Annotated in this window: 115 protein-coding genes and 1 tRNA gene (2 of these 116 cut by a window edge); 86 read left to right on the top strand and 30 right to left on the bottom strand. The window is 37.5% G+C overall.

Going from position 1 to position 115,343, the window contains the following annotated elements; all coding sequences use genetic code 11:
• From WG906_RS12955 to WG906_RS12820, 28 genes are all read left to right on the top strand, one after another.
• Positions 1-1,527, top strand: the 3' portion of a protein-coding gene (locus WG906_RS12955; protein ID WP_339993109.1) for a GumC family protein. It extends 729 nt beyond the left edge of the window; only the last 1,527 of its 2,256 coding nucleotides appear in the window; the start codon falls outside the window, past its left edge; it ends in the stop codon at positions 1,525-1,527.
• 274 nt (positions 1,528-1,801) lie between these two features.
• On the top strand, positions 1,802-2,359 hold the full coding sequence (locus tag WG906_RS12950) for a UpxY family transcription antiterminator (RefSeq protein ID WP_339993108.1): 558 nt from the start codon (positions 1,802-1,804) through the stop codon (positions 2,357-2,359).
• Positions 2,360-2,472: 113 nt separating this feature from the next.
• The gene (locus tag WG906_RS12945) at positions 2,473-3,915 is read left to right on the top strand and encodes a lipopolysaccharide biosynthesis protein (protein WP_339993106.1); all 1,443 of its coding nucleotides are present in this window, start codon (positions 2,473-2,475) and stop codon (positions 3,913-3,915) included.
• Positions 3,912-5,096 (top strand): DegT/DnrJ/EryC1/StrS family aminotransferase, encoded by a 1,185-nt coding sequence (locus WG906_RS12940; RefSeq protein WP_339993105.1) that lies wholly within the window; start codon positions 3,912-3,914, stop codon positions 5,094-5,096. Before WG906_RS12945 ends, WG906_RS12940 begins: the two co-directional genes overlap by 4 nt.
• Positions 5,097-5,099: 3 nt before the next feature.
• Positions 5,100-5,963: a glycosyltransferase family 2 protein gene (locus WG906_RS12935; protein ID WP_339993104.1), complete on the top strand. Its 864-nt coding sequence runs from the start codon at positions 5,100-5,102 to the stop codon at positions 5,961-5,963.
• Positions 5,964-6,043: 80 nt separating this feature from the next.
• Complete coding sequence (locus WG906_RS12930; RefSeq protein WP_339993102.1) at positions 6,044-7,219, top strand: O-antigen ligase family protein; 1,176 nt, start codon at positions 6,044-6,046, stop codon at positions 7,217-7,219.
• A gap of 121 nt (positions 7,220-7,340) precedes the next feature.
• The gene (locus WG906_RS12925; protein WP_339993101.1) at positions 7,341-8,396 is read left to right on the top strand and encodes a glycosyltransferase family 1 protein; all 1,056 of its coding nucleotides are present in this window, start codon (positions 7,341-7,343) and stop codon (positions 8,394-8,396) included.
• Positions 8,397-8,521: 125 nt separating this feature from the next.
• Positions 8,522-9,631, top strand: a complete 1,110-nt coding sequence (locus tag WG906_RS12920; RefSeq protein WP_339993100.1) for a glycosyltransferase — start codon at positions 8,522-8,524, stop codon at positions 9,629-9,631.
• A 251-nt stretch (positions 9,632-9,882) separates the two neighbouring features.
• Entirely contained in the window at positions 9,883-11,124 is a 1,242-nt protein-coding gene (locus WG906_RS12915) for a DegT/DnrJ/EryC1/StrS family aminotransferase (protein ID WP_339993099.1), read from the top strand.
• Positions 11,125-11,135: 11 nt separating this feature from the next.
• The gene (locus WG906_RS12910) at positions 11,136-11,726 is read left to right on the top strand and encodes a sugar transferase (RefSeq protein WP_339993097.1); all 591 of its coding nucleotides are present in this window, start codon (positions 11,136-11,138) and stop codon (positions 11,724-11,726) included.
• Between the two features lie 54 nt (positions 11,727-11,780).
• Positions 11,781-12,467, top strand: a complete 687-nt coding sequence (locus tag WG906_RS12905) for a class I SAM-dependent methyltransferase (protein ID WP_339993096.1) — start codon at positions 11,781-11,783, stop codon at positions 12,465-12,467.
• 32 nt (positions 12,468-12,499) lie between these two features.
• Positions 12,500-13,660, top strand: a complete 1,161-nt coding sequence (locus tag WG906_RS12900; RefSeq protein ID WP_339993094.1) for a glycosyltransferase family 4 protein — start codon at positions 12,500-12,502, stop codon at positions 13,658-13,660.
• A 94-nt stretch (positions 13,661-13,754) separates the two neighbouring features.
• On the top strand, positions 13,755-15,614 hold the full coding sequence (gene asnB / locus WG906_RS12895; protein WP_339993092.1) for an asparagine synthase (glutamine-hydrolyzing): 1,860 nt from the start codon (positions 13,755-13,757) through the stop codon (positions 15,612-15,614).
• A gap of 22 nt (positions 15,615-15,636) precedes the next feature.
• Positions 15,637-16,725 carry a glycosyltransferase gene (locus tag WG906_RS12890; protein WP_339993091.1) on the top strand — a complete coding sequence of 363 codons (1,089 nt, stop codon included), beginning with the start codon at positions 15,637-15,639 and terminating at the stop codon, positions 16,723-16,725.
• Between the two features lie 50 nt (positions 16,726-16,775).
• Entirely contained in the window at positions 16,776-18,614 is a 1,839-nt protein-coding gene (asnB, locus tag WG906_RS12885; protein WP_339993090.1) for an asparagine synthase (glutamine-hydrolyzing), read from the top strand.
• Positions 18,615-18,707: 93 nt separating this feature from the next.
• On the top strand, positions 18,708-19,802 hold the full coding sequence (locus WG906_RS12880) for an NAD-dependent epimerase (RefSeq protein ID WP_339993089.1): 1,095 nt from the start codon (positions 18,708-18,710) through the stop codon (positions 19,800-19,802).
• Between the two features lie 455 nt (positions 19,803-20,257).
• A complete protein-coding gene (locus tag WG906_RS12875; RefSeq protein ID WP_339993088.1) occupies positions 20,258-21,964 on the top strand; it encodes a pectate lyase family protein in 1,707 nt (568 codons plus the stop codon).
• A 195-nt stretch (positions 21,965-22,159) separates the two neighbouring features.
• On the top strand, positions 22,160-23,302 hold the full coding sequence (locus WG906_RS12870) for a glycosyltransferase family 4 protein (RefSeq protein ID WP_339993087.1): 1,143 nt from the start codon (positions 22,160-22,162) through the stop codon (positions 23,300-23,302).
• A gap of 138 nt (positions 23,303-23,440) precedes the next feature.
• Complete coding sequence (locus tag WG906_RS12865; RefSeq protein ID WP_339993086.1) at positions 23,441-24,412, top strand: hypothetical protein; 972 nt, start codon at positions 23,441-23,443, stop codon at positions 24,410-24,412.
• On the top strand, positions 24,409-24,921 hold the full coding sequence (locus WG906_RS12860; protein ID WP_339993085.1) for a GNAT family N-acetyltransferase: 513 nt from the start codon (positions 24,409-24,411) through the stop codon (positions 24,919-24,921). Before WG906_RS12865 ends, WG906_RS12860 begins: the two co-directional genes overlap by 4 nt.
• Before the next feature lie 198 nt (positions 24,922-25,119).
• The gene (locus WG906_RS12855) at positions 25,120-26,175 is read left to right on the top strand and encodes a GNAT family N-acetyltransferase (RefSeq protein ID WP_339993084.1); all 1,056 of its coding nucleotides are present in this window, start codon (positions 25,120-25,122) and stop codon (positions 26,173-26,175) included.
• Positions 26,176-26,233: 58 nt separating this feature from the next.
• Positions 26,234-27,274: a GNAT family N-acetyltransferase gene (locus WG906_RS12850; RefSeq protein WP_339993083.1), complete on the top strand. Its 1,041-nt coding sequence runs from the start codon at positions 26,234-26,236 to the stop codon at positions 27,272-27,274.
• Positions 27,275-27,374: 100 nt separating this feature from the next.
• Entirely contained in the window at positions 27,375-29,342 is a 1,968-nt protein-coding gene (locus tag WG906_RS12845) for a polysaccharide biosynthesis protein (protein ID WP_339993082.1), read from the top strand.
• 135 nt (positions 29,343-29,477) lie between these two features.
• The gene (locus tag WG906_RS12840) at positions 29,478-29,879 is read left to right on the top strand and encodes a helix-turn-helix domain-containing protein (protein WP_339993081.1); all 402 of its coding nucleotides are present in this window, start codon (positions 29,478-29,480) and stop codon (positions 29,877-29,879) included.
• A 71-nt stretch (positions 29,880-29,950) separates the two neighbouring features.
• Positions 29,951-30,319 (top strand): hypothetical protein, encoded by a 369-nt coding sequence (locus WG906_RS12835; RefSeq protein ID WP_339993080.1) that lies wholly within the window; start codon positions 29,951-29,953, stop codon positions 30,317-30,319.
• Between the two features lie 381 nt (positions 30,320-30,700).
• A complete protein-coding gene (gene rbp / locus WG906_RS12830; RefSeq protein WP_339993079.1) occupies positions 30,701-31,123 on the top strand; it encodes an RNA-binding regulator in 423 nt (140 codons plus the stop codon).
• Positions 31,124-31,368: 245 nt separating this feature from the next.
• Positions 31,369-31,794, top strand: coding sequence for a nuclear transport factor 2 family protein (locus WG906_RS12825; RefSeq protein ID WP_339993078.1), 426 nt, complete (start codon positions 31,369-31,371; stop codon positions 31,792-31,794).
• A gap of 200 nt (positions 31,795-31,994) precedes the next feature.
• Entirely contained in the window at positions 31,995-32,942 is a 948-nt protein-coding gene (locus WG906_RS12820; RefSeq protein WP_339993077.1) for a D-2-hydroxyacid dehydrogenase, read from the top strand.
• Positions 32,943-33,036: 94 nt separating this feature from the next.
• On the opposite strand, the gene WG906_RS12815 is transcribed toward WG906_RS12820, so the two are convergent.
• Positions 33,037-34,773: a phospho-sugar mutase gene (locus WG906_RS12815; RefSeq protein WP_339993076.1), complete on the bottom strand. Its 1,737-nt coding sequence runs from the start codon at positions 34,771-34,773 to the stop codon at positions 33,037-33,039.
• A 546-nt stretch (positions 34,774-35,319) separates the two neighbouring features.
• The gene (locus WG906_RS12810; protein ID WP_339993075.1) at positions 35,320-35,745 is read right to left on the bottom strand and encodes a hypothetical protein; all 426 of its coding nucleotides are present in this window, start codon (positions 35,743-35,745) and stop codon (positions 35,320-35,322) included.
• 202 nt (positions 35,746-35,947) lie between these two features.
• Between WG906_RS12810 and WG906_RS12805 the strand changes: the two genes are divergently transcribed.
• On the top strand, positions 35,948-36,355 hold the full coding sequence (locus WG906_RS12805) for an EVE domain-containing protein (RefSeq protein WP_339993074.1): 408 nt from the start codon (positions 35,948-35,950) through the stop codon (positions 36,353-36,355).
• 67 nt (positions 36,356-36,422) lie between these two features.
• Here the strand turns inward: WG906_RS12805 and WG906_RS12800 are convergent, their stop codons facing one another.
• The 3 genes from WG906_RS12800 to WG906_RS12790 are packed head-to-tail and all read right to left on the bottom strand — an operon-like array spanning position 36,423 to position 40,226.
• Complete coding sequence (locus WG906_RS12800; RefSeq protein WP_339993072.1) at positions 36,423-36,950, bottom strand: acyl-CoA thioesterase; 528 nt, start codon at positions 36,948-36,950, stop codon at positions 36,423-36,425.
• 38 nt (positions 36,951-36,988) lie between these two features.
• Positions 36,989-38,284 (bottom strand): type IX secretion system plug protein, encoded by a 1,296-nt coding sequence (locus WG906_RS12795; RefSeq protein ID WP_339993070.1) that lies wholly within the window; start codon positions 38,282-38,284, stop codon positions 36,989-36,991.
• A 19-nt stretch (positions 38,285-38,303) separates the two neighbouring features.
• Positions 38,304-40,226: an ABC-F family ATP-binding cassette domain-containing protein gene (locus tag WG906_RS12790; RefSeq protein ID WP_339993069.1), complete on the bottom strand. Its 1,923-nt coding sequence runs from the start codon at positions 40,224-40,226 to the stop codon at positions 38,304-38,306.
• 368 nt (positions 40,227-40,594) lie between these two features.
• Between WG906_RS12790 and WG906_RS12785 the strand changes: the two genes are divergently transcribed.
• Together WG906_RS12785 and WG906_RS12780 are read left to right on the top strand one after the other, a co-directional pair.
• On the top strand, positions 40,595-43,228 hold the full coding sequence (locus WG906_RS12785) for a valine--tRNA ligase (RefSeq protein ID WP_339993068.1): 2,634 nt from the start codon (positions 40,595-40,597) through the stop codon (positions 43,226-43,228).
• Positions 43,229-43,287: 59 nt separating this feature from the next.
• Complete coding sequence (locus tag WG906_RS12780; RefSeq protein WP_339993067.1) at positions 43,288-43,917, top strand: hypothetical protein; 630 nt, start codon at positions 43,288-43,290, stop codon at positions 43,915-43,917.
• Between the two features lie 192 nt (positions 43,918-44,109).
• Here the strand turns inward: WG906_RS12780 and WG906_RS12775 are convergent, their stop codons facing one another.
• From WG906_RS12775 to WG906_RS12765, 3 genes are all read right to left on the bottom strand, one after another.
• A complete protein-coding gene (locus tag WG906_RS12775) occupies positions 44,110-44,742 on the bottom strand; it encodes a DUF6266 family protein (RefSeq protein ID WP_339993065.1) in 633 nt (210 codons plus the stop codon).
• A gap of 611 nt (positions 44,743-45,353) precedes the next feature.
• Entirely contained in the window at positions 45,354-45,794 is a 441-nt protein-coding gene (locus tag WG906_RS12770) for a hypothetical protein (protein WP_339993064.1), read from the bottom strand.
• Positions 45,795-45,845: 51 nt separating this feature from the next.
• Entirely contained in the window at positions 45,846-46,301 is a 456-nt protein-coding gene (locus tag WG906_RS12765; protein WP_339993359.1) for a type I restriction enzyme HsdR N-terminal domain-containing protein, read from the bottom strand.
• Between the two features lie 85 nt (positions 46,302-46,386).
• Here WG906_RS12765 and holA point away from each other — a divergent pair, with 85 nt between their 5' ends.
• Positions 46,387-47,415: a DNA polymerase III subunit delta gene (holA, locus tag WG906_RS12760; protein ID WP_339993063.1), complete on the top strand. Its 1,029-nt coding sequence runs from the start codon at positions 46,387-46,389 to the stop codon at positions 47,413-47,415.
• Between the two features lie 232 nt (positions 47,416-47,647).
• Here the strand turns inward: holA and WG906_RS12755 are convergent, their stop codons facing one another.
• Complete coding sequence (locus WG906_RS12755) at positions 47,648-48,979, bottom strand: dihydroorotase (RefSeq protein WP_339993061.1); 1,332 nt, start codon at positions 48,977-48,979, stop codon at positions 47,648-47,650.
• 154 nt (positions 48,980-49,133) lie between these two features.
• Between WG906_RS12755 and WG906_RS12750 the strand changes: the two genes are divergently transcribed.
• The 3 genes from WG906_RS12750 to WG906_RS12740 all read left to right on the top strand — a co-directional run bounded on the left by WG906_RS12750 (position 49,134) and on the right by WG906_RS12740 (position 51,734).
• Positions 49,134-50,516 carry a DEAD/DEAH box helicase gene (locus tag WG906_RS12750; RefSeq protein WP_339993060.1) on the top strand — a complete coding sequence of 461 codons (1,383 nt, stop codon included), beginning with the start codon at positions 49,134-49,136 and terminating at the stop codon, positions 50,514-50,516.
• A gap of 425 nt (positions 50,517-50,941) precedes the next feature.
• Positions 50,942-51,277, top strand: coding sequence for a gliding motility protein GldC (gene gldC / locus WG906_RS12745; RefSeq protein WP_339993059.1), 336 nt, complete (start codon positions 50,942-50,944; stop codon positions 51,275-51,277).
• 55 nt (positions 51,278-51,332) lie between these two features.
• Entirely contained in the window at positions 51,333-51,734 is a 402-nt protein-coding gene (locus tag WG906_RS12740; RefSeq protein WP_339993058.1) for a hypothetical protein, read from the top strand.
• Here WG906_RS12740 and WG906_RS12735 read toward each other — a convergent pair.
• Positions 51,731-52,210: a methylated-DNA--[protein]-cysteine S-methyltransferase gene (locus tag WG906_RS12735; RefSeq protein WP_339993056.1), complete on the bottom strand. Its 480-nt coding sequence runs from the start codon at positions 52,208-52,210 to the stop codon at positions 51,731-51,733. The two genes, WG906_RS12740 and WG906_RS12735, sit on opposite strands and share 4 nt — an antisense overlap.
• 82 nt (positions 52,211-52,292) lie before the next feature.
• Between WG906_RS12735 and WG906_RS12730 the strand changes: the two genes are divergently transcribed.
• Positions 52,293-52,952, top strand: coding sequence for a heme exporter protein CcmB (locus tag WG906_RS12730; protein WP_339993055.1), 660 nt, complete (start codon positions 52,293-52,295; stop codon positions 52,950-52,952).
• 83 nt (positions 52,953-53,035) lie between these two features.
• On the opposite strand, the gene WG906_RS12725 is transcribed toward WG906_RS12730, so the two are convergent.
• Entirely contained in the window at positions 53,036-53,785 is a 750-nt protein-coding gene (locus WG906_RS12725) for a class I SAM-dependent methyltransferase (protein WP_339993054.1), read from the bottom strand.
• Positions 53,786-53,905: 120 nt separating this feature from the next.
• Here WG906_RS12725 and ccsA point away from each other — a divergent pair, with 120 nt between their 5' ends.
• The 10 genes from ccsA (at position 53,906) to WG906_RS12675 (ending at position 61,952) form a co-directional block, all read left to right on the top strand.
• Positions 53,906-54,568, top strand: coding sequence for a cytochrome c biogenesis protein CcsA (gene ccsA, locus WG906_RS12720; protein WP_339993053.1), 663 nt, complete (start codon positions 53,906-53,908; stop codon positions 54,566-54,568).
• Positions 54,568-54,777: a CcmD family protein gene (locus tag WG906_RS12715; protein WP_339993052.1), complete on the top strand. Its 210-nt coding sequence runs from the start codon at positions 54,568-54,570 to the stop codon at positions 54,775-54,777. Before ccsA ends, WG906_RS12715 begins: the two co-directional genes overlap by 1 nt.
• A gap of 109 nt (positions 54,778-54,886) precedes the next feature.
• Positions 54,887-56,317 (top strand): Glu/Leu/Phe/Val family dehydrogenase, encoded by a 1,431-nt coding sequence (locus WG906_RS12710; RefSeq protein ID WP_339993051.1) that lies wholly within the window; start codon positions 54,887-54,889, stop codon positions 56,315-56,317.
• A 142-nt stretch (positions 56,318-56,459) separates the two neighbouring features.
• Complete coding sequence (locus tag WG906_RS12705) at positions 56,460-56,861, top strand: cytochrome c maturation protein CcmE domain-containing protein (protein WP_339993050.1); 402 nt, start codon at positions 56,460-56,462, stop codon at positions 56,859-56,861.
• A gap of 14 nt (positions 56,862-56,875) precedes the next feature.
• Positions 56,876-59,317, top strand: coding sequence for a heme lyase CcmF/NrfE family subunit (locus WG906_RS12700; RefSeq protein WP_339993049.1), 2,442 nt, complete (start codon positions 56,876-56,878; stop codon positions 59,315-59,317).
• The gene (locus WG906_RS12695; protein ID WP_339993048.1) at positions 59,317-60,075 is read left to right on the top strand and encodes a Rossmann-like and DUF2520 domain-containing protein; all 759 of its coding nucleotides are present in this window, start codon (positions 59,317-59,319) and stop codon (positions 60,073-60,075) included. The genes WG906_RS12700 and WG906_RS12695 overlap by 1 nt, the downstream gene beginning before the upstream one ends.
• A gap of 30 nt (positions 60,076-60,105) precedes the next feature.
• Complete coding sequence (locus WG906_RS12690) at positions 60,106-60,438, top strand: 2Fe-2S iron-sulfur cluster-binding protein (protein ID WP_339993047.1); 333 nt, start codon at positions 60,106-60,108, stop codon at positions 60,436-60,438.
• Between the two features lie 9 nt (positions 60,439-60,447).
• Positions 60,448-60,693: a Fe-S cluster assembly protein IscX gene (iscX, locus tag WG906_RS12685; protein WP_339993045.1), complete on the top strand. Its 246-nt coding sequence runs from the start codon at positions 60,448-60,450 to the stop codon at positions 60,691-60,693.
• Positions 60,694-60,829: 136 nt separating this feature from the next.
• A complete protein-coding gene (locus WG906_RS12680) occupies positions 60,830-61,366 on the top strand; it encodes a KdsC family phosphatase (protein WP_339993044.1) in 537 nt (178 codons plus the stop codon).
• A 7-nt stretch (positions 61,367-61,373) separates the two neighbouring features.
• Complete coding sequence (locus WG906_RS12675; RefSeq protein WP_339993043.1) at positions 61,374-61,952, top strand: Maf family nucleotide pyrophosphatase; 579 nt, start codon at positions 61,374-61,376, stop codon at positions 61,950-61,952.
• Between the two features lie 64 nt (positions 61,953-62,016).
• On the opposite strand, the gene WG906_RS12670 is transcribed toward WG906_RS12675, so the two are convergent.
• Genes WG906_RS12670 through WG906_RS12655 form a run of 4 tightly spaced genes read right to left on the bottom strand, consistent with a single transcriptional unit; the run spans position 62,017 to position 65,499 of the window.
• On the bottom strand, positions 62,017-62,940 hold the full coding sequence (locus WG906_RS12670; RefSeq protein WP_339993041.1) for a Ppx/GppA phosphatase family protein: 924 nt from the start codon (positions 62,938-62,940) through the stop codon (positions 62,017-62,019).
• A 4-nt stretch (positions 62,941-62,944) separates the two neighbouring features.
• Positions 62,945-64,171 (bottom strand): ABC transporter permease, encoded by a 1,227-nt coding sequence (locus tag WG906_RS12665; RefSeq protein WP_339993040.1) that lies wholly within the window; start codon positions 64,169-64,171, stop codon positions 62,945-62,947.
• Complete coding sequence (locus WG906_RS12660; protein ID WP_339993039.1) at positions 64,164-65,075, bottom strand: ABC transporter ATP-binding protein; 912 nt, start codon at positions 65,073-65,075, stop codon at positions 64,164-64,166. Before WG906_RS12660 ends, WG906_RS12665 begins: the two co-directional genes overlap by 8 nt.
• 58 nt (positions 65,076-65,133) lie before the next feature.
• A complete protein-coding gene (locus WG906_RS12655; RefSeq protein ID WP_339993038.1) occupies positions 65,134-65,499 on the bottom strand; it encodes a response regulator in 366 nt (121 codons plus the stop codon).
• Between the two features lie 126 nt (positions 65,500-65,625).
• Between WG906_RS12655 and WG906_RS12650 the strand changes: the two genes are divergently transcribed.
• Positions 65,626-66,612: a D-alanine--D-alanine ligase gene (locus WG906_RS12650; protein ID WP_339993036.1), complete on the top strand. Its 987-nt coding sequence runs from the start codon at positions 65,626-65,628 to the stop codon at positions 66,610-66,612.
• Positions 66,613-66,671: 59 nt separating this feature from the next.
• On the opposite strand, the gene WG906_RS12645 is transcribed toward WG906_RS12650, so the two are convergent.
• The gene (locus WG906_RS12645; RefSeq protein WP_339993035.1) at positions 66,672-67,097 is read right to left on the bottom strand and encodes an acyl-CoA thioesterase; all 426 of its coding nucleotides are present in this window, start codon (positions 67,095-67,097) and stop codon (positions 66,672-66,674) included.
• 322 nt (positions 67,098-67,419) lie between these two features.
• Positions 67,420-67,581 carry a hypothetical protein gene (locus WG906_RS12640; protein WP_339993034.1) on the bottom strand — a complete coding sequence of 54 codons (162 nt, stop codon included), beginning with the start codon at positions 67,579-67,581 and terminating at the stop codon, positions 67,420-67,422.
• A gap of 281 nt (positions 67,582-67,862) precedes the next feature.
• Between WG906_RS12640 and WG906_RS12635 the strand changes: the two genes are divergently transcribed.
• The 12 genes from WG906_RS12635 (at position 67,863) to WG906_RS12580 (ending at position 80,132) form a co-directional block, all read left to right on the top strand.
• Positions 67,863-69,917: a BatA domain-containing protein gene (locus WG906_RS12635; protein ID WP_339993033.1), complete on the top strand. Its 2,055-nt coding sequence runs from the start codon at positions 67,863-67,865 to the stop codon at positions 69,915-69,917.
• Positions 69,917-71,182 carry a dihydroorotase gene (locus WG906_RS12630; protein ID WP_339993032.1) on the top strand — a complete coding sequence of 422 codons (1,266 nt, stop codon included), beginning with the start codon at positions 69,917-69,919 and terminating at the stop codon, positions 71,180-71,182. The genes WG906_RS12635 and WG906_RS12630 overlap by 1 nt, the downstream gene beginning before the upstream one ends.
• Before the next feature lies 1 nt (position 71,183).
• Positions 71,184-71,855, top strand: a complete 672-nt coding sequence (locus WG906_RS12625; RefSeq protein ID WP_339993030.1) for a hypothetical protein — start codon at positions 71,184-71,186, stop codon at positions 71,853-71,855.
• 3 nt (positions 71,856-71,858) lie between these two features.
• Positions 71,859-72,452, top strand: a complete 594-nt coding sequence (locus WG906_RS12620; protein WP_339993029.1) for a DUF4199 domain-containing protein — start codon at positions 71,859-71,861, stop codon at positions 72,450-72,452.
• Positions 72,452-73,405 carry a glycosyltransferase family 2 protein gene (locus WG906_RS12615; protein WP_339993027.1) on the top strand — a complete coding sequence of 318 codons (954 nt, stop codon included), beginning with the start codon at positions 72,452-72,454 and terminating at the stop codon, positions 73,403-73,405. Before WG906_RS12620 ends, WG906_RS12615 begins: the two co-directional genes overlap by 1 nt.
• 149 nt (positions 73,406-73,554) lie before the next feature.
• Positions 73,555-74,526, top strand: a complete 972-nt coding sequence (locus WG906_RS12610; protein WP_339993026.1) for a glycosyltransferase family 2 protein — start codon at positions 73,555-73,557, stop codon at positions 74,524-74,526.
• Positions 74,523-75,311 carry a beta-carotene 15,15'-monooxygenase gene (locus WG906_RS12605; RefSeq protein ID WP_339993025.1) on the top strand — a complete coding sequence of 263 codons (789 nt, stop codon included), beginning with the start codon at positions 74,523-74,525 and terminating at the stop codon, positions 75,309-75,311. Before WG906_RS12610 ends, WG906_RS12605 begins: the two co-directional genes overlap by 4 nt.
• A gap of 3 nt (positions 75,312-75,314) precedes the next feature.
• A complete protein-coding gene (locus WG906_RS12600) occupies positions 75,315-76,814 on the top strand; it encodes a GH3 auxin-responsive promoter family protein (RefSeq protein WP_339993024.1) in 1,500 nt (499 codons plus the stop codon).
• 98 nt (positions 76,815-76,912) lie between these two features.
• Positions 76,913-78,085, top strand: coding sequence for a 1-deoxy-D-xylulose-5-phosphate reductoisomerase (locus WG906_RS12595; RefSeq protein WP_339993358.1), 1,173 nt, complete (start codon positions 76,913-76,915; stop codon positions 78,083-78,085).
• 14 nt (positions 78,086-78,099) lie between these two features.
• Complete coding sequence (rseP, locus tag WG906_RS12590) at positions 78,100-79,422, top strand: RIP metalloprotease RseP (protein ID WP_339993023.1); 1,323 nt, start codon at positions 78,100-78,102, stop codon at positions 79,420-79,422.
• A gap of 93 nt (positions 79,423-79,515) precedes the next feature.
• The gene (gene hscB, locus WG906_RS12585) at positions 79,516-80,046 is read left to right on the top strand and encodes a Fe-S protein assembly co-chaperone HscB (protein ID WP_339993022.1); all 531 of its coding nucleotides are present in this window, start codon (positions 79,516-79,518) and stop codon (positions 80,044-80,046) included.
• Positions 80,047-80,052: 6 nt separating this feature from the next.
• Positions 80,053-80,132: transfer RNA gene (locus WG906_RS12580), tRNA-Leu, on the top strand.
• Between the two features lie 79 nt (positions 80,133-80,211).
• Here WG906_RS12580 and WG906_RS12575 read toward each other — a convergent pair.
• The 3 genes from WG906_RS12575 to WG906_RS19485 form a co-directional block, all read right to left on the bottom strand.
• Positions 80,212-80,958 carry a recombinase zinc ribbon domain-containing protein gene (locus WG906_RS12575; protein ID WP_339993021.1) on the bottom strand — a complete coding sequence of 249 codons (747 nt, stop codon included), beginning with the start codon at positions 80,956-80,958 and terminating at the stop codon, positions 80,212-80,214.
• Positions 80,959-81,038: 80 nt separating this feature from the next.
• Positions 81,039-81,500: a recombinase family protein gene (locus tag WG906_RS12570; protein ID WP_339993357.1), complete on the bottom strand. Its 462-nt coding sequence runs from the start codon at positions 81,498-81,500 to the stop codon at positions 81,039-81,041.
• Positions 81,464-81,616, bottom strand: coding sequence for a recombinase family protein (locus tag WG906_RS19485; RefSeq protein ID WP_431844483.1), 153 nt, complete (start codon positions 81,614-81,616; stop codon positions 81,464-81,466). Before WG906_RS19485 ends, WG906_RS12570 begins: the two co-directional genes overlap by 37 nt.
• A gap of 509 nt (positions 81,617-82,125) precedes the next feature.
• On the opposite strand from WG906_RS19485, the gene WG906_RS12565 reads away from it, so the two are divergent.
• The gene (locus tag WG906_RS12565; protein WP_339993020.1) at positions 82,126-84,315 is read left to right on the top strand and encodes a bifunctional alpha,alpha-trehalose-phosphate synthase (UDP-forming)/trehalose-phosphatase; all 2,190 of its coding nucleotides are present in this window, start codon (positions 82,126-82,128) and stop codon (positions 84,313-84,315) included.
• 45 nt (positions 84,316-84,360) lie between these two features.
• Here WG906_RS12565 and WG906_RS12560 read toward each other — a convergent pair whose 3' ends face one another.
• Positions 84,361-85,191 (bottom strand): universal stress protein, encoded by an 831-nt coding sequence (locus WG906_RS12560; protein ID WP_339993018.1) that lies wholly within the window; start codon positions 85,189-85,191, stop codon positions 84,361-84,363.
• 279 nt (positions 85,192-85,470) lie between these two features.
• Here WG906_RS12560 and WG906_RS12555 point away from each other — a divergent pair, with 279 nt between their 5' ends.
• Together WG906_RS12555 and WG906_RS12550 are read left to right on the top strand one after the other, a co-directional pair.
• The gene (locus WG906_RS12555) at positions 85,471-85,638 is read left to right on the top strand and encodes a hypothetical protein (RefSeq protein ID WP_339993017.1); all 168 of its coding nucleotides are present in this window, start codon (positions 85,471-85,473) and stop codon (positions 85,636-85,638) included.
• 320 nt (positions 85,639-85,958) lie between these two features.
• Positions 85,959-87,431 carry a trypsin-like peptidase domain-containing protein gene (locus WG906_RS12550; RefSeq protein WP_339993016.1) on the top strand — a complete coding sequence of 491 codons (1,473 nt, stop codon included), beginning with the start codon at positions 85,959-85,961 and terminating at the stop codon, positions 87,429-87,431.
• A gap of 10 nt (positions 87,432-87,441) precedes the next feature.
• Here the strand turns inward: WG906_RS12550 and WG906_RS12545 are convergent, their stop codons facing one another.
• Positions 87,442-88,215, bottom strand: coding sequence for a potassium channel family protein (locus WG906_RS12545; RefSeq protein WP_339993015.1), 774 nt, complete (start codon positions 88,213-88,215; stop codon positions 87,442-87,444).
• A 156-nt stretch (positions 88,216-88,371) separates the two neighbouring features.
• Here WG906_RS12545 and WG906_RS19540 point away from each other — a divergent pair, with 156 nt between their 5' ends.
• A complete protein-coding gene (locus WG906_RS19540) occupies positions 88,372-88,716 on the top strand; it encodes a four-helix bundle copper-binding protein (protein WP_489737896.1) in 345 nt (114 codons plus the stop codon).
• Between the two features lie 61 nt (positions 88,717-88,777).
• Here WG906_RS19540 and WG906_RS12540 read toward each other — a convergent pair whose 3' ends face one another.
• On the bottom strand, positions 88,778-89,029 hold the full coding sequence (locus WG906_RS12540; protein WP_339993014.1) for a heavy metal-binding domain-containing protein: 252 nt from the start codon (positions 89,027-89,029) through the stop codon (positions 88,778-88,780).
• 439 nt (positions 89,030-89,468) lie between these two features.
• On the opposite strand from WG906_RS12540, the gene WG906_RS12535 reads away from it, so the two are divergent.
• The 6 genes from WG906_RS12535 to WG906_RS12510 all read left to right on the top strand — a co-directional run bounded on the left by WG906_RS12535 (position 89,469) and on the right by WG906_RS12510 (position 93,237).
• Entirely contained in the window at positions 89,469-90,041 is a 573-nt protein-coding gene (locus WG906_RS12535; RefSeq protein WP_339993013.1) for a hypothetical protein, read from the top strand.
• A gap of 28 nt (positions 90,042-90,069) precedes the next feature.
• On the top strand, positions 90,070-90,594 hold the full coding sequence (locus WG906_RS12530; protein ID WP_339993012.1) for a photosystem reaction center subunit H: 525 nt from the start codon (positions 90,070-90,072) through the stop codon (positions 90,592-90,594).
• 119 nt (positions 90,595-90,713) lie between these two features.
• Entirely contained in the window at positions 90,714-91,307 is a 594-nt protein-coding gene (locus WG906_RS12525) for a DUF4136 domain-containing protein (protein ID WP_339993010.1), read from the top strand.
• 185 nt (positions 91,308-91,492) lie between these two features.
• Complete coding sequence (locus tag WG906_RS12520) at positions 91,493-92,164, top strand: lipid-binding SYLF domain-containing protein (protein ID WP_339993009.1); 672 nt, start codon at positions 91,493-91,495, stop codon at positions 92,162-92,164.
• A gap of 394 nt (positions 92,165-92,558) precedes the next feature.
• Complete coding sequence (locus tag WG906_RS12515; RefSeq protein ID WP_339993008.1) at positions 92,559-92,729, top strand: hypothetical protein; 171 nt, start codon at positions 92,559-92,561, stop codon at positions 92,727-92,729.
• A gap of 163 nt (positions 92,730-92,892) precedes the next feature.
• The gene (locus tag WG906_RS12510; protein ID WP_339993007.1) at positions 92,893-93,237 is read left to right on the top strand and encodes a four-helix bundle copper-binding protein; all 345 of its coding nucleotides are present in this window, start codon (positions 92,893-92,895) and stop codon (positions 93,235-93,237) included.
• Positions 93,238-93,430: 193 nt separating this feature from the next.
• Here WG906_RS12510 and WG906_RS12505 read toward each other — a convergent pair whose 3' ends face one another.
• Both WG906_RS12505 and WG906_RS12500 read right to left on the bottom strand, forming a co-directional pair.
• The gene (locus WG906_RS12505) at positions 93,431-94,345 is read right to left on the bottom strand and encodes an AI-2E family transporter (RefSeq protein WP_339993005.1); all 915 of its coding nucleotides are present in this window, start codon (positions 94,343-94,345) and stop codon (positions 93,431-93,433) included.
• Between the two features lie 104 nt (positions 94,346-94,449).
• Positions 94,450-95,034 carry a hypothetical protein gene (locus WG906_RS12500; RefSeq protein WP_339993004.1) on the bottom strand — a complete coding sequence of 195 codons (585 nt, stop codon included), beginning with the start codon at positions 95,032-95,034 and terminating at the stop codon, positions 94,450-94,452.
• Between the two features lie 130 nt (positions 95,035-95,164).
• Here WG906_RS12500 and WG906_RS12495 point away from each other — a divergent pair, with 130 nt between their 5' ends.
• From WG906_RS12495 to gnd, 9 genes are all read left to right on the top strand, one after another.
• On the top strand, positions 95,165-95,914 hold the full coding sequence (locus WG906_RS12495) for a Crp/Fnr family transcriptional regulator (RefSeq protein ID WP_339993003.1): 750 nt from the start codon (positions 95,165-95,167) through the stop codon (positions 95,912-95,914).
• 51 nt (positions 95,915-95,965) lie between these two features.
• Positions 95,966-96,490: a DUF421 domain-containing protein gene (locus WG906_RS12490; protein WP_339993002.1), complete on the top strand. Its 525-nt coding sequence runs from the start codon at positions 95,966-95,968 to the stop codon at positions 96,488-96,490.
• Between the two features lie 102 nt (positions 96,491-96,592).
• Positions 96,593-97,831, top strand: a complete 1,239-nt coding sequence (locus WG906_RS12485; RefSeq protein ID WP_339993001.1) for a DUF2254 domain-containing protein — start codon at positions 96,593-96,595, stop codon at positions 97,829-97,831.
• A gap of 113 nt (positions 97,832-97,944) precedes the next feature.
• Positions 97,945-98,385, top strand: coding sequence for a hypothetical protein (locus tag WG906_RS12480; RefSeq protein ID WP_339993000.1), 441 nt, complete (start codon positions 97,945-97,947; stop codon positions 98,383-98,385).
• Positions 98,386-98,532: 147 nt separating this feature from the next.
• Positions 98,533-98,976, top strand: coding sequence for a hypothetical protein (locus tag WG906_RS12475; protein WP_339992999.1), 444 nt, complete (start codon positions 98,533-98,535; stop codon positions 98,974-98,976).
• A 1-nt stretch (position 98,977) separates the two neighbouring features.
• Entirely contained in the window at positions 98,978-99,586 is a 609-nt protein-coding gene (locus WG906_RS12470) for a hypothetical protein (protein ID WP_339992997.1), read from the top strand.
• 100 nt (positions 99,587-99,686) lie between these two features.
• On the top strand, positions 99,687-101,258 hold the full coding sequence (locus tag WG906_RS12465; RefSeq protein WP_339992996.1) for a L,D-transpeptidase family protein: 1,572 nt from the start codon (positions 99,687-99,689) through the stop codon (positions 101,256-101,258).
• Positions 101,259-101,336: 78 nt separating this feature from the next.
• On the top strand, positions 101,337-102,572 hold the full coding sequence (locus WG906_RS12460; protein WP_339992995.1) for a cation:proton antiporter: 1,236 nt from the start codon (positions 101,337-101,339) through the stop codon (positions 102,570-102,572).
• Positions 102,573-102,588: 16 nt separating this feature from the next.
• Complete coding sequence (gene gnd / locus WG906_RS12455; RefSeq protein WP_339992994.1) at positions 102,589-103,572, top strand: phosphogluconate dehydrogenase (NAD(+)-dependent, decarboxylating); 984 nt, start codon at positions 102,589-102,591, stop codon at positions 103,570-103,572.
• 17 nt (positions 103,573-103,589) lie between these two features.
• On the opposite strand, the gene WG906_RS12450 is transcribed toward gnd, so the two are convergent.
• From WG906_RS12450 to WG906_RS12440, 3 genes are read right to left on the bottom strand one after another with little or no spacing between them, the layout of a single operon-like run.
• Entirely contained in the window at positions 103,590-104,045 is a 456-nt protein-coding gene (locus WG906_RS12450) for a DUF305 domain-containing protein (protein WP_339992993.1), read from the bottom strand.
• 31 nt (positions 104,046-104,076) lie between these two features.
• Positions 104,077-104,880: an SDR family oxidoreductase gene (locus WG906_RS12445; RefSeq protein ID WP_339992991.1), complete on the bottom strand. Its 804-nt coding sequence runs from the start codon at positions 104,878-104,880 to the stop codon at positions 104,077-104,079.
• Complete coding sequence (locus WG906_RS12440) at positions 104,861-106,717, bottom strand: glycoside hydrolase family 15 protein (protein WP_339992990.1); 1,857 nt, start codon at positions 106,715-106,717, stop codon at positions 104,861-104,863. The genes WG906_RS12445 and WG906_RS12440 overlap by 20 nt, the downstream gene beginning before the upstream one ends.
• Positions 106,718-106,987: 270 nt before the next feature.
• Between WG906_RS12440 and WG906_RS12435 the strand changes: the two genes are divergently transcribed.
• The 3 genes from WG906_RS12435 (at position 106,988) to WG906_RS19480 (ending at position 110,025) form a co-directional block, all read left to right on the top strand.
• Positions 106,988-107,566: a hypothetical protein gene (locus tag WG906_RS12435; protein ID WP_339992989.1), complete on the top strand. Its 579-nt coding sequence runs from the start codon at positions 106,988-106,990 to the stop codon at positions 107,564-107,566.
• Positions 107,567-107,575: 9 nt separating this feature from the next.
• Positions 107,576-109,738: a cation:proton antiporter gene (locus WG906_RS12430; RefSeq protein WP_339992987.1), complete on the top strand. Its 2,163-nt coding sequence runs from the start codon at positions 107,576-107,578 to the stop codon at positions 109,736-109,738.
• Between the two features lie 98 nt (positions 109,739-109,836).
• Positions 109,837-110,025: a response regulator gene (locus WG906_RS19480; RefSeq protein WP_431844482.1), complete on the top strand. Its 189-nt coding sequence runs from the start codon at positions 109,837-109,839 to the stop codon at positions 110,023-110,025.
• 557 nt (positions 110,026-110,582) lie between these two features.
• Here WG906_RS19480 and WG906_RS12425 read toward each other — a convergent pair.
• Positions 110,583-111,359 carry a PRC-barrel domain-containing protein gene (locus tag WG906_RS12425; protein WP_339992986.1) on the bottom strand — a complete coding sequence of 259 codons (777 nt, stop codon included), beginning with the start codon at positions 111,357-111,359 and terminating at the stop codon, positions 110,583-110,585.
• Between the two features lie 19 nt (positions 111,360-111,378).
• On the opposite strand from WG906_RS12425, the gene WG906_RS12420 reads away from it, so the two are divergent.
• Complete coding sequence (locus WG906_RS12420; protein ID WP_339992985.1) at positions 111,379-111,672, top strand: hypothetical protein; 294 nt, start codon at positions 111,379-111,381, stop codon at positions 111,670-111,672.
• A gap of 814 nt (positions 111,673-112,486) precedes the next feature.
• On the opposite strand, the gene WG906_RS12415 is transcribed toward WG906_RS12420, so the two are convergent.
• On the bottom strand, positions 112,487-112,834 hold the full coding sequence (locus tag WG906_RS12415) for a winged helix-turn-helix transcriptional regulator (RefSeq protein WP_339992984.1): 348 nt from the start codon (positions 112,832-112,834) through the stop codon (positions 112,487-112,489).
• A gap of 105 nt (positions 112,835-112,939) precedes the next feature.
• Here WG906_RS12415 and WG906_RS12410 point away from each other — a divergent pair, with 105 nt between their 5' ends.
• The 4 genes from WG906_RS12410 to WG906_RS12395 all read left to right on the top strand — a co-directional run.
• Positions 112,940-113,644 (top strand): nitroreductase, encoded by a 705-nt coding sequence (locus WG906_RS12410; protein ID WP_339992982.1) that lies wholly within the window; start codon positions 112,940-112,942, stop codon positions 113,642-113,644.
• A gap of 78 nt (positions 113,645-113,722) precedes the next feature.
• On the top strand, positions 113,723-114,466 hold the full coding sequence (locus WG906_RS12405) for an NADPH-dependent F420 reductase (protein WP_339992981.1): 744 nt from the start codon (positions 113,723-113,725) through the stop codon (positions 114,464-114,466).
• A 25-nt stretch (positions 114,467-114,491) separates the two neighbouring features.
• A complete protein-coding gene (locus WG906_RS12400; protein ID WP_339992980.1) occupies positions 114,492-114,914 on the top strand; it encodes an organic hydroperoxide resistance protein in 423 nt (140 codons plus the stop codon).
• A gap of 4 nt (positions 114,915-114,918) precedes the next feature.
• Positions 114,919-115,343 carry the 5' end (the start) of an LLM class flavin-dependent oxidoreductase gene (locus WG906_RS12395; protein WP_339992978.1) on the top strand. It continues 616 nt past the right edge of the window, so the window shows 425 of its 1,041 coding nt (coding positions 1-425); it begins with the start codon at positions 114,919-114,921; the stop codon falls past the right edge of the window.

Genomic DNA, 115,343 nt, shown 5'->3' with positions numbered 1-115,343 from the left:
AATAAGAACACTATAGCCAGAAATACGATAAGCTTCATAGATAATCGCTTAAAATATCTTACCAGGGATCTTTCAGCTGTAGAACAGGACGTGGAAAATTACAAACAGCAAAATCAGGTGACAGATATTATGTCGAATGCTCAGATGAACCTGGATAATTCTCAAATATATAATCAGCAGTTAGCCGGCTCAGAAATGCAGTTAAGCATTATTACATCTTTAGAAACCTATTTAAGGCAACCTGGCAGGAATTCTGGGCTGGTTCCAAGTACTTTAGGGTTAAAAGATGCAACTCTGGAAGCATTAACCGAAAGATATAACTCCTTGCAATTGGAAAAACAAAGATTACTGAGTACGAATAATGCTGATAATCCTCTTGTTGTTAATATAAATGAACAGCTAGGAAGTATTAGGTTGAGTCTTCAGGAAAACCTGAAGAATATTAAAAATAGATTAGTGATCGAAAGAAATAATTCACGCTCGAAGTATGCTCAGTCTGAGTCCAGAATCAGAGATGTTCCGTCTATAGAAAGAGGTTTATTGGAGAGAAACCGTGAACAGGATGTTAAGATCAGCCTGTACCATTACTTATTACAAAAAAGGGAAGAGACAGCACTTTCATTAACCGCCACAATTCCTACATCGCAGGTTATAGATAAGCCTGCATATAATACAGTTCCTGAACAGCCTAAGGGTGATTTAATATATTTATGTTCGTTTTTATTAGGAGTAATTTTGCCGGCCGGTATAATCTACTGTCGCGATAAATTTAATACAAAGGTTCAGGACGCATCGGAAGTTGAATTCATTACCGGAGCTAAAGTGTTGGGCGAATTAAGTAACAAAGGTAAGCTTGGCTCTGTGGTCGTTCAAAAAGGAAGCCGTACTACTATTTCAGAACTTTTCCGGTATATCCGCAGCAATTTAAATTATATCAATTCCAGAGAGCAAAACCAGGTTCTTCTTATAACCTCCAGTATCAAAGGTGAAGGTAAAACTTTCTTCAGTGTAAACTTAGGCCTAACATTGTCATTAACAGATAAAAAGGTTGTTTTATTGGAGTTTGACTTACGGAAACCTGATTTGCTTCAGAGTATAAAAGTCAAATCCGAACTTGGGATTACAGATTTTTTAAATTTTGAGGATGTCACTTTAGATAATATTATCTCCCCTTCAGAACTTTCGCCGAACCTATCGGTGATTGGATGCGGTACTTTCCCGGATAATCCGGCAGAACTCCTTATGAGCGACAGAATCGGTGTATTGTTTGAGGAATTAAGAGAGAAATTTGATTATATAATTGTAGACACTTCACCAGTGGGGCAGGTAGCAGACGCATTCAGTCTGGCTAAATATACCGACTCCAGTATTTATCTGGTACGCTATAATTATACCAATAAATTTCAACTCCGAATTTTGCAGGATATCTATGAAAATGAGAAGTTGAAAAATCCAATGGTTGTTTTTAACGATGCAAAAGAAGATAATAGTGATGCTTATGCCTATGGCAGATATGCGTACAATTAACTGAATAATACAAACTTAAAGATTTAAACATTTATTTAATCTACTATCTGCTTTTTAAATCCCCATTGCCAGGTAGTTTAAACTACCAAAAAAACAATTAATCATGTAAGTGAGATAGCGAAGCTCTATCCGGCTTACATCAAAAAACTCTTTCATTGAATCTACAATGATCTGAGTGCAAAAAAATTAAAGTACAAAAACACTCATGTAACTGAGATGGCGAAGCCCTGTGCTTTTTACACACCTGCACAATTGATATCTAAAGCCTGTAAAAATGAACAATCCTCTACACAATAGCCCATTTTCAGAATTAAAATCAGCGTATAAATCTCTTACTGAAAGGATTTGGCTGGTAATTTACACCCGTCCGCGTTGGGAGAAGAAAGTTGATCTCCTGTTACAGGCTCAGGGAATAGAAAGTTTTTGTCCGGTACGTAAAGTTGAAAATCAATGGGCCGACCGGAAGAAAATTGTGGAACTGCCTTTATTCTGTTCTTATGTATTTGTCAAAATAAACAGCAAAGAAGAATTTAAAGTGAGACAAACCCTGGGGGTTCTAAACTTTATCTATTATATGGGAAAGCCCGCTAAAATCAGAGAATCTGAGATAGATAAGATTAAAAACGCGCTGATTTATTGTCCGGATTTAGAGGTTGTCGATTTAAAAACGATCTCTATAGGCGATCGGGTGAGCATAAAAAACGGCATGTTTACTAACCATCAAGGTAAAGTAATTAAGGTGCAGGGAAAAAGCGTCTTGATGATTCTCGATAATCTTGAATGCGCTTTAGTAAGCAGGGTAGAAGCGGCTAACCTGGTTTTAATAAATTAATGCTGATAAAATGAAAAGCAATCTTTAAAGGCCCCAAGATTCGGTATCCCTGAGAAATCTGAAAACCTAAAAAATGCAATTTATATAAATGCATAGGCTGCAATGGCTTCGCTATGAGTTTAAGAGAGAAAACGATATCGGGTATTTTATGGTCATTTACAGAGCAGTTTAGTGCCAAGTTGCTTAGTTTCTGTATAACCATAGTTCTTGCCAGAATATTAGATCCGGCCGAGTTTGGGATAATAGCAATGTTTGCTGTATTCATTTCCATTGGAAATTCTTTGATGGATAGCGGATTAACATCATCGCTGATTCGAACCAACGATGCAAATCAGAGAGATTACTCCACAATATTTTTTTTTAACCTTATTGGAAGTGTTTTTCTCTATTTTATCCTGTTTTTGCTTGCTCCCTATCTTTCATTATTTTATAAACAGGAGATCTTAACCAACATTATCAGAGTCTATGGCTTAACACTCATTTTGAACGCTTTCTTTACTATCCAAAATACTCGCCTTTCAAAGGAAATGGATTTTAAAGCACAGACTATCATCATAATACCATCGGTTTTAGGTGGCGGTCTTTTAGGGATTATATTAGCAAAAATGGGTTATGGCGTTTGGAGCCTGGTTTGGATGAGTTTACTTAATTCTCTTCTATCAACCTTAATGCATTGGACCTATTCTGGTTGGCGGCCCGACTGGGTGTTTGATAAAGAAAGTTTTAAGAAACATTTCTTTTTTGGATACAAAATGACCTTGTCGGGATTGTTAGACACCATTTACCAAAACATATATATCATCATTATAGGTAAGTTTTATTCTGCTACTCTGCTAGGTTATTATTCACGAGCCAATAGCATTAGTCAGTTATCCATTAGTAACATCTCTGCTGCATTAAATAAAGTTACTTACCCGATGTTCGCGTCAATATCGAATGACGATAAGAAATTAAAAGGCATCTACAAAAAAATATTGCAGCAGGTTCTGTTCTGGAACGCTCCGGCATTAATATTCTTAGGTGTGATTGCCGAGCCCTTATTCAGGTTTTTATTAACAGAAAAGTGGTTACCTGCAGTTCCTTATTTTCAGATACTATGTTTTGCAGGTATTATGTATCCCTTGCATGCATATAACCTTAATATTCTTAAAGTAAAAGGCAGGAGCGACCTGTTTTTAAAATTAGAGGTAGTAAAAAAAATCATTAGTGTAATAGGTATAGTAATAGCAATTCCATTCGGAATTTATGGACTACTATATTTTCAATTAATTTTCAGCGTCCTGGGATATTTTATTAATTCGTTCTATAGCGGTAAAATCATCGGCTATACATTTAAAGAACAACTTGCAGATATTTTTCCGGTAATCTTTTTGTCCTGTATAATCGGTGCTCTTTGTTATTTCCTTGACCGATACCTTTTTCTAAGATTTCAATTGCCTGATTTTACCAGGCTAATAATAGCCGGTGTATTTTATTTTCTAATGTATTTAAGCTCCAGTAATATAATAAAGTTAAATGCAATAATAGATTTCAAACAACTAATCCTAAAGAAATGATACCTGTGACTAAACCCTATTTACCAAGTGTAAATGAATATGATGAATATCTGAACAGTATTTGGGAACGCCAATGGTTAACTAATAACGGTCCCCTTGTTAATGAATTAGAATTAAAACTAAAAAAGTATTTGGGCCTGGATTATTTACTCTACGTTACCAATGGCACTTTAGCTCTTCAAATTGCAATTAAAGCATTAGAACTTCAGGGCGAAATTATTACTACCCCTTTTTCTTATGTTGCTACAAGCAGCAGCATTGTTTGGCAGGGCTGTGAACCTGTATATGTAGATATTGAAGAAGATACATTCAATATTGATCCCACAAAAATAGAAGCTGCCATTACATCAAAAACTTCGGCTATTTTGGCAACCCATGTATTTGGGAACCCCTGCAATATTGAAGCAATACAGACCATTGCCGATAAACATAACCTAAAAGTAATTTACGATGCTGCACATTGCTTTGGAACGAAATATAAGAACAAATCGGTGTTTGAGTATGGCGATATAAGTACTACCAGCTTTCATGCTACCAAGATATTTCATACCATAGAAGGAGGTGCGGTATTTACTAAATGCCCCAATCTTTTAAAGAAAATGGCTTTCATAAGAAACTTCGGCCATGACGGACCAGAAGAGTTTGCCGAGTTGGGTATAAATGGAAAAAATTCAGAATTTCATGCAGCAATGGGTTTATGTAACCTTAATCATATTGACGAAATTCTGGAAAAAAGAAAATTATTGTCTCTTCATTATATTGATAATTTAACAAACCTTAAAGCTAAATATCCAAAACTAAACGCGGATCGCGATTATAATTATGCTTATTTCCCGGTTTTGTTTGATAGCCATGATCTGATGCTTAGGTGTGTTAAAGCCCTGGAAAGCGAAAAAGTTTATTGTCGCCGGTATTTCTACCCGGCACTAACTACACTTCCGTTTGTTAAAAATCAGCAGGTTCCTGTTTGCGATTCGGTTGTACAGCGGATTGTCTGCTTGCCATTGTACCATTCCCTTATGACAGGTGACCTGGATTTGGTAAGCAGAGTAATGTTAAGAGAACAGAATTATGGTCAAAATGCAACTATTAACAAAGCAGCAAAAACTATTTTGATCGAAGAAGAGATCAAATCATTACTGAATGACCGTAAAATAACTATTTCTGATTTAAACAATTAAGAAATGGACAGGCCAGTTTCAGATATTACCGTTAGTATATGTTGTATAACGTATAATCACGAAGAGTATATAGCTCAGACAATTGAAGGATTTTTAATGCAAAAAACCAATTTTAAAATTGAAATCCTTATAGGCGAAGATTGTTCTACAGACCAAACAGGGGAAATTGTTAAAGAATATACAGCTAATCACCCATCTGTTATCAGGCTGATCACCTCAGAAACAAACGTGGGACCTACTAAAAACGTCAAGCGTGTAGTTGAAGCAGCAACCGGAAAATACGTTGCGTTTTGTGAGGGTGATGATTTTTGGACAGATGAGCGAAAGCTTCAAAAGCAGATCGACCTTTTGGAAAACGATGCAAACATCGCCATTTGCTGCCATTATGCGAGGGTCATTGATGATTCGGATGCCTTAGTGTATGAGGCAGAAGAATTAATCCCCTTTGAATACACATATAACGATCTCTTATTGGGAAAACGACATGAAACCAGAACAAGTTCTATTGTATGTCGTAACTCACCAGAACTGAAGCAGATTTTTGAAAACGAATGGTATCACAGAACCTTTGGTTCCGATGTGTTTTTAAAGCTTTATATAATAGCGAATACCGGCGGGAAAATATATGTTATACCCGAAGTTATGTCTACGTATCGACTTCACAGGGGTGGTATTTTTAGTATGATAGATCCTAAAATAAGAAAAGGAAGGATGCTTAATGATTTTAACATCATCGTCAATCATTTTTCATATTCAACCAGGTTGAAAAGGAAACTACTGTTCAATTATTTTACCCAGTTTTTTCTTTTTGAACTCCGCAATTTTAAGTTAAGAAGTGCTTATAATACCATATCATCTTTGATTTAAACGATTGTATGATGATTAAAAATAGCATAGTTTATCTATTGATGTTTATGTATATGTATACATTAACATTTAACATTTTCATGAATTCCTTTATAAGATTACCTGCACCGCTGGTATTTACCATGCCCCTGATTTTCTTATTCAATAAGCAACAAGAAAATATCTTTTCACAAAGGTTTTATTATACAAAAGAAATGTTTGTTTTTCTGATGGGGGCCATATTGCTTTTTCTGATAGCGCTGCAGAGTATAAAATCTTTTCTTGTTGTATTGATTATTGTAGGATGCTGTATTATGTATTTTAATTATTTCATCGGGAAAGACATTAAGAAATTAACGCTCTCTATTTGGATGTTTTATGCATTGCTTCTCTTGTCATCGGTAATAATGCTGCTTGATCATCTTAACCCTGTTCAAATTACAGCATTACGGTCCATGCTTCTTGGTGAAGTAGCAAAGCAAACACCCTCTGGTATTGCCCCCTATATTTTTACTTTTGGATACCAGCTTTCGGCTTTAGTTTCTTTTGCAGTAATTTCTGCAATATGCTTTCGAAAGCATATCCTGATAATAGTTATTGTATTTGGACTGTCTCTGGTTTTGATTCTCTATGGCATGAATCGATCTGTATTAGTGACTTTTTCATTATCAGTCGGCCTTTTTTGGATTTTGTATTATCGCTTTAAAGCTTTGCTGTTTGTAGGAATTCTGATTTGTTTCGGGCTGCTGTTTAGATCGTCTATTGAAGATTTGTCCACAGGCCGGAAAGAGAATATCCTGGCAAAGAATGAGAAGAATGCTGATGAGCACAGGGAAAGTTTAATGATTGAAAATTTTAAAATCATAGCCGACAATCCTTTTGGATTAGCTTTTTACGGAAAGTCCTGGACTGATGTAGCAAAACGGAATCCCGCATTCAGGCTTGGCTTTGAAGGCATTGTAACTTCCCATAATGCGTATTTAATGTTTATCACCTACCTAGGAATTGTTGTGGGCGGTCTTTTTCTCTGGTTATTTTATCAGAAAATTGCAAGCATATTCTGGCGTGCGCTTCTGCATATCCGGAAACGGGAAAATGCCTTGATGATTTCGTTGTGCTTTTCCTTTTTAGCTATTTCACTAAATTCATTTTTTCATAACGAATGGTTGTTGGCTGGAAGCGGTCCAACGATATTTTTATACTTCTGCATAATGCAGTTATCAAAAATTCAAAATAGTCCTGAATCCCTTAATCCAACATCTGCCGGAAATCATTAGCCTGAAATGATTTTAAATATGATCTTTCGACTCTGTCCGAAGATTTGAATTTAGCTGTGCAATTGTGCAGATACTTGACAGGTTATTGGGTAGAAGATTATAATAAACCTGCGATACACACATGAAAACATTAAAGGTTCTTGATTGGCCCGATTATCGTTTTTATTCAGAAAGTCATCCATTACATAGATGGAGTAAAACGCTGAGAGAGCATGATATTAAAGTAGAATTTTATTCCAACCACAAAAGTGCAAAATTAGCAGGTGCTGATTGTTTATTCATTCACTCACGCTATTTTGATAAAGGCTGGCAAAATATTTTAAAAAGGAATTCAGAAAATGAAGCGGAGCTGATGAATTATCTTTTTGAAATGAAAAAGGATGCGGGGAAAATAATTTGGTACGATGCAGCTGATTCAACAGGCTCTGCAGATTTTCCAATTATTCATTTAGTGGATTCCTTTGTTAAAAAGCAAATACATAAAGATTTAACACTCTATACCGAAACGTCTAAACCTTTGAGGGTTTGGCTCAACGATAATGCCTCCTCTTTTACGCCTTGCCCGAAAGAGGAATTGAAAAAAATTAAAATCGGGTGGAATATCGGGCTTAACGATTACCGGTATTTTGGTTATAAGATGAGTCGCTTAAGTAATTACCTTAGCTACAACATTCATTCTGTTAATTATCAGGGAGTTGATAAAAAAAGAATATTGGATTTAACCTTTCGTGGTACTGTAAAGAAAGATGTTTCCAATAAAATCTCAGATCAAAGAATTGAAGTAATTAAGCTTATCAATTCATTGAATCTAAAAGTAGCTACAGGAGCTGCCATTAGTAAGAAACTGTATCTTAAAGAGTTAGGGAGTTCCAAAATTAGTATAAGTCCCTTTGGATGGGGCGAAATTTGCTATCGGGATTTTGAAACCTTTATTTCAGGAGCAGTGCTTATTAAACCCTGGATGGGCCATCTGGAAACATATCCTAATATCTATATTCCAAATGAAACCTATCTGCCTGTCGCTTGGGATTTACAGGATCTTCCCGATAAATTGAATTCTATAACTTCAAATTATAACTCTTATAAACATATAGCCAAGTACGGGCAAGAGCTGTATAGAAAAAGCATTAATGATTCTGAAACATTTGTTAAAAAGCTGAAGGAGATAATGGACTGATTTGGTGTGCTCAAAAAAAACTTTTATAACAAATCGAACCATTGAAAGAGGATGAGACGACTGCTTCCTAAACGATAAAACATCCAATAAACCTATTCGAATCTCTTTCTTAATTTATATTGTTTATGAAATCGAATTTATTTTTTGTTATCAATACCTTAGAAGGTGGCGGGGCCGAGCGCGTTCTTACAAATTTGGCGAATTACTTTCATGAGAAAGGTTATAGAGTATATATTGTTTGTCTTAATTATGCGCCCGCGTCATATAAACCTTCTCCCGGAATAAAGGTGGTTTATCTGGTTAACAGAAAAGATAGTTCTGGTTTTTTCTACAGGCTGCTGTATGGAGGGATGACGTTCTTTAATCTGCTGCGTTTACTTGCCAGAGAAAGACCCAAATGCGTGGTTTCATTCATGACCTCTGCAAATTTATGGACAGGACTCACTTGTAGTATCCTTAGAATACCTTACCTGGTTTCTGAAAGAATAACACCCGATTATACAATAAACAGCTTTAATTATATTTATAAATGTTTGTCATATATTATTTATAAGCACGCTAAAGCAATAGTGATCCCGGCAAAAGGAATGATTGCATCTTTTAAAAAGAATAGATTATTTAGAAGTCTGAATAATTTCAAGACTATTCATAACCCTGTAAATCTGTTTGCCTCCAATTTTAGCAGCCAGGTGTATCCCCGGAAATATATTCTAGCTGTCGGACGCCTCGACCCTCAAAAGGGATTTGACATTCTGATAAATGCGTTTAGCAAGTTACGCGATTTAGATATTGATTTATTGATATCTGGAGAAGGAAAAGAACGAAGCAATATTGTACAATTGATAGAATCTCTGAACTTAACTGATCGAGTTAAATTAATCGGTTTTAAGAATAATATTCAGGATTATTATAAGCAGGCAGAAGTATTTGTTCTCTCATCCAGAAACGAAGGTTATCCAAATGCTTTGGTAGAAGCAATGAGTTTAGGATGTTCCTGTATAGCCACTAATTGTGAATTCGGACCTTCAGAAATTATTATAAATCAGGATAATGGCATATTGGTTGAGCCTGTCAACGTGCATGAATTAGCCACCGCAATTTTAGATTTACTGACTAACCCTATACTGAAAAGGAGAATTTCGGAGAATGCGAAACTCATTAATAAATCTAATTCTCTTGAAACCATCTCCTTAAAATGGGAAAAATTGATATTAAGCCATGGCTTAAACATTTGATTGTCTTTTTGCTGGTGGACAGCGTATCTGTAAAAACTCTGACAAAATCATTTAAGCTCTCTTTCTCATCATTTCTTCAAACAATGAGTGTTTGGTAAAAAGCGATTAAGATTGTTCAGATATTTCATGCTTCATTGAATGCAATCAGATTAAAAGCCATTGATAATTATTTCCAGTCACCAGGCTCAGTTCGATTTAAAGGTCTAAGACTCTCAAATTAAATTTCTGAAATCAAGATTAAAATCATTCTTATGAATATTGCATTTTCACCTCCGTTTATTGATCAATCTGTAATTGATCAGGTTTTAGAGACACTTCAATCAAAGTGGATTACTTCAGGGCCAAAGGTAAAATCCCTGGAGGAGGAAATTATTCAACTAACGGGTACAAAAGCTGCCTTATGTGTAAACTCATGGACATCCGGAGCAATCATGATGTTAAAATGGTTTGGAATTAAGGAGGGTGACGAAGTAATTGTGCCGGCATATACCTATTGCGCAACTGCTTTAAGCGTTCTGCACTGTGGTGCGACCCCTGTCATGGTTGATATTAATGATGATTTCACGATTGATCCTGAGGCAGTAAAAAAAGCCATTACATCAAAAACAAAGGCAATCATAGCAGTAGATATCGGCGGATGGCCTTGTGATTACAGAGCGCTGAATGCTATTATCAAAAGTGCCGCAGCCAGGGATCTATTTGTTCCATCCTCTAATACACAGGGTATTTTAAACAGAATTTTATTAATTTCTGACGCTGCTCACTCAATAGGGGCAATATACGACAGAACTGCAGCCGCTTTAAAAGCAGATATATCTATCTTTTCTTTCCATGCAGTGAAAAATATTACCACCGCCGAAGGGGGATGCATTTGTTTGAATTTACCGGAACCGTTTAATGTTCAATCGGAATATAAGTACCTTAAGATTTTTTCGCTTAACGGGCAAAATAAAGATGCTTTTTCCAAGTTTAACGGGTCTGGATGGAAATATGATGTTCTTTACCAGGGTCTAAAAATAAACATGCCTGATATCTGCGCAGCTATAGGTTTAGCTCAGATCAGACAGTATAACAGATCAATGCTCCCCGCCCGGAAAGCTATTGCCTTGAAATATTATAATGCTTTCAAACCCTTCGACTGGTTCGTGGCACCTCCATTTAAAGATAGACATCGCGAGTCGTCATACCATCTGTTTCAGCTCAGGATAAAAGGAATAACAGAAGCGGAAAGAGATAAAATCATAGATTATTTGATGAATGCCGGCATTATAGTTAATGTTCATTTTATTCCCATGCCAATGTTGACTCTGTTTAAGAGCCTTGGTTATGATATAGTGAATTATCCGAATGCTTATAAGCAATATGCCTGTGAGATATCTCTGCCCATATATCCGGAATTATCTGAAGTTGAGACAAATTTTATAATCGATTCTGTAATTGAAGCTGTGCTGCTGCTGGTTGGAGGTCAACGAGTGTTGTTAGCCGTTTCCTAAATCTTAATAAAATGAAAAGGATATTTGATTTTAGTCTTGCATTGCTGGCCATTTTAATGTTTCTGCCTTTATTTATCATTATCGCGCTTCTTATAACAGCCGATTCAAAGGGTGGAATACTTTATAAGCAAAGCAGAGTTGGTAAAAATAAAATTGATTTTAAACTATATAAGTTTAGAACAATGTATTACAGGCCATTTGAGAAATGCCAATTAACCATTGGTGCTCACGATCCGCGTGTAACCAAACTCGGCTATTGGCTACGGAAATATAAAATTGATGAGCTGCCTCAATTAATTAATATTTTGAAAGGCGATATGAGTTTTGTGGGCCCCCGGCCAGAAGTTCAAAAATATGCCAGGCTTTATAATCGCGACCAGCAGAGAGTATTTTCCGTTAAACCGGGCATCACTGATTGGGCTTCAATAGAATATTGCGGTGAAAGTGAGCTTCTGGCAAAATCAAAAGATCCTGAAAACTATTATATAAAGGAAATAATCCCTTCAAAACTTTCTCACAGTCTTCAATATATTGATCATCATGATTTATGGATCGACTTAAAAATTATTTTCCTCACCCTGGCAAGAGTAGTCAGAAATTGAATTCTGTAATTTTTACACCTAACCCTCGCTCATAGAGTAATGAGCTGTCTAAACATGAAATTATTAGACGAGCAAACCAAAAAAGATATAATCAACTGGGATATTAGTAATTGGTCGAAAGCATTAGATTACTGGGAAAAAAATATTCCGCTAGAAGATAAAAAATACAAATGTTTAGAACTCGGGGCAAGTTGTGGTGGCCTTTCCTTATGGCTGGCATTAAACCGGAATAAGGTTATTTGTTCAGATGTGCAAGGTCCTCATAAAGATGCCAGGCGATTACACGAAAAATATACCTGCGGAGATAATATCGAGTACGCAGCAATTGATGCTACTGCTATTCCATATGAAAATCATTTCGATCTAATAGTTTTTAAATCAATTCTGGGTGGAATCAGCTCTAACAATCAGGATGTTTATAAAAAGAAAACATTGGATGAAATATACAAAGCTTTAAAACCAGGTGGCATATTATTGTTTGCCGAAAACCTTCAGGGTTCATTTTTGCATACTGCACTCCGGAAAAAATTTGGGACAAAAAACTGGAATTATTTGAGGTTAAATGAAATCGATAAAATTTTTTCTGAGTATAGAAGTATTGAATATACCACAGTTGGATTTCTCGGTTGTTTAGGAAGAACAGAAAATCAGCGAACTGTCTTAGGGAAGATTGATACTGTGTTGGATAAATTACTGCCCGGGAAATACAAGTATATTGCTATCGGTATAGCTGTCAAATAAATTTTACGACGCCAGTCCTTAAATATTGGAAAATGCAATGTGAACTGCTACCCGTGCTTAATGGAGATGTTAATAGAAAACTTAACATTTCAAAAGTTAAAATTGTGCATTTGATTGGCTCATTAACCAAAGGCGGGGCAGAGCGCTTTGTAATAGATTTATGCAACGAGCTTTCAAAAAATGAACAATACGACGTTTGGATAATTTCTTTAAATGCTAATGATTCTGCAAATACCTTTTTAAAGGAAATTAATCCCAGGGTATCCTATTATTCCCTGAATAAAGGGCGCGGATTTAGTCTTAATGTGCTTTTAAAATTGTCAAAGTGGTTGAAACACGAGCAACCTGATATTCTTCATACACATTTAAACGCCTTTGAATATGCAATGCTTTATATAGTGCAAAATCCTGGTACAAGGTTTTTTCATACTATACACAATATGGCCAGTTTTGAATGTTCAAATATCCTTGTAAAAAGTATTCGTAAATGGTTTTACCGGAAAAACATGGTGATGCCCGTGACTATTTCTGCTGACGGGAGCGAAGATTTCAAAAAGACTTACAATTTACGGAATGATATTTTAATAAGAAATGGAAGGCCCGATTTAACATTGAGCCCTGAACAGGTGAGGTTGATGAAAAAATACAAATCAGATAAAAATATATTTCTACTGGTTCATGTTGGAAGAATTTCTGCCGAGAAAAATCAGCGGGTTTTAATTGAAGCAGTTCAGCAATTTAATTCAAGCCAGAAAAATCAATGCAGATTATTGATTATCGGAGATGTCAATGACGAAATTTTATACAAAGAATTACAAGCGATAGTAGGAACCGACTCCCAAATAGAATTTTTAGGAGGCATATTCAATATTGCAGATTATTTAAGTATTGCAGATGTCTTTTGCCTGTCCAGTTCATTCGAAGGCATGCCAATTTCACTTATAGAAGCCTTATCAATGGGTTGTATAAGCGTTTGCACACCTGTCGGTGGAATTAATGAAATGATATATCACGGAAAAACCGGGTTTCTGAGTAAGGATTTTAGCGTTGATGCCTTTTGTAATGCTATTAAAGAAGCAGTTTATTCTAAAAATAAACATCTGATTAAAGAAAATAGCATTTATGCTTTTAAGTCGAAATACCATATAGAGGCCTCGGCAAAAAAACATGTTAATGCATATACAGCTAAATAAACTGCCTTAAAATTTAATAAATCACAAAATCCAATTGTTTTCCGGAAGTCGATGATGCTGGATTTCAGATTTAATCACCATTAAAAGTATCGTTATGTGTGGAATATATGGTTCAACTATTAACTATAGTGAAGACATCCTTAAAGAAAAGCTGGCTCGTATAAATTTTCGCGGACCCGATTATACCGAGATCAGGCGTACGGAGGATATTATTCTTGGGCATAACCGACTGGCTATTATTGATTTAGATGCCAGATCTAATCAACCCTTCAGGTATTTACATCTTACCATTGTTTTTAATGGTGAGATTTATAATTATTCTGAAATTAAAGCTAAACTTCTTAAAAAAGGGTATCAGTTTACAACAGTTTCGGATACCGAAGTTATTTGCGCAGCTTATTTAGAATATGGCCAAAACTGCGTACCTCATTTCAATGGAATGTTTGCTTTTGCAATTTATGATGAAAAAAAACGAATTGTCTTTGGAGCGAGGGATCGTTTTGGTAAAAAGCCATTCTATTACTGCCATTCCCCGCATGAATTAGAGTTTGCCAGCCAACCTTCTCAAATTAGTTTAGGAAGGCAACTATCTGTAGACCAGAAAGCTATTAACCAATATTACACATGGGGTTATATACCGGAGCCAAATTGTATATGGAAAGAGATTAAAAAATTACCTGCCGGTCATTCCTTTATATATGATTTCTATTCCGGAGAGTTTGAAGTCAATAAATACTGGGATTTAGATCATACCGGCGGGAATGAATTTTCAGGCTCCTATCAGGATGCAAAACACATGCTTAACGAACTTTTGACTGATTCTGTTAAAATTCGGATGAATGCTGATGTTCCCCTGGGCGTATTTCTATCCGGAGGAATAGACTCCTCCCTGGTTGTTGCTTTAGCCGTTCAAAAAGTCAATAATGTTAAAACCTTTTCCATAAAATTCAATGAAAAAGGATTTGATGAAAGTCTCTATGCACAACGGGTGGCTAATTATTTAGGTACCGAACATCATACGATTGAGTGCAGTCTTTATGAAGGCATAGAAATTATAAAAAACTTTACCCGGTATTTCGACGAGCCTTTTGCAGATTCAAGTGCCATTCCAACTCTTTTATTAAGTAAATATACCAGTAAACAAGTTACTGTGGCTTTAAGCGGAGATGCCGGCGATGAAGTTTTCCTGGGTTATTCCAGGTATAAATGGATGAAAACGATCAATTCTTTGTTTGCATTGCCATTAAGTATTCGGCAGCTTTTAGCGTCGTTTGTAAAGTTATCACTTAATTACAGACATAAGCTAATCGCCAAGGGTATAGCTCAGGAGGATATTAATACACTCTATGTAAATATTCTGGGAGAAATGGAAAGTTCCTGGATACATAATCCAAACCCGGGTTTAAAAAATGAGCTTTTTAAAATAATATCAGCAACGGATAAACCTTTATTGAAGAGGTTGTCTGATTTTGATATTAAAACATATCTGAATGAAGATATAAATACAAAGGTGGATAGGGCATCAATGGCTTTTTCCCTGGAATCGAGATCTCCTTTAATGGATTACAGAGTGATTGAATTTGGAAGATCTTTACCTGTAAGCTTTAAGTACAGAATGGGTAATCAGAAACTAATTTTAAAAGATTTACTCTTTCATCATGTTCCTTCATCATTGTTTAACCGTCCGAAAGCAGGCTTTTCCATGCCGTTAAAAGAATGGTTTAAACGTGAACTTAAAGAATACGTTTTGGATAACCTTTCAAAGGATGAATTAAAAAACATCCCAGGTATAAATGTGCAAAGAACAGAACAAATCATTCAGGAGCACATGACCGGAAAATGGAATCGTTCTCAACAGATTTGGAAGTTATTGGTGATGTCACAATGGTTAAAATCCGAGCAAGCTTCATTCGTTTCCAATAAAGCAATGCCCCATGCCGGAATAATAGCGTGATTAAATCTTAGTTGAATTCATTATGAAAAAAAGGATTCTATTTATAACACCAAGTCTTAGTAAAGGTGGAGCAGAAACCCAATTGATTAAAATAGCAAGGTTTTTGAAATCTAAAAACCATGAGGTGATGATTATTTCATTAAAGCCAATTAATGAGTTTAATATAGATTTTCAAAAAGAAGATATCGATTTAGTGGTTTTACAGAACTGGACAGGACATTTCTTTTCAAACTGGATATTTTTATATAAAACAGTGAAGTCCTTCCGCTGCGATGTAGTAATAGCTTTCATGTTCATTGCAATCATTTTTGCCCGTTTACTTAAGATTTTTCTCCGGTTTAAATTAATTTCAACAATCAGAATTTCAGTAATAAACAGGAAATGGTACATTCCATTTAAGATAACTTCGACGTTTGACGATGGCATTGTATACAATTCTCACGCATCGAAACTAAGCTTTGAACGAAGTAAATTAGTAAGTAAGCCGGGTATCGTCATCTATAACAGAATAGAAATTCCTTTACTAAAACCCTTGCGAAGGGAGCATTCCGGAACATTTAATTGGGTATGTATAGCGCATTTCAGATGGAATAAAGATTATTTAACATTATTCAAAGCCATCGCACTTATCAAAGAGAAAAACTTTAGAGTAGATATCTTGGGGAACTTAAACAAGGAGGTTTGGCCCTTAAAGATAATTGAAGAACTCAAAATCCAGGATCGTGTTCGTTTACTGGGATTTCAACCTAAAGCCACAGACTATCTTGAGAGTGCCGATGCCTTTGTTCTCTCTTCTTTTTCGGAAGGAATGCCCAACGCAATTCTTGAAGCAATGGCCAGAAATATACCAGTGGTGGTTACCGATATAGACGGAAATAACGAACTGGTTAATGGAGCCCAATGTGGTTTTCTTTCTAAACCGGCAAATGAAGTGGATCTCGCTCATAAAATGTCCAAATTAATGAGTATGGGCAACAAAGAGCGCATTGTCATGGCTGAAAACGGAAGAAAATTTATAGAAACAAATTTCTCTGAAAAAAAAATAATGGGCGATTGGCTCCATGCAATTGAATTGTTTTCAGGAAAAAAAGCAGAATTAAGCTCTAAATAATTCTGGGACGCTCCGGCTGTGAATTTTTATAAGTCTTAAAACAAACTATCATGTGCGGTATTTTCGGAACAATAAACTACAGGCTGTCTGATGATTCTTCTAAAGTATTTAAGGGGCTCTACCATCGCGGACCTGATGCGCATGATAATTTGGAGCTTAATAATATTCAGCTATATCATACTCGTTTAGCTATTCAGGATTTGAGTGAAGCCGGAGCGCAACCGATGCAGTTCGATGGCATTTATATTGTTTTCAACGGGGAAATATATAATCACATGTACCTCAGAAAAAAATATGGATTATCGTCCGAATCGCATTCTGATACTAAAACCATTCTTCTTTTATATCAAAAAATGGGAATGAAAATGCTCAATGAATTTGATGGAATGTTTGCGCTGGCACTCTACGATTCAAACAAGAATCTGTTGTTTTTAGCTCGGGACCGTGCCGGAAAAAAACCCTTATATATATATCAGAAAGACGCCAGCGTTGTTTTTTCATCCGAATTAAATACCTTATATAGTATTACCAAGGCTCCCATTAATTATTCCGCTATATCCGATTATTTGTATCTGGGATATCATTACCGCAAATCCACACCTTATCAGTATGTTTCAGAATTAGAAAACGGACATTATCTCAAAATAGATACGAAAACCAATGAAACCGGGCTCTACAAATGGTTTGATATTTCATTGTTTTACCGTCAGGTAAATCGTATTACTTATAAAGATGCCATCGAAGAACTTGACAGAAAACTCCATTCTGCTGTAAAAAGCCGCATTGAAAGCTCAGACCTTGATGTAGGATCTTTTCTGAGTGGCGGTATAGACAGCGGATTAGTTACGGCTATCGCAAGAGAATATTCATCAACTTTAAAAACGTTCACTGTAAAAATTGAAGGTGCATACGACGAATCTTCACTTGCAAATCAGGTTGCGGAAAAATTCAATACCAATCACAGGGTTGTTGAAATTTCATTTTCTGATTTGAAAAATGATATAGTGCCGCTATTAATTAATTACGGCGAACCTTATTGCGATAGTTCTTCCATCCCGAGTTATTATGTAGCAAAAGCTGCCAAACAACATATAACTGTAGCTTTAAATGGCGATGGTGCAGATGAGCTTTTTGGTGGTTACAGGAGATATGTTCCTTTTAAGTATCACGACTTTTTTAAGTCAACCGATTTATCCAGGATGACAGCCAGCAGCTTGCTGAGGATACTGCCTGTAGCAAATGAAAAAAAGAGCAGGTATAATTATTTATACAGGCTGTTGAAATTTGCCAGTTATAAGGATAATGTAAAAGTATACAGCTCTGCTTCATCTGATATGTTAGTGGGGTATGAAAATCAGTTTTTACACCGTCCCGAATTGCTTGATATAACTGCTAATCTTGAATTTATAAATCAGTTATCTCTTTCATCCTTAAATAAGTTATTGCTGATGGATTTTCAGAGTATTTTATTTAGTGGCCTATTGCCTAAAATGGATATAGCAACAATGGCTCATTCACTGGAGGGGCGAAGTCCGTTTCTCTCTAAAGATATACTGGAATTTGCACCGGGCTTAAGCGACGAATTTAAAATCAATAACATCACTACAAAGTATATTCTTAGAGATCTGGCAAAAAAATATTTACCCCCGGATCTGATAAACCAACCAAAAAGGGGCTTTGAAATACCTTTGAAAAAGTGGATAGACAATGAATTGAAAGACATCGTTGCGGATTATCTATTGGCTGAAGATAATTTGTATTCGAAAATTATCCGGAAGAGCTTTATAGAAGATCTGATCTCTCGCAAGGTCAGGATATCAGACGAAAGAAGAGCCAAAATCCTTTTTTGCATTTTCGGTATGGAGGTTTGGTACAGAAACCTTAACTAGCTCAATGTAAAAATTCAATTTTATTAATTCTCATTACACCAGTGGGAACCCTGTCATATTAATTATCAATTTTTAACCATTTACATAAATCTTATGAAAGTATTAGTAACAGGCAGCGCCGGATTTATTGGATTTCATCTGGTAAAACGTTTATTGGAACGGGGAGATGAAGTAACAGGAATTGATAATATAAACGACTATTATGATGTAAACCTGAAATACGGTCGTTTACATGAAACTGGTGTAGAAGAAGATAGAATTGAATATGGGAAATCTGTACAAAGTTCAACGAATGAAAATTATCAATTTGTAAAATTGGACCTTACCGATTCTGAGGGTCTTCATGAATTATTTCTGCACTCAAAATTTGATGCCGTATGCAATCTGGCCGCCCAGGCAGGAGTGAGGTACAGTCTTACAAATCCCCGGGCCTACATGGAATCTAATATAGTAGGCTTTCTAAATATTTTAGAATGTTCACGACATTATTCTATTAAACATTTACTATATGCCAGTTCTTCCAGTGTTTATGGATTGAATACAAAAATGCCCTTTTCTGTCAATGATAACGTGGATCATCCAGTATCTCTCTATGCAGCTTCTAAAAAAAGCAATGAGTTAATGGCTCATGCTTATAGTCACTTATTTAACCTGCCTACTACCGGCTTAAGATTCTTTACCGTATATGGCCCCTGGGGTAGACCTGACATGGCTCTTTTTATTTTTACTAAAAATATTATAGAGAATAAGCCGATTGACGTTTTTAATTTCGGTAATATGCAAAGAGATTTTACCTATGTGGATGATATAATTGAGGGAATTGTGATGGCCTTTGATCAGCCGGCCAAAAGCAATCCAAAATGGGATTCGAGTGATCCAAACCCTGCAAGCTCTATCGCTCCTTATAGCGTCTTGAATATTGGCAGGGGGCAGTCTGTAAATCTTTGCGATTTTGTAAGAGAGATAGAAGATAACCTGGGAAAATCAGCGATTATCAATTATTTACCTTTACAGGACGGCGACGTTCCGCGTACTTGGGCTGATGTGCACACTCTGAATACAGAATATGGGTATAAACCAAAAGTATCTGTAAATGAAGGAGTTAGAAATTTTGTTTCCTGGTACAAAAAATATTATGGCTTTAGTATTAAAGAACAAATTTATATCAGGCATGGTCTTGCATCGTAACAAAAATGCGACGTTTTTAAATCTATTCTTGAGCCTATTTTCACAAAATATTTTTGGAATGGTTTTAAAAAAATAAAATTAAGAATATTTTATGACAGATAATTTACATTTCGTCGTCTGTGAATCTAACATCGATTGTGAAATGTGTGAAATTAGTTCACACTCGAAAATTAGTTTTAAAAAAGTTTTATTTTTTTTGTAAAAAAATAAGCACGAAAATATTGCCGATATATGACAATCTATATTAATTGAAAGAATACTTTTTTTATCGTGCATATAATTTCGTTCTTTTTTATAAAGATGTTACAACATATATCCAAAATTTAAACAGCTCTTAAGTTAACTTTTCTTAGAAGAGCAAAAATCACATAAAAAAAATATCGTCTTTTCCTACTGTATGTGTATGCAACTCTGTACCATTTGATGCGTTCAAGAGGTGTAATTAAAAACACAGTATGAAAGAAATGAAAAGATTTAGTTTTAACAAAGGATTATCAATGTGCCTTCTATTATGTGCAGTAATCTTATTTACTCAATGCAAAAAAGAATCAACTGACGAGGTTTATTCAGACACCACAACAAGTGCCATAATGGCCACCACCAGCGCGACCACTGTAAGTGGTTCTCTGGATGTTTCAAAAGCTGCGAGCGATGGCGGTTTTGCTTATGTAATCAATCAAAATTTAAACACAACCGGAGATTCACCATCTCAACCAACTGTTTCAACAATCAGAATTTTTGAAGATGGAAAAGAAATAGGTCCGGCCCATTCAGTTCACAACGACGTTCGTACTTCCGGACAGGGAAGATTTAGTCATTGGGGCACAAAAATCTATTTTTCTGCATCGGATAATACTAATCCGAAAACAAACGGCAGAAAATACACCTATACCAATGCAACAGCTACGGTAGCTCTTTCTACAACCCCTTTAGATGTATCATCCAGCGTTTCGGATGGTGGATTCGCATATGCTGTGGTAAAAGATTTTGGAATTACGTCTGATTCTGATACACAGCCAACAATTTCAACTTTAAGAGTATTTGAAAACGGTGTAGAATTAAATCCTGCACATTCGGTTCATGCTGATATCAGAAATTACGGTAACGGCAGATATAGTCATTGGGCTGGTAAATTGTATTTCTCAGCATCTGACAATTCAAATCCGCGCACTAACGGCAGACAATACTCGTATATAATTGGAGAAGCAGCAACAACAACAACTCCTCCTCCAACTACTACTGCGCCGCCACAAGAGATTACTCCACCGGCAACAGAAACTGCTCAACCGGCAACAGGTATTGTTGGTTATGCAAATGTAAATGGCTTAACTACAGGTGGTCAGGGAGGACAAACAGTAACTGTTTCTACTTTATCGGCTCTAAAAAGTGCTGCGGCTTCATCATCTCCAATGATTATTCAATTCTCAGGAAATATCACTGGTACAGGATACGTTAATATAAGTTCAAATAAAACAATTATCGGATTAAGCGGATCAAGCATGGATGGTGTTGGTTTGTTAGTATACGGAACCAGTAACGTTATCATTAGAAACATGACAATCAGAAATGTAGTTACATATTCAAATATTGTTATTAAAGAAAACGCTCATCACGTTTGGGTTGACCACTGTACTTTATCATCAGACCGTAGTCATGGTTGGGATTATTATGACGGATTACTGGATGTAGGTAACGGATCAGATTATGTTTCTTTATCATGGAACAAACTACACGATAATCACATTGCCTTACTGATTGGTTTTTCTGACGCAAGAACAAGCGATATCGGTAAACTGCACGTAACTGTTTACAATAATTATTTCTATAACGTTTCTGAAAGACAACCAACAACTCGTTTTGGCCAGATGCACGTATTTAATAATTATGTTAAAAACGGTAGCGGATACGGTATTGGCGTAACTATGGATGCCACTGTACGTACAGACAATAACTACTTTGAAGGTACAGGAGTGCCAATAAGAACAGATTTCAATGCAAAACCGGGTTATGTAAGTGGTGCAAACACCAACATATTTAACGGTGGAACTCCAAGAATCACAACTGCTGCTTCTAACTGGGTTCCTTCATACGAATATCAGTCAGTTCTTATCCCTGCAGCAAATGTTCCTTCAGTTGTTGCTAGCGGAGCTGGTGCAAAATAAGTTGAGTCTTTTCGCAGATTCATAATTTTTAAAACAATACAAACCATCAAGGCTACCGTAACTGGTAGCTTTGATGGTTTCTAAAACTTTTTTAATTACGTAAAAAGGTTTACCATTTTTTTCAATAAGCTTTTTTTGAAAAAAAAAACATCCTCCAGTACATGAATCCGTGTATGTTTTCAAATCTCAACACCGATGGAATTGAAAAGAAAAATACTTATCGCCTGCGATTCATCGCGTTCTCTTCTTGACTTTAGAGGGAAGCTTATAGAAGCTCTGTTAGAACAGAATGAAGTTTTTGTATTTACCCCTAAAATTTCACAAACCAGTATTCGAAATACTCTTGATCGTTTAGGTGTAATCGTTTATGAAAACGGATTAGATTCCAGCAAGGTTTCTGTATGGTCTGATATAAAATATATCATCAGCCTGTATAAAGTCATTAAATTAATACGGCCCGATGTGTTCTTTCCCTATGCTTTTAAACCCGTTATTTATGGTTGCCTGGTGGCTAATATCTGCGGGGTAAAGCGCATAACGCCTATGTTAACTGGTTTGGGATACAATTTTCTAAATACAGAATCGGGTACAAATATTATCAAAATAATTACGAGAGGGCTTTTGAAGCTGAGCCTGATAAATCGTAACAGAACAAGCGTTATCCTGCAAAATAAAGACGATTACAAAACACTTCTCGATTTCAAAATAATTACCAATAGAAATAAAGCATTTGTTGTAAATGGATCTGGGGTAGATTTATCTCATTACGTATATAGCGAGCCCAATTGTAAACAGATTAGCTTTTTAATGATCGCCAGATTGATTAATGCGAAAGGTGTTAATGAATATTATGAGGCAGCAAAAGTGATACGCGCCAGCTTTCCCTTTGTGAAATGTCAATTAATTGGCCCTTATGATGATAATATAGATGCTATTGATAAAAAACTTTATGAAAAACTACTCTCAGGCGACGTGATAGAATACCTGGGGCAGGTGGATGATGTTCGATCTTTTATTAAAGAGTCATCAGTTCTGGTACTGCCGTCTTATTACGGCGAAGGCATTCCAAGGTGTATTCTGGAAGCGATGGCCATGGGGCGGGCAGTTTTAACTACTAATTCGGTTGGGTGCAAGGAAACTGTAAATGAAGAACCCGGAGAATCTAACGGGTTTTTAGTTCCGGTTAAAAATGTTAGTGCACTTATATCTAAAATGGAATATTACGTGATTAACTCGAAGGATATAATAAAATTTGGAATACAGGGTAGGAGATATGCTCAGGAGAAATTTGACGTCCATAAAGTTAATAAACAAATGTTAAACGTCTTAATGGGTTAGTGTTACTACTCTTAACACGTCCCACCTTTAATCACTTGCTTTAATAAAATTTCCGTATAGGTCCATTTCTGACCTTTTGCTTCAAATATCTATTTGATAGGATAATATCACGATTGTTTAATTTAAAAAAATACTTCAATGAAAAATACTTTAACTGCGGTTAATCCTATTGGCGGATACATTGAATTACAGCTACCAACTAAAAATGAATACTATCCCTCATTAAAGAAATTAAATACCGGAAGGAATTCTCTGGAATATATATTAAAGGTTAAGGGCTACACCCGTATATACCTTCCATATTTCACTTGTGAAGTATTATTAGAGCCCATAAAAAAGTTAAAGATTGACTTTGAGTTTTATCATATAGATAATAATCTCGATCCTGTGATTGATTTTGAGATAGGTTCAAATGAATGCTTTGTATACAACAATTACTTCGGCCTAAAGCAGCAAACAGTTACTATGCTGTCGAAGGTAATTCCAAATCTGATAGTCGATAACTCTCAGGCTTTTTTTTCTGCTCCATTGGAAGGTGTTGATACGTTTTATTCATGTCGTAAGTTTTTCGGCGTACCGGATGGTTCTTATCTGAGTATAAATTCTGAAACTCAAATAAGTCTTGAAGAAGACAATTCAACCGGACGCTTTTCTCATCTAATAAAAAGTATCAATTGTGGTATTGAAGCTGGCTATGCTGATTATGTCAAAAACAATGAGGTACTGATGAATAATTCTATTAAAAAAATGTCTCTGTTGACAGAAAGACTACTCTCTGCTATAAACTACCGCGAATGTAAAGCAAGACGTAATTCTAACTTTAAATTTTTAAATAAGATGTTAGAAAAACATAATGAATTAGGTGTTCAGTTTAAAAACATAAACGGGCCGATGGCTTATCCTCTTTTGATTTCTAAACCAGGATTAAGAGAGAAATTAATACAGCAAAAAATATTCATTCCCACTTTTTGGCCCAATGTTTTCGATTGGACAAGTACCGAAATGTTCGAAAATCACCTGGCGAAAAATCTCCTGCCAATACCGGTAGACCATCGTTACGACACAAATGATATGAAACATGTTGTTAATACTATAATCAATTTCTTATGAATCCATCTGTTTACTTAAGACCATTGAAAATTGAAGATGCTGAAATTTCCTACAAGTGGCGGAATCAACCCCATATCTGGTCCTACACAAAATATATTCCCGATAAGGAAATTACGGTAGAAACTGAGACAAATTGGCTCGCTGGAATTCTTACAAGACACGACGAAAAGCGCTTTGCAATTTGTTTAAAAGAAGAAGACCGGTATGTCGGGAATACTCAACTGCTAAATATTGCCGGCGGCACCGCGTGTTTTCACATTTTTATCGGAGAAAGTGATTTATGGGGTAAAGGGATTGCAAAAGCTGCTACTTATTTATTAATGCAGTATGCCTTTAGAACTATTAATTTAGAAAAAGTTAGTCTTGAGGTTAATGCCGCTAATTTACCAGGAATAGCAGTGTATGCAAAAATTGGATTTTTACCTGTCGGGCAGGACAACGAATTTATAAATATGGAACTTACAAAGCAACGGTTTGAGGAAGTGTTTATGAACGAAGAAGTCCTTTAATTCCAAATCCTGAATTCCTTTCTTTAAAGAGACCGGTAATCATAAGGTTCTTTTTCTATGGCCCACCCAGGAATCATTTTTTACAAACGCTTTTTTTCAGACAGCGATTTTGAATTTAAAGCTGTTTTATCAGGCTGATAAAGACATAAAATCTTAAAAAGCTTTTATAACCAAATCTTCTCACTTAAATTTTCACCTATGACACGAATAATTACTATTGATCAAAAGGATAAATGGAACGAATATATTGAGAACTCGTTTCAAAGCGATTTTTATCACACCTGGTCATACCATTCAATTGATCAGACTGGAGATCCTTTACTGTTTGTTTATGAAGAAAATAACTTATTTATAGCATTTCCCTTAATTAAAAGAAAAATTGACAACTCTCCGTATTTTGATCTGACTTCTGTCTATGGCTATACCGGGCCTGTCTCAAATACAAAATTTGATGAGATTAACGAACTGTTAATTAAAAACTTTCAAAATGAGTTTCTAACTTTTCTTCAGAAAGGCAACTATGTATCGGTTTTTTCAAGGTTAAATCCCTTTTTTAACCAGGAATCAATAGTCCAGTGTTTTGGTGGATTGTATTATAACGGAAAAACGGTAGCCATTGATCTTACATCTTCACATAAAGAACAAACATCTAATTACAGAAGAGCTTTTCATGGTAATATTAAGAAATTAAGAAAGCTGGGTTATATTGTTAAAGAGGGGAATTCAATCGAAGATATCCGGACTTTTGTAAGTATTTACACAGAAAACATGGATCGCATTGGTGCGTCTGAATCATATTATTTCTCGGAAGATTACTTTAGAAATATTCTTGAATCAAAAGAGTATCAAAGCAAACTTTTGATGGCATACAATGATGATGATCTGGCTGTTGCCGGGATGATCATTACTTGCATAAATGGCATTATACAGGCACATCTCTTATCAACAAGAACCGAGTTTTTACATCTGTCTCCTGCTAAACTCCTGGTTGATGAGGCTACGATTATTGGTAGAGAGTTAAATATGAAATACTACCATTTAGGAGGGGGGGTCGGGTTTAAAGAAGATTCACTATTTAATTGGAAATCAGGCTTTTCCGACTTGCACTTACCATACTATACATGGAGATACATTGTCAATGAACCTGTTTATAATAGTTTGTTAGAAAAGGCGAATATTGAAAAAAGCGCGGAAATAGATTTTTTTCCATTATACAGATCGGGATTTAGAACGAGTCCGATCCTGGTGGAGTAGCCATCTTTTATTTAATATTCTGAAACGGAGCAATAGATCTCTTAATTAAATTCTGTCTATGATTCAAATAATCTCTATTCACCAGCAAATAAAGTGGAGGGAATATATAGCAAAGTCTTTACAATACGACTTTTATCATACCTGGTCCTACCACTCAATCGATAAAACTGGTGATCCGTTACTTATTGTTTATGAAGAGAATAACTTATTTATAGCCATTCCATTAATTAAAAGGAAAATTAAAAATTCAGATTGTTTCGATCTGACTTCAGTTTATGGATATACAGGACCGATATCAAATATAAAGTTTGAAGAAATTGATGAAAGTTTTTTAAAAAACTTTCAAACTGAATTCTTGAAATTTTTGAAGGATGGCCAATATGTTTCTGTTTTTTCCAGGTTAAATCCATTTTTCAACCAGAAAGTAGTTCTGGAAAATTTTGGTGGATTGTATAGTAATGGAAATACGGTTGTTATTGATTTAAGAATTTCGTATAAACAACAAATACAAAATTATAGTAGTTCACATTCAAGGAGTAATAATAAATTGAGAAGTATGGGCTGCACTGTTAAAGAAGCATCCTCAAGTGAAGATATCCGGGTTTTTGCCAGCATGTATAAAGAAAATATGGATCGGATTGGCGCTTCAAGTTTCTATTATTTTAATGATGCCTATTTTAAAACTATTCTTAAATCAACAGAGTACCAAAGTAAGTTGATAATGGCCTATGATGGAGACCAGGCTATGGCCGGAATGATTATTACTTGTATAAATGGCATCATACAGGCACATCTCTTATCAACAAGAACCGAGTTTTTACATTTATCTCCTGCTAAACTCCTGATCGATAACGCTTCTATTATTGGTAGAGACTTAAATATGAAATATTACCATCTGGGAGGAGGAGTCGGGTTTAAAAAAGATTCATTATTTAAGTGGAAAGCTGGCTTTTCCAACCTGCATTTACCATACTATAGCTGGAGATATGTTGTTGATGAAAAAGTTTATAATTCTCTATCGGCAAATGAAGGAATTAAAAACGCACATGAGATTGATTTTTTTCCATTATACCGATATAAACAGTTTGTGACTCAATAATTCTTTTTTCTGTTTTGATCCTGCCTTTTTTCCTGGCCACCTGGACTTATTTAGCAGGTGAAATTTCTATCTGTTCGAATCACAATTAAATAACCTTACCATGATACAGACATTTTTATTTGGGAAAGCACAAAGCCGTTGGCTTATCTTATTGATTGACCTTATTGTTGCAATCTGGGCGTTTTCAATATCCTTTTTAATATCCACAAAGTTCTGGTATTTGGATATGTTTACATTAGAATACCTCTTATCTCTCTGCTTGTATTCCTTTATTACAACGCTCGTTTTTATCGGTATGAAAATTCATACAGGCCTGATAAGATATTCGAATACTACAGATATCTTTAGTATATTTTCCGCTACATTAATTTGCAATGTTATTTACTGGGTGGCAATTCAAGGTGCCTTGCAGCAATCCGACAGGTTTGCTCACATCCAGTTTAAACAAATAATTATCTTTAATTTTTTTATTTCTTCAACTATGCTGATACTTTTTCGCCTTTTGGTAAAAAGCATGTATCATTTCTATACAGACCTTCATAGGGCGCAAATAAAACCAATTATTATATTTGGATCTGACAGGTCATCTGTACTTATAAAACAAGCTTTTGAAGACGATCCTGAAATTAAATATGAAGTTTTAGGCTTTATTGACGACGATGTGGATAAAGTGGGCAAATATATAGAGCAAAAAAAAGTATTTAAGTCTTCTTCAATTAAATCTTTAAAAGACAGATATTCCAGTGCCGAGTTAATAGTGAATAGTAACTGTTTAAACAGGAATGGAAAAAAACAAGCCATTGAAAAATGTATTGAAGTGGGTATCAAAGTTCTTACCGTTCCGCCTGCAGATCAGTGGTTAAACGGCCGGTTGAGCTTAAATCAGGTTGCTGATTTAAAAATTGAAGATCTTTTACAACGGCGACCCATTGTTTTAAACAAAACAAATATTTTAAATGAGCTTTCCGGAAAAAGAATTTTGATTACAGGTGCTGCCGGGTCAATAGGATCTGAAATTGTACGACAGGTTACAACCTATAATCCAGAGCTTGTTGTTTTATGCGACCAGGCCGAATCTCCGCTGCACGAACTACAATTGGAGCTCGAAGATAAATTAACGGCCAGCAGGGTTCAGATATGTATAGCTAATATTCAGAACGTTAAAACAATGAAGGGCATTTTTAATGCCTATAAGCCCCAGGTTGTGTTTCATGCAGCAGCATACAAGCATGTGCCAATGATGGAGAACAATCCCTGCGAAGCGATTTTAGATAATGTAGTGGGTACAAAAAACATAGCTGATATCTCTGTTCTGTTTGGGGTTGAAAAATTTGTAATGATTTCTACAGACAAAGCCGTTAATCCCACTAATGTTATGGGAGCCTCCAAACGTCTCGCTGAAATGTATATCCAATCTCTGAATAACTTAGAAAATGCGGAACTGGATGAAAGCGGGTTTCTTCAGATGGCATTGTTAAACAATAGCCAGGCTATAGCTACTCCAACAAAATTTATCACTACCCGGTTTGGAAATGTGCTGGGCTCGAATGGTTCGGTTATACCTCGTTTTAAAGCTCAGATTGAACGTGGCGGACCCGTTACGGTTACCCATCCGGAAATAACCCGGTATTTCATGACCATTACCGAATCTGTACAACTCGTTCTTGAAGCTGCAGCAATGGGTAATGGCGGCGAAATATTTATTTTTGATATGGGAGAACCGGTAAAAATTGTAGACCTGGCCAGCAATATGATAAAACTAACCGGACTTGTTCCGGGGAAAGATATTAAAATAGAATTTACAGGCTTGCGTCCCGGCGAAAAATTATATGAAGAACTTTTAAATAAAGAGGAACTTACAATTCCGACGCATCATGAGAAAATAAAAATTTCACGCGTCATTTTGTACCCTTACCAATACATACAACAAAAAATCAATGAGTTAATAAACCTGAATAATTGTGCCGATGAAATAGAGGTAGTGAGTAAGATGAAAGAAATCATTCCTGAATTTAAAAGCAATAACTCGAGATTTTCAGAGCTTGATTTGATCCTGCAAAACTTATAAAAATCTGTCTTTTACATGTAATCAAATTCTACCTCCCACAATCCTCAACATCGAATTACCTACAAGAGGTGATACACACCCCTTTCTACCTTCACCTCATAATTTGAGGATAATAACCTGCTTATTTAAATAAAGATGAATAAAGATATTCATGTTGGTGAATTGATTGAAGAGGTAATTCGATCTAACCATCTCAGCATCAGCGATGTTGCAAGGAAGATTCATGTAAACAGACGTTCGGTTTACAATTGGTTCAAACAGAAGGCCTTGCGTCCTTATACCTTACATAGAATTTGCTATGTGCTGGCGTATGAATTTTCTGTGAAGCTACCCGACTATTTTAAGCAGGAATTAATAGATAGCAGTGATTTTACACCTCCTTCTGCCGAGAACCCTCCTGTTAAAGAAGGAGATCCGGAAGCTAGTTCTGTACAATACTGGATAAATAAATATATCTATTTACTGGAAAAGTACAATGAAACACTTGCAAAAGGAGTATCTAAAGATGATCCCTCAGCGAAAAAAATAAATAAATAAATAAATAACACCTATCACCCTTTGACCAATTCCTTATAAAGAAGCATGTACACCCTTTTATCTAAAATCTTATGAATAAAGAAATTCATGTTGGCAAATTAATTGAAGATGTAATTAGATCTAATTATATAAGCATCAGCTCTGTTGCCAGAAAAATTCATGTTAACAGGAGGTCAGTATATAATTGGTTCAAACAAAGCGACTTGCGTCCTTATACTTTGCATAGGATCTGCGATGTATTAGTGTATGAATTTTCTGTTAAGCTCCCCGAATATTTTAACGAGGAATATATTGATAAGAAGAGTTTTAGATCTCCTTCAGAAGAGAGAGTAGAGACTATTGATGCAGATCCTGTAACTAATTCAGCAGAATACTGGATAAATAAATATATCTACCTGCTGGAAAAATACAATGAGGTATTGGCAAAAAGGGATAATTAAGAATAGCCTATTTGAAAAAAAATAAATCAGCTATTAATTAAATAATAACTACCTTTCTTAAAAACCAATTAACTTTCGATCTTAAGTTTTAAAGTATTATTGCCCTGCGTTTGCCTCTGGTAATCTGATATTTTTATTAATTTGATTGAGATAGAAGTTTTTAGGGCCCTCAAGGAATAAAATCCTTGAGGTTTTGGATTAATATCCTGTTAAAGTACTATTTTACAATAATTCCAGATCTTAATCTGGAGATTTGCAATTTTTTAACGAACAAAATATTTTATAATACGTATTGTTATTATTGATATATTTAAAAAAAAATAGAAGATATAATAACATTAAATAATTCAACCCCTCTGATACTCACCCAATTAATTTCACATGAATATTTTTGTTGCCAGCCTGCCTTATCAGCTTGAAGAAGCTGATGTTAAAGAAACCTTCGAAGAATTTGGAGCTGTTTCTTCAGTTAAATTAATCCTGGATAAAGAAACAGGAAAGAAAAGAGGATTTGGATTCGTAGAAATGCCAGATGATGAAGAAGCTCAAAAAGCTATAACCGAATTGAACGGTTTAGAAGTTTTTGGCCGCACAATCTCGGTTTCTAAAGCAGAAGACAAACGCGAAAGCAGTCCTCGTCCTCAAAGAACTTTTTCAAACCCTGACAGAAGCAGTGGTGGAGGATATAAAGGCGGGAACAGTAGTGGGGGCGGTTATAATAAAGGAGGAAGCTCCGGTGGTCGCAGTGACTATAACAAATCTGGAAACAGAGATCGAAATAAAGACGACGGAAATCGTTGGTAAAAAAATGAGGTGAACATTCACCTCATTTTTTTTGTCTTTTTTTTACCTCCCGATAAACTTTACTTTACAAGAGATTCACCTACTTCTGTTGTAATCCCTATGTCTGCGGGATATTCTTAATTCAATTGTGCAATCCTCTTTTTATTGTCGGTTCAACGTTTTAATTCTGACCTGAAATTTTAGATTAACAACTTAATTTTAAATCAATATTTTAGCAGAAATTAAAATCATTAAATATCCTGGAAATGAAAAGAGTTTATCTATTATTATTTTGCGGTTTCATTGCAATAAGTGTAAAAGCGCAATCTAAATCTGAAAAACAAGTAGCAGCTTCTGTTGAAACTTTGAAACAAGCTATGCTTGATGGCAATAGAACCGCACTTGAAGATATCGCTTCGAATGAGCTGAGTTATGGTCATTCCAGTGGAAAAATTGAAGATAAAGCCTCTTTTGTGGAAAGTATTGCCAGTGGAAAATCGGATTTTGTCACTCTTGATCTCACAGAGCAATCTATTAAAGTTTCAGGCAAAACAGCCTTAGTAAGGCACAAACTATCCGCCAAAACCAATGATAATGGCAATCCTGGTAATGTTAATCTAGGTGTACTATTAGTATTTCAAAAACAAAAAGGAGATTGGAGACTCCTGGCACGGCAAGCATTTAAATTATAGTCAGAACAGTCTTGAAATTTTTATTTTAAATGTACTGGAGGGCCATGATTTATCGTGGCTCTTTCTAATTCTGATTTAATCTGTGAATCTGCCAGAGCATACTACTCGCAAAATCTAAAGAGAGAGCCCGCCTGTTTTCGGGCAAGCTCATGCAAGCCCCTCCGCACGAAGCCGGCGGACTTAAAGAAAAATAAATTCTGATGAAAATAGTTGTAGTAGACGCATATACATTAAATCCGGGCGATATGTCCTGGGATCTAATTGGCAGTTTTGCAGAAATAGAAATTTTTGAACGTACTTCTAAAACTGAATTAATTGAAAGGTGTATTAACGCTGATATAGTTTTAACGAATAAGGTGCCCTTCGACAAAGAAACGCTCAACCAGCTCCCCAACTTAAAACTGATAGCTGTTACTGCTACAGGTTACAATATTATTGATACCGACGCAGCAAGTAACAGGGGAATATGTGTTTGTAATGTACCTGATTACGGTACAGATTCTGTTGCCCAGCATTCTTTTGCATTTATTCTGGAACTGGTAAATCAGGTAGGTTTACATTCGGCTTCCGTTCATAAAGGTCAATGGGTCACTTCGCCCGATTTTAGCTACTCCTTAAGCCCTCTGACGGAATTAAAAGGCAAGAGCATAGGACTTGTTGGATTTGGTAATATTGGTCGTAAAACGGCTGAAATAGCAAAAGCTTTTGGAATGCGTGTATTTTATAATACTCCCAGCAAAAAGGAAACATCCTTAGGTGAATTTAAAGACCTGGATTCCCTGTTTAGTGAAAGCGATTTTATTTCTCTCCATCTGCCATTAAAACCAGATAACAAACAATTCGTAAATAAAGATCTGATAGGGAAAATGAAAGCGGGTGCCTTTCTGATTAACACAGCAAGGGGGCAGCTAATCAATGAGCAGGATTTGGCGGATGCTTTAAACTCCGGTCAGATTGCCGGTGCAGCCCTGGATGTTTTATCAACAGAACCGCCTTCGGGCGATAACCCCTTGTTAAACGCGAAAAATTGTATAATTACTCCTCACAATGCATGGATGAGCAAAGAGGCGAGGGAAAGAATTATGCAGATAACTTTTGAAAATTTGCAGGCCTTTATAAATGGAAAGCCTGTCAACAAAGTCAATTGACCAGATCTAAAGTAAAAAGTTTGACAACTTTTTGAAAGTTGTCAAACTTAACCTGAATGAGAGCTCATCACCAATATGATGATTATTTAAAAAATTAAACCTCCAGGTCTTTCATTATAGAATTAACCTTTTCATCTAATTCTTTATCGACTTTTTTATAGTTTGATTTATTATCCAAAGGCGCATTAACACTGCAATAAAATTTGATCTTAGGTTCCGTGCCAGATGGACGTGCGGAAATAATACAGCCATCCTCGGTAATAAATTGCAAAACATCCGATTTAGGGAAATCCAGGACTTTAATTGAACCTGAACTCAAATCAGTTTCTTTCTGCAACTCATAATCTTTCAATAATATTACTTTCGATCCGCCAAGACTTACAGGGGGATTGTTTCTGAAGCGTTCCATCATCGCTTTAATTTCTTCAGCCCCGCTTTTTCCGGTTTTGGTGACAGATACAAGCTTTTCTTTGTAAAGCCCATATTGTTCATACATTGACAGCATAGCCTCAAATAAGCTGCTTCCTTTATCTTTGTAATATGCCGTCATTTCTGCAATGAAAGCAGCCGAAATTACGGCATCTTTATCGCGAACCAATTCACCGATCAGATATCCGTAACTCTCTTCCCCACCACCTATAAAGGTTTTTTTACCAGACAGGCTGGTCATCAATTCACCGATATATTTAAATCCTGTTAAGGTATTGTAGCATTCTACTTTCTTAGATTTTGCAATCTCATCAATGATGTAGGAAGTAACAATTGTCTTAACAATATATTCATTTCCGGTAAGCTTACCGCTTTCTTCCCAGGCAGTTAACAAATAGTTTATCAATAAACTTCCGGTCTGGTTTCCATTTAAAAGGATAAACTCGCCTTCGTCATTCTTAACCGCAATTCCGACTCTGTCGGCATCAGGGTCGGTAGCCAGAATTAAATCTGCATCGGTTTCTTTCCCTTTAGCCAGGGCAAGAGTCAAGGCTTCCTTTTCTTCCGGGTTAGGATAAACCACCGTTGGGAAATTTCCATCTGGTTTTATCTGCTCTTCAACCAAAATTACATTACTGAAACCAAAGCGTTCCAAAGCTTGCGGAACCAGTGTGATTCCGGTTCCATGAATCGGAGAAAAAACTATCTTAAGACCGGTTTGACGTTTAATAGCTTCGGGAGATACCGAAAGCTCAGTAATTTTATCCAGGTAAAGTTTATCAATTTCCTCGCCCAGAAGTTCAATATTTTCTTCCACCCGGTTAAACTTCACCTTATCTATGCTGCTTATCTGGGCAACTTCATCCATAACCATTTTATCGTCCGGAGAAACAAACTGGCCGCCATCGGCACCGTATGCTTTATACCCGTTATATTCTTTGGGGTTATGAGAGGCTGTCAGCATTACTCCGCTTCTGCATCCTAACTCTCTGATGGCAAAAGACAGCAGCGGAGTAGGTCTTAATTCTTTAAAGAAATAAACATGGATTCCATTCGCAGAAAACACCTCCGCGGTAATATTTGCGAAATAATCAGAATTGTTTCTGCTATCATGCGCTACCGCTACTTTTATCTTTTCTCCCGGATATTTTTTCAGAAGATAATTACAAAGTCCCTGCGTAGCAGTTCCGATAGTGAATTTATTTATTCTGTTCGAGCCATTTCCCATTAAACCTCTAAGTCCACCTGTTCCAAATTCCAGATCTTTATAGAATGAATCCGTTAACTCGGTATAAGATTTATCGTTTAATAGTTTCTGAACACTGGTTTTCGTATCAGAATCATAACTTCCCTGAAGCCAGGTATTGATTTTTTGTAGTACAGATGGCTCTAACTCTTGCATATTAAATGATTTTATTTTTCAGAATGTATTTTGCTTACAAGTATACAAAGATTATAAAATAGCTATATTGGTTAACTCATAAACTTGTTTGGTGTATTTATAGTTTTTTCATTTTTACACAGTCACCGATAGGATTAAAGGCTATAGAACAAGTTAAATAAAAAAAATATATGGTTGGCGTTCTAAATAAAAGTTCTTCTAATCAGTTCGATAAAAAAATCCTGATCTTATCAATTATTACTTCGCTGTTTTTACTGTGTTCCTACCTTGTCTTTTATTCTAAGTTAAATTTAGTATGGTTTGGAATTCTGCATGAGATCTTGATGATTCCCTGTTTGTTAATGCAGCCTTTCTTATTGTTTCTGGCGGTTAGAGGATTTTACAGATCCCGATTTAATTTTACGGCGTATTCTTTTATCTCTGCTGTAGTTCTTTTTTTATCAATTCTTTTATCCTGGTGGGGATTATTTCAATAAGACCCACCGAATTCCCCGATCGTAAATCATCAGAATTTTTCTTTTTGAATCATTGCAAATGTTAGCAAGCTTAAAAAGGATTAATCCTTCCTTGCGTAAACATACTAATTCCCGATATCACATAAAAAACAATCATTAGGATAACAAGTATTCCCATAAAGGCATAATGGCGATTTAAAAACTTGATAGCTGTTCCTAAATACGCAGTATCATTAGCCTCTATAGCAAGTTTGGAGTATTTTGAAAATTGCCACAGATAGTAAATTGGAAAAAAATAAATCAATCCTATTACTGCCAATGGTAGCATTGCAAGAATACTAACCATTTTGAAAAATTGTATAGAGGCTAGGCCCATAACAATTATTACCAAACTAATAAAGCAAAATCCCAATAAGGATAGAAATTTAGTCCAACGACGGGTCGATCGTAGATGATGAATGCATATGCTATCAAACCTGATAGATTCAGGAGCTTCCTGGGGTGAAAGGTTTTCCATTGGTGAAATGTTAGGTTTTATCGTCTAAAGGTAATTACTTATCCCAAACTTACAACTAGATGTGTTTATCACGACTAGTGGCTAATGCCCGGACATTTTTTACTTTGTCGGTATTAAGTTTAAATTTGTCGCCACATCTTGTCACCACATAAGGAAACAAGGCGAAAAAACACTGTTTAAAGCACTTAATAGTTGAAATCATATGAACCACTGGTTAGTAAAATCAGAACCGTTTAAATATAGCTGGGATAAATTTAATGCAGATGGACGTACATTTTGGGATGGCGTGCGAAATTATCAGGCTCGTAACAACCTGAAAGAAATGAAAGCGGGTGATCTGGTTCTATTTTACCACAGTAATGAGGGAAAGGCTGTGGTTGGAGTGGCAAAAGTAGTTAAAGAGTTTTATCAGGATCCTACCACAGAAGATAAAAATTGGGTTGTTGTAGATTTAGCACCTGTTGAAACTCTAAAAAGACCGGTTACACTTGAAGAAGTGAAAGCAGATGAGCGCCTTCAAAATATTGGTTTGGTAAAACAGGGTCGCTTATCTGTCATGGGACTAAAAGCAGAGGAATTTGACCGGATTTTAGAGTTGGCCAATCAGTAAGCAAAGGGTACAAAAAATTCTTTTTCAGTGAGGGTTAATTCATCGCTCAGCCTAATCTTACAGGTTTTTAATCTTCAATATCAGAGAAAAACGCTTTAAGCTCCGTCGCATCATTGGGTTTCATTTTTCCGGCTAAAATTAAACGTAGCTGCCTGCGCCTTAATGCATGCGAAAAAAGGTTTTGCTCTTCTTCGGTTTCTGGTACCAGCTCAGGTACTTTAGCTACTCTTCCCGCATTGTCCAGGGCCACAAAAGTATAATAAGCCTCATTACTTTTATTTTTCTCGCCTGTCGGGATATTTTCAGTCCATACTTCCAGACGCACCTCCATAGAAGTAGTAAAAGCCCTGGTTACCTTAGCGCTTATCGTTATAACATCTCCCAGTTTTACCGCTTTTTTAAACGAAACATTGTCTACAGATGCTGTAACCACAATATGGTTACTATGTTTCTGTGCCGAAATGGCTGCCGCTATATCCATCCAGTGCAGCAAACGCCCACCCATAAGGTTATTGAGTGTATTTGTATCGTTAGGTAGCACCAGTTCATTCATGATAGTAAATGATTCGCTGGCTTTTTTAGATTGTACGCTCATGATTTAAATATAAGGGATAGCAATGAAATTGGAATAGCTTAATTTCTAATCTCAGAAAATCCTAAAAGTTCATCCCACCTTGCGCCCGGCTTGTGAAAATAAAAGAAAACTTGATAGATATTATTTGTCTGATAAAAAGATCCTTCAAAAGGCGCCGTGTCAACCGAATTATTTTCCGCCCAGATATATTGATAATCATAAACACCCTGTTTCACAAACATACTTCCATAAAATCTCCTTCTTGTGGCATCGTAAGTAAGCCTGTTCTCTTCCTTTAACTGATAGTCGTTAAACTTACCAACAATATATGCTTGTCCGCTCTCAGAGGGAGCTTCAGAAACGAGTTCGAGCTTTATAGCCGCATAATCAGCATCAGTTCGATTGTTTCTTCCTTCCTGGCTTCTTATAAAAAAAGCGCCGTTTTCATCATAATTAAAGGTATAACCGACACCGCTTACGTTCGGATCAGGAAGGAGCTGCACAATATTGGCCGAGTCGCGTGTGATTCTGGCAACACGCTCAGTTTGAAAACGCAGGCTACGAATATCAAATCTTCTGAACTCATTGCCACCCGGAAAATCGAATGTTCGGATATCATTATAAACCAATTGATTCTGACGTACAAACGCCGGACGTTCGGCCCATTTGGCATTGTCAAAACGACCATTTTGCATAACCAGAGCCTTCACATCTACATATGGATTCTGTACAGTGAGTTGTGGATGATTTACAATGAAATTCACCTTTTGATTTTTGTCCCGAAGCGAAACCTGGTTACTTGCGACGATTTCTGCAGTTATGGTAACAAGCGGGTTTACAACAAAAAATCGCTTGGTCAATACAAGCTTTCGCTGATCACCATCCTCATAAACCTTAAGAAGATAATTTCCCGAAATTTTAGGTTTGATACTGAAATTCGGTAATATTAATTCGTAATGAGTAAATTTTTGAAGAGTATTAAAAGAAAACCGGTAATCATTAATCCGGTCTTCGGTAAAATTTTCAAGATAATCGATAGGAGAGAGGCGACTACTGTTCCAGCTGGCGTCACAATGCTCAATTGTGTATGATAGGTTTCTGCTGCCAGCCCTCAAATCATCGAATCCTAAAAGCAATTCGTCATTTGAACCCAAAGTAATAACGGGTAAAGACTGTTCTTTTACCCGGTTATAAAACTCAACGCTTTTAATTGAAGGCAAATATGACTTGTCCTGGTAAACAATCGATTCTGATCTGGCCGAAGAATTTGAACCTGTGGACTGCGATGTTCCTTGCTGAACCGTACAGGAAGTAAGCAACAGAATCAGCAATAATAAAGGAGTATTAATTTTCATACTCCTTTATTAACACAAATTAGATTGAGGCGTTTTCAAGTTCTAATATTTGTTCAGCTAAAGTCTCCCATTCGGTTTGTGAGGAATGTAAATCGTCTTTGGCTTTTTTATATCGCTCATTAACGGCGTTCAATTTAGCTGACTCATTATAAAGAGCATCATTGCCCAATTCGGCTTCAATGTTCCTTACATCCAATTCTAAATCAGCGATTTTCTCTTCTAATTGTTGTAAGCTTTGATTTAACTTTTTAAGGTTTTTGCTTCTATCGTCGATAACAGGAGCCTTTTCAGTAGCTTTTTCCTGCTTTTTAACTACAGGTGTTGAAGGTCTTTCTACAACTGGTGGCCTTTTCGATTGCCACTCTTCGTACTCTGCATAAGTACCCGGATAGGCTTTAATCTGCTGATTTTCTATATACCAGATTTTATTAGCCACATTATCAAGGAAGTACCTGTCGTGAGATACAGCTATTAAAGTACCCTCATACTGCTGTAAAGCCTGAATAAGAATATTTACAGATTGTATATCAAGGTGATTGGTCGGCTCATCCAGAATTAGAAAATTGGCATCGGCGGTTAATGCCTTCGCTAATGCTACCCGGGATTTTTCTCCTCCGGATAATACCTTGATTTTTTTGAAGGCATCATCTCCTGTAAAAAGAAAACATCCCAGTATCGAGCGTAGTTCTGTTTCAGTGTGTTTAGGCGCAAAAGCCTGCAGCTCTCTTAAAATCTCATTCTCCAAATGAAGAGATTCTAACTGATGCTGCGCAAAGAAAGTTGTAGAAACATTATGTCCGGTTTCGGCCATCCCATCGAATTCTTTATCAGTACCGGCAATTATTCGCAATAAAGTTGATTTTCCTTTACCATTCGCACCGATCAAAGCAATTTTATCACCCTTTTCGATCACTGCATGCGCATCGTTTAAAATTTGCAGATTGGGATAGGCTTTGCTTACATGCTCCATTCTTACAACATGCCGGCCAGATTGCTTACTAAACTTAAAACTGAAGTTTACACTCGGATTATCATCATCCACGTCATCCACACGCTCCATTTTTTCGAGAGCTTTAATGCGTGACTGTGCCATTTTAGCTTTACTAGCTTTCGCACGGAAGCGTTCAATCAGGCGCTCTTCCTGCTTAATTTTAGCTTGCTGATTCTTATACTGACCACTTTGAATCTCTTCACGTAAAGATTTCTCTTCCAGATAAAAGCTATAATTACCTGCATAAGGAATAAGCTTTCCTTTGCGGGATTCAACAATTTTTTTCACTACACGATCCAGAAAATATCTGTCGTGCGAAACAATCACAATTGCTCCCTCGTAAGATTGCAGATAGGTTTCGAGCCATTTAATAGATGGCAAATCCAGGTGATTGGTTGGCTCATCCAACAGAAGAATGTCGGGAGTTTGAAGAAGGATCTTTGCAAGCATAACCCTCATGCGCCACCCGCCCGAAAAGGTCATTAAATTTCGCTTTTGATCTTCCTCACTGAAACCTAAACCAGCTAAAATTTCGTGTGCCTTGAATTCAATATTATATCCGTCAAGAGCTTCGAATTCATGTTGTTTATCACTAAGCTTATGAAGAACGTCTTCAGAATAATCTGTTTCGAGTTTATTAAGAAGTATTTCTATTTCTGTATGAAGCTGATTCTGGCGTTCGAACGCTTCCATAGCCACATGCAAAATACTTTTGTCTGTTTGGTATGATAGCAAATCCTGGTTCAGGTAACCCATTTTCAGGTCCTTAGCCATTGATATAGTCCCACTGGTAGGGTTATATGCTCCTACAATTATTTTTAGTAAAGTTGTTTTACCGGTACCATTGGCGCCAATCAGGCCAATTTTTTCTCCTGGTTTAATGTGCCAGTTTGCTTCGTCGTACAATGCTCTTGCACCAATCTCGAAAGTAAGGTTGTTAATCGCTATCACGGCGCGAATTTACGATTTTTATAGATGATTTTTTGAAGGGAAACAAAACAACTGCTCTTAATGAAAAAATGCACCATTCCTGTGTAACAGGCTTTTGCATTTGAAAGCAATAAAAGCAAAATAGATTAGACTATTTATTAAACCACCTGATGATGCTGTTAACACAGAAAGCTCTTACAAAGTATCCGGCGAACTTGAGATTCATTAAAGTTTTCATTGTTTAGATTGTTGTATTAATAGAATAACTGTTATTCGGTGATAATATTGTTAATTCTTCAATCAAAAATTTCATTTGGGGGCATCTATCCATAAAAACTAAACTTAAAAAGTTATTTTTGCCATCCCTTTGCAGAAAGCGATCATTAAATATGAGTATCTCGACAAAATATAATCCAAAAGAAACTGAAGATAAATGGTACAAATACTGGTTAGAAAAGAAGTTTTTTCGGTCTGTACCAGACGAGCGTGAGCCATATACTATTGTAATTCCGCCGCCAAATGTTACCGGTGTATTACACATGGGGCATATGTTAAACAATACTATCCAGGATGTGATGATCCGCAGAGCAAGAATGCTCGGTAAAAATGCGTGCTGGGTTCCCGGAACTGATCATGCATCCATTGCAACTGAAGCAAAAGTGGTGGCCTTACTTAAAGAAAAAGGTATCGAAAAGAAAGATCTGAGCCGCGAAGAATTTTTAAAATATGCCTGGGAATGGAAAGAAAAATACGGTGGAATTATTTTAAAACAGCTTGAAAAATTAGGCGCTTCGTGCGATTGGGACCGCACAAACTTTACCATGGATCCTGCTCTTTCTGAAGCAGTATTAGATACGTTTATTCACCTTCACAAAAAAGGCTTGATTTACCGTGGTATTCGTATGGTGAACTGGGATCCTAAAGGATTAACAGCTGTTTCTGACGAAGAAGTAATCCGTAAAGAAGTAAATCAGAAGCTGTATTATATCAAATATAAAGTCGTTAATACTGACTCTTATTTAACGATTGCCACCACCCGGCCCGAAACCATTATGGCCGATGCAGCAATCTGTATCAACCCCAATGATGAGCGTTATAAGCATTTGAAGGGCAAAAAGGTATCTATCCCTTTAATAAACCGTGAAATTCCAGTTATCGAGGATGAATATGTGGAGATGGAATTTGGTACAGGATGTTTGAAAGTTACACCGGCACATGATTTAAATGATTATGAGCTCGGCTTAAAGCATAACCTTCCGGTAATAGATATTTTAAATGATGATGGTACTTTAAACGCAAAAGCCGAAATATTAGTAGGGGAGGATCGCTTTATCGCCAGAAAAAAAATAGCCAAACTGCTTGAAGAAAGTGATCAGCTTGAAAAAGTTGAAGACTATAAATCCCAAATTGGATTTTCTGAGAGAACGGATGCTGCAATAGAACCTAAGTTATCAATGCAATGGTTCTGTAAAATGGAGGAAATGTCGAAGCCTGCATTAGATTACGTGTTAAATGGTGAAGTCAAACTTATCCCTGATAAATTTATCAATACTTACCGCCATTGGATGGAGAACGTAAAGGATTGGTGTATTAGTCGCCAATTGTGGTGGGGACAACAGATTCCTGCCTGGTATCTTCCAAACGGACAATATGTGGTTGCAAAAACCCGCGAAGAGGCGTTTGAACTGGCCAGAGTTGACAACCCGAATATCAACCCTCAGGACTTAACACAGGATGAAGATGTTGTAGATACATGGTTTTCTTCATGGTTATGGCCGATTTCTGTTTTTGATCCGTCAGTATGTGGAAATCCCGGAGCGAAAGGTAATGCAGATCTTAATTATTACTATCCTACAAACGACTTAGTTACCGCGCCGGAAATTCTTTTCTTCTGGGTTGCCAGGATGATAATGGCTGGTCATGAGTTTCGCGGTGAGAAACCCTTCACAAACGTTTACCTGACAGGAATTGTACGTGATAAACTAGGCAGGAAAATGTCTAAATCCTTAGGTAATTCTCCTGACCCGATAGACCTGATCGAAAAATTCGGAGCTGATGGTGTTCGCGTTGGAATGTTGCTTTGCTCCCCTGCAGGAAATGATCTAATGTTCGACGAGTCATACTGTGAGCAGGGAAGAAATTTTGCCAATAAAATATGGAATGCTTTCAGGCTCGTTAAAGGCTGGGAAGTAGACGAAAAACTGGATTTTGTAAACGAGAAAGCTGTTGACTGGTACGAAACCCGGTTTAACGACGCTTTGTCCGAAATTGAAAGTCATTTTGGTCAATATCGTTTATCCGAAGCCCTGATGGCTACCTACAAACTGGTATGGGATGATTTCTGCGCCTGGTACTTAGAAATGGTTAAGCCAGTTTACCAGCAGCCAATTGACCGGAAAACATTTGACGCTACAGTGAATTTCTTTGAGCGGATCCTCACTTTATTACATCCATTTATGCCATTTATAACAGAAGAACTTTGGCATGATGAATTATTCGGAAAGAGGACCGAGATGGACTGTTGTGTTGTAGCAAAATATCCGGTTTCCGGTACTGTGAATTCACAATTACTTAAAGATATAGAAGCAGTAAAACAGATAGTTTCAGAAGTGCGAAACATTCGTAATATCAAACAGATCTCTCCCAAAGAAGCTCTGCCTTTGGCAATTAAGATCAATTCGGATGTTGCTTACAGTAACTATTTCAATATCATAAATAAACTCGCAAATATTACCCAAATTTCACTTGTAAGTGATAAACTGGATGGGGCCGCTGGCTTTATCGTTGGAAGAGATGAATTTTTTGTTACCCTTGCCGGCAATATCGATGCAGAAGCAGAAAAGGAAAGGATCACGAAAGAACTGGTTTATTTAACAGGCTTTTTGAAGTCCGTTAATGCAAAACTCTCTAACGAAAAATTCGTTCAAAACGCTAAGGAAGAGATAATTGTAAATGAGAAAAATAAAAAAGCGGACGCTGAGGCTAAAATCGAAATCTTAGAAAGTAGTCTGAAATCACTTTAGTGTTTGTAACAAGATCCTTATCATCTTATAATTTAAATTATCATTTATATTTTTAGCGCATGAAATATTCTTATCTATACCTATTAGTATTTTTTGCTCTTTCAGCATGTAGTCCAAAAGCTGAAAAGAAAGCAGAAACTCTTGACCCTAAGTTATTAATTAGTTGCGAAGGTGTTGGTGATGTGAAACTAAAAGACACGTACGCTGATCTTCAAAAAAAACTGGGAGATTCCGTTCTATCAGAACACGAAAATAACGTAGCCGGAAAATTCACTTCCGTTTGGGAGAATAGTCCTAAACACCTTAACATTTATTGGCAGGAAAGTCAGGCTCCCTTCAAAACTATAAAATATATAGATGTAATTGACGGGATGGCTCCTTATATGACAATAGATAGTATAGGAGTTGGTATGTCATTAAAAGATCTGGTAAAAAAGAATGGAGGCATGGCAATCACCTTTAAGAATTTCAGTGCGATGAGTGAACCTGGTGTTATTAAAGGCTATAATAATGGAGAAATTCCAAAATCTAATCCATGTTTGGGAGGTGTTTTAGAATGGACCGACCAAAAGCCTATTGATGTAAATGAAATGAGAGAATTTCAGGCTCAGGAGGAGATAAAATCTTTTGATAGAATTCTACAGAGATATGATGTGGTGTTAAGCATCATTCGCCTTAGCCCGAAATAATTATATGTGATAACCCGCAGGAGGCAGTCTCAAAAGTCTATGTCTGGCTAATTAGATTTCAGCATCTCTGAATCTCGGGTTGACGGTTCAGACTTTTGTGACAGCCTCTGTTTTCAATTAAAATCCCTCCGGGAATTAATTCAGGAATTTGTCTAACTCATTGTTGTACTGCATCAATATCTTACAGTCTTTTTATAGGACTGTAACCTGGCCCAGGTACTGGCTGTTTGAGATTTTTTTCCTGTCGTTAGATATAAAAGCCATATATGTTTCTGCCGTGGTTCCCTGGAAGTTCACCTTTAGTGTTTCATTGCCTTTATAACGGTTTGCACCGCTGCAGATCCAAAAAGCATTCTTTTTTTCAGGGATATAAGCCAGCAGCATCACCTGGTCATCGTCATTTGCCTTTGCTTGCGACTTTGTATCCCAGCTGAATTCCAGTATACAATCATTCGCAGCAATAACTTTTGCACCGCTTGCTCCGGGGAGGTCGCCATAGCTGATCATGATAGAGGGGAAGTCGAGTTCAAAATCAGGATATACACCCTTCACTGCTTTCGAATTACAAGAGAATGCTGCCTGCATACCGGTCATCCGGCCCGAATAATCTTTAAATCCTAAACTAACCAGAGGCGCAAAACTTTTAAGCCAGGTATTCAGGAAGTTGAATCTTGCTCTGGCTGCAAGCTGTGCCGGTGAAGGCTTTCTGTTTTTTTTAATTTTGGGCAAACTGCGTATATACTCTACATCTTTCCACTTGCATACCACTACGCCACCCACTTTTCCGCTGAGCTGTCCGAGCGGTCCATTCGTTAAACGTGCCATATAAATTTATTTAATTTTTTTGATAATTAAACAGTACCCAGGTTATACGAAAGTCTTACCAGGAAGTTATAAAAGATGTAAATCAAACGGACTTAAAACGAATATGTACCGCAGCTTATTTGCACTTTAGCATTCAAGGTGCGTCTAATGTGCGAACAAGGTCCGTTTAAAGTCCGTTTTAATGGAGACGACGTTCATACCAGTATATAGTTGTGGTCTAATTTCAAATGGTTAACATTGGGATGAAAACAAAGAGAAGTATGTCACCTTTAGCGGATAAATATTTTAGATAGGCATGGAGTACATCAGGATTTCTTTCAAGCCCTACAGGTGTCCGCTTAAAGCTTTAAATTTATTAACTTCACAAGAGACATCAGGAATTGTCAAAACTTGAAGAGGGGTTAAGAAATTGGTGAAATCTAACTGGATTTCCGATAAATTGAATAAAAAAATACCGTTAAAAACCACCTTTGCTGTTTCTTAAAACGTAATTTAACCAGAAATTGTTAAAAAAAAAGCTGCTTCAAAATTGCTTTTGAAACAGCCAGTCGTCGAAACCTGAAAATTATATAATTTTAATAAGAGTTTAAAAACTGCATTTACAATTTGTTTTAGCGAATACCGGCAGTCAACCCTTTAATGTGTTCTTTAATTTCCCAGCGGGTTTGCTCGCTTCCGGTATTAAGTAAATTAATGTTATGAATTTGTTCGTTCCTGGTATGAATCTGTAGTTCACAAAATTTATGATTAATGCTTAAAATATCTTCCGAATTAATGGTGATTAGTTCATTTCGTTCTTCAGATAAATAAATTAATTTATTATCAGTAATCTCTATCAATAAAGGCTTCCTGTTGATAGATTTAGCCAGGTATCGGATTGTTGCACCAATCAGCAACGCACCAGTAAAAAAAGTTGAATATCCCGGAATTAACACTATTGCGGTTATCGTGGCAATAATGATAGCAATACCAATTAAGATACTGGTACTTGAAAGATTCCGTTGAGTTGAGGGCGTTAAAATAGAATTCTGCTTGATTAGGTGCACTTGCATAACTCTTTATTTTTTTAGATTGTTACGCAGCTTTTAATAAGAAGGTTACATTTATTTTTCGAAAAAAGGTAAACTTTCTACAAACTCATAATTCTGGCCCTTGATGCTGATTTTACATACATAGTGTTGCAATCCATTACTTACAAATAAAAGCGGCACTTTATGAATAATATTGTACCGGGCTATCTGATCAAAAGCATTCTGGGTTATTCTGACGGAGGGTGCTTTGCATTCAATTAATAGTATTTTTTCGCCCTCAGAATTAAATACAACAATATCTGTTCTTTTTTGGAGCGAGTTGAGCTTTAAGCCGCCTTCAAGCTTTATTAAGGTTTTGGGATAGCCTCTTTCCCGTATTATATATTGTACAACGTGTTGCCTGACCCATTCCTCCGGAGTAAGCACCAGAAACTTCTTCCTGATTTCATCAAATATGTAAGTAATATCTGTTTCCTGTTTTATTTTAAACGGATAGGATGGAAAGTTTAATTGAACGGGTTCGAATATCACGAAGCGAATTTCAGAAAAATCTTTTTAAGGTCTATCTTTCTTAGGCTTTTAATTCGCGTTTTTCTTAATTTGGCGCTCTGATATGACTGCTGCTGCATTACAAGCTGATTTAAAAAGCCGGAAATTTAAACCTGTTTATCTTTTCCACGGTGAAGAATCTTATTACATCGATTTATTTAGTGATTATATAGAAAGCAACCTGCTCACGGATGCAGAGAAAGGCTTTAATCAAACAGTGCTCTATGGCCGGGATACGGATGTCATGGGATTACTGAATGCCGCAAAGCGATTTCCGATGATGAGTGAGTACCAGTTAGTACTTATAAAAGAAGCTCAGGAAATGAAATGGGGAAAGGAAGGCGATGATAAAAAAGCTCCTGATCCATTATTGAGCTACCTCGAAAATCCTGCCCCCGGCACCATTCTTGTTTTTTGTTTTAAACACGCAAAATTCGACAAACGAAAAAAAACGTATAAGGCTATAGAGAAAACCGGAGTTGTGTTCGAATCTGCAACTATTTATGAAAATAAAGTTCCGGCCTGGGTTGATGATTTTGTTAAAGACAAATCCTATCGCATACATGCCAGAGCCTCTGCAATGATTGCAGAATATCTTGGAAATGATCTGTCAAAAATTTCCAATGAACTTGAAAAACTCATGTTGAATGTTCCTAAGGGGCAGGAGATTACAGTTGAAGATGTTCAGAATAATATAGGAATCAGCAAAGAATATAACGTTTTTGAACTTCAGGATGCACTGGCAAAACGCGATCCATTTAAAGCAAACCAGATCATTGATTATTTTACTGCCAATCCTAAAGCGAATCCTATTCAGTTAGTTTTTGGTGCCTTGAATACATGGTTCACAAAAATATTGAAATACCATTACGTTCCTGACAGATCGCCGCAAAACCTGGCGAGAGAACTTGGCGTTAATCCATATTTCATAAAGGATTATGAATTAGCGGCAAAAAATTATGATGCGTTTAAGGTGTTTACGATATTTAGTTACTTACGGGAATATGATTTAAAATCTAAAGGTGTTGATTCTTCAGGTAATACAACAGACGGAGAATTATTGAAAGAGTTGGTATTTAAAATAATCCATTAGAACCGTTCATAAAAAAGAAAGCCCCGTCGCTTCAGTATGAAAGAAGTGTAAGCGTCGGGACTTTGTCTATGAGAAAAAGAGCTTAACTCTCAACTCATAAAACAGATTCTTTATGTGAGTTTTGCTGTATTAAAGATAAGGAATTTATCCGGATTTACCAAAAAAAGACAGGAAAAAAGAAGCTGTTTTTTAACTATTTACCTGTAAAAAATTTCCTCTAAATAATTCAGCGCTAGGAGAATTGTAATCTTTTGCCACTTCCTGATTCTATCAGTTTTCCATTTTCATACACTATTTTACCAGACACTATAGTATGGGTAATGGACGACTTGAATTCATACCCTTCAAAAGGGCTCCACCCGCATTTAGAAATAATATTGTCTCTTGAAACCAGAGATGTAGTGCCCAAATCGACCAGCACCACATCTGCCCAGTATCCTTCGCGTATAAATCCGCGGTTTTCGACTCTGAAGCAAATCGCAGGATTATGTGCCATCTTCTCGACAATCTTTTCTATCGAGATCCCGCCTTTTTTATAAAACTCCAGCATAGCCAGTAAGGAATGTTGCACTAAAGGGCCTCCTGATGGCGCCTGCAAATACGGTTTAGATTTTTCTTCTCTAGTATGAGGCGCATGATCGGTTGCAATCACATCAATTCTTCCGTCTAAAACGGCATCAAATATTGCTTTACGGTCGTCAGCAGTTTTAATTGCAGGATTCCACTTTATCCAGTTCCCTTTTTCTGAATAATCTTTTTCCGAGAACCACAGATGATGCACGCAGGCTTCGGCTGTAATCTTTTTATCCTTTAATGGAATAGTATTATCAAATAAGGCAGTTTCTATAGCTGAGGAAATGTGAAGTATATGCAAGCGTGAATTATGCTTTTTGGCAAGAGCAACCGCAAATGAAGAAGATTTATAGCATGCTTCGGCTGTTCTGATTAGCGGATGCATTTCCGGAGTAATCTCTTCTCCGTATTTCTGTTTAAATATTTCCAGGTTTCGCTTAATCGTTTCTTCATCTTCGCAATGAGTAGCAATTAACATAGGAGTAGAGCTAAAAATTGATTCAAGGGCCTTTTCATTATCAACCAGCATATTACCGGTAGAGGATCCCATGAAAATTTTTATACCGCATACATTTTTTGAATCAGTTTTAAGAACTTCTTCCAAATTATCATTAGTTGCGCCCATGTAAAAGGAATAATTTGCCAATGATTTTTCCGAAGCGATTTTATACTTGTTCTCCAGCAATTCTTGTGTTACAGTATTGGGGACAGTGTTTGGCATTTCCATATAGGAAGTTATTCCCCCTGCAACCGCGGCTCTGCTTTCAGTATAAATATCTCCTTTATGTGTTAAGCCTGGCTCACGGAAATGCACCTGATCGTCAATGCATCCGGGAAGTAGGTATTGTCCTTCAGCGTTAATCTCTTTGTCTGCCCGTACATTTAAAGACGATCCTATTTTCTCTATAAAACCATTATTAATAAAGACATCACCTGTAACTTGTTTTCCTTCATTAATTATTATTGCCGATTTTATCAGAATAGAAGACATTGGATTTTCGATTTACTTTTTATTATTCGCTGATTGTATTTGGCGCAAAGATAAGACTTGGTAATTACGATTTGACTTTTTTGATTTTTATTATGGATTGGCACATAATCGTAATTCGTAAATAAAAATCGTAAATACATGGTATCTTTGCGGAATGTCGCAATCTTTCGAAGATTTTAAACTAAACCCTCAGATTCTGAATGCAATTGCAGATGCGGGCTTTACAATCCCTACTCCAATTCAGCAAAAAGCTATAGCTCCGGCTTTATCCGGTCAGGATTTAATGGGCATTGCTCAAACCGGCACGGGCAAAACTGCAGCATTTGTGTTGCCAATACTAATGAAGCTTAAATATGCACAGGGGAACGATGCAAGGGCACTTATACTGGCTCCAACCCGTGAGCTTGCCATGCAGATTGAGGAAAACATTAAGCTGTTTGCTAAATATACAGATTTAAGAACTGTTGTAATTTATGGCGGTTTAGGGCCTAAAGGTCAGAAGGAAAAGCTTGCTAACGGCTTAGACATTTTGGTTGCTACACCCGGGCGTTTTCTTGATTTATATCTTTCTGGAGATATAAACACCCGATCGATACAATTCATGGTAATGGACGAAGCCGATAAAATGGTTGATATGGGCTTTATTGGTTCTATTCATCGCATTTTGGAAGTAGTTCCCCGAAAACGGCAAAATCTTCTTTTCTCGGCTACTATGAGTGATTTGGTTCATAAGATTGCTGGAGATTTTTTAAAGTTTCCTACCATTATTGAAGCTTCTGCGCCTGCTACACCTGCTCAATCGGTTAATCAGGTATTATATTATGTTCCCAATAATAAAACAAAAATCAATCTGCTTCAATATTTACTTAAGGGAGAAGAGTTTAACAGGTTGATAATCTTTTGTAAAACTAAAACTACCGCTGATAATATCTTCAAGTTTTTAGAGCGCAGGTTTACCTTGGATGAAATCAGGGTTATTCATGCTAACAAGGGTCAAAACACCCGGATTAACTCCATTAATGCATTTAAAGAAGGCGGGGTTAGAGTTTTGGTTGCTACCGATGTTGCTTCACGTGGTATTGATGTAACGGAAGTTAGTCATGTAATCAATTTTGATGTTCCGATAATTATCGAGGATTATGTACATAGAATCGGCAGAACCGGACGGGCTAATAGTATTGGAGATGCCATTACCTTTTGTAACGAGGCTGAAAAATATTACGTAACCAAAATTGAAACTTTGATTAAGCAACAAATTCCTGTTAAAGATATTCCATCCGAAGTTTTTATTGAAGAAACACCATACCAGGAACGCCAGGATATTGCTAAAGAAATCGATAATCAAAAACGTAAAGAAGACCCTGATTTTAAAGGCGCTTTTCATGAAAAAAAGAATGCAAAGGTCATAGCTCAAAAAATAGCAAAATCAAAGCTCGAGGCAAGTAACAAAGCAGGAACCGGTAAGGCAGGGAAGGCAGCCAAAGTTTCCAGCAGCGTGAAAGGTGGTTTTAAAGGAAACAACAGGAGGAAATATTGAAGCTTCGTTTAACACCCTTAAATATTCTCACATCTGTAATAGTTGTCAGCATTCTTTATTTATTCATATATCGTGATGCTGAAGGCTGGAGAGTTTTAGGCAGTGTCTCATTGTTTTTGCTTGCTCTTTTAAGTTTCATCACAGACATCATTTTCCGCAGGTTTTTAAAGGATTTAAAACGCATTTGGATAATAGAGATAGTATTTATCATCTTTGCTGCAATACTGATGCTGATAATTCAGGGTTTGAAGTGAAAAAGTGAAAAGTGAGAATTAAAAATTAAAAATTAAAAAGTAAAAAGTAAAAAATCAGTGCAATCACCCAAATCAGTGTAATCACCATAATCAGTGAAATCACATCAATCAGTGTAATCATAATATAATAATCAGTGAAATCACATCAATTAGTGTAATCATAGTATAATAATGAAGAAAGCAGAAATAAAACTTACCATAGAACTTGACGATAATAACGTTCCGGAAAACATTACCTGGGAATCAACCGATTCTGAGAACAAAGAAAAATTACCCGTAAAATCAATGATGCTGGCCTTATGGGATCATAATTACAAGAATGCTTTACGTATTGACCTTTGGACTAAAGACATGCCTGTTGACGAAATGAAACGTTTTTTCTATGAGACTCTTCAAACTATGGGTGATAGCTTTTTAAGGGCGACGGGAGAAAAAAACATTGTAGAAGATCTGCGTGATTATTGTGCCCATTTCGCCGAAAAAATGGAAATTACTGAAAATAAGTAATTTAAATGATTGCCATTCTCAAATCTAATGTCTCACATCTCACATCTTATTTAAAATGAAATCTGTTAATTATCCTGGCTTACTAGGCTCCATATTAATTATAGCAGGCGCGTTAAGCCCGATGCTTCATATCCCGATTATCGGAAACTGGAACTATTACGATATTGATGTAACCCTGGCATCCGTTGTGATGTTATTAGCTGCTTTAGGCTTAATCGCATCAGTAATAAATAAAAAGGGTCTTTTGCGTTTTTCTGCCTGGGCTTCGTTAATTGTAATTCTTTTTACTCTGGCGGCGGTTTATTTCAAAGTAAATGATTACTTTTCTTTTATCCCCCTAAAGAAACTCGCTGCGGCAGCTTCACGAATTGTACACTATCGCTGGGTAGGGTGGATATTATTGATAACAGGATCACTTGCATCCATTATCGGTTCAAGGAGAAAAGCAACCCGCTAAAAAAATAATGTAGCCTGGCCCGTATTCATCATCCGGGCCTCATGCTCCAATAGCCATTTCTTTCTCCATAATCCACAGGCATAGCCAACTAATTCTCCGGTACTGCCAATAACGCGGTGACAGGGCACTGCGATCATTAATTTGTTTTTGCCATTTGCAGATGCGATAGCCCTAATCGCTAAGGGATTATTCATTTTTTTTGAAAGAGAAGCATAGCTGATCGGGTTTCCCGGTGTAATACAAAGCAGCTCATTCCATACCAGTTTTTGAAAGTCTGTTCCAGCCTGCTCGGTTGAAAAATCGAAATAACTTCGTTTTCCGCTAAAATATTCCTGCAACTGAACTTTAGCGTATTCGGTGAGTTCGCCCGGATTTTCTTCTGTTTCATCCTCATCAAAGCCAATGGAATAGAGAGCTTTATCACTGGATTTAATAAACAGCATTCCTATGGGAGTATCGAGTTTTGAACAAAACATTGCTTAAAATACACTTTCATAATGAACAAAAACAAATTTCAATAACAATTCAACCAATAACAAATCTTTATCTTTGAAACCGATGAGTTTATTTGGTCAGGTAAAATTTCTAATTCAAAAAGAGATAATATTAGAATGGCGCTCAAAATACGCCTTCAACGGAATTTTGCTGTATGTAGTTTCTACAATATTTGTCTGTTTTCTATCTTTCAAGCAAATAAATCCGATAACATGGAATGCATTATTCTGGATAATAATGCTGTTCGCGTCGGTAAATGCGATTGCAAAAAGCTTTATACAGGAAAACAAGGGCCGCCAGCTTTATTACTACAGTATAGCTGGTGCTAAAGCCGTGATACTCTCTAAAATTATATATAACATCCTGCTAATGCTGTTATTATCGATAATAGCATTAGGATTTTACATGCTTGTTTTTAATAATCCTGTCGGCGACCCATTGTTTTATATGCTCGCAGTTCTTATAGGTAGTATTAGTTTCGCCACCGTATTTACTATGATTTCTGGAATAGCATCTAAAGCGAATAACAGTGGTGCTTTGATGGCAATTCTAAGTTTTCCTGTAATAATACCCTTGTTAATGGTTCTAATACAATTTTCAAAGAATGCGATGGATGGCCTGGACCGCAGTGTAAGTTTAAATGAAATAGGAGTATTAGCAGCTATTAATTTAATTGTGATCACAGTATCACTGATTCTTTTTCCTTATTTATGGAAAGAATAATAATTGCAGGAGATTAAAATTACACCAGCAGCCGGAAAACAAGCGTGAAATGCCGAATCCGTCTATTCTAAGTTTGGCATTCTCTATTTTTCAATCATCCCAACCCTGGCAAAAACTCTGAATCGAATATTTTTTATGCTATCTGTATGCCAGAAAGGCTCCAGTTCATTTTCCAATTCATCAACCGGGTTGTAACCATTTGCTTCTATATAATTTTGTACTGCAGACCATGAATTTAAATATCCAAGTAATTGTTCAATGTCCCAGTTGACAACAATTTCAAACCTTGGAACTTCAAACTCCTTAAAGGGAAAAGATATCGATTTGTACTCATCTTCAACTAACTTTCTCTCCGCATCCCAATAATCGTGTAAAGTATCATTATAGAACTTGCCAATAATCCTGTCAATCTCTGTGGAAACGTTCAGAAGGTTGTATCCCCAAATTGCAATAACTGCATTAGGTTTAGCTACACGTTTAGCTTCTTTATAAAAACTATGTAAATCAAACCAATGAACTGCCTGAGCAACAGTGATGAGATCGAAACTGTTATCAACAAAATCAGTTTCTTCTGATCGACCTAAAAAGTAAGTAATATTATCCTTGAGATTTGCATGTTGTAATTGATTTTCACTAATGTCGCTTGCAAAAACCTTTTTGAATTTTTCAGCAAGTTCGCTTGCAACCTGCCCGTTACCTGTTCCGCAATCCCAGGCCGAATCAAAATCCTGAACTTTACTATACAAGAAACTGTAAAGCAGATCAGGATAGTGCGGGCGAAATTTTTGATACTGCTTTGCTTGAGCGGAAAATTTATCCTTGCTTTTTTTCACAATTCCTCCAGTTTTAATTTAACCAAAGTTAATACATATTGTGATTAGATTAAATGATATAAGATTTCACTTTGATGCACCACCTCTCTTTTTTACATTTGGGCACTAATTAAAAAAAATATGAAAGAAAACTGGTGGAAAATATTAGCCTCAGTTTTGGTGCTCTACTCTTTGGTAGGAGGGCTACTAATGGATGTTCCTGCATTACCCATACTACATGAAACGATTCGAAACGTTTATTTCCATGTTCCGATGTGGTTTTCGATGATTCTGATGTATTTGATCTCGGTTATATATAGTATCAAATATTTAGGTTCAGGGAAAACAAACCATGATCTGATTGCTGTTGAAAGTGTAAATACAGGAGTTGTTTTTTGTTTTTTCGGATTAATTACGGGCATGCTTTGGGCAAATATTACATGGGGCGAACCATGGCCAAACGACCCTAAATTAAATGGTTCAGCAATTTCCACCTTAATGTACCTGGCTTACCTGGTTCTTAGAAACTCCATAGATGAAGAGCAAAAACGTGCCAAAATATCTGCCGTTTATAACATATTCGCCTTCCCGGTAATGATAGTGTTGTTATTTATCCTGCCGCGAATGACGGATTCATTACATCCGGGTAATGGCGGTAATCCGGGGTTTGCCGGATATGATTTAGATGATAATATGAAACTGGTGTTTCGTCCTGCCGTATTAGGATGGATGCTTATAGGAACATGGATTATGACAATACGTTATCGTATCCGTAAATTAGAAAACTTACAAAACTCAAATTGATGAAAACAATACCAGGCATTCTTGTGATACTTTTAACATTTTTCCAGGCTCGGGCACAAGAGGTAGAAATGGCTTCGGGATTAAGAAGCTCAGGCAAAATATATGTTGTTGTCATCGTTATCGCTGTTATCTTTATCGGACTTATCGCTTATTTATTCTCAATTGACAGACGGGTAAAAAAGCTGGAAAACAGGGAAGACTCAATCTAAGCTCTGAATCCGAACTTTTTTGCTTTATTTTCGTTCTGGTTTTATATTATTCTCGTTTTGAGGATAATTTTACTTTTCGATAAAAAAAGACATGTTATAAACCTCAAGTATGGTAAAAGATATTGTAAACCCTAATCCCACCGGCTTTTTTGATGATGTTTGTTCGTATTTTGATAACGCGGCACAATTTACCAACCATTCAAAAGGATTGCTAAATCAGATTAAAGCATGTAATAGTGTTTATCATTTTCGTTTCCCGATTAGAAAAGGGAATGCTGTGGAAGTAGTTGACGGATGGAGGGTAGAGCATTCAAACCATATGTCGCCTACAAAAGGAGGTATCAGATACAGTGAAATAGTAAATCAGGATGAAGTTATGGCCCTGGCTGCTTTAATGACATACAAATGTGCTATTGTAAATGTTCCCTTTGGTGGTGCAAAGGGAGGGATCAAAATTAACCCTAAAAACTATTCACTTGCAGAACTTGAAAATATAACTCGCAGGTATACGGTTGAATTGGTGAAAAAGAACTTTATAGGGCCTGCTATCGATGTTCCGGCTCCGGACTACGGGTCAGGAGAACGGGAGATGAGCTGGATAGCTGATACTTATCTTACTATGAATCCCGGGCAGCTTGATGCGCTGGCTTGTGTAACAGGAAAACCAATTGCCTTGCATGGTATTCACGGTCGTAAAGAAGCAACCGGCCGCGGAGTTGCCATTGCTATACGCGAATGTGTGAGTATAACCGAAGATATGCAGGCACTTGGATTAAATACGGGATTATCAGGGAAACGTGTTATTGTTCAGGGGCTTGGAAATGTTGGCTATCATTCGGCTAAATATTTACTGGAATTTGGCGCTGTTATAGTTGGACTTTGTGAATTTGAAGGAGCTATATATAGTTCATCAGGACTAGATCTGGAAGCAGTGGTGGCTCATCGTAAAGAAACAGGTTCTATATTAGGATTTAATGGTGCTACGGGATTTAAAAACTCTTCAGAAGGACTAGAACAAGATTGTGATATATTGGTACCTGCTGCTCTTGAAAATCAGCTTACCATCAGTAATATCCAGAATATAAAAGCAAAAATTATTGCCGAAGGCGCTAACGGCCCAACATCACCCCAGGCTGCCGAATTATTTTTAAAAAAAGGCGGTATAATTATCCCTGATATGTACTGCAATGCAGGTGGGGTTACTGTTTCATACTTTGAATGGCTTAAAAATCTTTCGCATGTTGCTTTCGGACGCATGGATAAACGATACGAAGAAAATAATAGCTTGAATCTGATTAACCTTATGGAGAAAATGACTGGCGTGTCTTTGAATGCAGAACAAAAAAGTTTAGTGGTAAAAGGGCCTTCAGAACTCGAACTTGTTAATTCAGGACTTGAAGATACCATGATTCGTTCGTATCACGAAATTCGTAACATCAAGGTAAAAAACCCCGAAATCAACGATTTGAGAACTGCTGCTTTTATTTCTTCGATTGATAAAATCGCTATTTCGTATATGAACCTGGGTATCTGGCCATAATAGCTCGTAAAAACCATTTATATATTCCTTATCTAGAATAATTCTTAATAAACATAGCGGTTCATAATTGTATCACTAATGGTTATCGTTTTGTAATTTTGTAAACCCAATTTCGTTAGGAATTTAAAGGTTTTAGATATTCATGAAAAGGAGCTCGATCATTGGAATTATTATTATTGCTATTGCTATAGGTACAATTATCAGCACATACGCAGATTCAAGTACATACGGAACTTTCTCAGATGCACAGGAAACAAGCTCAGAGTTGCATGTGGTTGGAAAACTGGATAAAGAAAAAGAACTGGTTTATAATCCTCAAAGGGATGCCAATTATTTTGCTTTCTATATGAAAGACAATAATGGTAAAGAATGCAAAGTGGTTTTTAACGGAACAAAACCTCAGGATTTTGAACGATCCGAGCAAATAGTCTTAACCGGAAAAATGGTGAACGGAGAGTTTCAGGCTTCTAAAATACTAATGAAGTGTCCGTCTAAATACAACAAAGATCAAATCGAGGTTCAGGAAGTAAATTCTGCTTCTTAAATTCAATCAAATAAATGGATACACAATTTGCAGGAGAACACCTGCTACCAGGCCAGCTTGGCCAGTTTTTTATTATTTTATCTTTTGGTTCTGCATTTTTAGCCACTATCTCTTATTATTTTGCAACGGTAAAAGACACCCTGGATGATTCATGGCAGCGCATTGCCCGCATTGGCTTCGGCCTGAATTTCATATCAGTAATAGGAGTGGGGGCTTGTTTATTTTATATTATATACAACCATTATTTTGAATATCATTACGCCTGGGCACATTCTTCCAAGGCATTACCTACATATTATATTATTTCCTGTTTTTGGGAAGGTCAGGAAGGAAGTTTCTGGCTCTGGATGTTCTGGCAAGCAGTTTTATCAAGCATTTTAATATGGAAAGCGAAAAGCTGGGAAAATTCTGTAATGACAACAGTGATGCTGTCGCAAACTTTTATTGCGTCTATGCTTCTTGGAGTTGAAATCCTGGGGACACGTATTGGTAGTTCGCCGTTCATTTTATTAAGAGATGCCATTGACGGGCCTATTTTTTCGAGACCTGATTATCTGAGCTTAATTCCAGATGGAAATGGTCTGAATCCCTTATTACAGAATTACTGGATGGTTATTCACCCTCCAACTCTCTTCCTGGGTTTTGCATCCATGATCGTTCCTTTCGCTTATGCAATTGCAGGTTTGTGGCAAAAGAAACATAAAGAATGGCCGGGTGTAGCTCTTCCATGGGCTCTTTTTGCAGTTATGATTTTAGGAACCGGCATCATTATGGGTTCATTCTGGGCCTATGAAGCTTTGAATTTCGGTGGGTTCTGGGCCTGGGATCCAGTTGAGAACGCCTCTATTATTCCATGGTTAATGCTTATAGCGGCAGTACATGTGATTCTTGCATTTAAAAGTTCCGGTCATTCTTATTTCACCGCTACATTTTTAACACTAATAAGTTTTGTGCTGGTTTTATACGCCTCATTTCTAACGAGAAGCGGCATATTAGGTGAAACATCAGTTCATGCTTTTACGGATCTTGGAATGTTTGGGCATTTACTTTTGTACCTGGCTGTATTTGCAATAATTCCGATTGTTTTGATGGTCGTTCGCTGGAAAGGAATGCCTATCACACAGAAAGATGAAGAGACATACTCAAGAGAATTTTGGTTATTTATCGGGGCGCTGGTTTTAACAGTATCATGTATCCAGGTAATAGCTACCACATCCATACCTGTTTTCAATGCTGTCTTCGGGACTAAAATCGCTCCTCCTCCAAATGTAATTCAGCATTATAATAAATGGCAGGTTCCTTTTGCTGTTATCGTTGCCATCATTTCCGGATTTACACAATTTCTGAAATACCGTACTACTGATTCAAAAAAATTCTGGAGGAAGATAATTATCTCAATAATCATTGCTTTATGTATAACGGCTGGATTTGTTTACGTCGCTAAAGTGTATGCGAATCTGATGTACATTCTGTTGACTTTCGCCGGGGTGTTTTCCATCGTTACAAACTTTGATATTCTCTTTGATGCTTTAAAAGGCAAATGGAAACTGGCCGGATCTTCGGTTGCTCATATTGGTTTTGCTTTGCTACTAATCGGTGCATTAGTGTCGGCAGCTACAAACGAAGTAGTGTCTGTTAACAGCACGGGGCTTATAGCGGTTGAAGGGTTTGATAAAGTAGAAAAGCCACGTGAGAACTTGATGCTTTATCAGGGTGAACCGCTTGCAATGGACAAATATACCATTACATATGTCGGAGATTCTATTGAAGGGCCCAATGTTTATTATAGAGTTAACTACAAAACTATTGATAAGAGCACGGGTAAGGTTAAAGAAGAATTTGATCTTTATCCTAATGCGCAGCAGAATCCTAAAATGGGTTTAATTGCATCGCCAGATACCCGTCATTATTTAACATATGATATATATACTCATGCGACTGCCGCTCCTCCGAAGGAAGATAAGCATGAAGCCCATGAAGGTCATTCTGACGAAGAAGAGTATGATACACCAATTACGAAGGAGGTTTCTCCAGGTGATACGGTAAAGTATAATAACGGCATTATAGTTGTAAAATCTGTCAACAAAAACGCAACTATTGAGAAAATTCCTTTAACACCTGGTGATGTGGCCGTTGGAATGCAGCTCGAGGTAGTTACTAAAGGTAAAACGTATAATGTTGAGCCATTATACCTTATTAAAAACGGAAATAAGTTTGATTTTGCGAAAACTATTGACGAGGCAGGTTTGAAGTTTCGTTTCTCAAACATATTTCCGGCAAAAGATAAACTGGAACTTATGGTCTATCAAAAGCCATTGACTCCTAAAAAATGGATTGTACTTAAAGCCATCAAATTTCCGTTCATCAACCTGTTTTGGGGAGGAACGATAATCATGGTTATTGGATTTTTACTTTCAATTTTCCGAAGACAAAAGGAGCTAAAACGCCTTAGTTGATGAAGATCGTTTTGCTAGGCAGCGGAAATGTTGCCATACATCTTGGTAAAGCACTGAAGGATGCCGGTCATGAAATTATTCAGGTCTGGAGCAGAACTTTAGAACACGCTAAAACACTTGGAGAAAAGTTAAACAGCGAGTTCATAATCAACCTCTCAAAAGTTAGTGATCAGGGAGATTTATACATTATTGCTGTTAAGGATGACGCAATTAAGGAAATTGCCAGGAGTTTTCCATTACAAAATAAAATACTGGTTCATACATCGGGTACAACAGACCTGAATATTCCAGGAGTATCTGGAGTTTTATATCCTCTGCAAACTTTTTCAAAGCAAAAAGAAGTTGATTTTTCTGAAATCCCCATCGCAGTAGAAGGATTAAATGAAAAGATTTCTGAAGGTTTAAAAAGTCTCGCGGAATCAATTTCAGAAAGAGTTGTTATAATGACTTCTGAACAGCGAAAAGCGTTACATGTTGCAGCTGTTTTCGCCTGTAATTTCAGTAATCATCTGTATGCCATAGCTGATAAGATTTTGACTGACAATGGATTAGATTTTGATTTAATTAAGCCGCTAATCAAGGAAACTACCGAGAAAGTCCAGCAATTTCATCCGGTTTCTGTGCAGACAGGTCCTGCTGTTCGGCGAGATCAGATCACACTGAATAAGCATCTTGATTTTTTAAAAAACATGGATGATTTAAATGACCTTTATCAGAAATTAAGTCAAAGCATTATCAATTTCGATCAAAAAGCATGATGGCTGATCATTTTTATTAATTTTGCCGCAATGAATCTTTACAAAATCAAAATAAATTTTGAAGAACAAGGCCTTGAGTCGGTTGAGTTTCCTATCGCAGAAGGCGAATCTGTACTTGACGTATGCCTTGATAACGGAATAGAGCTTCAACATAATTGCGGCGGCGTTTGCGGTTGCAGCACCTGCCATGTGTATGTAAATCAAGGAATGGATAGTCTGCAGGAAATCTCAGACAAAGAAGAGGACTTTATAGACCGTGCTGTTAATCCTCGCATAAATTCCCGTTTAGGCTGTCAATGTGTTATTATTGACGGAAATATCGAAGTTACTTTACCAGATCAAAACCAGTTCTTAGGACATTAATATTCTCATATGAATCAAAATAAATTCGCATTACCCATACACTGGAAAGATCATGAAGACATTGCAATGGGCCTTTATGAGAAATTTGGTGACGATTTTAATGAATCAAAAATTTACCGCATCCGCTTTACCGAATTAATGGATTGGGTGTTAAGTCTTCCTAATTTTTCGGGCACCCGTGAAGAATGTAACGAAGGTCATCTGGAGCAGATCCAGTCAGCCTGGGTTTATGAATGGAGGGACAATCAGGATTAATGTGCAGATTCTTGTAAAGTGCTTTATTAATATGCATATGTGCAGATTTTATATAAAGCGCTCTATTAAATGCTTTGGTATTACTCTTACAGGAATTTGCATATTTGCACATCAATTTCATTTGCACATTTAACCCATGTTTCTCAGCAAATTAAAACATATACAAGCTTTTGTTTTAGATATTGATGGTGTTCTTACAGACGCCACGATACATGTTACTGAATCTGGAGAACAGTTGCGCCGGTTTAATGTTCGTGATGGGTATGCAATGCAATTAGCTGTAAAAAAAGGCTATTTCATTTGTGTCATTTCGGGAGGTAAATCGGAAAGTGTAATTCTGAGATTAAAAGGATTAGGAATTACTGAAGTACATTTAGGAATTACACAAAAGCTGGAAGTGTATAATAAATTCATGCAGCAAAATCATCTTAAGCCCGAAAACGTAATTTATATGGGTGATGACATTCCTGATATGCCTGTTATGAAGGTTGCCGGTGTTAGTGCCTGCCCAGCAGATGCTGTTGAAGAGGTTAAGGAAATTTCAGATTATATATCTTCCAAAAGAGGCGGGAACGGGTGTGTCCGTGATCTGATTGAAAAGGTACTTAAAGTTCAGGACAACTGGTTTGACTCTGATCCGACAGCTCAGGAAGATAGTATTCCCTCAGTTTAATTTATCTATGCAACATAAGTTTCCTGCAATAATTCTTGCATCAAAATCTCCACGCAGACAGGAGCTTCTGACTCTTATGAATGTGGATTTTCGGGTTGTACTGAAAGAGGTTGACGAATCATATCCGGAAGGGTTAAGTGCTGCGGAGATCGCAATTTACATAGCTGAAAAAAAAGCAAGAGCTTTTGATGAGTCTTTAGATAAAAATGAACTGGTTCTTACTGCCGATACAATCGTATGTATAGATAAACAGATTTTAGGCAAACCAAATGATGAAAAGCATGCTTTTGAAATGCTTAGCCTCTTATCAGGAAAAAAGCACGAAGTTATTACAGGCGTAGCATTTCTCCAAAATCATCATCTTCATTCTTTTTACGAAGTTACAGAGGTTTATTTTAGGCCGCTCACCGCAGATCAGATTAATCATTACATAGAAAACTTCAAGCCCTATGACAAAGCTGGTTCTTATGGCATCCAGGAATGGGCTGGCTTAATTGCTATAGAAAAAATTATTGGTTCTTACACAAATGTAGTTGGTTTGCCAACACACAGGGTTTATGAAGAGTTACTAAAATTTGTATCGTAGTGCTTCGTAAATAATCCACACAGCTTGGTTTATTGACATGTTAAAACATGAAAGCTTTGCGATCTTAATAAGTCTGGTCTAAAAGCAGACCTTCTTTTAACGCATAGGCGCTAAGCAGCACTGATTCAATTTCCAGTTTACTAATAATATATTGAGATAGCACGGATGCCGTGACAATCATATCAGTCCTTACAGAAATAATCGCCGGGTTGTCTTTGCGCTCCTGATGGTTTGATTTGAAAATTTCGGAAAGTATAAGCTCCAGATGGGATATATTAAACAAAAAACTTCTTGTTATCTCTGATGGATTCCCATTAAACTTAAGTTGACAAAGCGCAGCAAATGTTTCAAATGCACCGGCAGACCCGATTAGTATTTTAGGCTTGAACATCCTGGAAAATCTTAATAAATCTGAAAGCATTTCATCCAGATGTTTTAAGATGGCTTGTATATCTTCATTTGATATTGGGTCGGACCGATGAAAAGTTGCCATCAGTTTAGCGGCTCCGATCGGATAACTTTTTTTCCATTGAATTCCCTTTTTATTTGCAAAAATAAATTCAACACTTCCGCCACCAATATCCATTATTAATGAGTTTTCAGTAAAATCTATCGCTTCTTTAACTCCCTGATAAATCAAAGATGCTTCCCGGTCGCCGGTTATAATTTCAATCTGAATGCCTGTTTTTTCTTTGACATTCTGTAAAAAATCTAAACCATTAGATGCAGACCTGAGAGCTGCTGTCCCAACAGCGTGTACTGTATCGACATTGTTTTCCTGGATAGCAATACTGAAATCCGCTATCGCATCTAATCCTCGGTTGAAGGCGTCGGCGGTAATCGTACCGGTATTTATTCCGCCTTCGCCAAGCTTCACATGTTTTTGATCAGCGGCTACGATTCTCTGAATTTTCGAATTTGAAACATCAGCAATAATTAAATGAAATGTGTTGGTGCCCAGGTCTAATGCGGCAATACGTCGAGTCATTGAATTATTCTTTATACATGAACCATTTAATTAACTCCCGATAACTGGTCTTTTTGCCATACATCAAAATTCCTACCCTATAAATTCTTGCCGCCACCCAGGTTGTGAATATAAAACCCGCTATTAACAGCGAGATTGATAAATACAGTTCCCATGCCGGAACTCCAAACGGTATTCTAACCATCATTGCTATGGGAGAGGTAAACGGAATCATACTGAGCCAGAATGACAAGGTACTGTTTGGGTTATTTACAATAAAGCTGAAAGCCATTATGTAGGTAAACAATAATGGGAGTGTTATTGGGAACATAAATTGCTGTGTCTCTGTTTCATTATCAACTGCCGACCCCACTGCAGCGAATAAGGCACTGTAAAGTAAATAACCTCCCAAAAAATAGATCAAAAAAGTAACCAGAATATAACCTACCGGAATGGTTTCTATAGCGTTTAAAACAACGGGGGGGATTACATCCGTACTGCTGATTTTTGTGGCCAGACTTGATAGGATTATCCAGAGTAAAAATTGGGTTAAGCCAACCAGGCCAATGCCTAATATTTTGCCCAGCATAAGCTGGAATGGTTTCACAGATGATATGATGACTTCCACAATTCTACTCGTTTTTTCTTCAATCACCCCACGCATCACCTGTGCTCCATAAATAAAAAGGCAAACATAAATCAGAATTGCAGCAGAAAAACTTATCGCATAGGCCGCTGAAGCATTGCTGTCTTTTTCTCCCTCATCAGTAAATTCTTTATATTCTATAGTTACACTGGGTTTAATGCTTTCAAGTGTCTTAATATCAATGCCTGCTTCTTTAAGTTGCTTATATCGGAGTATGCTATTAATCTGATTTTCTATTTCGCTCATCACAAACATCGGAGCTTTCTTTTCGGAAACAAGCTGCACTTTACCACCCTGCTCAATATCTTTAGGAATATAAAGCACAAATGATTCGTTAACCCTTGCTGTTAATTTAGATTTTTTTAGATTCTCTGAACCCGAAGAAAAAACAAGTCCTTTACTGTTTTTGAATTGATTACTGAAACTTCCATCATCATCTATTACAGTCACTTTCGTTACCGCATCGCCGCCGGTTTGAGTTAGGTAAGCTACTAAACCAGTCATTCCAAGGAATAAAAGGGGAACCAGGAAAGTCATTAATAAAAAACTTTTCTTCTTAACGCGACTAAGATATTCGCGCTTTATGATGAGTAAGGTTTTATGCATAATGGTGAATACCCTTTACCTGCTGAATGAAAATTTCGTTGATAGTTGGAATAACTTCTTTTAGCTGATGTATTTGAATTAATGGAATTAAATAATATAAAGCATCGTTTACGCTTATACCGTCGTTAAGTTTTAACGTTACTTCACTAGTCTCTTCCAAGTTTCGGTTATGAATTATATCAAACAAAGGCGTGTTGAAATTGCTGAGTTGTCCGCTATATTCAACACAAAAAGTATTGTCGCGATAGGAATTTTTAATATCCTTTAATTTTCCGTCAAGGATTTTTTTCGATTTGTTTATTAGCGCAATACTATCACAAAGCTGTTCTACAGATTCCATTCTGTGGGTTGAAAATATAATAGTTGCTCCCTGTTTATTTAATTCAAGAATTTCATTCTTAATGACATCGGCGTTAATAGGATCAAATCCGGAAAAGGGTTCATCCAGAATTATAAGCTCTGGTTTATGAATTACTGTCGCAACGAACTGAACCTTCTGTTGCATTCCTTTACTCAGGTCTTCCACTTTCTTTTTCCACCAATCCTGCATCTCCATTTTCTCAAACCAATAATTGCATCGCTCTTTTGCTTCTTTTTTACTGAGGCCTTTCAATTGTGCCAGGTAAATCATTTGTTCACCGATCTCCATTTTTTTATAGAGACCACGTTCCTCGGGTAAATAACCAATAATGTTAATATGAGAGGGATTTAAGCGAACACCATTAATGAAAACAGTTCCTTCGTCGGGAGCGGTGATTTGATTGATAATTCTGATTAAGGAAGTTTTTCCCGCTCCATTAGGCCCCAGTAAACCAAAAATGCTTCCTTTTTCAACCTCAAGACTTACATGATCCAGAGCCCTGTGTTCGGCATATTGCTTTACAATATTATCAATCTTCAGCATAGAATATATTACGGGCCTTTTGGAGAGCCCTGACTTATATATGAAATGGTTTAAGCTATCAACCTGGTATAGTCTGCAGCAAAGTGGAAATATCGGATGGTTTTAATGGCTTTACCAAAAATGAATAAACATTTGGGAAATTATATGATTCTCCATGATCGTCGGAACTGGTTGAAGAAGTGAGGATAACGACTTTATGATCGAGATCCTTTTTTTGCATTTTATCTAAAAACTGCCATCCATCCATTAAGGGCATATTCAAATCAAGAAAAATGAAATCAGGGTTTATTTTAGAGATCATTTCCAATCCTTTAACCGGATCATTACATTCATATACAGTAGTTTCGGGGGATACCTGATTGATCAGTTTTCTAACAATAAAGGTCGATATCTCTATGTCATCAATTACAAGAACGGTTTTCATTATACTTCTACTGGCTTTAGTGTTTCAGACCCTAAGATAATTTTTTTATTAAGATAAGTGATGATCAGCTGGGATTTATTTTTAGTTTCGCCAAATATCAAACAGATCATACCCACAACAATTAGTATGAAGAAAAAAATTGCTTTAGTAACAGGAGGATTTACAGGGGAATCGGTTATTTCACTTAAAAGTGCGGAGGTTATCGACGGAAATCTTGACCGTGAAAAATTTGAAGTATATAAGGTGATTATTACACCCGAAAGTTGGTTTTATGAAGAAAATACTGTTCATTATGAAATTAATAAGAACGATTTTTCATTGGCTATCGGAGATCAAAACATTCGCTTTGATGGGATTTTTATAGGATTACACGGTTCGCCGGGAGAGGATGGAAAACTTCAGGGTTATTTCGATATGATTGGAATCCCATACACCACCTGCGATGCATTAACCTCGGCAATCACAATGAATAAAGGGTATACAAAAGCCATTGTAAATGGAATAAATCAATTAAATATTGCCCGTTCAGTTCAATTGTTTTCAAATACTTCGGACACATCTCAGGAGGTCCTTTCACAGCTTAATCTGCCCTTGTTTGTAAAACCCAATAACGGGGGAAGCAGTATTGGTATGAGTAAAGTGAAGTCAGCGCCAGAGTTGCCAGACGCCATAACTAAAGCCTTTAAAGAAGATACCCAGGTTTTAATTGAAGAATTTGTTAAAGGCAGAGAGTTTACGATCGGTGTTTACAAAGGCTACGAGGGAATCAAGGTACTTCCTGCAACAGAAATTGTTACATCAAAAGAGTTTTTCGATTTTGAAGCTAAGTATACCACCGGAGTAACTGAGGAAATTACTCCCGGAAGGATGTCCTCAGAAGAAAAAAACAGAGTAGAGGAGATCGTTCAGGAGGCTTACAGAAAATTAAACTGCAGGGGGGTGGTTCGAATTGATTATATTCTTGAAGAGTCAACAGGTAAATTCTTTTTTATCGAAGTGAATACTGTGCCCGGACAAACTGAAAACAGTATTATTCCACAACAGGTTAGATCTGTAGGAAGAACAATAAAAGATTTTTACACAGAATTAATTGAAGTAGCATTAGCTAAATAGTTCATTAGTTCTTTATGGTGCACTAGTTATGAAATAAACCATAACTAGTGAACTATTCTTCATATAGAATATTTCTCGATCATTTCCTCAGTAATTTTCATTCCGCGACCTGTCTTTATATCTATTAAAACATACTCAAACCAGCCTTCGCTGCATATTTTTTCTGTTTTTAAGCTTTGAATTTCAAATTTTACTTTACTGCTTTTTTCATCCATTGACACGATCCATGTACTTACCGTAAAGTTTTCTCCAAGGGTAAGCGGGCGTTTAAACTCAACGTGAGCTGTTTTTACGACCCAGCCATAGCCCATGTCTATGAATTCTTCCATAGACATACCGTAGCATGTTTCCATCTGTTCATAGCGTGCCGCAAGTACATAATCCAAATATTTACTGTTATGGACATGATTAAACATGTCGATATCATCGGGTCTTACTCTCAGTTCGGTGGTGAACTTGCTGTATTCTTTATGCTGCTTCTCCATTAAAAAATGCTGTACCTTGTTGTTTTGAACACGTAAAATTAATAATACTTTCCTTTTTCAATATTATAGTTATTCTAAGTTTAAGACTGATTCTTTATTGTCCAATTCAAATTGCAATTAAACAAAGTTTCTTTTCAACTAAGTAAAAGACCCTCGGGCAAACCTAAAAAGACAGATTAGATCGGAACTTGATTTGGAAGAACAATCAGTTCTTATTATTAAGCGCATTTGACAAGAGGGTGGTTATTAATTAAAAAAGAGTTTAGCCTGCAGTGTGGCCAAACCCTTTTCTATAGGTAGATGAGAATAGTTATTATGTCGATCAGGCAACCTGAAGATCAATTTCCTGGCGTTTGCCCGGGTTATTTCTAAGGAATCTGCCATTATTTGACTTAAATAATTTTAAGTCATACAGTATTATTGCTCTTAATTCTTTATCAAATTGATTCAAAAGATTTCCGGTTGAGTTTTTAGTTCTTTTCATAGCAATTCTTTATATACCGGATGGTGTACTAAGATTATGCCAAACCTCGATTAGATTATGGAGATTAATTTTTCTCTTCCTTTTGTATTTATTTTAGTACAGAGCTGTATTTTTTTTCTTTTCAGGTATACATTGAAATTAAAATAATGCGGTTTAATTAATTACAAGGCCACTATTTTTGCATGAATATACTTTTTGATTAAATCAGCCTGCAGGCAAAAAATGCACAAAACTTATGTTTGATAATTTCTAAGATGAAATTTTATGTAAGTTTGAATTTAATGAATTTCCTATTTCCAGGTTTTCTTTTCGCTTTATCTACACTTGCCATCCCGGTAATAATACACCTGTTTAATTTCCGGAAGTTTAAGAAAGTATATTTCAGCAATGTATCTTTTCTAAAAGAAATTCAGCAACAAACCTCATCGAGCAGAAATCTTAAAAATATATTACTCCTTTTGTCAAGGCTATTAATTCTGGCCTTTCTTGTACTGGCATTCGCCCGACCGTATATTCCTGATGAAAGTCAGCAAAGCAACAGTTTTCAGCAACAGGCTATCAGTGTTTATATTGACAATTCGTACAGCATGGAAACGCTCAATAAAGAGGGTAGTTTATTAGATGAAGCAAAACGACGTGCAAAAGAAATAGCTTCGGCTTATAATATAAATGATAAGTACCAGCTGTTAACCAACGATTTTGAAGGGAGGCACCAGCGTCTGTTATCATACGAAGAATTTGTTCAGGCTGTAGATGATGTTAAAATCAGTGCGTTAAGCAGAAACCTTCAGCAGGTAATTAATCGTCAGTCAGATGTTTTTTCGGGTGAACCCAATACCAGCAAAACGATTTACATTTTATCAGACTTTCAGAAGAACTTTGTTCCGGCCCGGGATTTAACTATTGATACGAGCATCGCAGTGCGTTTCGTTCAGCTTGAAGCTAACCAGCTAGCTAACATATCGGTTGATTCCGTTTGGTTTGTTTCTCCGGTCCACAGGCCAAATGAAACTGAAAGGATTGTAGTTCAGCTTAAAAATAATTCGGATAAAAATGCCGAAAACGTTCCTGTTAAAATTTTGATCGATGGAAAACCTAAAGCTCTCGGAAGCTTAAATATTGAGTCAAGGAGCACCAGTAAAGATACGCTGTCGTTCGGAGGTTTAAGAGCAGGCTGGAAACGAGGAGAGGTGTTAATAACAGATTATCCGGTGGTTTTTGATGATAACTTTTATTTCACTTTCAATGTACAACTGAAAATGCCTGTTTTGGCAATTCATACCGCAAGTGAAAATCCATATATCAACTCACTTTACCAGGCCGAACCATTTTTTTTATATCAAAACATCCTTACAGGAAGCATCAATTATTCTCAGCTTGCGAATACTCCCCTCCTTATTTTAACCGCAACTGATAATATCTCAACGGGACTGGCTTCCCAGTTAAAAACTTACGTGCGTAATGGAGGAAGCCTGATGATCTATCCATCTCTGGACGATAACCTGTCGGGTTTACGGACTCTTACTCAAACTTTAGGAACCGATATTCCGGAATCTGTAGTTAGTCAGGACATTAAAGTTTCAGAAATTAATCTTCAGCATCCTGTATTTAAAGGCGTGTTTTCTCAACTTCCTAATAAACTTGATTTGCCTCTGGCCAAGAAATATGTACAGTTTAGTAATCTAAGCCGTACCAATAAACAAAGTATATTGATGCTTCCCGGAAGGAGAAGTTTTTTAAGCCAGTATTCCATCGGAAAAGGAAAAGTCTATCTTTCTGCAGTTTCGCTAAGTGAAGCCTCAAGTAATTTTGTCAGACATTCGGTTTTTGTACCGATTATGTATCAGATTGCTTTTTTAAGCCTGCGTGATAATCGCTTGTTTTACACTCTGGGTAAAGATCAGTTTCTGGAAACAAATAAAATTACGCTCTCTGCAAATCAAAGTTTGAAGTTGAAAAAAGGAAAATTTGAAGCTATTCCTGATGTGAGGTCATCAGACAATGGTACCAGATTGTTTGTTTCAGATCAGATCAGAGAAAAAGGTGTATATCAATTGCTTAAAGGCGACAGTGTTTTATCTGTTTTTGCATTTAATGATAACCGTTCAGAGTCTGATTTAAGCTATCTGACCAAATCTGAACTGAGCAAAAAGTTGCCGGATAATACATTAGAAATTTTCAGCCCCGGCAGGGCTTCTATTCAAAACGCTATAAAAGCTGTAAATAATGGTGTCCAGTTGTGGAAACTTTGTCTAATTTTGGCCCTGGTTTTCCTGGCAGTGGAAATTTTGCTTGTCAGGTTTTATAAAACCAAAGATTCAAAAATTAAAATTTGATGAAATCAATACTTATCCGGTCGGTAACCATTCTTCATCCAGCCTCTGCTTTTAATAATAAAATTGTCGATCTGCTACTTTCTGATGGGAAAATCGCACGAATTTCTGAATCAATAGATATAGAAGATGATGTTGTTTTAATTGATGGAAAAGGTAAGTACCTGTCGCCTGGTTTTTTTGACCTGAATGTTAATTTTTGTGAACCCGGTTTTGAAACAAAAGAAGATTTGATAAGCGGAACCGCTGCGGCTATTGCAGGTGGTTTTACCGGTGTTGCAGTACAGCCTTCTACAAATCCGGTTATTCATTCTAAATCGGAGGTTTCTTATATTGTTAACCGTACAAAAGATTTCATCGTCGATGTTCATCCTGTAGGATGTATATCACAAAACAGAGAAGGGATCGATCTTGCTGAATTATACGATATGCGTATGTCGGGAGCGGTGGCTTTTAGCGACGGAACCCGTCCGGTAACAGAATCGGGCTTGATGAGCAGAGCCTTGCTATACGCAAAAGGCTTTGATGGTCTGATTTTTTCATTTCCGGAAGATTCTTCCATTGCCGGCAAAGGCAAAATGAATGAAGGAATTGTAAGTACCTATCTGGGAATGAAAGGAATTCCATCTTTAGCCGAAGAAGTGCATATTTCACGGGATTTATACCTGGCAGAATACAATGAATGTCCGGTTCATTTTAGCACAATATCTTCGGCAAACAGTGTGGATTTAATCCGTAAAGCAAAAGAAAAAGGTTTAAAGGTAAGCTGCGATGTTGCGGCGCATCATCTGGTTTTAACTGATGAGGCTTTACAGGGATTCGACAGCAATTACAAAGTGAAACCTCCGCTTCGTACATCCGATGATGTCGCGGCACTTTTGAAAGGTTTGAAAGACGGAACTATTGATGCAATTGTTTCGCAGCATACTCCGCATGAAATTGAATTTAAAGAGGTTGAATTTGAAATCGCCGCGTTTGGAATAATCGGCTTACAAACTGTTCTTCCATTAGCATTGGAATCAGGATTATCTCCTGAAATACTTGTTGAGAAGCTGGCAATAAATCCACGAAAAGTATTAAATCTCCGGGTGCCTGCAATTGAAGAAGGCGAAACAGCAAATGTAATTTTGTTCGATACAGATTCGGAATGGGTATTTGACGCGGATTCTAACAAGTCAAAATCTTCAAACTCACCATTTTTTAAAAATAGTTTAAAAGGCAAGGTCCTGTTGGCCTGTAATAACGGGCAAGTTTATAATAATTTCTAAGATGGATAAGCAGGTAGAAAAGGCCATAAAGGCATCATTAGCGAAATATTCGCAAATAAGCAATGAATCAGTTTCTGATTTTTCAAAAAGAATAATTGACGTATTTAACCTTGATGCCTCCTTTACAGAAAAAGTAGCATTGATGGATGAAGCTTTTGATGATGAATCAAAAGTAGATTTCCTGCGTGAAGTATTTTTTGATCTGCTGATGATTAATTTCTTTGCCGAAGATGTTATGAAGCTTGAGGAAGATTATCTTGACTCCAAAGAATGGGAAGAAATAGAAGAAGACACCATTGACCGCGGTACCGAGCTTCTGAATGTATTGTTGTACATCCGCGAATGCCACGATGAAGATATTGAGCCTGAACTGGAGGATTTCCTTAAAGAGTTTTTATTAGTAGATGAAGACGAGTTTCAGGATGAACATCGTATTTACGAAGACATTATTGCTAATCAGATATTAATGGAAGCGGGCCTGGAAGAAATCGCGATAGCCTCAGATCAGCTTGATGAAGAATCTGAGCTAAAAGATTTGTTTTACCCAATTATGGCCTTTTTTTACCAGCCAGAACCAAGTATGGAAGAAATGGCTACATTCGAAAAAAATAGTACCGATGCAGAATTTGATGCTTCTGTTTATGTGCTGTTATCTTCGTTTAATCAATTATAATTAATGGATAAAAGTTTAAAGGAGATCAGGAAAGACGCTCTGCAAAACGGATTGATTTTAGGTGGTGCTTTACTGGTTTTGGATATTTTAGCCTTGTTTATTTTGGCTCACAGTCAATCTATTCTGATGGTTTTTATATCCTACCTGTTTGGATATTTAATTATCCCCTTAACAGCCGCAATTATTTTAATAAAGCGCTTAAGGAAAAAAATTGGTGGTTATTGGAATTTCAGACAAGCAACCTCGGGTATTTTTATTTTGTTTCTGTCTGCCTATCTAATTTCATCCGCCGGCAGCTTTGTATTTATAAAATATATCCGTCCGCAAATTACACTAGAGGCCAAAAATAATTTTGTAAATGTATTGTCTGCATTTTTAAACAGAATGGATACCGAGCCTGAAAAGATTGATGAGATGGCCGAGAAAATTGAGCAGCAGTTTGAAGCCACGGCTAATACCAGTGTTAGTTCAGTAGTCTCTAATTTATTGTCGTCTATAATAATATTGTTTATTACAGCCCTGGTATTTGCCGCCATTTTTAAAAGGGAGCAATTGCTTGCAAATCATCAGCCTGAAAATCAAAATCATATTTCTTAATGAACATCTCTGTAGTAGTACCTCTTTATAATGAAGCAGAATCATTGCCCGAACTGGTAGAGTGGAATAACCGCGTGATGAGCGAACACGGATTTACTTATGAAATAATTTTGGTGGATGATGGAAGCAGCGACGAATCATGGGAGGTCATTGAACGGTTACAAACCAAATATCCGGCAGTCAAGGGTATAAACTTCAGGAGAAATTATGGTAAGTCGGCCGCTTTAAACGTGGGGTTTGCTGAAGCCCAGGGCGATGTTGTGATCACAATGGATGCTGATCTTCAGGATAGTCCGGATGAGATCCCAGAATTATACCGCAAAATTACAGGTGAAAACTACGATTTAGTTTCAGGTTGGAAGAAAAAGCGGCATGATCCGATAAGTAAGACTTTACCCACAAAACTTTTTAATTCTGCCACCCGAAAAATGTCGGGCATCAACAATCTTCATGATTTTAATTGCGGATTAAAAGCCTATCGCAGGGATGTGGTTAAGAATATTGAAGTGTACGGAGAAATGCATCGCTACATTCCTGTTCTGGCCAAATGGGCGGGATTTAAAAAAATAGGGGAGCAGGAAGTTGAACACCGGCCAAGAAAGTATGGTACAACAAAATTCGGCATGAGCCGGTTTGTTAATGGGTTTCTTGATTTGCTTTCAATCTTTTTTGTTGGAAAATTCGGAAAGCGGCCTATGCATTTTTTTGGTACCATGGGCGTTTTATGCTTCATTACGGGATTAATTATTACAATTTGGCTGATTGCTGAAAAGCTGATCGCTATTTCGCAAAATCTAAGGTATCGCAATGCTACTGACCAACCCTTGTTTTATATTGCACTGGTCGCTATTATAGTTGGGTTTCAGCTGTTTTTAACCGGTTTCGTTGCGGAGCTGGTATCGAGAAGTTCGTCTGAGAGAAATCATTACCAGATAGGTAAGAAAATTGGATAGATGTGCAAATATGCAGACGAGAAAATGTGCAAATGAAAAACGGCGCATTTTCCATTGCTATTAACAGGGCAATTATCAAAATCTACATTATATTACGTTTGCCAATAATTTGCATATTTGCACATTAACTCATTTGCACATTTATAAATTTGTTTTTCTCCATAATCATCCCCCTATACAATCGTCCGCAAGAAATTGACGAATTGCTTTATACACTCACTCAGCAAACGTACAGGCAATTTGAAGTTTTGGTCATTGAAGATGGCTCGAAGGACACCGCAAAAGAAATTGTTGAGGGATATAAGGATCGACTTGAAATAAGCTATTATTTTAAGGAAAACGAGGGGCAGGGTTTTGCCAGGAACTTTGGTTTTGAAAGAGCTAAAGGCAGTTATTTTATTGTTTTTGATTCGGATTGCTTGATTCCGGAAGATTATTTGCAAAACGTTAATAATTATATCCTTGAACATCAGCTTGATGCGTATGGAGGACCCGACGCGGCGCACCATTCTTTTACCCCGATACAAAAGGCAATAAGCTATGCAATGACTTCTCCCTTTACCACAGGCGGCATCCGGGGAAACAAAAAAAATCTTGGTGGCATGTTTCATCCCAGAAGTTTTAATATGGGAATTTCGAGGAAAGTATGGGAAGCTAGTAAAGGTTTTATTCTTACCCGTTTGGGTGAAGACATCGAATTTAGCATTCGAATACATTCATTAGGATTTAAAATCGGTTTAATACCCGACGCCATTGTATTTCATAAAAGAAGAACCAGTTTCAGGCAATTTTATAAGCAACTGCATTTCTTCGGAAGAGCAAGAATCAATGTCTTTAAGTTTTTCCCATCCGAGTTAAAACTGGTGCATTTTTTTCCGGCCGCATTTACTATTTTTCTGTTTATAACGGTGTTTGCCAATGCGATTCAGCATCCTTTGTCGATTATCACCAATTTTATACTCTCAGTATATATTTTGTTAATATTTTTTCACTCATGGAGTGAAAACAAATCTTTAAATGTTGCATTTTTAAGCATCTTTGCAGCGCTAATCCAGCTTACTGCTTATGGCTTGGGGTTTATGCAGGATTTTATTAAAAGAATTATTTTAAAACGTTCATGATAGATTTTCTTAAGGAAAGTACTTTTGCTGTTAAAGATGTTATACAATCTGCCAGAGTTATCTTGCGTAAGTATTATTTCTCGATAGTAGGACTTTGTCTTTTATTGTTCTTAATTCCAACACTTTCAAGAGTGTTAGCTAATCTTTTAAGTGATATAAATCCGTTTCTGAAAATTTTCTTTCTTTTCCTCTTTGTCCTTACCTATTTTGGTTTTCAGTTAACCATTATCAAATACATTTTCCATGCTCTGGATAAGGAAGAAAATGATGTCTCTTTTATGAAAGCGACACCAACTACCAAAGAAATTATTGACTTTCTTCTTGGTACACTCTTTTTTCTGATCTTCTGTATCCTGGTGCTTTTGGTTTTCTTTTTAATCGGATTTCCAATCATTTATACAGGAGTGGAGATAACATCGGTAGTGCAGTTTGCAATGTCTCTGGCAACGCTGGTAATCTTTATTGCATCAGTAAGAGTGGTGTTCTTTCCGTTTTTTATCATCGACCGCCAAATCAATCCATTGAGGGCATTACGCTTAAGTTTAGCCATTACAAGGGGGAATTTCACTAAGTTATTGCTTCTTTTATCCTTCTTTGCAATATTTCACATCTTGTATCTGTACCTGGAATATAATGAGTACTTAGGATTGAGTCTGGTAGTGCTTTTTATAAATTCTTTCTTTGTTATTCCATTGTCGAGCGTTGCTTTAGCAATAGCTTATCGTGGTATGATGAGCGAATACACAGGTGATCAGGATCCTGATGTGATGGACAATATCATCTAATTTATGGGAATAAAAGCAGCTTTAAGTAAGCCTTTTGCAGCTTTTGCAGTATGGCAGATTGATAAGTGGAAGAAGAACGCGGTTGCTGCGCAGGAAAAGGTTTTTCAAAAACTGATCAAGACCGCGCAATCCACAGCTTTTGGGAAGGACCACGGTTTTTCGAAAATACACTCTTACAATGATTTCAAGACAAAGGTTCCAGTACGAGATTATGAGGATCTTAAACCCTACATTGAGCGGGTAGTGGAGGGCGAACCCGACGTCTTATGGCCCGGTAAACCTGCTTATTTTGCAAAAACATCGGGTACAACATCGGGAGTAAAGTATATCCCTTTATCTAAGGAATCTATGCCCGAGCATATAAAAGCCGCCAGGAACGCATTGTTGACCTATATTCATGAAACCGGGAAAACCGATTTTGTGGATGGGAAGATGATATTTCTTCAGGGAAGTCCAATTATGAAAGAACATGCCGGTATCAAAACCGGAAGACTATCGGGCATTGTTGCGCATCATGTGCCTGATTATCTTCAGAAAAACCGGCTTCCTTCTTACGAAACCAATTGTATTGACGATTGGGAGAAAAAAGTTGATGCTGTTGTAGAAGAAACGTTTAACCAGGATATGCGCCTGATTTCTGGTATTCCGCCATGGGTGCAAATGTATTTCGACAGACTTTCGGCGAAGGCTGGCGGGAAGAAGATCAAGGATATCTTCAGGAACTTCAGTCTTTTTGTGTACGGAGGAGTAAACTTCGAACCTTACAGGGCAAAAATGGAAGAGGTAATTGGTAAGCGGGTCGATTCAATCGAGACTTATCCAGCTTCGGAAGGATTTATTGCTTACCAGGATTCGCAGAAGGACAATGGGCTTTTGCTTCTGGCTGATGCCGGGATTTTTTACGAGTTTATACCTGCTGAAGATTTTTTCAACGAAAATCCGGCCAGACTGTCTCTGGCAGAAGTAGAACTTGACAAAAACTATGCACTGATATTAAATACCAATGCAGGTTTATGGGGATACAGTATAGGCGATACCATAAAATTTGTATCCCTGAATCCGTATAAAATCATAGTTTCCGGCCGCATTAAGCATTACATATCCGCGTTTGGCGAACATGTTATAGGTGAAGAAGTTGAATATGCATTGCTATCTGTCGCGAAAGAAGAGGGGGTGGAAATAACCGAATTTACGGTTGCACCACAGGTGAATTCAATAAATGGTGAGCTACCTTATCATGAATGGTTCATTGAGTTTTCCAAAGCTCCGGCAGATATGGAAGTATTCCGATTAAAAGTAGATGAAGCTCTGCAAAAGAAAAATATCTATTATTTCGATTTAATTGAAGGAAAAATTCTTCAACCCTTAATTATACGTAGCTTAAAGGCAGACGCGTTCAGAAATTACATGAAAGCAGAAGGTAAACTTGGCGGACAGAATAAAGTGCCGCGCCTGTCTAACGACAGGAAAATTGCGGAAGAGTTAAGTAGGTATATTAATTAGGCGCTTTTTCATCGCCGACTAAGGAGAGATCTTTATACGGTAACAGGGAATAAACCTATAAGGTTTAAGTATAACATTTGTAGCATAAGATAATTTTGATTAAAAACATTGCCATATTAGGTTCTTCCGGTAGCATCGGTACACAAGCTCTCGAAGTAATCAGAGAGAACCCTGACCGCTTTAAAGTTTCTGTATTAACCGTTCATCATAACGCAGAGTTGTTAATTAAACAGGCTTTAGAATTTTTACCTCATACTGTAGTAATTGTTAATGATGCGAAGTATGAGGAAGTAAAATCTGCTCTTTCGAAAACAGAAATTAATGTTCTGTCGGGAGAAGATGCCCTTGTTGAAGTAGTTCAGTATAACGAAATCAGTATAGTATTAACTGCCTTAGTGGGTTTTTCAGGCTTACAGCCAACTATTGCAGCTATAAAGGCCGGGAAGGACATTGCTTTGGCTAATAAAGAGACTTTGGTTGTCGCCGGAGAGCTTGTGACTCGCTTAGCGAAAGTAAACGGAGTAAGAATCCTTCCGGTTGATTCTGAACATTCCGCGATATATCAATGTCTGGTGGGCGAGGAGAATAATCTGATTGAAAAAATTTATCTAACGGCTTCGGGCGGGCCTTTCCGGGGAAGAGATACCGCTTTTTTATCATCAGTTACAAAGAATCAGGCCTTAAAGCATCCTAACTGGATTATGGGCGCAAAAATCACCATCGATTCTGCAACATTGATGAACAAGGGTCTGGAAGTAATTGAAGCAAAATGGTTGTTTGATCTGGAGGTTTCTCAAATAGATGTTATTGTTCATCCTCAATCCATTATCCACTCCATTGTTCAGTTCAGCGACGGTTCTATGAAATCGCAAATGGGTTTACCAGACATGAAGCTGCCTATACAATATGCTCTGGCTTATCCGCAAAGAATAAATAATAACTTTCCACGTTTTGATTTCTTACAATATTCTCAGTTATCGTTTGAACAACCTGACAAAACTACATTCAGGAATCTTGCATTAGCTTTTATGGCCATAGAAACAGGGGGAAATATGCCATGTATCATAAATGCAGCCAATGAAGTGGTTGTGGCTGAGTTTTTGAAAGAACGAATCGGGTTTTTAGAAATGAGTGACGTTATAGAAAAGTGTATGAGCAGTATGGGGCATTTAATTGACCCTTCTTTAGAGGATTATATTGAAACTGACAAAGAAACTCGCATTTTAGCGCAGCATTTAGTAACAAACTATCAGAATACAAATCTTAAATAAAATCTTAAATACGAATGGACGGACTCGTTATGACAGGCCAGCTTTTGCTGGGATTATCAATATTAATAGTATTACACGAGCTGGGGCATTTTTGGGCCGCTCGTGCTTTTGGAATAAAAGTCGAAAAATTTTATTTATTCTTTGACGCATGGGGCTTTAAATTATTCAGTTTTAACTATAAAGGTTGTGAATATGGAATCGGCTGGCTGCCTTTAGGGGGCTATGTGAAAATCGCAGGTATGATCGATGAGTCTATGGATACTGATCAGCTGGCGGGCCCGCCTCAACCCTGGGAATTTCGCTCTAAACCAGCCTGGCAGCGACTAATTGTTATGCTTGGCGGCGTTACCGTAAATATTATTCTGGGGATCTTTATTTTCTGGATACTTACTTTCAAATACGGCGAATCCTATACTCCTAATGATAAATTAGTTAATGGTATTGCCCCGGGAATTATCGGCAAAGAAATCGGCCTTCAGAATGGAGACAGAATTGTTGAAGTCAATGGAAAAAAGATTGTTCGTTTCGAGGAAGTGGCCAGTTCCAAAGTATTATTAGGAAACAGCGAACTTACTGTACAACGCAATGGTGATACTAAAACCATTAAAGTTCCTGGCGATGTGTTAGAGAAAGTCTCTGATTATGGTATCGCGGAATTTGTGGCACCAAGATTTTTAGCTTCAGTAGGAGAGGTTGTGCCTGCCAGTAACGCAAAGAAAGCGGGACTAGAGGTTGGTGATAAGATCGTAAGCATTAACAGAAAGCCGGTTAAGTTCCTGGATGAAGTACGAGACGAATTACAGGCGCAGAAGAGTAAAACTGTCGAACTTGGTGTTCTGCGTTCGGTTGATACAGTAAGGTTAGCTACAGCAGTTGATACAGCCGGTCAGATTGGTTTTAAACCTGATGGTCTTGAAATTCCTCAGGAGAAACAGAAATACGATTTCTTTACATCCCTTCCGGTTGGCGCATCTAAAGCCTGGGGGTCTTTTACCGATAACGCTAAGGGTTTAGGCAAGGTAGTATCCGGACAGGTAAAGGCAAATAAGGCATTTACAGGTCCGGTAGGTATAGCCAATATGTTTGGGGCAGAGGTAAACTGGATTAAATTCTGGAGCCTTGTAGGTTTGCTATCTATGGCTCTGGCATTAATGAACTTATTACCCATTCCTGCTTTAGACGGTGGGCACGCTGTGTTTCTGGTAATCGAAATGATTAAAGGCAAACCTTTAGGCGATAAGTTTATGGAAAAGGCACAACTTGTAGGCTTCGTAATATTAGTTGCCCTTATGGTATTTGTTTTAGGAAATGATATTCTTAAATACGTGATAAATTAATGCAGTGTCGTGCTGAGTTTGTCATGCTGAGCTTGTCGAAGCATGCAGAAAAACCTTACATATCATGTTGATTAGTATAAGTATTAATTAAGGATGAATTATTACGAATTTTACGGAATTCCGGAATCTTTTAATGTGGATGAAAGCGGAGTAAAACGTAAGTTTTACGAACTAAGTAAAACCTATCATCCTGATTTTTATATCAATCATACTGAAGAGAAGCAACAGGAAATACTTGAGCTTTCGACGATCAATAATAAAGCATACCAGGTTTTATCAAACCCGGTTAAGCGCTTAGAGTATATTTTAAAGATTCACGGCCATGCTTTAGAAGGGGAGAAGTATCAGCTTCCCCAGGAGTTTCTTATGGAAATGATGGAAGTGAACGAAGCCCTGATGGAGCTGGAATTTGAACCTGACGCTGTTGTTTTAGAGAATACTTCAAAACAAATTGCTGTTATTGAAGAAGGGATATTATCTGAGCTGGATGCTTTTACCAGAGCTTTTGATGAGGGAAAGGAAGGGGAAAAGGAGAATTTTCTTCTGAAAATCAAGGATTTATATTACAGACAAAAATACTTATTGCGAATACGCGAGAGTTTGAATAAGTTTGCTACCCGATAGCAGTATGCCCAGCTGGCGGAATTGGTAGACGCGCTGGTCTCAAACACCTGTGGGAAACCGTGCCGGTTCGACTCCGGCGCTGGGTACTAAACGGAAAATGTCCGAATTTGGAAAGGGTTGCTCATAAAAAAGCAACCTTTTTTTGTTGATTTTCAGTACGTTATCCTAGAAGGTAGGGTCTATAAAAGCGGTTCTAAATGACCCGTCACCCCATAGCAGACTATCTTTGAACACCCCCCGAATTAATGTATGCTTTTGAGTGATGTTCCCTTTTTCATAAGTTTCATAAAGGTTCCCTAAGTTTGGCAGAATGCGCTCGACGATATCATCACTATTATCAGTTGCTTTTTTTGTGGTACCATTTAGCTGATACTCCAACACTGCTTTCTCTTCTTTGAATTTTTGGAACCAAGTCTTGTAAGTAGAAGTCTCTATTTCGTTATTCATCAGGCGCTCTTCCAACTTGAATATCTTCTCGTTGATTTCCTTTATAGCTTTTATTTTCTCATCATCTCTTTTTCGTTTTAACTTCAACGGTTCGACCAATAGTGCTTTGGTAGTTTCACGCAAGAATCTGATTTGATGTGGTTGGAAGCCTAATGCTTTTAATAGTTCTTCAAATTTGGTGTGTAACAGGTCACCAGGGATATTAATATTAGTATGTGTAGTGCATCTGTAGTACAAATAGTATTGCCTCCTGCCTTTCGTCCAGCCTGCGGTCATGCTTTGTCCGCACGAACATTTTAATACCCCTCGTAAGGGAAAATCTTCAGCCGGTTGTATCCGTGTTCTCCGTTTAGTTGCGTTTAGCATACTTTGTACAAGCCAGTATTCCGCTTCAGATATAATTGGCTCGTGAATTGCCTTAACGTATTTTTCTGGAAGTTCTTGAAATGCCGGAACTTTTATCAAGCCAGCGTAAAACGCAATTTTGAAGAATATCTGATATGGCGCTTTTTCCAGTAAAGGTAAATCCGAGAGCCTTTACATTTTTAAATGATATACTGCGGTACTCCCAATGTGTAGTCTCTAAAGATTCGCTCAACAATCTGAGCTTTCGGGCTATCTATTTCAATCAAATTTCGCTTGGTTCCATCAATGATATTTCTGTAGCCAAAAGGTGCACGACCTAGATATCTGCCGTTTTCCTTGGCATTCCTTACACCTTGTTTAGTCCGTTTCCTGATGTTGAATAGCTCCTTATTTGCCATCATATAATCAAGAGCTCGTTTCATAAATACATCCGGGTCAGATGTATCGAGATCAACACGTTCACTTGTAGAAAGCACTTTAACACCGTGTTTCTTTTCAAGTTCTGCAATTTTCATTAAAGCCTCAGGTAGGTTTCTGCTAAATCTATCGTGGTCTAGTACTATTAAGTACTGACACTCGCCCCTATACTTCTTTAAATAGGCTTCTAAGGCATTATAATCGGGACGGTCGAACGTATGGATTCACCATTATCTTTAAATACACCTAAGACATTTAACTTATTTCTTTTACAGTATTCTCTAATTGATGATTCCTGGTATTCTAAAGATTTTGATTGGTCTTTAGAGCTGAGCCTCATATATCCAATGGCATTCATAACTCTTCTTTCAAAATGATTTCAACAATGACGTTTGCTATTAAAGTTAGCAAATTCTCCTCGCTTTTGCTGAGGTTTTTTTCATTTTTTTTATGCTTGTGAAGGGGAATTCCAAAGTCTTCTGTAAGTTGATCTATGACTAAAATAGGTTTTGCCGGTGGGTTTGTCTTGTTTGGAAAAAGGTCCATATGCAACGGATTATTGTACAAAAATGCATCAGGATTGAACAGGTAACTCGCAAGGGATACGCAAGTTGCGAGAGAAAAATACGGCAAGCCTGTCTTCAGGCGTGAAAGCTCGTCTCTCTTTTTTCATGATTCCTAATTTAATGGTTTAAATTGTTTTTTAAATTTAGTCCAGTCTTTTAGGGGGCTAGTACACAAACCTTCAAAACTAATATGGGCTGTTATGGTTTACATAAAGTCAGCATATTAACTCCCGTTAATTTAAGTAATAGATTTTTTAATATACCTGGAGTACAACACCAGATTATGAGTAAAACGATTATAATTTCAAACAGGTTTCCCGTTAAAGTATCTGAAAAGAATGGCGATTTCGACTTGAACCCTGCTGAAGGCGGATTAGCCACAGGATTAGGGTCTGTATACAAAAATGGAGATAACGTTTGGATCGGCTGGCCTGGTTTACAAATAAATGGCGAAAAGAATCAGTTAATTATTAAAGATCGCCTTTCAGAATTAAACCTCTTACCGGTTTTTTTAAGCTCGCAGGAAATTTCAGAGTTTTATGAAGGATTTTCTAATGAAATATTGTGGCCAATTTTCCATTACTATGCACCCACTCATTCGGATTATAAGCAATCTAACTGGGACTATTACCAATCTGTAAATCAAAAGTTCTTTGAGGAAGTGATAAAGGTTGCTCAGGCGGGGGATAAGATATGGATTCATGATTATCAATTATTATTACTGCCGGGACTTATCCGTGCGGCACTACCTGATGTTTCAATAGGATTTTTTCTCCATATTCCTTTTCCGTCTTTCGAAATTTTCCGGCTTATTCCGTGGCGTTGCGAACTAATCGAGGGTATGTTAGGAGCCGATCTTCTCGGCTTTCATACATTCGATGATGTCAGTCATTTCCTTGATACAGCGGTGCGTTTACTACCGGTTGCCTGCTCTGCTAACGAGCTCTCTGTTGATGGTAGAATTGTAGTTGCCGAATCATTCCCGATGGGCATAGATAATGAAAAATATGCTTCTTTAACCACTCAGCATAACGTGGTTAGAGAAATCGATAAGTTACAGGAAGCTAATAAAGGCAGGCGTATGATCCTGGCGATTGATCGTCTGGACTATAGTAAAGGGATTCTGCAACGGCTTCAGGCGTTTGAAAGATTATTGCAATTGCATCCTGAATACATTGGAAATGTAATACTTCATATGATTGTGGTACCTTCAAGGGATAACGTACCACAATACCGGGAACTTAAAGAACTTATTGACAGAAAAGTTGGTGAAATAAATGCCAGAAATCGTACAATAGACTGGGTACCAGTTCACTACTTTTACCGGTCTTTCCCTGTAGAGACCTTAGCTGCATTATATCATAATGCGGACGTCTGTATGGTAACACCAATGCGTGATGGTATGAACCTGGTTAGTAAAGAATATGTAGCTAGCCGCACACAAAACACCGGAGTCTTAATATTAAGTGAAATGGCAGGTGCGTCAAAAGAATTGGTGGATGCACTGATCGTGAATCCAAGTAATATTACGTCCATGGCCGACACTATCTTTCGAGCGCTTACTATGCCGGAGGAAGAACAAAAAAGACGAATGAAGCTGATGAGACAGGTAGTGGCCAAGTTTAACATTTATCATTGGGTGAAAATATATATGGAGAAGCTGTTAGAAGTTAAAAATCAACAGCACTCAATGAATACCCGGATAATTAGCCCCATTACTGAACAGGCGATAAAAAAGGTGTACAATAAGGCGAATAACCGCATAATCTTTCTGGATTACGATGGCACTCTGGTTGAATTCAAACCTGAAATAAATTCTGCAAAACCTGATGCGGAACTTTACGAACTACTCGATCTCTTGCATTCAGATCCATCTAATTATCTTGTCCTGGTTAGCGGAAGGGATCATAACACACTTGAAGAATGGTTTGGTCACATGGATTTAAACCTTATCGCTGAACATGGAGCATGGCAAAAGCGAAACGGAAACTGGGAGAGCGTTCAAGGTTTAAATGATCAATGGAAGCAGGATATTTATCCCGTCCTTGAAACATATATGGACAGAACACCTGGAGCTTTTATAGAAGAAAAAGACTTCTCTCTGGTGTGGCACTACCGAAAGGTAGAGAAAGGCCTTGGAGAATTGAGAACCGCTGAATTAATGAACAACCTCAGGTATCTTATTAATGACCGTGGACTTCAATTACTACCGGGAAATAAAGTTGTCGAAATCAAAAACATCGAAATTAATAAAGGAAAGGCTGCTTTGGCACAACTACATAACAAGGAATACGATTTTGTGATGGCTTTTGGTGATGATCATACTGATGAAGATATTTTTAAAGTAATTCCAGAAAGCTCTGTATCGATTAAAGTAGGTAGTAATATTTCCTCCGCCCGGTTCTACCTCCGAAGCCCTGTAGAGGTCCGTAAATTGTTAAGAGACCTAATAGAACCCGTTGAAGTTCAATAAAGGAATGGCTCATGAACTCCACCTATTAAGAGATATTTGTTCTATTTATGCTTTAACACTTAATACAGGTATAGGTGAATTATTGATAACTCTCTCTGTATAATTGCGAGTAAAAAAGGATGTGAAACCCTTTTTTATCGTCGCTGAAATAATGATCAGGTCTGAATCCTTTTCGACTGCTCTTTTAACCACTTCTTTAGCCGGGTCAATACTGCTGCTAATTTCAGTTTCAACCTTGATTTTGTCTTTGGATAACAGATTATCCACTTTCTGACTAAATTTAGCAACAACGCTCATCTCAGACAGATTTTTCAATGCACCGAATATTGACACTTTAGCCTGATTCTTTTTAATGATTGATAATGCTATATCTAATTTTTGCATTGCTGACTGAATCGGACGAATAGGATAGAATATATTCTTAAAATATAATGACCACTTGCCCGATGGGATTGTTAGAACCGGACATGAAACTTTTTTCAAAATTTCATATGCACTGTTTCCAAGTAAAGAAAACGGACTGGAGCTTTTTTGAAGGATAATAAGGTCGCAATAAAAATCTTTTGCTTTGGTAGCGACTACTTCATGAAATACACCGGTACCCGTATGAAAAAAGCAGTTGATATTGCTTTGTTCCTGAATTTTCTTAGCATGCTTTTCCAAATTATCCGCTCGTTCAACTTCAGTTTTTAACATGTTTAGGAACGTAACGTGTGTTTTGCCAGGCGGATAAATAAATATGCTTTCCTTTTCAACATGTAATAAATGTAAGTTGGCATGATGTCTTTTGCACATAGCAATTGCTGCATAAATAGCACTGTCTGCAGAATCAGAAAAATTTATTGGTACGAAGATGTTTTTTAACTGCTTTGTCATGGCCTTATATATTGACTAAAGTGTAAATAATCGCCCGAACAATAATTGATTGATGAATTGCAAATTAGGTGTCACACCGATGATTGCGTAGAACTACAATATGAAAAGTAGGAGTTTTATCGTTCTGGTATCTAATTAAACAAGAATATCATTTAAAAATTGTTTAAAACATAAGTTTTACTGAGAAGATTGGACTCCCATACTTGCATGTATGAAAACTTTTTGTTGCATGCATCCGTTATTAATAATCGCAAAAATTGAGGTTTTAACTAAATAAAAATGGATATTCGACAATTTGAGATTCAATTTTTAAATCCCTCAGATAATGAGGAGAGAACTCTGGTGGTTAATCATCACACCGAAACATTTGATTTGGAGCTTGATGGTTCAACAATCTCTATCATAAACAATGGAGATAATTCATGGAGTTTGGTTGAAGGGATTTAGATCAAATATCCGTGAATATTATCGGAACGGCGGTCGAAACGGCTTTAAGGGGTAGCAATTAAAGCCTTTAAAGCCGACCAAGGTTTTGACCAGTCCATCCATAATTGTCTAGGATAGTCCGCCTTTTTACAGCTTGAAGTGATAGCTTTATTTCGCACGATTATATTCAAAGCTTCGTTATGTGCAGATGGGCAAATAAAATAGATATATTATGTCGCTTATTTTATTATCCAAACCCTGCACCCGCTATCCTGTTATACCTTAAGATAGTTGCAACATTATCATGGAGGATGCATATGAGAAATACTTGGATTATAACTATGGTTACTGCTTTAATTGCTTCTATTATCACCCTCGCCGGCTCTGAATATCTGCATCAAAGAAGAGATAGTACCCCTCGTTCTGAAACTGCCGGAGTTAAATTTGCTAACAATCCTTCTAAAGCAATTTCATCTGAGGGAAATCCAGATTTTATCCGATCTGCAGCAATAGTAGCTCCGGCTGTAGTACACCTGAAAACAATTTACGAGCGGCCTGAGCGCGGACGATCCACTGCGCCAGGCTATTTTAATAGAAGCCCCGGGCAGGATGGCGTAGTTGGTGGTTCAGGTTCAGGTGTTTTAATCTCTACAGATGGATACATCATCACTAATAATCATGTGGTTGAAGGTGCTTCACAAATAGAGGTTGTACTGACCGATAGAAGGACTTTAGCAGGAAAAGTTGTAGGGACCGATCCAAGTACTGATCTGGCGCTAGTAAAAATAGATGGTAGGAATTTTCCTATCGTCTCACTTGGAAATTCAGATAAAGTTCAGATAGGGGAATGGGTATTGGCTGTTGGATATCCACTCTCTCTAAACTCTACTGTTACAGCTGGAATAGTAAGTGCAAAAGGTAGGAGGATTGGTATTTTAAGTACGCCGAGCGCAGGAGCCACTTCTATGCCTGGTACTGCAATCGAATCCTTCATCCAAACTGATGCGGCTATCAATCCGGGGAACAGTGGAGGTGCTTTAGTAAATGTTTCAGGTGAATTGATCGGAATTAATGCAGCTATAGCTTCTCAAACTGGTAGCTATACGGGTTATGGCTTTGCGATACCTATAAATCTTGCCCGCAAGGTAGTAAATGATATAAGAGAGTTTGGGGAAGTTAAACGCGGGTATCTGGGCGTAAGCTTCCCAGCACCGGCAGTTGAAGACCAGCTATTAAGACAGAAGGGAATTAATCCGGGGACCATAAAGGGAGTATATATAACAGATGTCAAACCAGGAGGCGCCGCAGCTTCGGCAGGATTAATGCCCGGAGACGTAATTCAGCAGCTAAACGGACAACAAGTACACTCTTCCGCAGAGTTTTCTGAGCGCATAGCACGGCACCGTCCGGGGGATAAAATCACTCTTTCTTATCTGCGTAATGGAAAAGTAAATCAGGCAACCGCTGCTTTGAAAGGAGAAGAATCGTTGTCCGCAATGATGGAGAAAAATAATAAAGTCGGCCGTGAACTCCAGCAGCGATTTGGCGCTAGCTTTATTCCTATTGATCCCGCTATACAAAAGAAATTTAGGTTAAGCAGCGGGATCATGATTACCGAATTGAAACAAGACGGCTTCTTCTTTCAGGCGGGAATTCCTGAAGGAACTATTATAACAAGAGTAAATGGAAAACCTGTAAATACTGTAGAAGAGTTCAATTATTTACTTGGTACATCACGGAATGGCATCATACGCATGGATGGTATAACACCTGATGGTGCCCGATTTATGTTTAATTTCCCCTTAGGTGCTTAATCAAAAGCAGTTAAGATTTTTTCAAGTGTGTTAAATCGGCTAAAAGTTTTTTTAGTTCCCTTACTTCCAACCGAAGTCCCTCTATGTCATTCAAACCGGCAGTGGGAGTTTCTTTAGATTGTGCATCTCTCCCGATAAAAAACGACGCCAAAGTAGCGGTAATGTATCCAAATACCGCAAAGCCGTATAGGGATAGCAGCGTACACAAGATTCTTCCCTCAGCTGATTTAGGCCAGAAATCCGTCCCGACGGTAATAACCAGCATAGTAGTCCACCATACTGCCACAGCGTATGACTCAAAAGCCATATTCTCAAATGCATACATTCCAGCGGATCCAGCTAAAATTACGGCTATGGTGAGTGCCATCACATAACCGAAGCCGCGCCGATCCATCGTAGCATTAAGGCTTTTCATGCCACGGTTTAAACTTGCGATGACTTTGATAAGACGAGTTCCCCTGAAAATCCTAAGTAAGCGTATAAAACGGAAGATTCTAAACAACCGTAAAGCAGGAATTATCAAGGAAATAGCTGTGAGAATGTTCTTCCTGAGGAAAAGCAATTTCTTTGGAGCCAATAGAATCTTTAGCGCAAAGTCGCAAATGAAAATTATCCAGATAATAGTACTAATTAGCTCGAGAACACTATTAAAGCCATTTATAAATTCGACGATTAGTAATACTAACCAAACAAAGCCCAGGAAGATCATTGGCCCTTCAAGAACCTTCTCTATTCTTATTAACAAGCGGTTCCTTCTTAAGGATAATCCTTTATTTTCTTCCATCAGCCAGCATAATACGGTATAACACCATATCGGAAAAACAGTTCAAATAAGAGCTAACCCACATCAAACTCACCTTATCGTCTTGATATGAATTTGAAATAATGAAAACTTTAGTGATTTCATAGTATTGAAATAGTGTATCTAAAATTCAACGTTATGGAAAATCAAAATCATCAGGAAATAATTCAAAAATTACTGAATTGTGCCCTAACTTGTGAAAATTGCGCTACATCTTGTCTTAAGGAAGAACATGTAGCAATGATGGCAAAATGTATTAGTCTGGATAGGGATTGTTCGGATATCTGTTTTCAGGCAGCCAGACTTTTGCAAAGAGAATCACCAATAGCCCGACAGTTCTTGTTGTTATGCGAAGAGATCTGCCGCATGTGTGCCGATGAGTGCAGTAAACATGATGATGAACATTGTAAAAGATGTGCTGAAGCATGTGCTGTATGTGCAGATGCCTATCATCAATCCCACCAACCAATAGAGCAGGATTAGAACGCTTAGAAGCAAGGAAGTTCCTTATAAAATTGGCGTTTCCTTACGCTTAGCTAACTAGCTAATCTGTCGATTCTATCAAGGTCGTTTTACATACAGGGCAAACTCCAGGCGCCTCTTTAATCACTTCAGGATGTTTAGGACAAGTATATACTGTACTTCGTTTATTTTCAACCTCAACATGATCTTGTTCTACGCTATCTGCTCTTTCACGCGGAGCTTCTTTACTTGCATCAACCCGATTGCTGTTATTGCACGATACAATCATTAGCACTGCTATCAAGGTCCAAAAGGTTAAGATCTTCTTTTTCATCAGAATATATTTGTTTTTTAATGGATATGAAGCTGTCATGAGCATATTCATTTCTGTTTATGAGCGGTATGCTCATGACGGTTTCATTTTAGCAATTAATATGTCCTACCCATAACAATATTTCTTGAAATCATCTTGCCGATTATTTTTAATTATTTAAAACCATTAAAAATTTCATTAGTTAAATATTGTATTAGCAATATAAATATATAGAATTAATTAACAAATCTATGAAAAAGTATGTAATTAACAAGAAAAATTCTATTGTCGGTGCAAGAGTATTGAGAATCAAAAAGGTAAAATGGAAATTATTTGTCAGAGACGAAGACAAGACAGACTTTAATGTACGTGAAATTGAATATGTGAACCTCGGAACAAAGACCTTAAATCATGCTCTCACCTTACATAAAGTCCAACATTAACCCTCAAAATTGAAGTTATGACAGAGATCAAAATTGAAAAGAAAAAGCCCGCCTGGCCATTGATAGTGCTGGCTGTGGCGATAATAGGATTAATTCTTGTCTATTTTCTGGCTTATAATGACAGGGAGGATGAAGTAGTTGGAAATCTGGACAATACTGAAATTGTACCAGGAAGCGAGATTACGAGCTATTTTCTCTTAATAGACAGTGATCCAGATTCGATGAGCTTATCCCATGAATTTACGAACGATGCTCTTATGCGATTAATTCAGGCTACCAGCTTTACAGCTTTAAAAAACAACTTTGACATTAAAGCAGACCTGGAATCGGCCCGTAATTACGCCACCGATATCACTAAAGACCCATTCGAAACCACTCACGCAGATAAAATCAGGAAAGCAGCGGATATTCTCACTACAGCTCTCGTAAATCTTCAGGAAGCAAACTATCCGGATTTAATTAATGAAGCTACTGAATTAGAAAAGGCAGCTGCCGCGATAGATCCTGATACCCTTACCCTAGAGCAAAAGGTTGAAGTCAAAACCTTTTTTAGAAAGGCGAAGGATCTGCTGCATGAAATGAATAGTTAACAAAATTTTTAATTTAAAACTTAAAGTTATGTCTGACGAAAATAGAGATCTGTATTACTTACATGAATTATCTGATTATAAAGTTGCTTCTGATTATTCGGATGTGAGAGGCTGGAAAGTAAAAGATTCTGGTAATAGAACTATAGGGATAATTGACGGCCTGCTGGTAAGTAAAAAGGCAGAACGCGTTATTTACCTTGATGTAGAGATTGACGAGTCTGTGATTGAAGATAGTCACAAAGCTTATGAAGTTCCGGCAAGTGCTGGTACACATGAGTTTTTAAACAGCGATGGAGACACTCATCTTATTATACCTATAGGCTTAGCAAGTCTAAATGAAAAGATGAAAACGGTATGTGCCGAACAATTGGACTATTCAACCTTCATTAAAGCTAAACGATTTCGCAAAGGAGCCATCATTGCTCCTGAATACGAACTATATATATGCCGACATTACACAGGAGATAACTCATTAAATGATACTACCATTGTGAATGCCTCCTTTTATGATCGTCCTGAATTTAACAACAAGGAGGTGTTAACCAGTAAATAGCATAGATAAAGCCTGATCATTGTTTAGTTTAAGTAGATGTTAACGACTAACCAATTACAAACCTATCAGGCTTTATCCTTATGGATTTAGGAATGTACTCACGTATTAATATCTATATTATGAAAACTCTCAATAATTTAATTTTAACGGCAATTATCAGCTTGAGCGCAATGTTTACAGGCTGTACCGCAACCTCGCCAAGAGTAATTGTAGGATCTGATTTTAAACTTGGTGAACCCATAAAACAGTTCAAAACATACAGTTGGAGCTCGAGCATAGATAACATCCCCACGAATGAGGTCTTTATTGGACCTCATGGTGTGTACATTTTTAATAATGTTTCTACACGAAGTCAGATAAAAGATGCCATCCAATATGAGCTATCTGGCAGAGGTTTTAAAATGGATTCCAGCAATCCTGATATGATTGTCAACTATCTGGTTTTTGAAAAGGAAGGTGAACTTAGAACCTATAATGGCTACCAGGTTGTAAACGGGTTAGATTCAGTAAGGACAGAAGACAATGTAGCGAGAGTGACGGTTAAACCGGGAACTTTATATATAACAATAAGCGGAGCGAAGAACGAAGATGTGGTTTGGCAAGGTTATGCATCCGGCATTCTAAGTTCGCGTTTAATTAAAGATCCAGCTAAAGTGAAGGCTGCAGTTCAGCAGATTTTTAAGGAGTTTAAATATAAAGCCTTTGCAAATTAGTCGTATTACTAGTTCGATCAGGAACTGTAGATCCTAGAGCGAATATTATGCTGCAGAGGAAAACGCATTTGAGGGCGGTGCTTTGTCTATCGATAATGATCTTAAGATAAGAAATTAGGGATCTCTTATCTATAGTAGAATAAGAGTCAAGTTATAAATTAATTCAACTACAAAGTAGAAAAGCCATGAAAACGTTAAAAAGAATCAGTTTAATAATCCTTGTTTTTGTATTCAGTTCAGTTTCCTTTGCTCAGGAAAAACGAGATGAGAAACTTCAAAAATCAGTGGAAGTCCTTAAAGAGCTTGCTGCGATAAGAGAGTATATACCAAAAGATCTTATGCAGAAATCTGAGGGAATCGTTGTTATCCCTAACCTTATCAAAGTTGGATTAGGAATCGGCGGACAAAGGGGTAAAGGGGTAGCAATGGTTAAGAAAGCAGATGGGAGCTGGAGCGACCCCGTTTTTATAACATTAACAGGAGGAAGCATTGGCTTTCAGGCAGGTGTTCAAGCCATTGATTTGGTGATGTTTTTTACAAAAGGCAGTATACTCACCAATCTCGGCAATGGTGAGTTTACACTTGGAGGGAATATTAGCGTTGCTGCCGGGCCAATAGGTCGGAGCTCATCGGCTACTACAGGTACTAAACTGGAGGCAGAAGTGTATTCCTATTCCCGGAGCAAAGGACTTTTTGCAGGATTAACCTTAAATGGATCTAGGATTTCTCCGGATGAGGATGCCAATAAAGCATTTTACGGAGCTGAAAATACACCGTCTGCGATATTTAATAAAAATGCAGGGTCAAAAGATGCAAATGTAACAGCGCTTAAAGGAGCAGTAAAAGGTTTCCATTAATTAAATGGAATACAATCATTAATAAATCCTAGAGTGCACAGGAGGTTGGTATTGTTCTTTTTGTGCACTCCTAGGTACTAAATGAAAGTATCACTGCAGTCAAGTAAAGTTAAAATTTATACAATTACTAACATGAGGACTTTGATGAAGGAGATTAAAAACAGCAAGGGAGTAAGGTATGTGTTATTAATAATGACTTGCGTCCTTGTATCTTTTTCATTATATGCTCTTTCTCATTCCATATCGCAAATGGACAGTTTAAGAAGTTTTGTCAACCTCTTATTTGTAATTTATGGCATGAGAATACTGTACTCGCATAGAAATGTAAATCCTTAAAGGTTATAATCTCGGTAAAAAGTACAAAATAAATACTTAAAAACATTAACACTGAACCATGAAAAAGCTGTTATTCCTTTTGCCGGTTTACGCACTTGTTTCCTGCGGTAATAGCGAATCATACCAAGATTCAGAAGATACCACTTCAATACTTCAGAACCAGATAAGTGCTGATACATTTATGACTAAGGAAAATTCCGATATCAATCGCGATTCAATAAAAAAATAACAGCGGCTTACCAGGGTATGAACATTATAAGACCATGTTTCAAGTTCTAAAGTTAACAGGAGACATGTTGTATTTATAAAACAACGTTTTCGAGGGGCCATTAATCGCCTTGCTGTTCGGTTTAGGCAAAGAGTATAAACTATTTAAATTTAAATCTAACGTTATGAAAAATCAAAATCATCAGGACCTGATTCAAAAGTTGTTGAATTGTGCCCTTACTTGCGAGAATTGCGCTACTTCATGTCTTCAGGAAGAAGATGTTGCTATGATGGCAAAATGTATTAGGCTTGATATAGATGGCTCTGATATATGTTTCCAGGCCGCCAGACTTTTACAAAGAGAATCACAAATTGCCCTTCAATTCTTATTATTATGTGAGGAGGTTTGTCGCATGTGTGCTGACGAATGCAGCAAGCATGATGCTGAACATTGTAGAAGATGTGCTGAAGCCTGTCGGGTGTGTGCAGAGGCCTGCCATGAAAATCACCGGCCCATAGAACAAGATTAAAACTTCAATCCAGGAGGTATTCGTATGCTTCCTGGATATAGGATTTATTATCAGTCATTCCCCGTTTGCTGAAAGATGCAGCCCAATTTATTTTCAGCCAATACCAATTCGATTATTAAACGCTTACACTATTGTTGTTTCTTAACATAAAGCTCTTGAACCATCACCATAATAATTAGCACAACCGGAGTAGCTATATGATACCCAGATAGCCTGTTACGGAGCCCACAATTAATTGCCCGATAATGATTAAAGCAGGAGGGATACTTACCAGTTTCTTCTGAACCATTGGAGTAATAATATTGCTCTCAATCATTTGAATCAGAATATAAAGGCCGGCAATAATAAGAGCAGTGTTTACACCTAGCGTTAATCCAATTAATACTGCTGGAACCATGGCAATAATAGGCCCCAAATTAGGTATGAAGTTCAGTGCCCCTGCAATAATAGCCAGGGCAAAAACTAACGGTACTCCTAAAATGGACAGGCCGATTCCAGTTAATACAGCTACCACAGCCATAGAAAACAGCTTGCCTTTAAACCAGCTTTTTAAAGTTTGTCCTAATTTATCAAGTACATGCCTGCCTTGCTCTTTGTCTTGTTTTGGTATAAGTGCAATAATTCCATTTCTATAGGTAGAAGGATCGGCAGTTAAAAAAATGCCGAGGAACAGTATCACATAAATATCTCCAAGTACGCCAAAAGTTGAATTGAAAAATCTTTTTGCGGACGAAACTAACTTCTCTGAATTTGGTCCGGAAGTTTGATCTAAAATGGTTCGTCCCCATGAATAATGACTTAACTGCGTTTTTGCCTGGTCGACAATGGCGGGCAGTTTTTCACTCATAGTACTTATTTGCGACTGCACACGCGAGCCTATTAGCCAAAATAGTAACCCAATGATAATGAAGCTTCCTGTGATAGATAAAAACATACTCCATTTATGCGACAGCTTAACTTTTCTTTTAATTAAACCCGCCAAACCGTGAAAGTAAAGTGCAATAATAGTTGCTGCCAGAATCATCAGCAGCACACTGAAGGTAGATTTCAGAAGTAACAGCACAATCACAAATAGTGCTACAATAGCTACTTTTTTTACGAAAATCATAGCAAAGTTTTTATAACCTTATCATATGTTTTGTCAGCAGAGCCATCTACTTATCACCACCCTGGTTTCTTGTCAGCCCGAGATCGGACGGCAAATCTTAACCCCTATTTGTTTAAGGTAGCAGGAGGGACGGCGTATCTCATATACAATGTTCCTAACCTGTTGTTAAGTCCCATTATAGGGCTGGTAACAGCCAAAATACTGTCCTGATTATTCTCAACTTCAATACTATTCGTGGTTAAAAGTGAAGTATTGCCTATGGAGGAAAAGGGTTTACCATCATCTTTTTTATTTGTAGAAGACACTATCGTTCCCTTGTCGTTAACCACAACAATTAGCTGAAAGTTTTTTTCCTTCACCATCTCATTCATATAGAGGTTTACCTGGCTAAGATTTCCCCGCATCATTTCAGATCTTATAGCCCATACGAATGGTTTACTCAAACGCTTTAGGTGCTGTTCGTGGATCTGCACAATTTGGCTTGAAGCCTGATTATACAATTGTTCTTTTTCAATTTGGGCAGCCTTTTTTATATTATTTACTTCAATCACTTTCCAGACCCATATACCCGCGAGTAAAACTAACGCAACAATAAGAGTTACTAAATAGGTTTTTCTACTAACAGAAGTATGTTTTGGTGATGGATTTTGACTAAAGTTCTCTGGTATACCGTCATTTATTTGAGCCATAGTTTTGTTGTTTAATAGTATGTTGGAGAAGATGAAGCCAAGCTGTTCTATACAATAGTAAAACAATTGCCTGGCGTATGACATTTATTGTATTGGCAACGTAAAACACGTTATTTGTGTTTTTAATATTATGTATTATATTGCATTTGCAATTAAAGTGTTTAGTAAAGTTTCAATGATTAATAGAAAGAGTAAAAATTTGTGTGATGTTAACAGCTGTTTTTTGTGTAAAGGATGTTTGCCTGAATGGCTTGCGGCAATCGAACTTCACAAAAAGAATTTTGAAGTAAAAAAAGGCAACCGAGTTTTTTCAGAAGGAGATGCCGTTGAAGGTATTTATTTTGTGTATCAAGGCACCATAAAAATTCATGAACGCTGGGATAGTGATAAAGACTTGATAGTTCGTTTTGTACGCCCGGGGGGTATTTTTGGTATTTTTGGATTGGGTGAGGATCAAAAATATTCTAGTTCTGCCACCGCCTTAGAGCATTCGATAGTATGTTATGTGGGGTTGAATTTTTTTGAGTCAACACTCAAGGTTAACCCAGAGTTAACCCGTAACCTTATGCACTTTTTCGCAAATGAGCTTCAATGTTCTCATAAAAGCATGCGCGATTTAGCTCATATGCCTGTAAAGGCTCGTATAGCTCAATCGTTTTTAATGCTGAGAAAACAATTTGGGACAGATGAGAACGGTATTTTAAATGTCGAGCTATCCCGTCAGGACCTTGCTTCCTTCTCAGGTTCGTCATATGAAACATTGTTTAAAGTGGCCACCGATTTCAGTAAGAATAAGATTATTGAATTAACTGGAAGAAGCATGAGAATTCTTGATGAATTAAAGCTGATAGAAATAGTGAAACAGAGCAATTTACAATAGGTAATTCTCGTATCACTTTGAATATAGTAAAACAACCGGAACCCTATTCTTATGGAAAACATCTTTTTTAGTAACAATCACAGTCTAGTGAGAATTCTCCTCGTGGGGGTTCTTGCTTACTTCTCCTTGATTTTCATGTTAAGAATTTCAGGAAAGAGAACTTTGGCTCAAATGAAGGAATTCGATTTTATAGTTACAGTTGCCCTGGGTTCAACTTTGGCCACGGTTTTGTTAAGTAAGGATGTAGCACTGGCGGATGGAGCACTAGCGTTGGCTCTCTTAATCTCTTTACAATATTTGCTTGCATATATATCGGTGAGATCGAAAGCGTTCTCAAAATTAATCAGTTCGGAGCCAACACTTATATTTTATAAAGGAAATTTCTTAGGGAAGGCTCTAAAAAAGGAAAGAGTTACGGAGGCAGAAGTGAGGTCAATCCTTAGAAGCAACGGAGTTACATCAATAAAACAGGTTGAAGCTGTAGTAATGGAATCAAACGGGCAATTTACAGTTGTAAAAGAAGGTAGTCTATCAAATGAAGACTCACCGTTGTCAAGTGTAAAAAGAATTGAATAATTTTTAGGCATTTCCAAAGGCTAACACATGTAGCTTTCCTATGGCTACTGCGATGTAAAAGAACATTTTAAACTTATCAGAGTTCTTGTATAAAAGAAAAGCATGGGTCAAGGTATATTAAAGTGGTTCCGGACTATTTATAAACAAACCATCGCGAGCATAGCCTTTTTACCTGCTCTAATAGCCGTATCCTTTTTATTCCTGTCATTCTTTATGATTCAGTTTGACTTTTCCGATTCAGGAAAAGCTATAAAATCTAATGCACATTGGCTTACTTTGAAAGATGCCAGTACCGCAAGAAGCATAATATCTGCTATTACCAGCGGGATCATTTCCCTTACCGTGTTCAGCTTCAGTATGGTGATGATATTGCTGAACCAAGCCGCCTCACAACTTAGTAACCGGATACTCGATAAGCTCATTGGTAATCGTTTTCAACAAACAGTGCTTGGCTTTTATATAGGAACTATTGTTTACGCCTTGTTTCTGCTAAGTACTATTCGAGATATCAATTCAGGCATTTATGTTCCGGCAATAAGTACTTATTTGCTTATTGCACTTACTGTAATAGACATTTTCTTTTTTATCTACTTTCTGCACTATGTTACTCAATCAGTAAAATATGAAACCATCATTCATCGGATTCATGATACCACCAGAAAATCTCTTGAAAAAGCTTGTGTTGCTAAAAGTGATACTGATGTACATTTTAATCTTGTGGAAACTACAGTGGTTAATGCTTATAAGTCAGGAATATATCAAGGATTTGCACATGATGTGCTACTGGCTTTTTGCAAACGAGAAGATATTGTTATTTCATTTCTGTACCCTTCAGGAACATTTGTTTTAGAAGGCCATCCTTTATTGGAAATAAAATGCAATCAGGACCCCCATACAAACCTTCAGGAAGACCTTAGCAAGCTCATAAATATACACAGAGGCCAGGAAATTAAGTCCAATTATTACTATGGTTTCAGGCAGTTAATGGAGGTGGCAGTAAAAGCTCTTAGTCCAGGAATAAACGACCCTGGTACTGCTGTTTTAAGCTTGCAAGCATTAGGTGAACTGTTGGCATTTCGGCTTCATAACTATCCGGTTACTCATATTAAAGATAAAGAAGACGTAGTCAGAATCATTACAAAAGAACGGTCATTTAGCGAGATTTTTAGAGACAGTATCCATCCCATCTGGGATTATGGCAGAAAAGATCGTTTGGTTTTGAAAGAATTACTTCACATTCTTTTACAACTGCAGAAGCAATGTGAAGAGCCTTTAATAAACAACCTTTTAGCGCTAGTGCACAAAGCGATAAGAGAGCAGGATCTGGAAACTGCTTCTTAGGCTTCATGGGAAGCAACCAGATGTGTCTGCTCCTGATAGTAGATTGACTCTGGAAACTAACAAGCATTTTTAGGGTTGAATATATAGCAGCAAAACTCAATATTACATTATCTATGAAAAATAGTAAAAACGGATGGAAATTAAATATACTACTTATCTTGGCTCTAACAATCACAATCGTCCTTGGTTCGTGTGCCCAAAGGGTAAGATTTAGACCCTCAAAGTTGGTTCCCTCAGCGCAAGGATATGTGAAAATCACAAAGGATGAGAGCCAGAACCATACTATAAAAATAAAGGTCTCAAATGTTTCTACTCCACAAAAGTTATACCCATCAAAAGAAGTGTATGTAGTCTGGATTGAAACGGAAAAAAACGGTGTTAAAAAATTGGGGCAATTGGAAGGTTTCTTAAGGTATGGTTCGAATCGTCCAGGAGGGACATTAAATACGGTTACCCCTTTCAAACCAATAAAAATCTTTATCACTGCTGAAGATACAGGCAGTAGTAATGTGCCTGGAAGCCAAATCTTACTCCAAACAAGAAACTTCGATTGATAGCGCCAATACTAGCGACGAAAATAAGCTAACCGTCAATAATGTGCGATTGGGAAGGTAGTGTCTGCTGAATTATAATCAAACACTTAAAACTAACTAGGTTATCAAGGGTTGACTAGACACGGCATCAGAGCTTAAAATACATCTATGAAAAACATCAGTAAAAACGTGCTGGGGGTAAGAGTATTATTTGTTGTGGCTCTCGCAATCACAATCTTATTCGGCTCCTGTGCTAAGAAAGTTCGATTTACACCTTCAGCTGCAGTTCCGGCAGCAGAAGGGTTCGTAAAAATTAAGAAAGATGAAAATAAAAATTATTCGATTGAAATAAAGCTCTCGAATTTAGCGGAACCTGAACGGCTGCACCCTGCCAGGCAAGTTTATATTGTCTGGGTAGAAACAAAAACAAACGGCATCAAAAATGCTGGACAGCTCAAGAGCTCTAAGGGACTTTTCTCCAATTCCTTAGAAGGAACCTTGACTACCGTAACCGCATTCGAGCCTGTGAGAGTATTTATTACTGCAGAAGATACAGCTTCCATTCAGTATCCTGGTACACAGACGGTGATTCAAACAAGAAATTTCGACTAACATGGCAACTGAAAAAATCAATATAAATCGAGTTACTCAATTGGTCTATTGGGTAATCGGGGCTATTGCCCTTGCCGGAGTCGTATTTATGTTCTGGCCTAAGGAAGATACGCATACCCAACTTAGAGGAAACCTGAAGTTATCCAGTGATTCGATGGTTGTTGTGAATCATTATCTTGAATGGGCAGATGAAGCTTCAAAAAGTGATATGAATGTAAATCATGGATTTGTATCCACCGGACTTAGTAAAATGGCTGATGCTTTAAAAGTTCTATCGACAAAGGTCTCGAGGAAGATGGGAGATGATTCTAAAGCACGCATAGATACTATAAAAGAAATGTCAGATCTTTTGATTAAAGATTCAAAAAGCTCACAGCATGCTGATATGATAAAAAAGGCGTTCACAGCTTCCGGAGAGGTGTTGACATCAGTGCAAACCTATTCGTTTCCAGAACTGGAGAATGAAATAGAAATCTTGAATGAAAAAATATCAGAGATAGAATCCGAAAAACCGACACTTGAGCAAAAGCCTGAAATCGTTCAAAGCTTTCAACAGGTGGCTGTGCTCTTAAAAAAGATGACTGATGATGAGAATAAAAACCTTGAATAACCGTATAATATATAAGCATTTGTAACCATGTTAATTAGTCATATTCATTAAGGGCATCAGAACGTCGTTTATCTGATTTAGCCCATGCTATTCAGAAACTATGAAAAACACGTTCGCATTATATATTCCACTTCTATTTTTCTTTGCAACCAACACCCGCGGGGCGCAAGTAACGCAGTTGCAGGATACATCAATAACGATTTCAAACTCCGTTACCGGACTTCACGTCAAACGTCAATCTCTCGACAAACTATCGAGTAGCAAAGCAGATGATATCCGGCAATTTTATAATAACAGGAGCTATCAGTATGCCTGGTTTAATGAAGACGGACTTGCTGAGCAAACCCAATCTTTTTGGAACTTGTACGAGAACTTCCTTAACTATTCGGGAGATAGCTCCCTTTATAATGCAGACTTACATGATCGAGTTGAGCTTTTTACAACTTCCGATGCAAATTTTAATCTCGTCGAACAGGACTTTGAATCAACGGAATTACAGCTTACCCAATTATTTCTAAACTTTGTTGAGCGGGCATACACGGGGAAGGTTAACCCTAAAAACTTACAGTGGCATATCCCGCGTAAGAAGGTTAATGCGGTAAAGACACTTCGTGAGTTCGCTGAAAACAACGGAAAGGAACCAGAAAGTATTCTGCCCATTAATCCGCAGTATCTATTAATGAGAGATCATGTCCTGCGTTTTCAGAAGCTACAAAACCGAGTATGGCCGGAAATATCCCTGGGCAAAAGGAAAGTGCTTAGGCTCGGGGATTCTTCCGCTGTAATAAATTTGATAAGGGATCACCTTTATATTTTGGGTGATCTGCCATCTGCTAATGGCTCGAATGCCTTTGACAGTGGCTTTGAAGCTGCTGTCCTTAGTTTCCAAAGACGACACGGTTTAACAGATGATGGTATCGTTGGCCCTGCCGTAATAAGAGCTCTCAATATTCCTATAGAAACGAAAATCGAGCGAATGCTTATTAACATGGAACGGATGCGGTGGATGCCCGCTCAAGGCGAAGGCAAAAGAGTGATTGTAAATATTCCGGAGTTCAGGCTCCATGTATACGAAGGGACCGATGAAGTGTTAAATATGGATGTTGTTGTGGGTAAGGCAGCCAATCGTACAGTGATTTTCTCTGACAAGATTAAACATGTTGTATTTAGCCCTTATTGGAACATACCCAGGAGCATTATCCGAAACGAGATCCTTCCTGGCATCGAAAAGAATCCACGGTATTTAGCTCGACATAACATGGAAGTAACCGGAGAGAGAAATGGTCTGCCGGTTATCAGGCAAAAGCCCGGAAGAAAGAATGCACTTGGCAGAGTAAAGTTTATCTTCCCAAACAGGTATAGTATTTATTTACATGACACACCAGCTAAGCGGTTATTTCAACGGACCAGAAGAGATTTTAGCCACGGCTGTATAAGAGTGGCCGAACCATTTAAACTTGCTAAATACCTCTTAAAAGATCAAGCAGAATGGACAGCCGAAAGAATAGAAGGAGCAATGCACGCTAATTCTGAAAAATGGGTTGGCCTTGATAAGCCTGTGCCCGTTTACATCAGCTATTTTACATCCTGGGTTGATGATACCGGGAAATTAAACTTCAGAGACGACATCTATGGGCACGACAAAAAGGTGGCTGCTCATTTATTTAACTGAAAATGCTTAACACGTTATTGAATAGTAAATCAAAGAAAATCGCACCATTTCTTTGAAATACTGTTATGGTGTTAACGTATGGATACACTGAGATTAATATCAATTATCATTACTTTATCGGCAGTACTGGCATATCTTAACATACGCTTCTTAAAACTTCCTTCAACAATAGGGCTGATGGTTTTATCCCTGCTGTTATCTCTGCTTCTTCTATTGGCTGGAGCTACGTCACCAATTGGTGGCTTCGTTAAAAAATTAATGGTTCAAATTGACTTTTCAGGATTTCTCCTGGATTTTATGCTTGGATTTCTTCTGTTTGCCGGGGCGTTACACACCGATATAAAAAGACTCCGGGAGGCAAAATGGCCCATCCTGACCTATGCGACCGTTGGTACATTAGTTTCCACCTTTTTGGTTGGAGGGGCAGTCTACGTACTGCTTCCCATGCTGTTTAAACCTGTAGATTTTATTTATTGTCTGTTGTTTGGGGCTCTGATATCACCCACAGATCCTATTGCGGTATTATCCATCCTGAAAAAGGCCGGTATTTCCGAATCCATTGAGACCAAAATAACAGGCGAGTCTTTATTCAATGACGGTGTGGGTGTTGTGGTTTTTTTGACACTATTTAACATAGCAAGCGAAGGTTTTGCAGAGGTATCAACGTCAGAGATTGTCGTGCTGTTGGCGGAAGAGATATTAGGAGGTATATTTTTAGGTTTAATACTGGGATACATCGGCTTTATTATGCTTAAAAGGATAGACCATTATCAAACAGAAGTACTGATAACGCTGGCTATGGTGATGGGAGGAATTACGCTTGCACCCATTTTTCATTTCTCTGCCCCACTGGCAATGGTGATAGCGGGCTTATTTATTGGCAACAAGGGAGCCCTGGAGGCGATGTCAGAGGAAACTAACGACTATGTGCACAAGTTCTGGGAAATGATTGACGAGATTTTTAATGCACTGCTTTTCGTATTAATAGGTCTCGAGCTTTTGGTTATCCCTCTGAAAGTATCTTTCCTGTATGTGGGCCTGGCAGCAATAATCATCGTTATCATTAGCCGCTATATATCTCTAATTACTCCATCATACCTTTTCAGATTAAGATATGAGTTCCCGCAAAAGACTTTCCTCCTTATGACCTGGGGCGGCTTACGGGGTGGTATTTCTATTGCTCTTGCGCTCTCCCTAACCACTCGTATGGAGCGAGATATGATGGTTTCTATTACATATATCGTGGTGCTGTTCTCCATTCTTGTGCAAGGTTTAAGTCTGGAAAAGGTGGTGCGAACCTTAAATGATAAATGAATATAATCGAATCAGTATGAAGAAATCAACAATCGGAATTATCGGACTTGGAAAAATGGGTGGAAACATTGCATTACAGGCAATGGATAAAGGATACGGCGTGTTGGGGTATGATCTGCATCAAAATGAGGAAATCCAAAGGCAAGGCGTGTCACAGGCTCCGAGTGTGGATGAGATGCTTTCGTCGCTTTCAGAACCTAAAATTGTTTTCGTCTATGTGCCAGCTGGAGCAGTAATAGACAGGATACTGGAACAGCTCTCTGCTACTATGTCAAAAGGAAGTATCATCGTGGATGGAGGAAACTCCTATTGGGGTGATTCAATTCAGCGCTCGCTTAAATTAAAAGAAAACGGTATTCATTTTATCGACTGCGGCACCAGCGGAGGCGTTGATGGTGCTCGTAATGGTGCTTGCTTTATGGCAGGCGGCGAACCAGAGGCAATGGAACACGTAGCGCCAATTTTAACAGATCTTGCAGTAGAAAATGGCTTTGTTCATACCGGTGCACCAGGTTCCGGACACTATGTAAAACTGGTACATAATGGCATTGAGTTTGGTATGTTACAAGCTATTGGCGAGGGAATGGACCTGCTTTCAAATTACAGAGAAGAGCTTAACTTCCCTCAAATACTAAAAACCTGGAATAACGGCTCTGTTATTCGCTCCTGGTTAATTGAACTGATGGCTAAAATATATAACGAAAATAACGGGTTTGAGTCTGTTCCATCCTATATAGAAGATACTGGTGAAGTTAACTGGCTGGTAGCAGACGCGATGCGAATGGAAGTACCTGTACCTGTAATTGCACAATCTGTTATGCAGCTATTTGCCTCGCGAAACACCGAACGTATTGCCGACAAAGCTATCGCTATGATGCGACACGGTTTCGGTGGTCATCCATTTGGCGAAGATGAAGGAATAAAATACGAAAGAAAGTTCGGTAAGATTGAGAATATTGAAAGCAATCGCTTATATAAAAAGAGGGCGGATAACAGCTGAGTTTTGCAGATGTTCATTCAGTGGTTTTTCAGTCTTTTTAAATGTTGCTTCATCTCGGCAATTTCCCTTTCCTGCGATTGAATTATCTGATCAGCTAGTTTTTTCACATCAGGATCACTAAGTTTAGCATGTTGACTAACTTGAATTGCAGATGAATGATGAGGTATCATCGCTTTCATATATTGCTCATCATTTATAAAAGTCTGGGACCTCAGGAATGTTAATGCTAATACAAATACAGCCACACTTACTATCGTAATAAGTGCATTTAATTTTTTGTTTTCATACATCATCGACATCATTAACAGCATTAATATAGCCATAGGCGAAACCATTAAAAGTGCCATGTATGCGCGGGTTGTGCTTAGATATACATGATCAAGCCTGTCTACGTTAAGAAACATTACAGCATACATTATAAGAAACGAAATTATCAGCATGCCCATAAACTTCATATAATTATTACTTTTCATTACTGTGAATTTTAAGTTTATACTTTTTATTCTAGCCGTTATCCACAAATCCCGGGTATAATGTCATTCCACCATCTACATAAATTGTTGTTCCGGTTATGTAATCACTTTCATGTGATGCTAACCAGACCGCCACCTTTGCAATGTCTTCAGGTAAGCCAATGCGTCTATAGGGTATAAGTTCCATCAGTTCTCTCATTTTCTCTTCATCTTTCCAAACATCCTCGTTAATTTCGGTTGCAATTGCGCCCGGAGAAATTCCATTTACTCTTATCTTCTTCGACGCAACCTCCAGTGCAAGAGATTTCATGAGCATCAAAATACCACCTTTTGAGGATGCATAATTTACATGCCCGGCCCATGGGATAATATCGTGTACAGAGCTAATGAAAATTATATTTCCTATCGCCCGGCCGTCTGAAGTACCCGGTTTTTTGATTTCAAATGCCTGGATTGCTTCACGGGCACATAAGAACTGACCAGTTAAATTGGTGTTGATAACCTTATTCCATTGGTCTAATGTCATGCTGGAGAAATCGCTGTCTTTTTGGATTCCGGCATTATTAATCAGAACATCAAGGGTACTATATTCATGCAGTGCTTTGTCAAACATGGCAATAACCTCATCTTCTTTTCCAACATCAGCTTTGTGAATAAAGCCCTTTCCGCCAGCTTGGATGATCTGGTTCAACGTATCACTAGCGCCATCTTCGTCGCTATGGTAATTTACAACAACGTTAGCACCTTGCTGGCCAAATGCTATGGCGATACCCTGGCCTATGCCAGAACTGGCGCCTGTTATTAAAACCGTCTGCTTATTTGTTTTTGTTAACATAAATGGTAGATGAATAGTTGTTTACGTTTTTATTTCTGCTATCGTTTAACTGCCCATTGAGGTTGTACGCCGCACTAATTAAGCCAAGATGCGTGAAGGCCTGAGGAAAGTTGCCCAGGTGTTCTCCCTGAAAACCCAATTGCTCTGCATATAACCCAAGATGGTTAGCATATCCTAACATTTTTTCAAAATAGAACCTGGCTTTTTCCAGTTGACCCGATCTCGATAAACATTCTACGTACCAGAAGCTGCACATGGAAAAAGTTCCCTCATGACTAACAAATCCATCGGGGGCAGCAAGATCTGGCCGATAGCGATAAACCAAAGAATCAGATACCAGTTCTTTTTCAATTCTTTCGAGGGTAGAAAGCCACCGTGGATCTTTGGGACTTATGAAGCGCACAAGCGGCATCAAAAGGGTAGAAGCATCTACAGTTTCTGCGCCCGGGTATTGCATGAATGCTTGCTTTTTCTCATCCCAAAAATCTGCAAAAATATTGTTGAAGATCGTATCTCGTTCAGTTTGCCATCTTGGGTTTAAAGGGAATGATCTGGCTTCTGCTATTTTAATAGCCCTGTCAAAGGCTACCCAACATAATAAGCGTGAATAGAGGAAATTCTTCCGGCCACCGCGTACTTCCCAAATGCCTTCGTCTGGCTGGTTCCAGTTATCACTCAACCAATCTATTTGTTTCTCAAGATCCTTCCAGAAGTCGTAAGAAATTGGCTCTCCATACTTATTGTAGAGATAAACAGCATCGAGTAATTCTCCATAAATATCAAGTTGTAATTGTCCATAGGCATCGTTACCGACTCTCACGGGCGCAGAACCTCGATAGCCTTCAAAATGATCAAGTGCCATTTCCTCAAGTTGCCTGTGACCATCTATAGAGTACATGATTCCGAGTCTGTTTTGGCCTTTTATATCCTGGCATAGCTTTTCTACCCAATGCATAAATGCACCTGCTTCTTTAGTGTAGCCGAGTCGAATCAATGCATACATCGAAAAAGAGGCGTCTCTGATCCAGGTAAAACGGTAATCGAAATTTCTTTCCCCACCAATACTTTCCGGCAAACTGAAGGTTGCTGATGCTATTACTGATCCGTAATTATGTGAAGTTAGTAGTTTTAAGACAAGCGCAGAACGGTTTACCATGTCAAGCCATCTGCCTGAATAAGTAGATTGAGCTATCCAGTTCTTCCAGTAATTAACAGTTTCAAAGAGGGCCTCTGTTATAAAAGCCTTAAAATCCCGTTCGCTATGATGTTCCTTATCTACATGTTCCAGTAAAAAGTCTGCTGTCTCTGTAGCACCCAAAGAAAACTCGGCAACAACATCGTCTCCTATCACCTGCAGCGGGACAGAGCTAACCAGGCGAATCGTTGTCCTTTCTTCTCCGCTACTCGTGAATATAATTTCTGTGTCAGAAACAGAGGTAATGGTATGCAGGCTTCTTCCGTAGTTGAAGCGGGGCATACACTTCATTCTATATTTTACATCGCCCCTGATTGTTGTTACCCTGCGTATAAGCTCTTTGCCGTTATACAATTCCTCAACCGGCATAAAATCGGTAATCTCGCTAACGCCCTCTGTTGATAAGAACCGGGTAAGCAACACATTCGTGTCCGGTAAATACAATTGTTTGGTTTTCTGTTCTTTAAATAATGGATTTAACTTGAAACACCCACCTTTTTTTTCATCCAGCAGGGCAGCAAAGATGCTCGGAGAGTCAAAGTTTGGAAAACACATAAAGTCAACAGACCCATTCAATCCAATTAATGCCACAGTATTAAGGTCGCCGATAATTCCATAATTTTCTATTGGCTGATAACTCATAGGCAATAACTTGAGGCATTATAGTGCTTAGAATTAACTATTTGCCAGAGGTTTTGTTCTGGTCAAGATTATCCTTTGCCTTTTGCAGCTCTCTTTCAGTGTTTTCGGTATCCTCCTCATTTTCCTGCACACTTCTTTTTTTGTTTTCTACACTGAAGTCAATCACTCCCGATAAACCTATTTGATAAAAAAACGTTAGTACTAAGAATCATTTCGCCATTACCTTCTTACCACAATTAGGTATTTCACTGAAATAATAATTGCAATCAGATGTACCAAAAAACATTTTTCAGTCTTTTTCTTTTAGCCCTTGTCCTTTTTTCGGGATGTGGTAAAAGTAACAGTCAAAAGAAATTGGAATTGAGAGAAAAGGAGTTACAGCTAAAAGAAAAGAAGCTACTCAATCTCGATCAACAGTTAAAATTAAAAGAGCAGGATCTGTCAAAACGAGAGCAGCGACTAGATAGTTTAAAAAATAATGATGATACCCTTGGGGTATACAACCCTAAACTTGTAGGTAGTTGGTTAATAACTATGCAATGCATTGAAACAACTTGTGAAGGATACGCAGTAGGGGATACAAAAACAGAACAGTGGAATATAGCATATCAAAATAATAGGGTGATAATTAAAGCTATTTCCAATAAAAAAATAATTCGAACCTATTCTGGATTTTTTAGAGAAAATAGTTTAAATCTTACGGCAGTGCCACCTCCCGATGCCCATACAGAAATGAGTGTTGTATTAAATCCTCATGATACGAATGACAAGTTAATGGAAGGACAACGGGTAATCGACAGAACTGGAAATTGTAGGGTTGTATTTACTCTCAAAGCTGAAAAACTATAGGATTGAATTATGAATATGGTCTTATTGTCTGCTGTCGACTTCTCGTTACCTTTAAAGAACCCGGTTATCATCTTTTCCCTGGTTCTGTTTATCATTCTCTTTGCGCCGATTCTATTCAACAGAATCAAGATTCCACACATCATTGGTTTAATCATAGCCGGTATTGTTATTGGTCCTTATGGTTTCAATCTGTTGCTTCGCGACAGCAGTATTGTATTGTTTGGTACTGTTGGGTTACTCTACATTATGTTCACGGCAGGTCTGGAAATAGACATGGAAGAGTTCAAAAAGAATCGCTTAAAAAGTTTGGTTTTTGGGCTTTTTACCTTTAGCGTTCCTTTGGTTTTGGGAAGTCTGGCGGCATATTACTTACTAAACTTTAACCTTTACCCGTCCATTTTATTAGGGAGTATGCTATCTACCCATACCTTATTAGCTTATCCTATTGTTAGTAAATACGGAATCGCACGCATAAGAGCTGTAACATTAACTATTGGTGGAACAATAGTTACAGATATTCTTTCGCTATTGGTACTTGCTGCTGTGACCGGCATGACCAAGGGAGATATCGGCCCTTCGTTTTGGATCAAGCTGCTGATCGGCTGCGTTATTTTCGGCTGCATTGTGTTCTTGTTATTTCCGGTGATTGCTCGTTGGTTCTTTAAGCGGTTCGATGATCATATTTCGCAATACATTTTTGTATTGGCAATGGTGTTTTTAGGTTCTTTTCTGGCTGAGGTTGCAGGTTTAGAGGCAATCATTGGTGCGTTCCTATCCGGCCTTGCATTAAACCGGTTTATCCCACATGTGTCACCTTTGATGAACCGGATTGAGTTTGTGGGAAATGCCTTCTTTATTCCGTTTTTCCTGATAGGAGTAGGGATGCTCGTAGATGTAAGTGTTTTATTCAAAGGTATGGGAGCTATAACGGTTGCCGCAGTAATGATTGCGGTGGCTGTAACATCAAAATATCTGGCTGCTGTTTTTACCAAGAGGACCTTTAATTTATCACAAGATGAACAGCGCCTTATTTTCGGATTAAGCAATGCCCGTGTAGGTGCGACATTAGCGATAGTTCTGATTGGCTATAACATTATTCTCGCCGAAACTGCCAGTGGGGAACCTATCAGGCTCTTAAACGAAGATGTGCTCAACGGAACGGTATTAATGATTTTGGTAACCTGTACCATAAGCTCATTTGTTGTAGAAAAAGCATCGCAAGTCATCGCTTTGAAAGAAGAAAGCCTATCTCATAGTAAAGCAGCTACAAATGAGAAAGTCCTCATTTCGCTGGCCTATCCCGAGACCGTCGTCGAGATGGTGGATTTCGGGTTAATGCTCAAGCCTCATAAAAGCAATATTCCTGTTTACTCACTCCACGTTACTCTTGATGAAAATGGCACTTCCAATTCAGGTGCAAACCGAAAAAAGATAATGGAAAAGGCATTGAATCATGCTTCGGCCACAGGAAATGCACTAATTCCAATTACACGATATGATATCAGTATTAGTCATGGAATTATTTATACTATTAAAGAGCATAGCATCACTGACGTTCTTATCGGACTTCCTCACAATGCAGATCAGCAAACCTTCTTTGGGCCTACTGCTGAGAAGATTTTAAAGAGTATTCTGGATACTATTTACGTTTATAAACCGGCACAACCTCTAAATACTTTAAAGAAGATTGTTGTTCTGGTACCTGATAAAGCGGAGTTTGAACCTGGATTTTCGCATTGGTTTGAGAAATTGGCAACTATTGCCAAAGCATCGGGTATGCCGATTACCTTCTATGCCGGAAATAAAACATTAGCAAAACTGAAAGCCGTTTATGAAAACACTGTTAACGGCCCCAAAATGGAGTTTACTGACTTTAATAATTGGGACGATTTTTTGATTTTTAGTCGCGAACTAAAAGCGAATGACCTATTTGTAATCATTAGTTCCAGGAAAGGAAACGTTTCATACAATCAATACCTTGAGAAGTTACCTTATTATCTTAGTTCTTATTTTCAAGCCAATAGTTTTATGATTTTATATCCCAAACAATTGGATCAGAATCCAAATATGGAAGATATTTTGCAATCAGACTCTTCTCTTATAGGACCTATTGCTCGGAAAAGCCCATTAAGTAAAATTGGAAAGATCCTGAGAACAATCTTTGTTAGATAGCAATTAGATTAATATCTGAACGTAAAAAGAACGCAATTCGTTGTAAAAGCACCTAACAATAAAATACTATTTTACTTAGAAGACGATGAGCTGATGTAATAAGTGTTCAGCGCTCTTTAAATAAACTTGATTTTGAGTATGAGCTCTGTACTGCCTTTAACGGTTTAGAAGGCTTGAACCTGTTAAATGAAAGGCTTGCTTCAAATGAACCACTACCTGAAGTGATCATTTTGGATTTGAATATGCCTAAGATGAACGGCATAGAGTTTTTAAGAGAATTAAGATAGGCTAAGAAACATCGAAATATTCATAATGACAACATCGGGAGAAGAAACTGAGAGGAAAATTGCTGAAAATTTAGGAGTATCAGGTTATTTGATAAAGCTCCATAATTTCAATGATAATAGTAAGCGGAAAGACTCTCTGGAAGTTTTTTCAGTTCCATTTAAGAAAAATTTTCACTTGATGAAGCCTTAACTGTTCCTTATAAAGAGATGAATTCTCCCTTTACCGCAATTGTTCACGATTAAAAAAAGCGGATTGAAAATATTTGTTTACTCTTATGTGTTTACAGGCAGCCGAGTCATTCAAAGTAGAATAATTATCTATCCTGCTTAATTAATTCCTTGTCGATTACTTCACCTAAATCAGCTATTTCTTTCGGAGTTAGTTGCGACTCGGGCGTAGAGGTATATTCACCCGTTGCATTGTTTTTATATAAGTACTCATAATGGCTTCCATTTTAAGTGTACTTCGAACATTGAATAAAGTTCGTCTTTGCCTTTTATGTCCTGGCATATCTCAAATAATCTTGCGTCGTTTATGAATTGATATTTGAAGGGTTTCATAAAACTGGATTTTTAAAACTGGCAATTAAATTCCGTTCAAAACTTTGATTAGTGAGCTGTGTGTAATCATACTCCAAGGAGTTTTTCAACGAGTCCAGCTTTTCATTAATAAATACAGATGAGTCTTTCCATTCAATTCTTTGCACCTTTCCGGTACTTGTTACGATTCTCTTGCCAGGATGCCACTTGCCCGTTTCAATAACCATATAAGGAATGCTCCAATCGTTGTCCATTAAAAAGTCATCAACTCTGCCAATTTTATGCTCAGAGGTAAAGATTTTATAGCCAACTACTTCCTTAAAGCTCCTTAGATGCGGGTCGCTGTTAGTAACGGCGACAGAAGTCTCCTGATCGGAAAAATCATCTTCATTCCGAACTTCTTCTGAAATCTTATTTTTAGAAGGCATTGAGGGAGGGATAACTCCACCAATCGTACCGGTTGATATAGAAGCGAGACGTGAATTATCGTCATATGGCCATGAGTAATGATGATGTAAATCTTGTTCCTGCTGACGGGAGACAGGTTTTTCAGTGTCGATATCCGGGCTATTTCTAACTTGATCTTTGCTAAGATTTACTGGGAAGCTTTCAGCATCCCAAAAAGGTGTTTTCAGTGCCACAGGAGAAACCAGTACCTTTCTTCCAAATAGCCAACTACCCGTTTTTACTATTAGGTAGCGTATCTTCCAGGTTTCATCGTCAAAATAAAAGTTCTTTACTCTGCCTATTTCCCCATCAGTTGCCCATATGGTGAATCCAATTAAGCTATACATACTTCTTAACATACAACTATTGGCTAAAATACTATACTATAATAAGTTCCGTCACCAATTGTTTGAGCAATCAATGACTACAGTTAGTAAAGTGCTAAACAATCTAAAAGAAAAAGGTTATACCGTCGACTTTAATCTGAACGATAATTGCCTGGTTTGTCATGAAAACACCCTGCAAATCCATCCCGAAGAATTTATAGTTGATAAGCATTATCGTTTCGAAGGACAAACAGATCCAGGGCTGCCATTTTCAGATGCAAAAAGCACTGCAATAGGACTAACAGAACTTATAGTCGCATCAGATTTTGAATAAATAGCAAGTCAGCCGATGGCAGACACTAATCTAATTGTGCAATTGAAAAATAAGGGTTACATACAACAAAAACTCCTATTTATTAATGTCCAAATTTTTGGTTCAAAGTTGGTCCGGTCAGAAGATGTTTATTGAGCATAACCTCCTCAACCGAGCCTTAAAATTTTATCATTCTATAAATCCTTTCCCCTTCAAATCATCAATAACGAGTTCCAGAATCATTAGAAAGCATTCTAAGTGTTCAAAGTATTCCCGGTCAGGGGTACAAATCATTCGCAAGACCGAGGTATTTGCGAGTGATTCTTGTTTATTATCTTAAGCATGTTTGTGTGAATAATTTTAGAACGGCTCCTCTTCAACCGTTTCGAATCAAAATCAGTTCAACCACTCTTCACAATTAGAAGCCTAATACATTCGCCCTTTCAGACGTGCACCTGTCGTATTGCTATCGTAAACCGAAGGGGCAACGAAGAAGAAACAAGCAGCAAAGTAGAGGTCAGATCTTTACGGTAAGATAATCTTTTGAATCATCTGTATGGATGACTTATTACCTTGGTGGAGGAGTATTAGCCACAACTGGCGAAAGAATATTTTAGTTAACGCAAGGTTTAATTTTAAGTTCGTAAATCAAAGCAGAGAAATTAAGAGGCTTATAGGCACAATGGGGCCTTATAATGCAAATTATCATGCTTTTCGCATCGGACTAAGAAAAAGATTAGAAACTTTTATCGATTCCGAGGAGGAACTTAGGAAGAATGTGAAAAACATCAGATGCTTTGTTCTTAATTATCCAGGGATTTATAAATTATTCTAATTAAGTGCTTAGTACCTTTTTACGGTGGCTAATGCCCCAGTCTCTCATTGCATAAATGATCGGCGTTAACGTATCCGCATAAGGCTCCTGAGTGTATGTAATTCTTACCGGATAATCCCCTATCACGGTTCTTTTAATAAGTTGGTGCAGTTCCAGCTCTTTTAACTCTTTAGCCAAAACCTTTGGAGTAATGCCGGGTATGCTTTCCTGGATATCAACAAATCTATCATTGCCTACACCGATAGACACAATTATTGGAAGTTTCCACTTACCGCTCATTACATCCAGGAAATCCCGCACCGGATTGATGGTACTTATGCAATCGTTATAACCTCTTTTTACCGCCATAATAGTCTTTTGAAAATAATAAATCGCTTTCCTTTAGGAAAGCACTATACAAAGTAAAGCATATTTTGTGGAAGTTTGCATATTCGATTTATAAAACATTTCATTATGGAAACAGCAATATCAGAAAGAATACAACCAGACACCTATACATTTAAAGAAGTACTGCATTTAAGAAAATCATGCCGGGGCTTTTTGCGAACAGCAGTGCCAGGTGACATGATTACCTCCGTTTTGGAAGACGCGCAAATGGCACCATCGAATTGCAATACGCAACCATGGGAAACGCATATCGTTTCAGGAGACAAACTCAAAGAACTTTCGGAGGCTCTCGTAAGAGCAAACAAGGCTGGAAGGTTATCGCCGGATTTTAGCTTTGAAACGGATGAATATCACGGTCGTTACCAGGAACGCTACTTTAATCTGGCTAAGACAATGTATGAGGCATTTGATGTTAAACGTGATAACAAAGAAGGCCGAAAAGAAGTTTCAGATCTTAATTATAAGTTCTTTAATGCCCCACATATTGCCATACCATTCATGCCGTCTTTTGGCGATAATGTTCGTGTAGGCAGCGATATAGGAATGTATGGGCAAACGTTTCTCTTATCTCTTACAGCGCATGGTCTTGCTGGTATCCCGCAGACATCGCTGGGCTTTTTCGCTGGAACCATAAGGGAAATATTGAACGTGCCTAACGAACTTAAAATGTTGTTCGGGATTTCATTCGGCTATGCCGACCCAGATGCGCCAGGCAATTCGTTTAGATTAGGACGTGATCCACTTTCGCACAATGTCACTTTTCATCAATAAAATATAGGGAGCATCGGTGTTCCGGACCAGTAAGGAATCGACCCACGGGTTTAAAATAGAAACTAAACATAGAAAGATATGAAAATAGGAATAGTTGGAACAGGTTCCATAGGAAGCATTTTGGCAAAGAAATTATCTCAAGCCGGGCATTATATAAAAGTAACCAACACCAGGGCAATGCCTGAATTAGAAAAAATTGCTGCCAGCTTGGGCGCAACTGCTGCAACCATACAAGATGTTGTGAAAGATGTAGATGCCATCATCTTCTCTATGCCATTTAATGCTTATAAAGATCTGCCGAACGACTTATTGAAAGAGGTACCTCAGGATGTAGTAGTTATGGATACTTCGAACTACTATCCTTTCAGGGATGGTGAGATAGCAGAATTAGAGCAGATGTCCGAAAGCGAATATATTTCCGGAATGTTGAATCGCCCGCTTGTTAAGGTGTTTAATAACATTTTAGAATATACCTTGAAACATAAAGGCAAAGCAGCCGGTGCAGACGATCGAATAGCAATCTCTATAGCTGGGGATAACCAGGAACATAAAAAAGTAGTCGCTCAATTGGTTGATCTTACAGGTTTTGATACCGTGGATGCCGGAAGTCTGGCCGAATCCTGGCTGCAGCAGCCAGGCACCCCGGCTTATTGTACGGAACTAAATGAAACAGAATTAAAACAGGCACTTGCTGACGCTGAAAAAGGAAAAGCTCCAGCCATCCGGGATCGGATCATGGATAGACTGAAGAGTAAAGGTACCTGGCCTGCCTATGAAGAAATCTTAGCTGGAAACCGTGAATTACAGATGGGTAAAAAGTAGAATGAAAATCTAACAACAAATAACAATGAAAGTTCTATACACAGCAGTTGCCACAGCTACCGGAGGTAGAGAGGGCCAGGTAAAAAGTGATAATGGCGTTTTGGATATACAGGTAAGAGCACCCAAAGCAATGGGAGGTGCAAATGATGAATACACTAATCCAGAGCAATTATTTGCAGCAGGTTACGCTGCTTGTTTTGATAGTGCGCTAAACCATACCATCCGCTTAGAAAAAGCAAAAACTGGCAAAACTTCAGTCATTGCAAAAGTGTCAATCGGCCCTCTCGAAGGTGGTGCATTCGGACTGGCAGTTGAACTTGCGGTAAATATTTCAGATGTTTCTATTGAAGAAGCGCAACGACTTACTGAACGTGCACATCAGGTATGCCCCTATTCCAATGCCACCAGGAATAACATCGAGGTAAGCCTTGTTACAACAAATAGTTAAAATAATGAAACCACAAGATATTGCTTATTCCATTTTAGAACTGGCACTTGTGCCCGAGGGCAGTACCATCAAACAAACGCTGAACAATTCCCTGGCTTTGGCCAAAGAAGCAGAAGGGTTGGGTTATATGAGGATCTGGTTTGCCGAACATCACAATTCGGAACATGTCGGCAGTAATGCGCCGGCACTACTGATAGGCTACGTGGCCGGAAACACCGAAACCATCAGAGTGGGTTCGGGCGGCATTATGCTCCCTAACCATTCGCCCTTAGTGATTGCTGAGCAGTTTGGCACCCTGGCACATTTGTATCCCGGCCGCATCGACTTGGGTTTGGGCAGGGCACCGGGTACAGACACGGCAACTGCCCAGGCTATCCGGTCAGATTTCATGCTGGCTGCTCATTCTTTCCCTAAAGAAATTGAGAAAAT

The organism is Pedobacter superstes (assembly GCF_037622515.1).
GTDB lineage: Bacteria > Bacteroidota > Bacteroidia > Sphingobacteriales > Sphingobacteriaceae > Paradesertivirga > Paradesertivirga superstes.
Note: the sequence above shows the minus strand (reverse complement) of the source record. Positions and strands in the feature narration are given on the sequence as shown.

Excerpts from the sequence above, each read along its gene's own strand:
- WG906_RS12950 (WP_339993108.1), top strand. The coding sequence starts at position 1,802 with ATGAACAATCCTCTACACAATAGCCCATTTTCAGAATTAAAATCAGCG.
- WG906_RS12945 (WP_339993106.1), top strand. The coding sequence starts at position 2,473 with ATGAGTTTAAGAGAGAAAACGATATCGGGTATTTTATGGTCATTTACA.
- WG906_RS12940 (WP_339993105.1), top strand. The coding sequence starts at position 3,912 with ATGATACCTGTGACTAAACCCTATTTACCAAGTGTAAATGAATATGAT.
- WG906_RS12935 (WP_339993104.1), top strand. The coding sequence starts at position 5,100 with ATGGACAGGCCAGTTTCAGATATTACCGTTAGTATATGTTGTATAACG.
- WG906_RS12930 (WP_339993102.1), top strand. The coding sequence starts at position 6,044 with ATGAATTCCTTTATAAGATTACCTGCACCGCTGGTATTTACCATGCCC.
- WG906_RS12925 (WP_339993101.1), top strand. The coding sequence starts at position 7,341 with ATGAAAACATTAAAGGTTCTTGATTGGCCCGATTATCGTTTTTATTCA.
- WG906_RS12920 (WP_339993100.1), top strand. The coding sequence starts at position 8,522 with ATGAAATCGAATTTATTTTTTGTTATCAATACCTTAGAAGGTGGCGGG.
- WG906_RS12915 (WP_339993099.1), top strand. The coding sequence starts at position 9,883 with ATGAATATTGCATTTTCACCTCCGTTTATTGATCAATCTGTAATTGAT.
- WG906_RS12910 (WP_339993097.1), top strand. The coding sequence starts at position 11,136 with ATGAAAAGGATATTTGATTTTAGTCTTGCATTGCTGGCCATTTTAATG.
- WG906_RS12905 (WP_339993096.1), top strand. The coding sequence starts at position 11,781 with ATGAAATTATTAGACGAGCAAACCAAAAAAGATATAATCAACTGGGAT.
- WG906_RS12900 (WP_339993094.1), top strand. The coding sequence starts at position 12,500 with ATGCAATGTGAACTGCTACCCGTGCTTAATGGAGATGTTAATAGAAAA.
- asnB (WP_339993092.1), top strand. The coding sequence starts at position 13,755 with ATGTGTGGAATATATGGTTCAACTATTAACTATAGTGAAGACATCCTT.
- WG906_RS12890 (WP_339993091.1), top strand. The coding sequence starts at position 15,637 with ATGAAAAAAAGGATTCTATTTATAACACCAAGTCTTAGTAAAGGTGGA.
- asnB (WP_339993090.1), top strand. The coding sequence starts at position 16,776 with ATGTGCGGTATTTTCGGAACAATAAACTACAGGCTGTCTGATGATTCT.
- WG906_RS12880 (WP_339993089.1), top strand. The coding sequence starts at position 18,708 with ATGAAAGTATTAGTAACAGGCAGCGCCGGATTTATTGGATTTCATCTG.
- WG906_RS12875 (WP_339993088.1), top strand. The coding sequence starts at position 20,258 with ATGAAAGAAATGAAAAGATTTAGTTTTAACAAAGGATTATCAATGTGC.
- WG906_RS12870 (WP_339993087.1), top strand. The coding sequence starts at position 22,160 with ATGGAATTGAAAAGAAAAATACTTATCGCCTGCGATTCATCGCGTTCT.
- WG906_RS12865 (WP_339993086.1), top strand. The coding sequence starts at position 23,441 with ATGAAAAATACTTTAACTGCGGTTAATCCTATTGGCGGATACATTGAA.
- WG906_RS12860 (WP_339993085.1), top strand. The coding sequence starts at position 24,409 with ATGAATCCATCTGTTTACTTAAGACCATTGAAAATTGAAGATGCTGAA.
- WG906_RS12855 (WP_339993084.1), top strand. The coding sequence starts at position 25,120 with ATGACACGAATAATTACTATTGATCAAAAGGATAAATGGAACGAATAT.
- WG906_RS12850 (WP_339993083.1), top strand. The coding sequence starts at position 26,234 with ATGATTCAAATAATCTCTATTCACCAGCAAATAAAGTGGAGGGAATAT.
- WG906_RS12845 (WP_339993082.1), top strand. The coding sequence starts at position 27,375 with ATGATACAGACATTTTTATTTGGGAAAGCACAAAGCCGTTGGCTTATC.
- WG906_RS12840 (WP_339993081.1), top strand. The coding sequence starts at position 29,478 with ATGAATAAAGATATTCATGTTGGTGAATTGATTGAAGAGGTAATTCGA.
- WG906_RS12835 (WP_339993080.1), top strand. The coding sequence starts at position 29,951 with ATGAATAAAGAAATTCATGTTGGCAAATTAATTGAAGATGTAATTAGA.
- rbp (WP_339993079.1), top strand. The coding sequence starts at position 30,701 with ATGAATATTTTTGTTGCCAGCCTGCCTTATCAGCTTGAAGAAGCTGAT.
- WG906_RS12825 (WP_339993078.1), top strand. The coding sequence starts at position 31,369 with ATGAAAAGAGTTTATCTATTATTATTTTGCGGTTTCATTGCAATAAGT.
- WG906_RS12820 (WP_339993077.1), top strand. The coding sequence starts at position 31,995 with ATGAAAATAGTTGTAGTAGACGCATATACATTAAATCCGGGCGATATG.
- WG906_RS12815 (WP_339993076.1), bottom strand. The coding sequence starts at position 34,773 with ATGCAAGAGTTAGAGCCATCTGTACTACAAAAAATCAATACCTGGCTT.
- WG906_RS12810 (WP_339993075.1), bottom strand. The coding sequence starts at position 35,745 with ATGGAAAACCTTTCACCCCAGGAAGCTCCTGAATCTATCAGGTTTGAT.
- WG906_RS12805 (WP_339993074.1), top strand. The coding sequence starts at position 35,948 with ATGAACCACTGGTTAGTAAAATCAGAACCGTTTAAATATAGCTGGGAT.
- WG906_RS12800 (WP_339993072.1), bottom strand. The coding sequence starts at position 36,950 with ATGAGCGTACAATCTAAAAAAGCCAGCGAATCATTTACTATCATGAAT.
- WG906_RS12795 (WP_339993070.1), bottom strand. The coding sequence starts at position 38,284 with ATGAAAATTAATACTCCTTTATTATTGCTGATTCTGTTGCTTACTTCC.
- WG906_RS12785 (WP_339993068.1), top strand. The coding sequence starts at position 40,595 with ATGAGTATCTCGACAAAATATAATCCAAAAGAAACTGAAGATAAATGG.
- WG906_RS12780 (WP_339993067.1), top strand. The coding sequence starts at position 43,288 with ATGAAATATTCTTATCTATACCTATTAGTATTTTTTGCTCTTTCAGCA.
- WG906_RS12775 (WP_339993065.1), bottom strand. The coding sequence starts at position 44,742 with ATGGCACGTTTAACGAATGGACCGCTCGGACAGCTCAGCGGAAAAGTG.
- WG906_RS12770 (WP_339993064.1), bottom strand. The coding sequence starts at position 45,794 with ATGCAAGTGCACCTAATCAAGCAGAATTCTATTTTAACGCCCTCAACT.
- holA (WP_339993063.1), top strand. The coding sequence starts at position 46,387 with ATGACTGCTGCTGCATTACAAGCTGATTTAAAAAGCCGGAAATTTAAA.
- WG906_RS12755 (WP_339993061.1), bottom strand. The coding sequence starts at position 48,979 with ATGTCTTCTATTCTGATAAAATCGGCAATAATAATTAATGAAGGAAAA.
- WG906_RS12750 (WP_339993060.1), top strand. The coding sequence starts at position 49,134 with ATGTCGCAATCTTTCGAAGATTTTAAACTAAACCCTCAGATTCTGAAT.
- gldC (WP_339993059.1), top strand. The coding sequence starts at position 50,942 with ATGAAGAAAGCAGAAATAAAACTTACCATAGAACTTGACGATAATAAC.
- WG906_RS12740 (WP_339993058.1), top strand. The coding sequence starts at position 51,333 with ATGAAATCTGTTAATTATCCTGGCTTACTAGGCTCCATATTAATTATA.
- WG906_RS12735 (WP_339993056.1), bottom strand. The coding sequence starts at position 52,210 with ATGTTTTGTTCAAAACTCGATACTCCCATAGGAATGCTGTTTATTAAA.
- WG906_RS12730 (WP_339993055.1), top strand. The coding sequence starts at position 52,293 with ATGAGTTTATTTGGTCAGGTAAAATTTCTAATTCAAAAAGAGATAATA.
- ccsA (WP_339993053.1), top strand. The coding sequence starts at position 53,906 with ATGAAAGAAAACTGGTGGAAAATATTAGCCTCAGTTTTGGTGCTCTAC.
- WG906_RS12715 (WP_339993052.1), top strand. The coding sequence starts at position 54,568 with ATGAAAACAATACCAGGCATTCTTGTGATACTTTTAACATTTTTCCAG.
- WG906_RS12710 (WP_339993051.1), top strand. The coding sequence starts at position 54,887 with ATGGTAAAAGATATTGTAAACCCTAATCCCACCGGCTTTTTTGATGAT.
- WG906_RS12705 (WP_339993050.1), top strand. The coding sequence starts at position 56,460 with ATGAAAAGGAGCTCGATCATTGGAATTATTATTATTGCTATTGCTATA.
- WG906_RS12700 (WP_339993049.1), top strand. The coding sequence starts at position 56,876 with ATGGATACACAATTTGCAGGAGAACACCTGCTACCAGGCCAGCTTGGC.
- WG906_RS12695 (WP_339993048.1), top strand. The coding sequence starts at position 59,317 with ATGAAGATCGTTTTGCTAGGCAGCGGAAATGTTGCCATACATCTTGGT.
- WG906_RS12690 (WP_339993047.1), top strand. The coding sequence starts at position 60,106 with ATGAATCTTTACAAAATCAAAATAAATTTTGAAGAACAAGGCCTTGAG.
- iscX (WP_339993045.1), top strand. The coding sequence starts at position 60,448 with ATGAATCAAAATAAATTCGCATTACCCATACACTGGAAAGATCATGAA.
- WG906_RS12680 (WP_339993044.1), top strand. The coding sequence starts at position 60,830 with ATGTTTCTCAGCAAATTAAAACATATACAAGCTTTTGTTTTAGATATT.
- WG906_RS12675 (WP_339993043.1), top strand. The coding sequence starts at position 61,374 with ATGCAACATAAGTTTCCTGCAATAATTCTTGCATCAAAATCTCCACGC.
- WG906_RS12670 (WP_339993041.1), bottom strand. The coding sequence starts at position 62,940 with ATGACTCGACGTATTGCCGCATTAGACCTGGGCACCAACACATTTCAT.
- WG906_RS12665 (WP_339993040.1), bottom strand. The coding sequence starts at position 64,171 with ATGCATAAAACCTTACTCATCATAAAGCGCGAATATCTTAGTCGCGTT.
- WG906_RS12660 (WP_339993039.1), bottom strand. The coding sequence starts at position 65,075 with ATGCTGAAGATTGATAATATTGTAAAGCAATATGCCGAACACAGGGCT.
- WG906_RS12655 (WP_339993038.1), bottom strand. The coding sequence starts at position 65,499 with ATGAAAACCGTTCTTGTAATTGATGACATAGAGATATCGACCTTTATT.
- WG906_RS12650 (WP_339993036.1), top strand. The coding sequence starts at position 65,626 with ATGAAGAAAAAAATTGCTTTAGTAACAGGAGGATTTACAGGGGAATCG.
- WG906_RS12645 (WP_339993035.1), bottom strand. The coding sequence starts at position 67,097 with ATGGAGAAGCAGCATAAAGAATACAGCAAGTTCACCACCGAACTGAGA.
- WG906_RS12640 (WP_339993034.1), bottom strand. The coding sequence starts at position 67,581 with ATGAAAAGAACTAAAAACTCAACCGGAAATCTTTTGAATCAATTTGAT.
- WG906_RS12635 (WP_339993033.1), top strand. The coding sequence starts at position 67,863 with ATGAATTTCCTATTTCCAGGTTTTCTTTTCGCTTTATCTACACTTGCC.
- WG906_RS12630 (WP_339993032.1), top strand. The coding sequence starts at position 69,917 with ATGAAATCAATACTTATCCGGTCGGTAACCATTCTTCATCCAGCCTCT.
- WG906_RS12625 (WP_339993030.1), top strand. The coding sequence starts at position 71,184 with ATGGATAAGCAGGTAGAAAAGGCCATAAAGGCATCATTAGCGAAATAT.
- WG906_RS12620 (WP_339993029.1), top strand. The coding sequence starts at position 71,859 with ATGGATAAAAGTTTAAAGGAGATCAGGAAAGACGCTCTGCAAAACGGA.
- WG906_RS12615 (WP_339993027.1), top strand. The coding sequence starts at position 72,452 with ATGAACATCTCTGTAGTAGTACCTCTTTATAATGAAGCAGAATCATTG.
- WG906_RS12605 (WP_339993025.1), top strand. The coding sequence starts at position 74,523 with ATGATAGATTTTCTTAAGGAAAGTACTTTTGCTGTTAAAGATGTTATA.
- WG906_RS12600 (WP_339993024.1), top strand. The coding sequence starts at position 75,315 with ATGGGAATAAAAGCAGCTTTAAGTAAGCCTTTTGCAGCTTTTGCAGTA.
- rseP (WP_339993023.1), top strand. The coding sequence starts at position 78,100 with ATGGACGGACTCGTTATGACAGGCCAGCTTTTGCTGGGATTATCAATA.
- hscB (WP_339993022.1), top strand. The coding sequence starts at position 79,516 with ATGAATTATTACGAATTTTACGGAATTCCGGAATCTTTTAATGTGGAT.
- WG906_RS19485 (WP_431844483.1), bottom strand. The coding sequence starts at position 81,616 with ATGAGGCTCAGCTCTAAAGACCAATCAAAATCTTTAGAATACCAGGAA.
- WG906_RS12565 (WP_339993020.1), top strand. The coding sequence starts at position 82,126 with ATGAGTAAAACGATTATAATTTCAAACAGGTTTCCCGTTAAAGTATCT.
- WG906_RS12560 (WP_339993018.1), bottom strand. The coding sequence starts at position 85,191 with ATGACAAAGCAGTTAAAAAACATCTTCGTACCAATAAATTTTTCTGAT.
- WG906_RS12555 (WP_339993017.1), top strand. The coding sequence starts at position 85,471 with ATGGATATTCGACAATTTGAGATTCAATTTTTAAATCCCTCAGATAAT.
- WG906_RS12550 (WP_339993016.1), top strand. The coding sequence starts at position 85,959 with ATGGTTACTGCTTTAATTGCTTCTATTATCACCCTCGCCGGCTCTGAA.
- WG906_RS12545 (WP_339993015.1), bottom strand. The coding sequence starts at position 88,215 with ATGGAAGAAAATAAAGGATTATCCTTAAGAAGGAACCGCTTGTTAATA.
- WG906_RS19540 (WP_489737896.1), top strand. The coding sequence starts at position 88,372 with ATGGAAAATCAAAATCATCAGGAAATAATTCAAAAATTACTGAATTGT.
- WG906_RS12540 (WP_339993014.1), bottom strand. The coding sequence starts at position 89,029 with ATGAAAAAGAAGATCTTAACCTTTTGGACCTTGATAGCAGTGCTAATG.
- WG906_RS12535 (WP_339993013.1), top strand. The coding sequence starts at position 89,469 with ATGACAGAGATCAAAATTGAAAAGAAAAAGCCCGCCTGGCCATTGATA.
- WG906_RS12530 (WP_339993012.1), top strand. The coding sequence starts at position 90,070 with ATGTCTGACGAAAATAGAGATCTGTATTACTTACATGAATTATCTGAT.
- WG906_RS12525 (WP_339993010.1), top strand. The coding sequence starts at position 90,714 with ATGAAAACTCTCAATAATTTAATTTTAACGGCAATTATCAGCTTGAGC.
- WG906_RS12520 (WP_339993009.1), top strand. The coding sequence starts at position 91,493 with ATGAAAACGTTAAAAAGAATCAGTTTAATAATCCTTGTTTTTGTATTC.
- WG906_RS12515 (WP_339993008.1), top strand. The coding sequence starts at position 92,559 with ATGAAAAAGCTGTTATTCCTTTTGCCGGTTTACGCACTTGTTTCCTGC.
- WG906_RS12510 (WP_339993007.1), top strand. The coding sequence starts at position 92,893 with ATGAAAAATCAAAATCATCAGGACCTGATTCAAAAGTTGTTGAATTGT.
- WG906_RS12505 (WP_339993005.1), bottom strand. The coding sequence starts at position 94,345 with ATGATTTTCGTAAAAAAAGTAGCTATTGTAGCACTATTTGTGATTGTG.
- WG906_RS12500 (WP_339993004.1), bottom strand. The coding sequence starts at position 95,034 with ATGGCTCAAATAAATGACGGTATACCAGAGAACTTTAGTCAAAATCCA.
- WG906_RS12495 (WP_339993003.1), top strand. The coding sequence starts at position 95,165 with ATGTATTATATTGCATTTGCAATTAAAGTGTTTAGTAAAGTTTCAATG.
- WG906_RS12490 (WP_339993002.1), top strand. The coding sequence starts at position 95,966 with ATGGAAAACATCTTTTTTAGTAACAATCACAGTCTAGTGAGAATTCTC.
- WG906_RS12485 (WP_339993001.1), top strand. The coding sequence starts at position 96,593 with ATGGGTCAAGGTATATTAAAGTGGTTCCGGACTATTTATAAACAAACC.
- WG906_RS12480 (WP_339993000.1), top strand. The coding sequence starts at position 97,945 with ATGAAAAATAGTAAAAACGGATGGAAATTAAATATACTACTTATCTTG.
- WG906_RS12475 (WP_339992999.1), top strand. The coding sequence starts at position 98,533 with ATGAAAAACATCAGTAAAAACGTGCTGGGGGTAAGAGTATTATTTGTT.
- WG906_RS12470 (WP_339992997.1), top strand. The coding sequence starts at position 98,978 with ATGGCAACTGAAAAAATCAATATAAATCGAGTTACTCAATTGGTCTAT.
- WG906_RS12465 (WP_339992996.1), top strand. The coding sequence starts at position 99,687 with ATGAAAAACACGTTCGCATTATATATTCCACTTCTATTTTTCTTTGCA.
- WG906_RS12460 (WP_339992995.1), top strand. The coding sequence starts at position 101,337 with ATGGATACACTGAGATTAATATCAATTATCATTACTTTATCGGCAGTA.
- gnd (WP_339992994.1), top strand. The coding sequence starts at position 102,589 with ATGAAGAAATCAACAATCGGAATTATCGGACTTGGAAAAATGGGTGGA.
- WG906_RS12450 (WP_339992993.1), bottom strand. The coding sequence starts at position 104,045 with ATGAAAAGTAATAATTATATGAAGTTTATGGGCATGCTGATAATTTCG.
- WG906_RS12445 (WP_339992991.1), bottom strand. The coding sequence starts at position 104,880 with ATGTTAACAAAAACAAATAAGCAGACGGTTTTAATAACAGGCGCCAGT.
- WG906_RS12440 (WP_339992990.1), bottom strand. The coding sequence starts at position 106,717 with ATGAGTTATCAGCCAATAGAAAATTATGGAATTATCGGCGACCTTAAT.
- WG906_RS12435 (WP_339992989.1), top strand. The coding sequence starts at position 106,988 with ATGTACCAAAAAACATTTTTCAGTCTTTTTCTTTTAGCCCTTGTCCTT.
- WG906_RS12430 (WP_339992987.1), top strand. The coding sequence starts at position 107,576 with ATGAATATGGTCTTATTGTCTGCTGTCGACTTCTCGTTACCTTTAAAG.
- WG906_RS12425 (WP_339992986.1), bottom strand. The coding sequence starts at position 111,359 with ATGTATAGCTTAATTGGATTCACCATATGGGCAACTGATGGGGAAATA.
- WG906_RS12415 (WP_339992984.1), bottom strand. The coding sequence starts at position 112,834 with ATGGCGGTAAAAAGAGGTTATAACGATTGCATAAGTACCATCAATCCG.
- WG906_RS12410 (WP_339992982.1), top strand. The coding sequence starts at position 112,940 with ATGGAAACAGCAATATCAGAAAGAATACAACCAGACACCTATACATTT.
- WG906_RS12405 (WP_339992981.1), top strand. The coding sequence starts at position 113,723 with ATGAAAATAGGAATAGTTGGAACAGGTTCCATAGGAAGCATTTTGGCA.
- WG906_RS12400 (WP_339992980.1), top strand. The coding sequence starts at position 114,492 with ATGAAAGTTCTATACACAGCAGTTGCCACAGCTACCGGAGGTAGAGAG.